A 114,181-nucleotide genomic window follows, 5' to 3' on the forward strand; every position below is an offset into this window, starting at 1 on the left:
CGAGGAAGAAGCCAAGCGTAAGGCCGAGGAAGAAGCCAAGCGTAAGGCCGAGGAAGAAGCCAAGCGTAAGGCCGAGGCAGCCGCTCAGAGCAGCCTCGATCGCGCCATCGCTGGTGAGGCCGAGGCGGCAGCCAACGCCGAGCAAGCCCAGCAAGCGGCCAATGGCTTCATCAACCTTGTTCGGCAGGCTGTCGAGCAGGCTTGGGTGATCCCGCCTAATGTGGGAAATAACGCCAATGCGCTGGTGGCGATTCGCCTGGGGCCTTCCGGTGAAGTCTTCTCGGCCAGTATCGCCCGCAGCAGTGGCAACAGTGCCTTCGATCGCGCGGCGATCCAGGCGGTGGAGTCCGCCGCACCATTTTCCGAGTTGCGTGAATTGCCCGCGTCGGTCCAGCGGGACTATCGTGAGTTCAACCTCAACTTCCGTCCGGGGGACATTCGCTGATGAGAGCCTTGATGACCACCTGGCTGGCGGCATTGCTGCTATTTTGCACACCGCTTGCTCAGGCCGAACTGACCATCGACATCACCCGTGGCAATGAGCAGGCCACTCCCATCGCGGTGGTACCATTCGCCGAAGGTGCCAATCTGCCCGAAGACCTGGCTCAGATCATTGCCGACGACCTGGAGCGCAGCGGCTACTTCGCTCCTCTCGAACGTGGGGCGATGTTCGAGAAGCCTTCCAGCAGCGATGAGGTGCGCTTCGGCGATTGGCAGGCCCTGGATACTCGCTACATGGTGGTGGGCCGCGTCTCTCGCGAGGGAGAGGGCGTTCGCGTGCGCTACGAGTTGATGGATGTCAGCGGGGAGTCGCGCATGCTGGGCGAGACCGTCACGGCGAGTTCCGGCCAGCTTCGCGCCGCCGCGCACCGTATCAGCGACCAGGTCTTCGAAGCGATCACCGACATTCGCGGGGCCTTTTCCACGCGTATCGCTTATGTCACCTCCGAAGGAGTCGGCGATAACATGTCGTTCAAGCTGTTCGTTGCCGATGCCGACGGTCACAACAGCCAGCAGGCGTTGAGCTCGGACGAGCCGATCATGTCGCCGTCCTGGTCACCGGATGGCAGCAAACTGGCCTATGTCTCGTTCGAGAGCGAGCGCCCAGCCATCTATGTACAGGAAGTCAGCAGCGGTCGCCGCGTGAAACTGACCTCCTTCGAGGGCCTGAACAGTGCACCGAGCTGGTCGCCGGATGGCCGCAAGCTGGCCATGGCGCTGTCCCGCGACGGCCAGCCGGAAATCTATACCATCGATATTGGCTCGCGTGACCTGCAGCGGATCACCAACAGCCCTAGCATCGAGACCGAGCCTTCCTGGTCGCCGGATGGCCGCAGCCTGATCTATACCTCGGATCGTAGCGGTGGGCCGCAGATCTATCGCCAGGCGCTGGGTGGTGGTGAGCCCGAGCGCCTGACCTTTACCGGCAACTATAATGCCCGGGCGCGTTTTGCGCCGGACGGTGAGGCGATTTTCCTGATCCACAAGGGCAATAATGGCTATCAGGTCGCCCGGCAGGATCTGGACAACGGTCGACTGGTCGAGATTAGCGATGCCCAGCAGGCTGAATCGCCCAGTGTCGCGCCGAATGGCACCATGGTAATCTTCGCCACCCAGCAGGGAAGTCGAGGTGTGCTGGGGGCAGTATCCGCGGATGGACGCGCTTCATTCCGGTTGCCCGCAGCTCAGGGTGACGTACGCGAACCGGCGTGGTCACCGTTTCTGAACTGATCGATCTCAGTAGCGCAAGGAGTCCTACAATGCAACTCAAGCCCTATGCCCGGTCCTTGGCCGTCGCCTTCTCCCTGGCCTTCGTCGCCGGTTGCTCCAGCACCGGTGGCACCCAGGATGGTTCCATGTCTGGAAGTGGTACGGCCAGCGGTTCAGGAGCGGGTGCCAGTGGTACCGGAACTGGCCAGGTCAGTGGTAGTGGCCTGGGCGATGGTTCCGGCCAGATGGCCGATTCCCGCATTCCCGAGGTGCGTACCATCTATTTCGCCTTCGATAGCGACGCCATCCGTCCCGAGTTCCAGTCAGTGCTGAATGCGCACGCCCGTTTCCTGCGCAACAACCCCAACGCCAACGTGGTCCTGCAGGGGCATACCGACGAGCGCGGCACTCGTGAGTACAACCTCGCCCTCGGCGAGCGTCGTGCCGGTGCCGTCGAGGACTTCTTGAGCGTAGAAGGGGTTTCTCCGTCGCAGGTGGAAGTCGTGAGCTACGGTGAAGAACGTCCCGCTGCCCGTGGCAGTAACGAGGAAGCCTACGCCCAGAACCGTCGGGTCGTCTTCGCCTACTGAGCCGATTCTGAAAAAATGCGGTGAGAAGCGCGCAAGCGCTTCCCCGTGTGGGCGCCGGCGCGGCGCCCACATCCGCGACGAGGGAATACGCGATGAGACAGAGTCTCAAACGACTGTGCGCGCTGGGCGTCCTCGGATTACCGCTGGCCGTGACATTACCAGCCGTGGCTCAGCAACCGGTGGTCAGGGATCTATCCGCCGGCGACAGTAACAATACTTTCTACGACCAGACCGCCACGCGCGAGGAGGCGGGCGGCAGCCTGGTGCTCTTCAATCGCGTGCAGCGCAATCAGGAAGAGTTGCGTCGACTGCGCGGCCAGGTCGAGGAGCTGCGTTATCAGTTGGAGCAACTGCGCGAGCAGACACGCCAACAATACATGGATGTCGAGGATCGTCTGGCGGCGACCGGGGGAGGTCCTTCGGCCCCGGCAAGCCAAGCATCGTCGCCCAGTGCATCGGACGAGACGGAGTTGGCAACGCCCGACACCTCATCCTCGTCGGACCAGGCTGCCTCGGGCAGTGACAACGCGGGTCGCGAGGCGTACCAGGCGGCCTTCGCCAAGGTGCAGGAGCGGGATTTCGATGCTGCCAAGCAGGCCTTCCAGTCCTTCATCGACGAGTACCCGCAGAGCGGGCTGACCGCCAATGCCTATTACTGGCTTGGTGAACTGCACTCCGCAGAGTCCGAGCTGGATGCGGCGGCGGACGCTTTCGGCCGGGTCATCGAGTCCTATCCCGACAGCAACAAGGTACCGGACGCTCTCTACAAGCTGGGGCTGCTCAAGGCGCGCCAGGGAGATACCGAGGCCAGCCGCGAGCTGCTCGATCGGGTGCAGAATGATTATCCCGACAGCAGTGCTGCCAGCCTTGCCGAGGATTTCCTGAGGCAATCGGGCAACTGACCCGCGCGAGGTGAGCCATGATGCCCTGCAAGATCGATTATGAACCCGCTGATGACCTGCTCGCCGATCGTGTCATCCTCGTGACCGGCGCCGGTGATGGCATCGGTCGAGCCGCCGCCCTGAGCTATGCTCGCCATGGTGCCACCGTGATTCTGCTCGGGCGAACCATCGCCAAGCTGGAGAAGGTCTACGACGAGATCGAGTCGGCGGGCTGTCCTCAACCGGCGATCTTCCCGCTTAACGTCGAAGGAGCGACGCTCAAGGACTTCCACGAGATGGCCGAAACGCTCGATGGGGAGTTCGGCCGCCTGGACGGCATCCTGCACAACGCCGGCTTGTTGGGGCGCATCACACCCTTCGAACAGTACGATCCCGCCTTGTGGGAGCAGGTCATGCAGGTCAATGTCAATGGGCCGCTATGGATGACCCAGGCGTTGCTGCCGCTGTTGCGTGCTTCGCGGGATGCCTCGGTGATATTCACTTCATCGAGCGTGGGACGAAAGGGGCGCGCCTATTGGGGAGCCTATTCGGTGTCGAAGTTTGCCACCGAGGGGTTCGTGGAGGTGCTGGCCGAGGAGGTCGAGCACCTTGGCAGCCTGCGCATCAATAGCCTCAACCCGGGTGCGACCCGCACCGCCATGCGCAAGTCTGCCTATCCAGGTGAAGATCCCATGACCCTGCGAGCCCCGGAGGACATCATGCCCACCTATCTGTGGCTGATGGGGCCGGACAGCCAGGGCCACAACGGCGAGAAGTTCGACGCCCAGCCGCCCCGCAACTGAGCGACGTTGGAGCAAGGCAAGGCTCGCTACCGGCATGCATGGTCGGTGAGCAGGGCCTTTGCCAACTCCTCGGCGGTATCGACGCACAGATCCGCCGACCAGCCGCGATGGTCGTTTTCCACTTCCATGTAACCGTATCCCACCGCCACGGCGGTCATGCCGGCGGCGTGAGCGGCTTCGATGTCGCGTCGATGGTCGCCGACATACCAGCAACGCTCGGGCACAACGCCGAGGCGGCGCGCCGCTTCAAGCAAGGGGGCCGGATCCGGCTTCTTGACCGGCAGATCGTCGGCACACAACAGCACATCGGGATGCAGGCCGAGTTCAGCCTCCACGAGCTCAGCCACTAGAGGGACCGCGTAGGCCCGAGGCTTGTTGGTGACGATGCCCCAAGGGCGTCCCGCCTCCACCCAGGTTTTGAGCAGTCGATCCAGCGGCGGAAAAACGACGCTGTCGATGGCCACCGCTTCGCCATAGCGGGCCAGCAGAAAATCCCTGGCCGTCCCGTGGTCGGGGTGGTCCTTGTCAAGCCCGAGCGCCAAGGTTACCAGGGCACTGCCGCCATTGGACACCTGGGTGCGGATTGTCGGATAGGGTAGGGCCGGCATTCCGTGATGTGCGCGCAGGGCATTGGTGGCACGTGCCAGGTCCGGCGCGGTATCCACCAGGGTGCCATCCAGGTCGAAGAGCAGCGCTTCGGGCTGTGGCAGGGCAGAAGTCAAAGCGCCTCCCGCCGGCAATGCATGAGGTAGTTGACCGAAACATCATTGGCCGACAAGCGGTAGCGGCGCGTCAGCGGCTGATAGGTGAGTCCACTCTGCTCACAGACCTCGAGCCCAGCATCCCGCGCCCAGGCGGCGAGTTCCGAAGGACGGATGAACCGGGCGTAATCGTGGGTCCCTCGAGGAAGCATGCGCAGCAGGTACTCGGCGCCGATGACCGCCAGCGCATAGGCCTTGGGGTGACGGTTGAGGGTCGAGAAGAAGATCTGTCCGCCGGGCTTGGCCAACCGGGCGCAAGCCCGCACGACGGATGCTGGGTCAGGGACATGCTCGAGCATTTCCAGGCAGGCGACGACATCGAATTCCCCTGGATGTTGTTCGGCCATGTCCTCGACGCTGATGCACCGATAGTCGACGTCGGCCCCTGATTGCTCGGCGTGCTGCCTGGCCACGGCGAGCGGAGCCTCGCCAAGATCGATGCCGGTGACAATACCGCCCCGGTGCGCCATGGCCTCGGCCAGAATGCCACCGCCGCAGCCCACATCGATTACCCGCCGCTCGGCCAGTCCCGCGCGGGCATCGATGAAATCGAGTCGCAGTGGGTTGATGTCATGTAGTGGCTTGAACTCGCCGGTGGGGTCCCACCAGCGGTCGGCCAGGGCTTCGAACTTGGCGATCTCCGCCGCGTCGACGTTGCCCATGTGGGACTGGCTTGCCGTCATTGTCCTCTCCATTGGATTTGGCTGGCTCGCCGCGGTGGCGAACCTGGGCTCATTCGGTATCATGGAGCATGATACCCGTTCCGGGGAGCGCATTCCCATGCCGCTTCTCGATTTCATTCGCCCGTGACATGACAAGGACCGATTCATGATCCGCAAGGCTGTTCTACCCGTTGCCGGTTTTGGCACCCGTTGCCTGCCCGCCTCCAAGGCGATTCCCAAGGAAATGATCACCATCGTCGATCGTCCAGTGATCCAGTACGTGGTCCAGGAAGCGGTGGACGCGGGTATTCGCGACATTGTGCTGGTTACCCACGGCAGCAAGAGTGCCATCGAGAACCACTTCGACAAGCACTTCGAGCTCGAGGCCAGCCTCGAGGCCAAGGGCAAGTGGGAACTGCTGGAAGAATTGCGCGCCATCGTGCCTTCCTACGTCAACATCATCAGCGTACGCCAGCCCGAACCGCTTGGGCTCGGCCATGCGGTGCTCTGTGCCCGTCCGGTGATCGGCGATGATGAGCCCTTTGCCGTGTTGCTGCCGGATGTCCTGGTCGACGACAGCGATCTGAGCGGTGGCAACGATCTGGCCGGCATGGTGGCATCCTTCGAACACAGCGATCGCAGTCAGCTGATGGTCGAGGAAGTGCCCCGCGACATGGTGCACAAGTATGGCATCGTGGCACCCGAGGGTGAGGCGCCGGTGGCCGGAGAGGCCTGCCCGTTGGCGGGTGTTGTCGAAAAGCCGGCAAAGGAAGACGCTCCTTCCAACCTGGCCGTGATCGGTCGCTATATCCTGCCGGGACGGATCTTTCCCCTGCTGGCCGAGACGCCCCCCGGCGCTGGTGACGAGATCCAGCTCACCGATGCCATCGAGACGCTGCGCCGCGAGGAGGGCGTGGATGCCTGGCGGATGCGCGGGCGTACCTATGACTGCGGCCACCAGCTCGGCTATCTGGAGGCCATCCTGGCCTACGGGCGTCGTCATCCCAGCTACGGTGAAGGCTTCCGTGACCTGCTCACTCGTTACACTGGCGAGGAGTAAAGGATGCGCGTCGTCGTCATCGGCAGTGAGCTGGCCGCCGCCACGGCGGCGGCGGCTCTTTCCTGGGTGGGGCATGATGTGGTGTGGCGCCCTCACACTTCCTCGGATTGGAATGCGCTCGCGGCCAGTGCCTGGCTGAACAGCGAGCCCGAACTACGATCCAGTCTCGAGGAAGGGCGCCAACACGGCAAGCTCGATATTCTACAACCCGAGGAGGCGATTCCGAACGCGGAGCCATATGAAGTACTGTGGCTGGCTCTCTCCCCGGAGCAGCGCGATGATGGCGGTGACCTGGTCGCCGCCATCACACCCTGCCTGTCGGAATCGGCGGTCCTTATCAACAATTCCACCTTTCCGGTGGGCGAAACCGAAGCGCTGGAAGCTCGGCTCGGCGATGCACGTCGGACTGCCGTGGCCTTGGCCGATCTGCTCGAGGAGGGCCGTGCCTGGGAAACCTTCACGCGACCCTCGCGTTGGTTATTGGGCTGCGATGACGATCGCGCCGAACATCAGGTACGCGAGCTGCTGCGTGCGTTCAACCGCCGACGCGACGTCTTCCAGCGCATGCCCAGGCGGGCCGCCGAGCTGAGCAAGCTGGCCATCAACGGCATGCTCGCCACGCGCATCAGCTACATGAACGAGATCGCCGGCCTGGCCGACAGCCTGGGCGTCGATGTCGAGTATGTACGGCAGGGAATGGGGGCCGATACGCGCATCGGCTACGAATATCTCTATCCGGGCTGCGGTTTCGGTGGTCCCAGCTTTTCCCGCGGCCTGATGCGGCTTGCCGATGTGCAGTCGGCTAGCGGCCGCCACTCGCTATTGCTGGATCAAGTGCTCGATATCAACGAGCACAAGAAGGAGACGCTGTTCCGCAAGCTGTGGGCTCACTACCACGGATGCCTGGAAGGCAAGACAGTGGCCATCTGGGGCGCGGCCTTCAAGCCGGGTACGGCGCGTATCGACCACGCGCCGGTATTGACGCTGTTGCGTGCGCTTTGGGCGCAGGGCGTGCATGTTCGCCTTCACGATCCGGCGGCCATCGCGGCGCTGCGTGACAAGGTCGGCGAACATCCGCTGTTGAGCTGCTTCGATGGAGATCCCCGTGAAGCTACCGAAGGGGCCGATGCCTTGATGCTGGTCACTGAATGGAAGGCGTACTGGAATCCGGACTGGCAGCACCTGGCCTCCCAGCTTGCCGGGCGTCTGTTGCTGGATGGCCGCAATATCTACGATCCCCGCTATGTGGCCTCCATGGGGCTGCATTATCGGGGAATCGGAAGAAGCGCCGATCCATGAGTCAGCTCGATTTGCTCACGACGTAAATCGAGGCCAACTTTTTAGATGAAGGCGCCAAAACAAAACGGCCCCGCCATAAGGCGGGGCCGTTGTCGTTCGCGAGGCCGCGTTGGATCAGGCGAAGTTCTGGGCCACGAACTCCCAGTTCAAAACCTTCCAGATGTTTTCCAGGTACTTGCGCCGCGCGTTCCGGTAGTCGATGTAGTAGGCATGTTCCCAGACATCGACGCTCAGCAGAGGCGTGCGGCCGTGGGCGATGGGGCAGTCGGCATCGTCGCTGTTGATGATCTCCACTCCGCCGTCATCGGTCTTGACCAGCCAGGTCCAGCCGGAGCCGAAATTGCTCATGGCCTTGTCATTGAACGCTTCCTTGAAGTTCTCGAAGGAACCGTATCGAGCCTCGATGGCCTCGGCCAGCACACCACTGGGTTTGCCTTTCCCCTTCGGAGACAGGCAGTGCCAGTAGAAGCTATGGTTCCAGGCTTGGGCCGCCTGATTGAACAAGGGGCCGGAAGACGACGTGATGATCTCTTCCAGTGACTTTTCGGCGTCCGCCGTGCCCTCGATCAGTTGGTTGAGTCGGGTAATGTAGGCCTGGTGATGCTTGCCGTAGTGATACTCGAGAGTTTCGGCGGAAATATACGGTTCCAGGGCGTTCTTCTCGTAAGGCAGTGCAGGCAATTCGAAGGCCATTGTCGGATATTTCCTCGTCGTAACGGTGATCGGGATAAGGCGTCGGGAAGGGAGGCGGAGCTCCGGGGCAGATGTTATATCGGTGCTCGTTGATATTTCACCGTTCGCTCCACCGACAAAAAACTTTACACTATTCAGCGTGCTGTGCCTGTCCACTTGGCAGCATCATATCACCCGCTCCCGGGTGGCCCAATTCCGGTGACGGGTTGCGCAGGCCTTGAGCAAACTCCGGCACAGCCGCACTCATCCGTCTCACCGCCCAAGGAGATCGTCATGGCAGAGCGCCCGGAAGATAGCCGGTTCCACCGACCGATCGTTCCGGACCCGGATGCCAGTCTGGCCGGCCATCGTGCGCCTTCTTATCGTAGGGTTCGCCTATGGCCACTGTGGTGCCTGATCCTGTTGTTGGTGTTGATGCTGGCCGGCCTGGCCGGCGCTGGCTGGCTGTTTCATCAGGATATACAGCAGAGGCTGACCCGCCTTGGAGGCGAGTTGTCCAATGTGCATGCGCGCTTCGATGCCGAGGAAGGGCGTGGCGAGGCGTTGGCCTCGCTCGAGGAACGCCTGGAGGCGCTAGAGACGCACCAGGAAACGGTCGACACCCGCATCGAGGAACGGCTGACACGCTGGGAGGATGAGGTGCTGTCCTCCATCGAGGGTCGTCAGGAAGAACTCTCCGGGCGCGTGTCGAGCCTGTCGGAAGAGGCCGAAGTGCGCGACGAGACCCTGTCAGCAGTGCGTAACTCGCTTGATGCCCTGGAGCGTGCCGGCGAAGAGGGGCGTGGCGCACTGCAGGAGCGTCTCTCCACGCTGGAAGACGCTCTCGAAGCCAACGAGTCGCGCCTCGCCGATCAGGCTCAGCGTGCCGATGAACGCTTTTCGAGCCTGGGTGCCGATCTGCAGGAATTGGATGAACGGCTGTCGGGCCTGGAAGGCGACATTGAAGCCTTCTCCGGTTCGCGAGAAGATGCGCGTAGCCAGGTGGCGACGCTGTCGTCACGCTTGGAGGAAGTACAGATGGAGCTGCGTGATCTGCGTCAGACACAACTGGCGTTGAGTGCTCAGCTGGAAGCCCTGCGGTAGTCATGAGATGTCAGGAAGACTTCGCTATTATGGATAATCGCGTGTTCATACGCCTCGGGGCCGGAGCCCTGTGCCTTGGCGTGGCGGCGCCGGCCCTGGCGCTGGATGCCTCGATCGAGGGCGTCGAGGACAAATTGGCCGACAACATCGAGATATATCTCGATGGCCTGGACGAATCCCAGTACCAGGCCGAACGGCTCGAGGCCGAGGTCCGTCGCCTCGTCTCCGAGGCGTTGCGCCCCTTTGGCTACTACGAGCCCAGCCTGACCGTGCGTTTCGACGATCCCGAATCGCCTACCCGGGTCGATCTGGACATCGACAAGGGCGAGCCGGTGCGCATCGAGCAACTGAATTTCGCGGTGGAAGGGGCGGCTGCCGAGGATTCCCCCTTCGCCAAGGCCATCGAGGCCTATCCGCAGAAGAAAGGGGACGTACTGCAGCACGCGCCCTACGATGCCCTACGCAGCGAACTCTCGGGGCTGGCATTGCAACGTGGCTATTTCGATTGGCGTTTCACCCAACGGCGCCTGGAAGTGCGGCCCTGGGATCATAGTGCCCGTTTGTCGCTAGGGCTGGATAGCGGGCAGCGCTACCATTTCGGCAAGGTCTATTTCCGCGGCCAGCATATCGAACCCGAGCGGCTGCAGAACCTGGTGCCCTTCGAAGAGGGAGCTCCTTATCTCGCCGGCCAGGTAGCGCGTCTCAACCAGAACCTTGGTCAGACCGAGTGGTTCGGCTCGGTCAGCGTGCGACCGCGACTCGACCAGGGGCCACAGGCTCTGGCTCTCCCCCCCCAGGAAGCTGGCTGGTGGCACTCGCTGGACGTCGCGGATATTCCTCCGGCACCACCTGCTCCGCCACGCATCAGCTCGCAGGCCCTGGGCGCCGCTGCCGAGCTTCAAGCACCCGAGACGCCCCAGGTGCCCATCGATGTACTGGTCACACCGGCCGATCGTCACCAGTTCGAAACCGGCATCGGCTATGCCACCGATGTCGGCCCCCGGGCCCGACTCACCTGGAATCAGCCCTGGATCAACCGTTACGGCCACAGCTGGAACCACGACCTTTATGTCTCTGGCCCCGAACAGAAGTTCAGTGGCACCTATACCATGCCGCTCGAGGATCCGCTGCGGGACAGCTACGAACTGCAGTACGGGATTCGCAACAAGGACAGCGAGGATACCGAGTCCCTGGAAGCCAGCGTCGAGTTCGGGCGCCGCTGGAAGTTCGACAACGGCTGGGAACAGTACCTCTATGTACGCAGTACCTATGAAGACTTCACCCAGGCAGGAGAGTCCAACCAGGTACTGCTGCTGTATCCCGGTGTGCGCTGGTCACGGACTCGGACACGCAACCCGACCTTCCCGACCTGGGGGGATCGTCAGCAGCTCACCGTCCAGTATTCCAACGAGGCCTGGGGGTCGGACGCCGAGTTCTTGAGAATCAACGGCGATACCCAGTGGATTCGCATGCTCGGTGACGACAATCGCTTCGTCGGCCGTCTCGGGGTCGGCAGCGTGAGTACCGATGACTTCAGTAATGTACCGCCTTCGCTGCGTTTCTTCGTCGGTGGCGACAACAGCGTGCGTGGCTATTCCTACGAAAGCCTGTCCCCGGAAGACGACGAGGGGCGCCTGATCGGTGGCAAGCAGCGTTTTGTGGCCAGCGTCGAAGCGCAGCGCCGCATCGCTGACAAATGGTGGCTGGCCTCCTTCGTGGATACCGGCGATGCCTTCACCGACTGGTGGCCAGAGCAGCTCAAGACCGGGGCCGGACTGGGGGTTCGATGGATCTCGCCGGTGGGGCCGATTCGCTTCGATGTTGCCCATCCCTTCGATGACGATGATGCCTATCGCATCCACTTTTCCATCGGACCAGAATTCTGAGAGGCCCTCACGTGAGAGTACGTCGTCTGACCTGGGCTCTGGCCCGTCTAGTGATCCTGATACCGCTCTGGCTCATCGGCTTGCTGTCGCTGTTGCTCGGTCTGGCCCTTTCTCCCTGGGGCACAGGCCTGTTGCTCGATCAGGGCCAGCGCATGGGCTTCTACGAATTTTCCCGTGCCGAAGGGGCCCCGCTGGATACTTTCATTCTTGAGGACCTGAGTCTCGATGCCGGTTCGGCCAGCGTGGCGATACGACGGCTGGAACTGGCCTGGGCCGATGATTGCCTGCTCGATGGCCGCCTGTGCCTGGATCGTTTCGTTATCGAGGGGGCCCGAGTGCGCCTCGCCTCGAGCGAAGAATCGTCCCCGGCTGAGGACGAAGCGAGCGAGGGCGGTGGTCTGCCCGATCCGATCGAATTGCCGTTCCCCATCGAGCTGCGTGAGCTGGCCCTGAATGATGTAGAGGTGCGCCTGGCCGACGGCACCCAGTTGCGCTGGGATGAGTTCGAGACTGGCGCGACGGCCGAGTCCGACACCCTGCGGTTGCTGCCGACCCGGCTGGAAGGCGCGCGCCTGACCCTGCCGCTTTCGGCGGGGAATCAGTTGGCATTGAGCGAAAGCGAGCATGACGGGCCAATCCTCACAGCGGCGGCCATCGATGCCTCGATTTCCACCCATTCACCGTTGCCTGCCAGTGCCGCCCCTGAGGCCGCCGGCATGGCCAGCCAGTCGCTGGACGAGAAACCGCGCATCGAGCTGCCGGAAATCCATCTGCCACTGGCCGTCGAGGTGCCGGAACTGACAATCGCGGATGCCGCGGTGGAGGGCGCCTTTGCCTATCAACTCGAAGAACTGGCGCTGAGCGTCATGGCACGCGACCAGGAGATCGTCATTTCCCCGCTGTCGGTGGCCAGCCCGGAGGCCGATGCCAGCCTCAAGGCCCGGATGACCTTGAGTGGCAACTATCCCCTTGAAGCGCAGTTGAATGCCGATCTCTACCTCCCCGAGCGCATGCCGGCCCTGGAAGGCGAACGCATCGAGCTCGGCTTGAGTGGCGATCTTGCCGATCTGCAGGTGGACCTGGCCACCACGGGGCCAGTCGAGACGCGTCTCTCCGCCAGGCTCGATGCCCTGGCGCCGACATTGCCCTTTACCGCCAGCTTCCAGAGCCCCGCCTTGCAATGGCCGCTGCCCGGCGCCGAGAACGCCCCCGGCAAAGCTGCCACGGCAGACGATGCCCAGGATGCCGAAGAGGGCGATGGCGAACCGCCAGCTCCCTGGCGCGCCGAGAATCTGTCGCTCAAGGCCGAGGGTAAACTGACCGACTACCGCGTCCAGCTCTCCCTGGCCGCCGAGGGGCCGCAGCTACCGCTCACCCAGCTCGATCTCAGCGGGCGCGGGGACCTGGCCCATTTCATCTGGGAACCCCTGGCGCTCGAGATGGGCGAGGCCAACGTGACCACCCAGGGACGTGTCGACTGGGCCGACGGCCTGGCCGTCGCGGCCAGCCTGGCCCTGCAAAACGTGAACCCCGAGCCCTTCGTCGAGGGGCTAGCGGGCCAGCTCGACGGTGATGCCGAACTTTCCTTCACCCAGGATGCCGATGGCTGGCGGGTCGAGGTACCGTCGCTGAGCGTGGATGGCACTCTGGCCGATTATCCGTTGAAGCTCGACGCGCAACTGGCCGGCGACAGCCGCATGAACTGGGACATCCAGACCCTCGAATTCCGCCAGGGCGACAACCAGCTCAGCGCCAGCGGTCAGGTGGCACCCGAACGACTCGATGTGAACGCCGACCTGGACATGCCGGCGTTGAAGAGCCTGTATCCGGCACTCGCCGGGGCGCTCTCGGGGAGCATCGATGCCTCGGGTAGCCTCGAGGCACCGCAACTGGACCTGGATCTGAACGGCAACGGTCTCGTTTTCGCCGAGAATCGGGTGGGCTCCCTGAACCTGACGGGCGAAGTCGCCGGACTCGAGGATCCAAGTCTCGACCTGGCGCTGAATGCCAAGGGCGTCGAGGCGGGTGGCCAAGCCTTCGACAACATCGACCTGAACCTCGATGGACACCTTTCGGAGCACCGCTTGACGCTGGATGTCGCCGGGCCAGCGGATGGCTTGCTGTCGTCGTTGAATCTGGCCCTGGACGGCGCCATGGATCGCGACCGTCAACACTACAGCGGCCGCCTGACGCCGCTCGAGGCCGAAACCGAATACGGTAGCCTGGCCCTCGACGACGCCCTAGTCTTCGATGCCGATCTCGCCTCGAGCGCGGTGGACGTGCAGCCATTCTGCCTGCGTCGCGCCGAGGGAGGCGGCCTGTGTCTCGAAGAGTCACTGTCGGCATCGCCTGACGCCGGTCGAGCCGTACTGGCCATCCGCGAACTGCCCATGGACCTGATCAACGACGCCATGCCGCCTGGTTGGCGCGTTGACGGCAGCACCGAAGGCGGCCTGGTCGCTCAGTGGTCGCGCGGCGGCGCGGCCTGGCAGGCCGAGGCGGAACTCGACAGCGAAGTCGAGGTTGCCGGGCAGGACGCCTACGGCAATCCCTGGACGGTTCCCGGCACGGGCCTCAATCTCGACCTGCAGGCCAATCAGGCGCGTGCCGATGTCAATCTGGCGCTGACCCTGGGCGACAGCGGAGCGGTGCGTCTGGACCTGGGGGTCGACGACCCCATGGGCGTCGGCCGTCTCGACGGCAACCTCACTGTCGATGACCTGCGCCTGAATCCCTATCGTCCCTTGGTGACAGACGTGAAGACGCTGGAAGGCAGCTTCGGGGGCAATGTCGAGATCACCGGCAACCGCGAACAGCCACGCCTTGATGGGAGTCTCGAGCTGGCCGGCCTGCAGGCCGCGGGGCTGGGCTTACCGCTGACGGTGGAGGACGGACGCCTGACGGTGAATCTGCAAGGCGACAGGGCCGATATCGACGGTTTCCTGGCGAGCGAACGAGGGCGGCTGCAGATCGATGGCGATGCCAGCTGGCCCTCCGCGGATGCCTGGCAGGCCGCTCTCGACCTGCAGGGCCAGGACGAGCCGCTACAGGCGTCACTGCCGGGCTTCGGGCGCCTGCGTCTGGCGCCGGACCTGAGCATCCAGGCCACCCCCGATCGTCTGCGCGTGCGTGGCGAGGTTCGCATCCCCTGGGCGCGGCTGGAAGTCGGCCAGGTACCGGCGTCCGCGCAATCGGTGAGCCCGGACGAGGTGATCGTCACCCGTGAGGAGGTCGAGGCTCGGGAAGCCGCCGAGGCTGCGGGCGAGTCCACCGCCGAAGCCATGGCCGAGGCCGGCATGGCCATGGATGTGCGCGTCACCCTGGCACTCGGCCCCGACATGCGGCTTTCGGCCTACGGCCTCGAGACGGGGCTGGCCGGTAACCTGGAAGTCCGCCAGGCAGGAGGCCCCGTGCAGATCTTCGGCGACGTCAACCTCGAGGATGGGCGCTTCCGCGCCTTCGCCCAGGACCTGGTCATCCGTGAAGGGATTCTCTATTTCAGCGGCCCGCCCGGCGAGCCCCTGCTGGACTTCGAGGCCATCCGCAACCCCGACAGCACCGAAGACGATGTCATCGCCGGCATCCAGGTCTCCGGACCGGCCTCGAGCCCGAGTCTGAAGATCTTCTCCGAGCCGGCCATGGACGAATCCCGCGCACTGTCCTACGTATTGCGCGGTCGTGCACCTGATGCCAGTGGCGGTGCCGATGGCGCCCTGACGTCGGCGCTGATCGGCCTGAGCCTAGGGCAGGCCGGCGGTGCCGTGGGAGCGCTGGGGGAAGCCTTCGGCATCCAGGACCTGCGGCTGGATTCTGCCGGCAGTGGCGATGACAGCCAGGTCGTGGTGACCGGTGACCTGACGGACCGCTTGAGTGTCGGATATGGTGTCGGGGTCTTCTCTCCCATCGCCGAGCTGACTCTGCGCTACAAGCTGTGGCGCAATCTCTACCTGGAAGCCGTCTCCGGCGCTTCCCAGGCTGTGGACTTGATCTATACCTTCAGCCTGCCGGGTGATCCACCGACACTCGAGTGAATGCCAGCAACAAACGAGGAATGCGATATGAGCGCACAATCCGCAGACGCACCGGTGGGGCGCGACAGCCCGATGGAGATTACCGCCGTGCATGTGGTCAACGGGCGACGCATGACGCCGCCCTGGCCCGAGGGTATGCAGGAGATCGTGCTGGGACTAGGCTGTTTCTGGGGGGCCGAGCGCCTGTTCTGGCAATTGCCCGGCGTGCATGTCACCGCCGTGGGCTACGCCGGCGGTGTCACGCCCAACCCGACCTATAAGGAAACCTGTAGCGGTCGCACCGGCCATGCCGAGGTGGTTCGAGTCGTCTTCGATCCCGCCGAGATCGAGCTCGACACCCTGTTGCGTCATTTCTGGGAAGCCCACGACCCCACTCAGGGAAATCGTCAGGGCAATGACATCGGGCCCCAGTATCGCTCGATCATCCTGAGCGTCGACGATGAGCAGCGTGCGACGGCCGAGCGCAGTCGCGACGCCTATGGCAAGGCCCTGGAGGCGCAGGGCAGAGGGCCGGTCACCACCGAGATCGCACCGCTCGAGACGTTCTACTACGCCGAGGAATATCACCAGCAGTATCTCGACAAGAATCCCGGCGGTTACTGCGGCCTCAAGGGCACCGGCGTTAGCTGTCCGATCGGCTGATGGCGGGCGTCGATGCCCGGGTACTCCAGGCATCGAGTTGTCGACCGACCCGCCGGGCGAGCCAGCTGGCGGGCCGGCCATTCTGCCACTCGACATAACCGACATGACCACCGTGGCGCGCGGTCTCCAGGCGGATGCCGGGACCGAGCGTCAGGCCGTTATACAGCCCCTGTGGCATGAAGGGATCATCGTCGGCATGCAGGATCAGCGTCGGCAGGGCGATGGTCTCCAGCAACGGGCCGGCGGCGGCGCGATGATAGTAGTCGGCCGCATCCTTGAAGCCGTGCAGCGGAGCGGTGATCGCATCGTCGTAGGCACGCAGTGTGGTAAACCGCGCCAGCTCATCACGGCTCAGCGTCAATGGTAGTTCCTGGCGCGCCAGGCGGGGTGCCACCTTGGCCTTGAGGGCTCCGAGCAAGTGTCGTTGATAGACCCTCGCCACGCCGCGTTGCAGGGTATCGGCACAGGCTGCCAGATCCACCGGGGGCGCCACGGCGATGGCACCGGTCAGGCCCAGCGCATTGTCGGTATCCTCGGCGACCAGCTTGAGCAGCATGTTGGCCCCCAGTGAAACGCCCAGGGCGACCCGCGGTGCCGCCGGGTATCGTTGGGCCAGGCTCTCCAGGCACCAGCGGGCATCCGCGGTATCGCCGCTATGATAAGCGCGAGGCAGGCGGTTGAGGCGAGTGCCGCAACCGCGAAAGTGCATCAGTACCGCCCGCCATCCCCGACGCTCGGCGGCATCCAACAGATGACGCGCATAGGGCGAATCCACGGATCCTTCCAGACCGTGGAACAGCACCAGCAAGGGTGTCTCATCGGCAAGGGCCGGGGCATCGACCCAGGCCAGCTCGACGAAATCACCATCGGGCAGCTCGAGTTGCTCCTCGATGAGTCGCGATGCCGGTTGGGGCAGGGCGCGTGGCAGCAGGGTCTGCAGGTGGCGATTGGCGAGCCAGGGTGGCGGTTTGAAGTCGGCGAGGTGGCGTCCGGTGATCATGCTTTGTCTTCCGGCGCGCTGGAATCCTCGCCCAGTGCCTGCCAGAGCACGTCCACGGCCTGATGTTCGACATGACGATGGCGGAACAGGCGAATCTCCAGCGGCACTTCCCAGCGCTCACTGCCCGCGGGCACCAGTTGCCCGGCGGCCAGGGCCGTTGCCACGCTGCGCTGCGGTAGCCATCCGAGTCCATAGCCAAGGCCCACCAGTTCACGGATGTTGCCGCTCTGGATGCTCTCGTTGAGCACGCTGAACGTCGGCGCATCGGGCAAGGCTTCGAGGTGGTGGCGAATGACCGTGTCGATCAAGCCCCGGGGATGATAGGCGATCAGGGGCAACGAACGGCGACCGGTACTTTCCAGATCGAAACGGGGCCGGCCATCGGCTTCCGGCAGCGAGACGGGAATAAGGCGTTCCTGGCCGAGCCGACGATACTCGAAGGCCTCGGCTTCGACTTCCAGGGGACAGTCATTGACCGGCCAGTAGCACAGCACCAGATCGCACTCGTCACGCCCCAGTGCCTGGAAATAGTCGTTCACCAGCCAGGCGGTGGCCCGAAGGTAAGGCTTTACCGGTGGCGGTGTCGACCAGCCGGCGAGCCATTCCGGCAGGAAGTTGGCCAGCAGACTCTGGGGAGCAGCCAGCCGCATCTTGCCGGCCTGGCTTTCGGCGAGGTGCCCCAGGCGTTGCCGGGTGTTGGCCACGCGTTGCGTCACATCCTGGCACAGCGTCAGAAACTCTTCGCCTTCGGGCGTCAATGACAGTGGTAGTGTCTGCCGGTTGACCAGGGTCGCCCCCATCTCCTCCTCGAGAAGTTTGATACGCCGCGAAAAGGTCGGCTGGGTGACATTCTGCTCGTCGGCCGCCCGAGAGAAGTGTCGGGTACGCGCCAGGGCGATGAAATCTTCCAACCAGCGTATTTCCATATCAGTCCTCAAGCCGTCGACCGGTCGGCGGGGTTGCCAGCGACCGGTCACGGCGTTAGACGTTTCAAATGCGTCTCGTAAAGTCGGGAGCGCCCGGATCATCGGGCCCTCGCCGGGATTCGAACGCTTGTATTATGCCAGAAACGCCAAGGACATCAGATACGCCCCTCTTCCACGGCATGACAGGCCACCTGGCCGCCATCGTCGGTGGCGATCAGGGCGGGCACTTCCTCGCGACAGCGGGTGTCGGCGTGGGGACAGCGGCCATGGAAGACACATCCCGAGGGCAGATGGACCGGCGTCGGCACTTCGCCTTTTAGACGAATGTGCTGCGGACGATCGTCTTCGAGTCGCGGAATGGCTGACATCAGGGCCTGGGTGTAGGGATGGCGAGGACGGGCGAAGAGCGTGGCCGTGGGCGCCACTTCACAGACCCGGCCGAGATACATCACTGCCACGCGGGTGCCGAAGTGCTCGACCACGGCGAGATCGTGGGTGATGAACAGGTAGGTGAGATTGTGGCGCTGCTGGGCCTCCATCAGCAGGTTGAGTACCTGAGCCTGAATGGACACGTCCAGCGCCGAGATCGGCTCGTCGGCGACGATGAACTCGGGGTCGACCGCCAGGGCACGGGCAATGGCGATTCGCTGGCGTTGGCCACCCGAGAATTCGTGGCCGTAACGCGGGCCCCAATCCGGATCGATGCCGACCGACAGCATGACCTCGTTGACCTTGTCCTTGATCCGCTGGGCCGTCCAGTCGGGATGATGCAGCCGGATCGGCTCTTCCAGGGTCTGCTGAATCGTCATGCGTGGATTCAGCGACGCATACGGATTCTGGAAGATCATCTGCATGCGTCGGCGATAGGGCAATAGCTGCTTGGTGGAGAGATCGTCGATACGCTGGCCAGCATAGTGGACCTCGCCGGCAGACGGCGTGATCAGGCCCATCACGGTGCGCGCCACGGTGGATTTGCCGCAGCCCGACTCGCCGACCACGCACAGCGCCTCGCCGCGCTGGATTTCCAGATCGACGCCATTGATGGCGTGCACATGCTCCTGATGACGAACCAGCTTGCCGCCCTTGAATTGGAGTTGTTCGAGAAAGTCGCCGGAGAGCGAGAAGCGCTTTTCCAGGCCGCGTAGCGCCAGCAGGGGCTGCGTCGCTTCCGAAACGGGGGATGTGGCGGTCGAATTCATCAGTCTTGCTCCTCGGCCGGAATGCGTTCGCTTTCAATCATTTCGGCGACCATGTGACAGGCAGCCTGGCAATTGCCGGATGTCACGAACTCGGGTACCTGGTCATGGCAGGCCTGGCGACGACTGCCATCGGCGCGCTCGACGAAGCTACAGCGCGGATGGAAGGCGCAGCCGCTCGGCAGGTTGGATAGCGATGGCATGCTGCCGGGGATCTGATTGAGCCGCGAACCGGGCGTGGCCATCTGCGGCAGGGCATTGATCAGGCCCTGGGTGTAGGGATGCTGCGGATCATTGATGATCTCGCGGGTCGGCCCCTGTTCAATGACGCGGCCGGCGTACATGACCAGCATGCGCTGGGTGACCTGACTGACCACGCCGAGATCGTGAGTGATCAGAATCAGGCCGACGTTGTGCTTCTCGCAAAGCTCGAGCAGCAGCGCCATGATTTCGGCCTGGATCGTTACATCCAATGCCGTGGTGGGTTCGTCGGCGATGATGATGTCGGGGTCGAGCAGCAGGGCAATGGCGATGATCACCCGCTGTCGCATGCCGCCCGAGAGCTCGTGGGGGTACTGATCGAGCCTGGCCTCGGGCGAGGGAATCTGGACCTGCTGCAGCTTGTTCAGCGAGATGCCGCGCGCTTCCCGCGTGCTGATCCGGCGGTGGGCCTTGAGGCATTCGACCATCTGCTCGCCAATGGTCAGCACCGGATTGAGCGTCATCATCGGATCCTGGAAGATCATCGACATGCGATGACCGCGCACCTTGCGCAACGCCCGGTCGCTCAGCGTCGTGAGCTCCTGGCCGTCGAAACGGATACTGCCGCCGGCGATGTAGCCTGGCTTGGCGATCAGGTTGAGCAGACTGAAGGCGGCCACCGACTTGCCGGCGCCGGATTCGCCCACGATCCCCAGGCGCTCGCCGCGGTCCAGGCTGAAGCAGACGTCGCGCAGTGCCCTGACATCGCCGCCACGCAACGCGAAGCGCACGTCGAGGTGATTAACGTCGAGTAGAGACATGAGATTCAGCCCTTGTAGAGTCGCGGGTTCAGCACATCGCGCAGCCAATCGCCGAGCAGGTTGATCACCAGCACCAGCACCACCAGCACCAGACCGGGGATCAAGGTGATCCACCAGGAGCCGGACTGCAGATAATCGAAGCCGGATTTGATCAGCGAACCCAGCGACGGCTGGGTCTCGGGCATACCGAGGCCGAGGAAGGACAGTGCCGCCTCCGAGATGATGGCATTGGCCACCTGTACGGTGGAGATGACGAAGATCGGCGACAGGGTATTGGGCAGAATATGCCGGAACATGATCCGCCGGCTCGGAAGGCCCATCACCCGCGCGGCATCGACGTATTCCTTGCCTTTCTCGGCGAGCACCGAGGCACGCACGGTTCGCGCATACTGCGGCCATTCGGCCAGGCCGATGATCAGCACCAGCAGCGGCACCGCATAGTCGCTGAAGGTGCCACCACCGAAGATCGCCTTGAACAGCGCGCCGACCACGATGGCCACCATCAGGGTCGAGAAGGAGAGCTGGATATCGGCCAGACGCATCAGGAAGGCATCGACGCGTCCACCCAGGTAACCGGCCAGCAGGCCGAAACAGATTCCGAGTGTCGCCTGCAGAGCCACGGCGCCAAAGCCGATGATCAGCGAGACGCGCGCGCCGTAGAGAATCGTCGACAGCAGATCGCGCCCCTGGGCGTCGGTTCCCATCAGGTAGGTTGGGTCGCTGCCGTCCACCCAGAAGGGCGGCAGCTCGGAAGCCAGGATGTCGATCTGCGCCAGATCGTAGGGGTTCATCGGTGCCAGCCAGGGAGCCAGGACGGCGGCGGCAACCAGCAGGATGAATACCAGCAGGCTGAGCTGGGCGATCAGGTCACGTTTGAAACTGTAGAGCAGGAAGGAATCGCGAAAGCGCTCCCACCGGCTCGCGGGTCGAGTCGTCAGCGTAGTCATGCGGGTTTTCCTGTCAGCTTGACGGTGGGATTGATCAGGCCATAGATCAGATCGACCAGGGTGTTGGTGATCACGAAGATCAGCCCCACGATCATCAGGTAGGTGACGATCAGAGGGATGTCGGAGCGCTCGATGGCATCGAGGAACATCAGTCCCATGCCAGGCCACTGGAACACCGTCTCGGTGAGGATGGTGTAGGCCACCAGGGTACCGATCTGCACGCCGCCCACGGTGATCACCGGCAGCATGGTGTTCTTGAGCGCATGCAGGAAATAGATGCGACGCGGCGAGATGCCCTTGGCGCGGGCGAACTTCACGTAGTCGGACTGCAGTACTTCGAGCATTTCGGCGCGGATCAGGCGGATGAACAGCGGCAGCATGATCGAGGCCAGCGAAATGGCTGGCAGCACCAGATAGGTCAACCCCTCGAGCGAGGCGAAGTTGGTTTCCCAGGTGCCGAAGACGTGCACCGGATCGCCGCGTCCATAGGCGGGCATGCCGCCCTCGGTACTGATCAGGTCGTTGAGCCAGGCGCCCCAGCCGGTATCCGCCGGAAAGGGCGACCAACTGACGCCAATGGCGAATATCTGGATCAGTACGATGGCGGTGAGAAACACCGGAATCGAGATGCCGACGATCGAGACGCCCATGAAGAAGCGCGACAGCCAGGCGCGTGGTTTGATGGCGCTATAGACGCCGATGGGCACCGACAACGCGATGATCAGGAAGGTCGTTGCGGCGACCAGCTCCAGGGTGGCCGGCAAGTGGCGCAGCACGACGTCAGTGGTCGGCTGGTTGAAGACGTAGGAATAGCCGAAGTCGAAATGCGCGGCATTGACGGCGAAGCGCAGGTACTGCACCAGGAAGGGATCGTTGAGGCCGAGCTCCTCGCGCAGGGCCTCACGCTCGCTCTCTGGCACAGACTGACCGACCATCTGCTGGATGGGGTCGCCCAGATTGTCTTGTATGGCGAAGGCGATCACACTGATGACGAACATCACCAGCAGCGCATGAAAGAGGCGCTTGATCAGAAAAGCGATCATGAGTGGCGTTCCATTTTCGAAGGGGGCTCGTTATTGACAGGGCCCGGTTCAGTCGGGAGCCGAGCACACCGAGACGCGCCCCTTGGCGGGGGCGTCTCGGCATTGGAGTGTCGAGCTGCCGGCCCTGGCTCAGTGCTGCCCAGGTGCCGGTTGGAAGGTGGTTAGTCTTCTTCCTCGACGACGAGATCCCCGAGGTAGGGGAAGTTCATCACGTTGACGATCGGCTCGAGGTCGACGTTGGTATCAGCGGCCCAGGCCAGATCCTGCCAGTGCAGCATGATGACAGCGGCATCGTCATAGACGATTTTTTCGGCCTGCTGGAGCATTTCGGCCCGCTTCTGCTTATCGAGTTCGACGTTGGCATCGGCCACTAGCTTGTCGAGTTCGGGGTTGCAGTAGTTGCTAGCGTTGTACTGGCCGGCACCGGTCTCGGGATCTGGACAGGCCGTCATGTACTCGAAGAAGTTGGCCGAGTCTTCAGTGTCGGCATGCCAACCGAGCATCATCATGTCGGCAGCGCGGTCATCGAGCTCGCCCCAGTACTGGGCCTTGGGTAGGGTCTTGAGATCCACCGTGACGTTGATGCGCGCCAGCATGGCAGCGATTGCCTGGGCGATCTTGGCATCGTTCACGTAGCGGTTGTTGGGCGCCATCATGGTGATCTCGAAGCCATCCTCATAGCCGGCCTCGGCCATCAGTTGCTTGGCCTTTTCCAGGTCGTAGCGAGGCTTCAGTTCAGGATTGTGTCCTGCATAGCCCTCTGGGGAGAATTGGGCCGCCGGGGTGGCGAAGCCCTTCATCAAGCGGTCGGCGATGCCTTCCTGGTTGATGGCATAGGCGAAGGCCTGGCGAACCCGCTTGTCCTTGAAGGGCTCGACACGGTCCTGATTCATGTAAAAGTAGATGATCCGTGTGCCGGTCATGGTGACCAGCTTGGCGTTGTCGTCCTCACGGACGCGTTCCAGGTCGTTGGGCGGCACCGGCGCGATGAAGTCGACATCGCCGGAGAGCAGGGCGGCCACGCGGGTGGCGTTCTCGCTGATCGGCGTCAGCTCGATCTTGTCGACATTGCCCGGGGACTGCTCGTCCCAGTACTCGTCGTTGCGCTCGAAGACGACGCGCACGCCTTGCTGCCTGTCGGTGACCTCATAAGGGCCGGTACCGGACAAGTGGCTAGAGGCATAGGTACTGCCTTGCTTGCTGATCGTCCCCTTGTCCTTGCCACTCTCATCTTCTCCAGAATAGAACTGGCTATCCATCGGGAAGATGTAGGTCGCCAGGTTGAGCAGCAGAGGGTAGGGCTTCTTGGTCTTGATCTCGACGGTATGCTCGTCGACCGCCGAGGCGCTCTCAATGGGTTCGAAGATAGCCTTGAAATCGGGGCTGCGCTTGAGACGCTCGATGGTCCAGACCACGTCCTTGGCGGTGAAGGTATTGCCGCTGTGGAATTCGACGTCTTCGCGCAGGTTCATGCGCAGGGTGGTGTCGTCGACCCGCTCCCAGCCGGTCGCCAGGCGCGGCTCGATCTCGAGATCCTTGTTCCAGCGCACCAGCGGGTCGAAGGTCATGTGCGACAGTTGCAGGATGCCGCCGGAGAGTTGCTGATGGATGTCGAGCGACACCGGGTCGGCGTCGTAGGCCATGCGCAGAGTGGTTTCGGCCTGGGCGGCCGGGGCGAGGGCAGCGGAGGTCATGGCGGCGCCGATGACGCTAGCCAGCAGAGTCTTCTTGATTGTCATGTGTCGTTCCATGCCGGATGGATTGTTATCGGTATCACGGCCGACGGTCGTGATGACCATTATGCTCCATTCACCAACATAGAGAGCTTTGAGGGAAGCGCACAATCGAAATTGTGACACGCCCCATGCGCCCGGCGAATAACGATGCCGGGCGCGAGGAGGGCGCTCAGTCTTCGCTGGCGGGCGTGACGCGATCGATGCGATACAGCTGAGCGACCTGGTCGAGGCCGTGGACACTGCATTCCAGGTCGGTGACGCGCCCATCGCTCAGGCCATAGACCCAGCCATGGACGGAGAGCTCCTGGCCACGTTGCCAGGCACGTTGAATGATCTTGGTACGGCACAGGTTCTTGACCTGGGCCTCGACATTGAGCTCGCACATGCGATCGACCTGCTCGTCCTGCGACAGTGAGGACAGCGAGGCACGATGCTGGCTGTAGAGGTCGCGTACCGAATGCAGCCAGTAATCGACGATGCCGCATTCGCCGCCGGTGACCGCGGCACGAATGCCGCCGCAACCATAGTGGCCGACGATCATGATGTGCTTGACCTTGAGCACATCCACGGCGAACTGCACCACCGAAAGGGCGTTCATGTCGTTGTGGTGCAGCAGGTTGGCGACGTTGCGGTGAACGAACACTTCCCCGGGCGGCAGGTCGATGATCTGATTGGCCGGCACGCGGCTGTCGGAACAGCCGATCCACAGGTATTCCGGGGTCTGCTGCCGTGCCAGGCGAGCGAAGAAGTCGGGATCGTCGCGACACATCTGCTCTGCCCAGGCGCGGTTGTTCTCCAGCAGGGTATCGATGTCATTGCTCATGGTCGGGCTCCGGCAAGGATGGGACGAAAGACGAAGGAGCCTTCTTTTACCGTCAGCGGGGATGCGGGTCAACCGCTCTCCCGGGGCGCCACCTTGGCTGGTATGATCGCGCCATTGCCCACAGGGCCTGGATGATGGGGCCCGACCGTTTACAGGAGAATCGCGTGTCAGATTTCGACTATGACCTGTTCGTCATCGGGGCAGGGTCCGGCGGTGTGCGTGCCGCCCGTACCGCCGCCGCCACAGGAGCCCGGGTCGCCGTGGCCGAGGACCGTTACCTCGGGGGCACCTGCGTCAATGTTGGCTGCGTGCCCAAGAAGCTGTATTCCTATGCGGCTCATTTCCATGAAGCCTTCGAGGACTCCGGCGGCTTCGGCTGGCAATTGGCCGAGGAGCCGTCATTCGACTGGGCGACCCTGCGCGACAACAAGATCGGCGAGATCAAGCGTCTCAATGGCATTTATGGCCGGCTGTTGGACAATGCCGACGTACGCCTGATCAATGGTCGCGCCAGCGTGGTCGACGCGCATCACGTCGAGGTCGGTGGCGAGACGCTCAGCGCCGAGAAGATCCTGGTGGCCGTGGGCGGCTGGCCCTGGGTGCCGGATTTCCCGGGCAACGAGCTGACCCTGAACTCCAATCAGATCTTCGACCTCGATGACTTCCCGCAGCGCTTCCTGGTGCTCGGCGGCGGCTACATCGCCGTGGAGTTCGCCAGCATCTTCAATGGCTTGGGCAGCGAATCCCATCTCGTCTATCGCGGCGAGCTATTCCTGCGCGGGTTCGACAACGAGGTACGCGAATTCACCCGCGACGAGATGGCCAAGAAGGGCGTCAACCTGCACTTCAACACCAACATCGAAACCATCGAGAAGGTGGAGACCGGGCTCAAGGTCACGCTCACCGACGGCCGCACGCTGGAGGTAGACGCGGTGCTCGCCGCCACCGGACGTCGGCCGCATCTGGCTGGGCTCGGCCTCGACCGGCTCGACGTTGCCACCAACGACGATGGCTCCCTCAAGGTCAACGAGCGTTTCGAGACCTCGGTGCCCTCGATCCTCGCACTCGGTGATGTCACCGGTGGCCCCGAGCTGACGCCGGTGGCGCTGGAAGAGGCCATGAAGCTGGTCGAGCACCACTTTGGCGACACCACCCCCGAGCCGCTGGATTATGAACGTGTGGCGACTGCCGTGTTTTGCCATCCGAACATCGGCACCGTCGGCCTCTCGGAAGAGGCGGCCCGTGAGCGTTTCGAGGCGATCCGCGTCTACAGTGCCGACTTCCGTCCCATGAAGCACACGCTCTCCGGCAGCAGCGAGCGCAGCCTGATGAAGCTGATCGTCGACGATGCCAGCGACGTGGTGGTCGGCGCCCACATGGTGGGCGAGGAGGCTGGCGAGATCATCCAGGGTATCGCCATCGCCGTGCGAGCCGGGCTGACCAAGGCACAGTTCGACCAGACGGTGGGCATTCATCCCACCGGCGCCGAAGAATTCGTGACCATGCGTACTCCGACACGCCGCTGACAGCCTTCAGGCAAGCTTGTCACAGTGATGTCATTCGGACGGGCCACCCTCAGGGGTGGCCCGTTGCGTTATACGTATGGCCAGGACGAATGTGGGCTAAACTGGGTTGTACGAAAGAGTTGTACGAAAGTCCTGCATTCGATGCTTTTCCGTACAAGACCTGCCAGAGGACATCCGGCAGTACGGTCGCTGGTGGTCGATGTCGAAAGGGAGGAGAGAGCCGCCACATACGCGGCCTGTGGAGTAGGTCATAATTTTCTATTATGGAACTCAGCGAGCAAGATAACCTGATTTTTGAAATGACCATAAGCGGCTGTTATGATGCCGATCAAATTCGCTACAGCGAACTACGACAATGAACGCAACTACAGAGCCCTTTACGCCCTCCGCCGACCTGGCCAAGCCCAGCGTGGCCGATGCCGTGGTCGGCCATGAGGCCTCGCCGCTCTTCATCCGCAAGCCAAGCCCCGATGACGGCTGGGGCATCTACGAGCTGGTCAAGTCCTGTCCCCCTCTCGACGTCAATTCCGCCTACGCCTACCTATTGCTGGCTACCCAGTTCCGCGACAGCTGCGCCGTGGCAACCAATGAAGAGGGCGAGATCGTCGGCTTCGTCTCCGGTTACGTGAAAAGCAATGCGCCCGATACCTACTTTCTCTGGCAAGTTGCCGTAGGCGAGAAGGCGCGTGGCACCGGCTTGGCCCGTCGCCTGGTGGAAGCCGTGATGACACGCCCGGAAATGGCCGAGGTACACCATCTCGAAACCACGATCACGCCCGACAACCAAGCGTCCTGGGGCTTGTTCCGCCGTCTCGCCGATCGCTGGCAGGCGCCGTTGAACAGCCGCGAATACTTCTCCACCGATCAACTCGGCGGTGAGCATGACCCGGAAAACCTCGTTCGCATCGGCCCGTTCCAGACCGACCAGATCTGAGCCGGGACGCCGCCTTGCCGGCCCGGTACGGGCCGGCGACCTGTCTTCTCGCTTTATCACTTTCATCCCACAGGAGGTCGCAATGCAGACCCAGATTCTCGAACGCATGGAATCCAACGTTCGGACCTACTCCCGCTCTTTTCCGGTGGTGTTCACCAAGGCGCGCAATGCCCGCCTGACCGACGAGGAAGGGCGCGAGTACATCGACTTCCTGGCCGGCGCCGGCACCCTGAACTACGGCCACAACAATCCGCACCTCAAGCAGGTGCTGCTCGATTACCTCGACAGCGACGGCATCGTCCACGGCCTGGATTTCTGGACTGCGGCCAAGCGCGACTATCTGGAAACCCTGGAAGAGGTGATCCTCAAGCCGCGCGGTCTCGACTACAAGGTGCATCTGCCTGGACCGACAGGCACCAACGCCGTCGAAGCGGCCATTCGTCTGGCCCGGGTCGCCAAGGGGCGCCACAATATCGTCTCCTTCACCAATGGCTTCCATGGCGTCACCATGGGCGCGCTGGCGACCACAGGTAACCGCAAGTTCCGCGAGGCCACTGGTGGCGTACCGACCCAGGCAGCTTCCTTCATGCCGTTCGACGGCTACCTCGGCAGCAGCACCGACACCCTCGACTATTTCGAGAAACTGCTCAGCGACAAGTCCGGCGGCCTGGACGTGCCCGCGGCGGTGATCGTCGAGACGGTGCAGGGCGAGGGCGGCATTAACGTCGCCGGCCTGGAGTGGCTCAAGCGTCTCGAAGGTATCTGCCGCGCCAATGACATCCTGCTGATCATCGACGACATTCAGGCAGGCTGCGGCCGGACCGGCAAGTTCTTCAGCTTCGAACATGCTGGCATCACGCCGGATATCGTGACCAACTCCAAGTCGCTGTCCGGTTATGGTCTGCCGTTCGCCCACGTGCTTATGCGTCCCGAACTCGACAAGTGGAAGCCGGGCCAGTACAACGGTACCTTCCGCGGCTTCAACCTGGCCTTTGCTACCGCCGCCGCTGCCATGCGCAAGTACTGGAGCGACGACACCTTCGAGCGCGACGTGCAGCGCAAGGCACGCATCGTCGAGGAACGCTTCGGCAAGATCGCCGCCTGGCTGAGCGAAAACGGCATCGAAGCCTCCGAGCGCGGCCGCGGCCTGATGCGGGGCATCGACGTGGGTTCCGGTGATATCGCCGACAAGATCACCCATCAAGCCTTCGAGAACGGGCTGATCATCGAAACCAGCGGCCAGGACGGTGAGGTGGTCAAGTGCCTGTGCCCGCTGACCATTCCTGATGAAGACCTGGTCGAGGGACTCGATATTCTCGAAGCCAGCACCAAGCAGGCCTTCGGCTGATCGCCTGAGGTGCGCCATCGGGCCTGTCCATGGCATCCTGTATCGGTCGGCCGCGCGCGGCCGACCAGTCATTGATTCACCGGAGAATCGACATGATCGTTCGCAATCTCGAAGAAGCGCGCCAGACCGACCGTCTGGTCACCGCCGAAAACGGCAACTGGGACAGCACTCGCCTGTCGCTGGCCGAGGATGGCGGCAACTGCTCCTTCCACATCACCCGCATCTTCGAGGGTACCGAGACCCACATCCACTACAAGCATCACTTCGAGGCCGTGTATTGCATCGAAGGCGAGGGCGAAGTGGAAACCCTGGCCGATGGCAAGATCTGGCCCATCAAACCGGGTGACATCTACATCCTCGACCAGCACGACGAGCACCTGCTGCGCGCCAGCAAGACCATGCACCTGGCCTGCGTGTTCACGCCGGGCCTGACTGGCAACGAAGTGCACCGCGAAGACGGTTCCTACGCACCTGCCGACGACCAGAAGCCGCTGTAACCCGACATGCTGTAACCCGACACAGTATTCTGCCGTCTCGCACGAGGAGCCCCCGGTCACCGATCGGGGGCTCTTTCGTTGGTCGTTCCGGCGTGGATTGCCAGTGGCTGGACGCCCCGGACGTTTCATGCCTACTATTGCATCATGATTGATTCATCGTCCAGAAGCTTCCAGCCCATCGAGGAAGTCGAGCTCGAGGAAGCTGAGGAGGAAGCTGAGAAAGGGGCATTGCCCAACGACCTGGTCAGCGAGTTGCTGCTCGGCATGCGCCTGAGCGGTATCCAGTATCGCCGCATACAGGCGGCTCCTCCCTTCGGCATCGGGGGCTTTGGTGCCAGCCCGGGGTGGGCCCACTTCCACTTCATCGCGCGAGGGCCAGTGTATCTGCGCAGCCCCGGTGGGGCCGTGCATCGGCTCGAGGTCGGTGACGCAGTGCTTCTGCCGCGCGGCGGCCCACACGAGCTGCTGTCGTCGCCGGAGCAATCCGCCAGCCGCGATATCGCCAGCTTCGTGGCCGCACCGCTCTGCAAGGCCGTCAGCGCGGTGCGCAACGGTTCTCCCGAAGTCTGTCAGGAGAGTGGGGCCGTCATCTTCAGCGGCTGCATGGAGTTCGATCTCGGTGGCATGCATCCGCTCGTCGGCCTGATGCCCGAAGTGATGCGTGTCGATACGCTCCAGGATCGCCACCCGGAGATACTGCCGATCCTCCAGGCGATGGAACGCGAAGCGCAAGCTGAACGGGCAGGCTTCGCCAGCATTCTGTCGCGACTCGCCGATGTCGTTTCCGCCTGCATCGTGCGTGGCTGGGTCGAGTGCGGCTGTGGCGACGCTTCCGGCTGGGTCGAGGCCTTGCGTGACCCACGCCTGGGGCGTGTCATTGCCGCTATGCATCGGGAGCCCGGCCGTCATTGGACGGTCGCCGAACTGGCGAAGCAGATGGGCAGCTCGCGCTCGGTCTTCGCTGAGCGCTTCCTGACAGTCACCGGTCTAACGCCGCATCGTTACATGACCGAGTTGCGCATGCGGCTGGCTACCCAGTGGATCGGACGAGACAGGCAGCCCATCGATGCTGTCGCCCAACGCCTCGGTTATGGTTCCCAGGCCGCCTTCAGCCGTGCCTACAAGCGTATAACGGGCCGCTCCCCTGGAGCGGTGCGTGCCGAAGGGCACCATCGCGAAGGGCCTCGGGCATGACTGCACGACAGTGCCTTACCCTGAGCCTCGCGGATGCCCGGCGCCTGTTGGCAGGCCATCATGGCCGGCCGGGCTCGCTGACGAGCGTGATTCAGCGCCTCGGCACCATCCAATTCGATCCACTCGCGCCGCTCGGCACCAATCCCGACCTGGTCCTGCAAGCGCGGGTGCCGGGTTATCGGCAGGGCGGCTGGCAGGATGCGGCCTATCGGCAGCGGCTGCTGGTCGATGGCTGGGACAAGCAGGCCAGCCTGATTCTGCCCGAGCACTGGTGGGCTCAAGCTCCTTTTCATCACTGGTTCGCCCGGCGTTGGCAACAGCGGGGCGTGGACATCGATTCGCCGGAAGCCCGGGACCTTCTCGATCAGGTAGGCCAGCGGGGACCCTCGACCAGTCTCGAACTGGGTGACCAGCGATCCGATCCGGCCTTGCGTGGCAGCTGGTATGGCCCCAAGCGTTCACGCCATCTGCTCAAGGCGTTGTGGGATTCCGGACGCTTGATGACGCATCATCGCGTCAACGGCCGCCATGCCTATGATCTGCCTGAACGCGTCTTGCCGAACGGCGCTTGCATGCCCCATACCAACGAAGATGATGCGCTGGAGCACTTGGTCGTGCGTCGCGTCCAGGCCGCTGGGCTATTACGGCCAACCGCCGATGCTGCCGTCTGGCTGCTGCCTTGCCAACGTGCCAAGCGCGATCGTATCGCGTCGCGAGCTATCGATCGGGGAAAACTGGTCGAGCTCGACGTGGAAGGCGAGCGCTATTGGGCCACTCCCGAGGCCATTTCGCTCCTGGATGACATCCCGTCATCACCCGGCGGCGAATCGGAATGCTGCATGCGCTTTCTCGCGCCTCTCGATCCATTGATGTGGGACCGACGAGGGATCTCCCGCGTGTTCGGTTTCGACTATGTGTGGGAGGTCTACAAGCCTCGCGAGCAGCGCCGCTGGGGCTATTATGTACTGCCGATCCTGTGGGGCGATCGCTTCATCGCGCGTTTCGACGCTCAATGCCGGGAAGGCATCCTGACCATTCACGCCTGGCACTGGGAGCCCGGCATCGTGCCATCCCGGCTTCCCGAAGGCGCCTCCGAGGCGCTACAGCGGGCCGCCGGCGATTTTCTCGATTACCTGGGAGCCAAGCGCGTCGTGCTGCCCAGGGGCCTGGGCCGTGAGGCTCGATATGCATGGCAAAGGGCGGCCAAATGACATATCGTCCCTTATACTTTCGTAGGCAAACGGATAGGACACACGACCATGAAACGGACCTTTCGCCTCGTCATCCCCGCAATGATGCTCGCCATGCCGATCGCCTTCAGCCAGCTGGCTCTTGCCACCGAGACAATGGACCCGCTTTGTCAGTCCAAGGTCGAAAACATCCAGAAGCAGCTTGGTATCGCCAAGGAGCACGGCAATGAGCATCGCGTACGCGGCTTGGAAAAATCTCTGGAAGGCGTGCGGCGCCATTGCAGCAACGAGCGGGTCATAGAAGACGCCGAAGAAGAAGTCAGCGAGAGCATGGAAGAGGTCCGGGAGCGCCAAGCTGAATTGGCCGAAGCGCAACGTGAAGGCGACACGGACGATATACGCAAGCGCAGCGAAAAGCTCGAAGAAGCCGTCATGGAGCTCGAAGAACACCAGGATGAACTGGAAGCGCTCCAGAACCAGCAATAGACAGCGCCCGGGAAGGATAGGTGGCCATGACGACGGGATTTTCCGCGTATATGGCCACTTGGCACATAGTGATGCTTATCTCTTATTTAACATAATATACATTCTGCGAACTAAGGCTGGAGCTGGGTTTGAAGCGGACTTCACGCCGGCCATCCAGATTAACGATCAAAAATTCGATACATCCTGGTATATACCGTCCGGAAATGGCGCTCTATCCTCCCGAGCCAACGACGTCATTTCTCAAGGACACAGGAGCTATCGATGAACGACATTTCGCCACGAGCTGCGCCGGCATGGAGCGCGGTCTTCTCGATGACGCTGGGTGTTTTCGGATTGGTCACGGCAGAGTTTCTGCCGGTGAGTCTGTTGACCCCCATGGCATCGGATCTCGGTATCAGCGAAGGCATGGCTGGCCAAACGGTAACGGCAACGGCCGTGATCGCTCTGGTGACCAGCCTACTGATCACGGCGGCGACCCGGAGGATCGACCGCCGGCATGTTCTGCTGGGATTCTCGACGTTGCTGATCGTCTCGAATCTCCTGGTGGCACTGGCGCCGAACATGCCGCTGCTGTTGCTCGGTCGCGTTCTGCTGGGCATCGCCCTGGGCGGTTTCTGGACCATGTCGGCGGCCACGGTGATGCGGCTGGTGCCCGAGGAAAGCGTGCCACGCGCGCTCTCGATGATTTTCAGCGGTGTGTCGGTGGCCACCATCGGCGCTGCACCCATGGGCAGTTTCTTCGGCGATATCATCGGCTGGCGGAATGTCTTCCTGATTGCCGCATTGTTTGGCGTGTTGGCCTTGCTGGTGCAATTCGCCACCTTGCCAGGCATGGCCCCGAACGCCCAGACACGCCTGAAAACCCTGGTCGAGGTGCTGCGGCGCCCGATGGTTGGGCTTGGCATTCTGGCCGCCGCCATGATCTTCGCGGGCCATTTCGCCTTCTTCACCTATATCCGCCCCTTCCTCGAAACCGTCACCCGCGTCGACGTGAACGGTCTATCCAGCATCCTGCTTGGATTTGGCCTGGCCAACTTCCTGGGAACTTTCCTGGGAGGCTTCATGCTTGAACGCAACATGCGTTTCACGCAGATCGTCATGCCGGCGACGATGGGAATCCTTGGCCTGGGACTGTCGGGCGTCGGCGGCATTCCCATGGTCGATGCACTGATGGTGGCGCTCTGGGGCATGGCATTCGGTACCGTTCCTGTCGCCTGGTCCACCTGGCTGACCCGCACGGTGCCCGATGAAGCCGAAAGCGCAGGTGGCCTGCTGGTGGCGGCGATTCAGTTCGCGATCGCCAGTGGCGCGGCCATCGGCGGCCTGGTCTTCGATACCAGCGGTGCCATCGGTGTCTTTGCGGTGAGTGGCGTCGTGCTGCTGATGGCGGCACTGCTCATCCTGTTCGGTGTCAGAACCCAGGCTGCCATTCCGACCTGATCGACACCATCAATGCATACTTGGGGCGCCATCATGGCGCCCTTCTTTTGCTCGTCATCAAGTCCTTCCCGTTCATATTTTCTGCTTGTCCAGCCTCTCGGCATGCGTTGTCCTACGGATCGTGCTCGGTTGACAGGCCCCTCTATCATGCTGGTTCGGGCCATCATCGTGGACAGCAGGAAGCCGGCTCCTTATCATCTCTGCAGCTCTTTTACTCGTTCACGTCAGTGCAAAAGGACACCCTCAATATGCCGAATCGCCCAATGTTGGTGCTATCGCTCTTCGGGTCAATGGCATTGCTCGGGGGCTGCGCCCACCTGTCTCCACAGGAGGAAACGCCGCCGCCAGTGACGGCAGCACAGTTCGAGGCCGGCATCCAGGGGCTGGAAAGCAGCCTTGCTGCTCGTTGCGAGAATCAGTCGCACCTGCTGTCGTTGCAGCGGATGGAACAGCGGACGCTGACGGCTGACGTGCGCGAGGTGGGCAGCTTGTTACGAGGCCTGCGCGGCGATATTGCCGCTCTTGATGACAACAATGACGAGCAGACCACCAAGGTCGTCACCGAGTGCCGGGCGGCCGATGACAGGCTGGCCAACAAGGAGCTCCTGGGTCGTAGCGAATGGATCGGCCTGCCGAACGTCGGTACCTATTTGCAGGCACGCGTGGATTCCGGAGCGGATACCTCGTCGCTCAGCGCCAGGGAGATCACCAGTTTCGAGCGGGATGGCGAAGATTGGGTACGCTTCAAGCTCGGCCTCGATGACGATGACAGTGTCGTCGATACGGTGCGCGGCAGCTGGGTCGAGGCACCGGTGGAACGCCGTGTCCGAGTCACACAGGCAACCGGAGAGGAATCCCGCCCAGTCATCGAATTGCTGATGACCCTGGGGCCGATCCGCGAAACAGTGGAATTCACGCTGACGGATCGCGCTCATCTCGATTACCCAGTTCTGCTCGGGCGGCATTTCCTGATGGATATCGCCATCATTGATGTCGCCGAGGACTTCCTCCATGAGCGTCCCAAGTTTCCCGATACGTCTGAACAGACGGACGCCGCCGAGCCGGCAGAAGACGAAGCACCCTGAGACCTGATATACGGATGTATTTCACCCTGATTTACCAAGGAAGTTGAGATGTCCCGACTGCCCTTCTATCTGATCGTTGCCTTGTTGCTGGTTGCCGGCATCGGTTTGAGCATTCATCGCCATGTCCAGTTCGAGGTTCCCTGGACGCCGGGCGAGCAACGACAGGTCTGGGAAATCGAGGCGCAGGTCAACTTTGTCGCCGAGGGTGGCCCCGCCAAGGTGGAAATGGCACTGCCCTCCACCCAGGAAGGCTTCCGGGTGCTGACCGAGCACACGGCTTCCCCCGGCTATGGTCTCTCGTTTCTCGAGGAGAACGGCAGCCGCCGCGCCCTCTGGACGGTCCGCGAGGCCTCCGGCAATCAGCAGCTCTATTACAGTAGCCGTATCCAGGTTGCTCCCCAGGCCCGCGCATCCGAGACTCCTCCTCCTTCGCTCGAACCCGATGTCGTCTGGGAGCGTCCTTACGATACGGCAGCCTCCCAGGTCATCGACCGCGCCTGGTCGCGCAGTGCTGATCCTTTTACCTTCACCCGCGAACTGGTCCGCGAGTTCAGCGAAGAGCGCCAGGGGGAAAACGCGCGCTTGCTGCTGACACAATTCGATCGTGTGCCACTGCTGGTCCGTCTGCTTAACCAGGCCGGTGTCCCGGCACGCGAGGTCAGTGGCCTGATGCTGGAGGATGGGCGACGCCGACAGAGCCTGACGCCCTGGATCCAGGTCTACGACGAAGATGAGCAGTCGCTCTTCAACCCGGCTACCGGCGAGCAGGGACACCCCGACAATCTCCTGTTGTGGGAGAACGCCGGCAAGTCGGTGCTTGAGGTTCAGGGCGGCACTGACTCTCAGGTCTATTTTTCCATGCTGTCGCGCAATCAGCCTGCCGGGGCCGCCGTGCGCAGCCGCATGGCCGAGGCTTCCGACACCATCCTCAACTTCTCGATCCACAGCCTGCCCCTCGAGGAGCAGGCGCTGTTCCAGACGATTCTGTTGATTCCCATCGGGGCGCTGGTCGTGGTCCTGTTACGTGTGCTGGTTGGCATCAAGACCTCGGGGACCTTCATGCCGGTGCTGATCGCCCTCGCCTTCATCCAGACCACTCTGGCCACCGGCCTGATCGGCTTCCTGCTGGTGGTGGCCGTGGGCCTGGTCATCCGTAACTATCTGTCCTATCTCAACCTGTTATTGGTGGCGAGGGTCACGGCGGTCATCATTACGGTGATCGCCATCATCTCGCTGTTCTCGGTGCTGTCCTACCGCATCGGGCTCAATGCCGGCCTGACCATCACCTTCTTCCCGATGATCATCCTCTCCTGGACCATCGAACGCATGTCGATCCTCTGGGAAGAGGAAGGCCCCAAGGAAGTCCTGATCCAGGGTGGCGGTAGCCTGTTGACCGCAGTACTGGCCTATCTGGCCATGAACAATCCCTGGATTCGCCACATCACCTTCAATTTCCTCGGCGTGCAGTTGATCCTGATGGCGCTGATTCTGATGCTTGGCAACTACACCGGTTACCGCCTGCTGGAACTGCGTCGCTTCAAGCCGGTCACGGAGGACTGAGCCGATGTGGACAACCCCCAGCAAGCTGCACGCCAAGGGCATCATTGGCATGAATCGGCGCAACATCCGCTATATCGGCCGCTACAACGACCGGCGGCTCTATCCGCTGGTCGATGACAAGCTGCAGACGAAACTGCTCGCTCAGCGCTACGACATTACCACGCCGGCGCTGATCGGCACGGTGTCGACCCAATTCGGCATCAAGCGCATGCGCGATATGCTCGATGGCCACACCGGGTTCGTCATCAAACCGGCCAAGGGCAGTGGCGGCAAGGGCATCCTGGTCGTCGAGCACATCGAGGGCCAGCATTACATCAAGCCCAGCGGAGCCCGCCTGACACTCAAGGATGTGGAGCGCCATGTGTCCAACATTCTCTCGGGGCTTTATTCGCTGGGTGGGTCACCGGACGTGGCGCTCATCGAGGGACTGATCAATTTCGACGAGACCTTCAACGAGTACACTTACGAAGGCGTGCCGGATATTCGCGTCATCGTATTCAAGGGCTACCCGGTCATGGCCATGATGCGACTTTCCACTGCCGACTCGGATGGCAAGGCCAACCTGCATCAGGGGGCGGTGGGCGTCGGCATCGACATAGCTTCCGGCCAGGCGATACGCGGCGTGCAATTCGACCGTTCACGTCACGACCACCCCGATACCGGGCACGAGCTGGCCAGCCTGCGAATTGCCAACTGGGGCACTTTGCTGAAGCTGGCGGCGAGCTGCTACGAAATGACCTCGCTGGGCTATCTCGGCACCGATATGGTGCTGGATCGCGATCATGGCCCCATGTTGCTGGAACTCAACGCGCGCCCTGGCCTGGCCATCCAGATGGCCAACGGCGAGGGCCTGCGTAATCGCCTGGATCTCATCGAGCAGCAGCCCGATGGGCTCGATGTCGAACAGCGGGTGGAATTTGCACAGCATCACTTCGCACGACGCAGCGAGCTGGATGCCAGTCGAGCGGCATCGACACAAATGGAATCGGCATGACACTGCTGCGTGCGATACCTGGCGATGGCGGTGTGCGGCGCGTAGAATGGGCCATCCACCCCGAAACCGCATGGCCAGCATGACCGATTCCCGCGCCTTGATGGACCAGGCAGAGCGACAGTGTCGTCGCCGTGGCGTCCGTTTCACGCCCATTCGCCAGCGAGTGCTGCAGATAATCGCCGACACGCGCGGCGGGCTGAAGGCCTATGACCTGCTCGACCGCCTCGCCACCGAGCATGCCTCTGCCCGTCCGCCCACGGTATATCGCGCTCTGGAATTCCTCATCGATCAAGGCCTGGTGCATCGCATCGAGTCGCTCAACGCCTATGTGGCCTGCCCGTGCCCCGAGCATGCCCACGGCTTTCAGCTTCTGATCTGTCGAGACTGCGGCCGTGTCGAGGAGCTTCACCTCGACGATATCAACGAGCAGTTGGGCCAACGCGCCCATGAGCTGGGCTTCACGGTGCAGCGTCAGACCATCGAGCTTCTCGGCCGTTGTGATGACTGCCATGCGGCCCCCCAGACCTGCTGAACCAAGCCGGAGCAGCCTCCATGTCAGATGTCTTGAAAGCGCTGGAAGGCGCCGCCCCCGATACTCGTCGCCCGCTCGGCGAAATCCTCGATGCTGTTCGTTTCAACGAGGCCGGCCTGATACCTGCCATCGCCCAGCAGCATGACTCCGGCGAGGTATTGATGATGGCCTGGATGAACCGGGAAACGCTGATGGAAACCCTGCGGACGGGGCGTGTTTGCTACTGGTCGCGCTCGCGTGGCAAGCCCTGGCGCAAGGGAGAGTCCTCCGGGCAACAGCAGCACCTGCGAGCGGCGAGCCTCGATTGCGACGGCGATACCTTGCTGCTGCAAGTCGACCAGACCGGACCGGCCTGCCACACCGGGCGTCGTAGCTGCTTCTACGTGACGCTCGATGCAGATGAGGCTCGTGTCACCAGCGAGCCGATGATCGACCCTCAAACCCTTTATGGCGACAAGACGCCCCACTGACGCCATGCACGTCCTCATTCGCGGCCTGCGCGCCGGGCTTGCCTTCATCATGATCGGCCTGGTGCGCCTCTACCAATGGCTGATCAGCCCCCTGCTCGGCCCACGCTGTCGTTACTGGCCAAGCTGCTCCCATTACACTATCGAAGCCCTGCGTGTACACGGCCCACTGCGCGGCGGCTGGATGGCGATGCGGCGCATCCTGCGCTGCCACCCGGGTGCTGCGGGGGGCATTGACCCCGTACCCGGCGGCCCCAGCGAACGGTTATGCCAGGAAGACCCCGAACTGGATGACGATTTCCGCTGCCGATAGCGAAAGCCCCTACTGCCACCGGTTCCATCCTGCTCTGGAGCCGCCAAGACGATTGCCCCGTCGAAAAAACGATTATGGCAGGATGGCAGACCAGGTCACGCGGCCTCTTGCTCGGCGACGCGGTAGATACGTTCGAGCATGGCGTTCAGGCCGTTGCTGCGGGTTGGTGATAGGTGCTTGTCGAGGCCGAGGTCCTTGAGAAAGTGCGGGCTGGTCGCCCGGATGTCCGCCGGATGACGGTCATTGTAGATGCGCATCAATACCGCGATCAGCCCCGAGACAATGGCGGCATCTGATACGGCATCGAAATGCAGCGCCTCGCCGTCGCGACGATGGTGCATCCAGACATTGGACTGGCAGCCCTGGATCTTGAGCTCCTCGACTTTCCACTCCTCGGGGAAGGACGGCAACTGCTTACCCATGTCGATGATGTACTGGTAGCGGTCCATCCAGTTGTCGAACATCTCGAACTCTTCGAGCAGTTCCTGCTGGGCCTGTTCGGCGGTGATCTCTGTGCTCATGAGGGCTCCTGATAGCTTCTGAACGTATTATACCGGTTGCTCCCCCGCTCCGTCCGCCCCCTCTTCATCTCGAGGCGCCAGGCCATGCCGCGCCTGCTGTCGATGCCATTCTTCGGCCTCGGCATGCAAGTAGCGGGCCGTGGTATCGAGCCGGGAGTGACGCGCCGTCTCGGCGAGATAGCGCAGCTCGATACCGGCCTGGGCCTGATGCGTCAGTGCCGTATGGCGTAGCCAGTGCGGCGTGGCGCGTCGCAACTGCGCCACCTCGCGTTCTGCTTCGCTGCCGAGTTGCTGTTCCAGTGCGATGGCCGCCTGCTCGAAGGTGGCCCGAATCAAGCGGTACAGGTGGTTGTCGCCCACACTGCGCCGTCCATCGAGCCCCCGCAGCAATGGCGTCGACTCGTCGGGTGATGGCTCCGGCGGGAGTCCCAGGGTGGCGCGCCAATCGGCTAGCAATCGCATCATGTCCGGCGGCACGGGGATGCGCGCGATCTTGGCGCCCTTCCCCGTCACTCGCCACCACCAGCGGCCCTCGCGTCGTTCGAAGTCGTCCATCCGAGCGGCGGTCATCTCACCGATTCGTGGTGCCAATAGATAGGCGAAGCCAAAGACCAGCCGCCGACGCGCCCAGATGAAATGCGCACGCTCGGAAGCCTGCTCCGTCAGCGGCCGGTTCAGCCATTGCCAGAGCCAGTCCCACAGCGGTCGCTCCAGATAGCGCTCGATCGCGGCTTGCCGATTGTCCAGCCGTCGCCGCTTGTCACGCATCAGGCGAAACGGATTGTGGTCGAGCCATCCCGCCTCGACCAGCCAGGCACAGAGCCCTTGCAGAATAACCAGGCTCTGGCGTCGGCTCGACGGTGACAAGGGGCCGCGAAACGGCCGCCAGCGCAGGTCCTGGCGCGGCCGGGTCGGCCCGATCCAGCGTTCTCTCGGCGCTGGATCACCGAGAAAGGCCTCGAAGGCGTCGAGATGATCGCGCCGTAATTCGATCAGCGACATGCCCCGCTCGTCCAGCCACAGCAACAAGCGCTCGGCCTCGCGCCGATAGGCTCTCCGGGTATTCGGGCTGGCGCGATACTCCTCCAGCCAGAGCGCTACCGCCTGGACATCGCTGGTGGCCGCGATACGCCCTACCCCGCTTGTCAGGCCGCCGCCCAGGGGCGTGACGCTTGATTCGTAAAGTCCCGTCCCGATCTCCGGGGCCACGGGATAAGCCGCTTGCGGCGATTCTCCTTCCATCAGGACGGGCTCCTGCGCACCATTCGACTGCTTGCTCTGCCTGACTCCAGTGTCGCGCTGTAAGCACTAATAATCAAGATAAGGCGCGTAATCTTGATTATATGGCGGATACAATAAATAAAATTACATTATCCATAATACGTAATAAGCTTTATCTTCGCTCCGGAAGGCGCTATCCTGCGCTCATTGATCGGGCGGCCTGCCGCACCGATAACCCTGTGACGAGGAGAACCCCATGGCACGCACCGGTGTGCGATACGAGGATGTACAGCGCGCCATCGACTCCCTGATGGCCAAGGGCGAAGCCCCCAGCGTGCACAAGATTCGCGAGACGCTCGGCACGGGCAGCTTCACTACCATCAGCGAGCACCTGCGCGAATGGCGCCGCCTGCGCGAGGAGAATCGTGACGTGCCGCCACCCCAGGGCATGCCCGCCGAGCTGCAGGAGCTGGCCGAGACGCTCTGGACCCAAGCCCAGGAAGCGGCCAATCAGGCACTGGCGCACTATCGCCAGGAAGCCGATTCACGCGTTGATGATGCCCGCCAGCAGGCCGCCGAGGCTGAACGTCGCGCCGAGGATGCCGAACAGCGTGAAACCGCCCTGTCGGCACACCTGACCCAGATCGATCAGCGCCTCGAGCAGCGCACCTCGGAACTGGCTCAGTTGCGCACAGAGCACGAGGCGCTTCAGGAACGGGAGGCCCGGTCGAGGGATCGTCTCGATGAGCTGGTGCGGCGCCTGGAAGCAGCCGAAGAGCAAGCGAAACACCGCGAACAGGCTCATCGACAGGCATTGGAGGAACAGGCCGAGGCGCACCGTGAGCGCCTGGCGCAGGAGGAAGAGCGCAATGAAACCGCCGAGGCGCGCCTGATGGGGCTGCTCGATCAGGAACGCCAGGAACGCCAGGCGGCCGAAAAGGCCCATGCCGGCCGGGAACAGCGCCTGACGCGCCGACTGGAAACCCTCCAGGAACAGCAAAGCGCCCTGCAGACAGATCTCGCTGCTGCCCGCCAGGCACAGCACGACGCCGAACAGGCCCGGGGCAATGCCGAGCAACGCGAGGCCGCCTTGCGCGACCAGCACGAACAGCTCAATGCGCGTTTCGAGCAGCAGGAACAGCGTATAGCGGAACAGACGGAACAATGGCGCGAACGTGAGCGCCACTTCGAGCAGCGGCTATGGGCCTCGCTCGACGCCATGCGCGAAGAATGGCGAAGTGAAAGGACCGCCGCGCCCGGGGACGAAAACGACACCCCAGACGCAACGAACCCCGCTTGAGCGGGGTTCGAGGAAAAGAAGAGCCCCGGATAGCACCAGGGCATGGGGTGCGCCGTGTTACACAGACTTAAAGGTACACAGACTTAAAGGAGCGCTGAGATATCGAGCGCAGCAATAAATCAGTGTCTCCTTAGCGATAATAGGCATTGGTGGTGTCGGTATGGTCGGTGACGTCGCGGATACCGGAGAGCTCCGGAATGCGCTCCATCAGCGTCCGCTCGACCCCTTCCTTGAGCGTCAGGTCGACGGCGGCGCAGCCCTGGCAGCCGCCACCGAAGGCCAGCACGGCGATCTGCTCCTCGGTCAACTGCACCAGCTTGATCTCGCCGCCGTGGGCGGCCAACCCGGGGTTGATCTCGCTGTAGAGCACGTAGTTCACGCGGTCCTCGAGGGGGCTGTCCGCGTTGACCTTGGGCATCTTGGCGTTGGGTGCCTTGATGGTGAGCTGTCCGCCCATGCGATCGGCATTGAAGTCGACCACGGCTTCCTCGAGGAAGGGCACGCTGTTCTTGTCCAGGTAGACGGCGATCTTCTCGAGCTCGATTCGCTCGTCGCTGGGCTCCTCCTCGCCGGGCCGACAATAGGCCAGGCAGGTCTCGGCGTAGGGGGTCCCCGGCTGTGTAATGAAGATACGTACGGCGATCCCCTCGACGTTCTGCTTGGCCAGCAGTTCGGCGAGGTAGTCCTGGGCACTATCGGTGATCTGGATGCTGTCGCTCATGATGCTCTCACTGGTCTGGCCCGACCGGGGATGAGGATAACGGACGTGGCCGGGAATAATCGGTGTTTTCCCTAATGGTAAGCGAGCGATGGCGTCGAGACAATCCCGAGTGATTTGCTGGGTCTTTGATGCCCTGCCGCCGGGTCGCACCATTTGCTACCATAGGGCACCTATCCGGCATGCCACGCCGAACAAGATAAACACGCCTACGCATGCTGCGTGGTGCTCGAACGCTTGTCCCACTTCTACGCTGGAGATCACTCCGACCCATGGCCGACGTCCCCGTATCCTCGTTTGCGACTCTTACTGACAGCCTCGCCGGACGCATCCTGATGCTGGATGGCGGCATGGGCACCATGCTGCAGAATGCCGGCCTCTCTGAAGAGGACTTCCGGGGCGATCGGTTCGCGGATTGGCCGACGGACCTCAAGGGCAACAACGATCTGCTGGCGCTGACCTGCCCCGACCTGGTAACGCGCATTCATCGTGACTATCTCGAGGCCGGCGCGGACATCGTCGAGACCAACACCTTCAACAGCACTCGGCTGTCCCAGGCCGACTATGGCATGGAAGACCTGGTACCGGAGCTGAACCGCGAATCCGCGCGGCTGGCCCGTGCCATCTGCGATGCCGTGGCCCAGGAAACCGGCGTACCGCGCTACGTGGCGGGCGTGCTCGGGCCGACCTCGCGCACGGCCTCGCTGTCTCCGGACGTCAATGACCCCGCGATGCGCAACGTCACCTTCGACGAATTGCGCGACAACTATCGCGAGGCCGCCGAAGCGCTCATCGAGGGTGGCAGCGACCTGATCCTGATCGAGACGATCTTCGACACCCTCAACGCCAAGGCAGCCATCTACGCCCTCGAGGAATTGTTCGAGGCGCGTGGCGAGCGCCTGCCGGTGATGATCTCCGGGACCATCACCGATGCCTCCGGGCGAACCCTGTCGGGCCAGACCACCGAGGCCTTCTGGAACTCGGTGCGCCATGCCCGGCCGCTGTCGGTGGGCCTCAACTGCGCCCTGGGGGCCGAGGAACTGCGCCCCTACGTCGAGGAGCTCGCCAAAAAGGCCGATACCTTCGTCTCCGCCCACCCCAACGCCGGGCTGCCCAACGAATTCGGCGAGTACGACCAGACGCCCGAGGAAATGGCGGCCATCGTCGCCGAGTTCGCCGCAAGCGGGCTGGTCAACATCATCGGTGGCTGTTGCGGCTCGACACCCGAGCACATCGCCGCCATCCATCGGGCGATCCGCGATACGGCACCACGCCGGATCCCCGAACGTGCCCTGGCCTGCCGGCTTTCCGGTCTCGAGCCGTTCAACATCGAGCACGACTCGCTGTTCGTCAACGTCGGCGAACGCACCAACGTCACCGGCTCGGCACGCTTCAAGCGCCTGATCAAGGAAGAGGACTACACCACTGCCTTGGAGGTAGCCCTGGAGCAGGTCGAGAACGGCGCCCAGGTCATCGACATCAACATGGACGAGGGCATGCTGGAGTCCCAGGATGCCATGGTACGTTTTCTCAACCTGATCGCCGGCGAGCCCGACATCGCCCGGGTGCCGATCATGGTCGACTCCTCCAAGTGGGAGATCATCGAGGCCGGCCTGAAATGCATCCAGGGCAAGGCGGTGGTCAATTCCATCTCGTTGAAGGAAGGCGAGGATGCCTTCCGCGAGCAGGCGACCAAGTGCCGCCGCTACGGTGCCGCGATCGTGGTCATGGCCTTCGACGAGCAGGGTCAGGCCGACACCTTCGCCCGCAAGGCCGAGATCAGCCAGCGAGCCTACCGTCTGTTGGTCGACGAGATCGACTTCCCGGCCGAAGACATCATCTTCGACCCGAACATCTTTGCCATTGCCACCGGCATCGAGGAGCACAACAACTACGCCGTGGATTTTATCGAGGCGACTCGCTGGATTCGCGAGCACCTGCCCCACGCCATGGTGTCTGGCGGCGTGTCCAATGTCTCTTTCTCATTCCGCGGCAACAACGCGGTGCGCGAGGCGATCCACTCGGTGTTTCTCTACCATGCCATCCGCGCCGGCATGACCATGGGGATCGTCAACGCCGGTCAGTTGGCGGTCTATGACGACCTGCCCGACGAGTTGCGCGAAGGCGTCGAGGATGTGGTGCTCAATCGACGCGATGATGCCACCGAGCGACTACTCGACCTCGCCGACAAGTACAAGGACGACGGTAGCGGCGCCTCCCGCAAGGAAGACCTGGAATGGCGCGGCTGGGAGGTCGAAAAGCGTATCGAGCACGCCCTGGTCAAGGGCATCACGGCCTACATCGAGGAAGACACCGAGCTGGCCCGGCAGCGTGCCACGCGCCCCATCGAGGTTATCGAAGGCCCCTTGATGGACGGCATGAACGTGGTCGGCGACCTGTTCGGCGACGGCAAGATGTTCCTGCCCCAGGTGGTCAAGTCGGCCCGCGTGATGAAACAAGCCGTGGCCTACCTGATCCCCTATATCGAGGCCGAGAAAGGCGAAGAAACCCAGGCCAAGGGCAAGATCGTCATGGCCACGGTCAAGGGGGACGTCCACGACATCGGCAAGAATATCGTCGGCGTGGTTCTGCAGTGCAACAACTACGAGGTCATCGATCTCGGCGTGATGGTGCCGGCGGAGAAGATCCTGCAGACCGCCCGCGAGGAGAACGCCGATATCATCGGTCTTTCCGGCCTGATCACGCCCTCGCTGGACGAGATGGTCCACGTCGCCAAGGAGATGCAGCGCCAGAACTTCGATATTCCGCTGCTGATCGGCGGGGCCACCACCTCCAAGGCACATACCGCGGTCAAGATCGAGCCCGGCTACGAGCACCCGGTGATCTATGTCACCGATGCTTCCCGCGCCGTGGGCGTGGCCGGCAAGCTGCTCTCGCCCGGGCTCAAGGAGGGCTATGTCACCGAGATCCGCGAGGAATACGAGAAGGTTCGCGAGCGTAACGCCAAGCGTCGCCCCAAGGCCGCCGAGATCAGCTATGCCGAGGCCTGCCGGCACAAGCCGGCCATCGACTGGCAGGATTACACGCCGCCACGTCCGGCGCTGGCCGGCCTTGAGGTCTTCGAAAACCATGATCTGGCCCCCCTGGTCGAGCGCATCGACTGGACACCCTTCTTCATGAGCTGGCAACTGGCCGGCAAATACCCGCGCATCCTCGACGACGAGAAAGTCGGCGAAGCCGCGCGCAATCTCTTCGACGACGCCCAGGCCATGCTCAAGCGGTTGATCGACGAGCGCCTGGTCGAAGCCCGAGGCGTGATCGGCATGTGGCCGGCCAACACCGTCGACGACGACATCATCGAGGTCTATGCCGACGAGGCGCGCAGCGAGGTGATCGAACGGCTGCATCATATTCGCCAGCAGACCACCAAGAATCGCGAAGGCGTGTGCTATAGCCTGGCCGATTTCGTAGCACCCAAGGACAGCGGCAAGCCTGACTGGATCGGCGGTTTCGCGGTGACCACCGGACATGGCGTCGAAGAACTGACAGAGCGCTACAAGGCCGCCGGCGACGACTACAACGCCATCATGGTCCAGGCCCTCACCGACCGCCTCGCCGAAGCCTTCGCCGAGTACATGCATGAGCGCGTGCGCAAGCAGTACTGGGGCTACGCGCCCGACGAGACGCTGGACAACGAGGCGCTGATCGCCGAGAAGTATCGCGGCATCCGCCCGGCCCCCGGCTATCCAGCCTGCCCCGATCACACCGAGAAGGCTACGCTGTTCCGTCTGCTCGAGGCCGAGACGCATAGCGGCCTCTCGCTGACCGAGAGCTTCGCCATGTGGCCGGCGGCAGCAGTGGCCGGCTGGTACTTCGCGCATCCGCAGTCGAAATATTTCTCCACCGGAAAGATCACCCGCGACCAGGTCGAGACGCTGGCCGAGCGCAAGGGTATGTCGCTGGCCGAGCTGGAACGCTGGCTCATGCCGGTGCTGTCCTACGATAGCTGACATGTCGGAGCGTACCAGCCGACACGCATGCTCCGGTGCCGAGATCGCCGCGCCGCTGCCCAGCGGCGGTGACAGGCGGCGCGTCATCCTGCGTCTCGCCCTGCCGATCATCGGCGGTATGCTCAGCCAGAGCCTGCTGAACTTGATCGATGCCGCAATGGTCGGCGCCCTGGGCGAGATCCCGCTGGCCGGTGTCGGCATCGGTGGCTATGCGATCTTTCTGATCACCGCCGTGGTGTTCGGGCTTTCCTCCGGGGTGCAGGCGCAAACCGCCCGGCGGCACGGCGAGCAGGCATGGGGCCAGCGAGCCCAGGCCCTGAATGCGGGGCTCGTCATCGCCCTGGTGGTTGCCATTCCCCTGACCCTGCTTTGCCTGTGGCAGGCACCACGGCTGATGTCCTGGATCAACCAGGACCCGGCGGTGAATGTAGAAGCCGTGGCCTACTTCCGCTGGCGCGTGGTGTCGCTGGTTCCCGTGGCCATGATCTTCTGCTTTCGCGGTTACTGGAACGGCATCCAGCGCACTGGGCTCTACCTGCGCATCATGCTGGCCATGCACCTGGTCAACGGCCTGGCCAGCGTCGGGCTGATCTTCGGTCTCGCGGGGCTACCCGCCATGGGGGCCGCCGGCGCCGGCGCGGGGACCACGCTCTCACTTTACGTGGGGCTGGCAATCTGGTCCTTCTATAGCCTGCGACACGCCATGGCCAGCGGCTTTCTCGCTGCCCGTCCTCACCTCGAGACCCTGCTGACCACCCTGCGACTGGCCATTCCCCATTCCTTCCAGCAGATCTGGTTCGCCGCCGGCTACGCGATGCTGTTCTGGATCCTCGGCCATATCGATACCGCCAGCGTGGCGGTGGGTCACGTGCTGGTGAACCTCTCGCTGCTGCTGATACTGCCCGGCGTCGGGCTGGGCATGGCGGCGATGAGTCTGGTGGGACAGTCCCTGGGCCGCCAGGATCGGCGCGATGCCCATCGTTGGGGATGGGACGTAGTGCGCGTGGCCTTGCCATGCCTGCTGCTTCTGGCGCTGCCCTTGTTGGCCTTTCCCGAGGCGGTTCTGAGCCTGTTCCTGCACGATGCCGAACTCATCGCCCTGGGACGGCTTCCCCTGCAACTCACGGCACTGATGATCGTGATGGATGCCGCGGCTCTGGTATTTGCCCAGGCCCTGCTCGGCGCTGGTGCCAACCGCACCGTGATGACCACCACTCTGACCCTGCAATGGCTAATCTTCCTGCCGCTTGCCTGGTGGGTCGGCGTGCACCTGGCATTCGGCCTGGTCGGCATCTGGTGGGTACAACTCGGCTATCGCTGTCTGAATTCCGCCTGGTTCGCTGTTATCTGGCAACGTGGCCGCTGGGCAGCACTCAGCGTATAAGGAAACGGAGACAGCCGCCTTGCAAGACAGGGATACTACCGCTCATTCCATTTCGAATATAAACTATGCACATTTATTCTTTTCTCGTATAAAGATCACCCGGTAAGCTATTCGCAACCGTGCCACTTCCCTATTGCAGGAAGGCGTTGAATGTATCGCTACGACAACCATGACCAAACCCTGGTAGACGAGCGCGTCGCCCAGTTTCGCGACCAGATGCGCCGTTACCTGGAGGGCAAGATCAGTGATGAGGAGTTTCTGCCACTGCGCGTGCAGAACGGCCTCTATATCCAGCGCTACGCTCCCATGCTGCGTATCGCCATCCCTTACGGCATGCTGGCTTCCTATCAGCTGCGCAAGCTCGGCGAGATCGCCGCGCGTTACGACCGTGGCTACGGTCACTTCACTACGCGCACCAATCTGCAGCTGAACTGGCCGAAGCTCGAGGACGTGCCGGACATCCTGGCCGATCTGGCCAGCGTGCAGATGCACGCCATCCAGACCAGCGGCAACGATATCCGCAACACCACCACCGACCAGTTCTCCGGCATCGCCGCCGACGAAGACGTCGACCCGCGCCCCTGGTGCGAACTGGTCCGTCAGTGGTCGACCTTCCACCCGGAATTCGCCTATCTGCCGCGCAAGTTCAAGATCGCCGTGACCGGCGCGGAAGAAGACCGCGCGGCCATCCAGGTCCACGACGTGGGCCTGCGCCTGTGGCGCGACGAGGACGGCGAAGTGCGCGTCAAGGTACTCGCCGGTGGCGGCCTGGGACGCACGCCGATGATCGGCGGCGTTGTGTGCGAGGACCTGCCCTGGCGCCACCTGCTCACCTATCTGGAAGCCCTGGTGCGGGTGTACAACCAGTTCGGTCGTCGCGACAACAAGTTCAAGGCGCGCATCAAGATCCTGGTCAAGGCGCTTGGCATCGACGAATTCCGGCGTCGCGTCGAGGAAGAATGGGCCCATCTCAAGGATGGCCCCCAGACCCTCACCGAGGACGCGGTATCCGCCGTGGCCGAGCACTTCGTCGACCCGCCCCGTCGTGAGGTCGCCGAGGACGCTATCGAGGCCTACGAACGTCTGCGCGGGGAAAACCGTGCCTTCGCACGCTTCGTGACCAACAACGTCACCGACCACAAGGTCGCCGGCTACAAGGCCGTGACCCTGTCGCTCAAGCGTCACGACCACTCGCCCGGCGACGTGACCTCCGAGGACATGGCCGCGGTGGCGGACCTGGCCGATGAATTCGGCTACGGCGAACTGCGCGTCACCCACGAGCAGAACCTGGTGCTGACCGATGTGCCGGTGGATCGCATGGAAGAACTCTGGCAGCGCCTCGATGCACTCGGCATGGCCAATCCGACCGTGGGCACCCTGGCCGATCTGATCTGCTGCCCCGGCGGCGATTATTGCTCGCTGGCCAACGCCAAGTCGATTCCGGTCGCCCAGGCCATCCAGGAGCGCTTCGAAAATCTGGATTTCCTCTACGACCTGGGCCCGCTGGAGCTCAACATCTCCGGCTGCATGAATGCCTGCGGCCATCACCACGTGGGCCATATCGGCATTCTCGGCGTCGACAAGAAGGGCGAGGAGTACTACCAGATCTCGCTCGGCGGCAGCCAGGGCAACGAGTCTTCGCTGGGCAAGATCCTCGGCCCCTCCTTTTACCGCGAAGATGTGACGGACGTGATCGACAAGCTGTTGAAGGTTTACATCGGGCAGCGCAATCCCGACGAGACCTTCCTCGACACCTATCGTCGCATCGGCCTGAAACCCTTCAAGGAGCAAGTCTATGCCTGAACAGCAGCGTACCCTGATTGCCGATCGCCGTGTCCAGGATGATGACTGGGTGTTCCTTGAGGAAGGCGCGGAACGCCCCGCCGGTGCGCGCGCCATCGTCGCCCTGGCGGAGTGGCTGGATGCCCCGAGCACAGACGCCGCCCCGCTGCTGGCCAGCGATACTGAACTCACGCCCGAGCTCGCCGGGCAACTGCTCGAGGCTCCGCTGATCGCCATCGACTTTCCCAAGTTCACCGACGGCCGCGGCTACAGCATCGCGCGTCTGCTGCGCGAGCGTTACGGCTACACCGGGCAGATTCGCGCCGTGGGTGACGTGCTGATCGATCAGTTGTTCTACATGTCGCGGTGCGGCTTCAACGCCTTCCTGCTGCGCGAAGACCAGATCGTCGAGGACGCCTTGAACGCGCTGGATACCTTCAGTCTGAGCTATCAGCCCGGCACCGATACCGCCGAGCCGCTGTTCCGGCGCCGGATGCGTGAGGCGCAGCGCGAACAAGCCGTCGCCTGACAGCGTCGCGTGCAACGGCCATCAAACTAGCGGCAATGCCCAAAGAAGCCGGCCACGGTGGCCGGCTTTCTCACGTTTAGCGTCTCTCAAACCCACGGCGCTTGCCCGTCGTGTCGAATGGGAAGCCCATGTTATCGTCGCCCTCGTACGCTAGGCCGCTGGTGCCGACAAGATGAGACTTTCACGCTACGAGACCGATCATGATAACCCCTCGCCGCTTGGGCCTTTTGAGCGTATGTTGCGCCCCTTTCGTCATTGCCGGCTGGTTCTGGCTGACCTGGCTCAGCCCCTGGACCTATGAACGCCCCGATTCGCTCCCGGAGGTGGCCAGCGGCGAACACCATCTCTTCGTTTACGGCACCCTGCGTTACGCCCCGATTCGCTGGCTCGTCTATGGTCGAACCGGTAACCCGCAATCGGTCGAACTGCACGGTTACCAACGCCAGGGTCTCGACCTCGCGCCGTCCGCAGGAGACAGCGTCGAAGGGCTCATGCTGACGGTCAACGGCGAGGAACTGGAACACCTCGACCGCTACGAACGTCTGGGGATTCGCTACCTTCGTCAGGAAGTCACGCTCTCCAATGGGCAAGAAGCTTGGGTGTATCGACGGATGGAATCTTCGCGGTGAGATTTGTTTTACAGCATATAAGATAACGGTATAAATCGAAATTATTTTCCCAGGGAAGTCCTGAGTACACCACTCTCATATAGACGATATGGCTTCGGCATGAGACGACCCTGACAGGAGGACGTCATGGATTCTGAACTGACACTACTGGAAATGTTCACCCGCCTGACGGCGGCCTCAGGACTGGCGCTGGTGCTCGGCATCGAACGTGAATTCCGTGGCAAGCCCGCCGGACTGCGATCTCACATGCTGGTCGCGTTGGGAGCGGCCGCCTTTCTACTGGTCGGCCTGGAAATTCTCTTTTCCACCACTGGCAACGACCCGACAGCGCGCATCGATCCGACCCGAATCGTCGAGGGCGTCATCGGCGGCATCGGCTTTCTGGGCGCCGGCAGCATCATCCGCAGCGGCACCACCGTACAGGGCATCACCACGGGTGCTTCGATCTGGCTGGCCGGCGCCATCGGTATCTGCGCCGGCGTCGGCGATCTTGCGTTGGCGACCATGGTCACGCTGCTGGCATTGATCATCATGACGGTGCTCGGCGCCATTGAGCGTGCCCTGCCCTGGCATAAGCGCGAGGAATGAGCCGAGTGAACAGCGGTGTTGTGGGGCTGAGTGGCGACGGCCTACAATGGCTCCGCGCCATTCGACCGACCATAAGGCCCCGCCATGCTGACCTTGCTGCACAATCCACGCTGCTCGAAATCCCGTCAGGCCCTGGCACTGCTTGAGGAACGCGGTGTCGACGTTCAGGTACGCCGCTACCTGGACGATCCGCTCGACGAAAAGGAACTGCGCTCCTTGATGTCACGACTGGATGCCGATGGCACCGCGCTGGTGCGCACCAATGAAGCGGAATGGAAGGCGCTGAATGCCAGCGTCGACGATCCCGACCAAGTCGTGCAGGCCATTGTCGCCTATCCGAAGATTCTGCAGCGCCCGATCGCCGACGACGGTCAGCGCGCTGTAATCGGACGCCCCCCGGAAGACGTTCTCGGTCTGCTCGGCTGACCCGTTCCCCCTTCTTTTCGACTCAGGAAGCCGCATGTCCTCCCAGCCTTATATCCTGATTCTCTACTATTCGCGCCAGGGCGCGACCCGGGCCATGGCCGAACGCCTGGCCGCCGGCGTCGAGTCGATGCGCGGCATCGAGGCCCGCCTGCGTACCGTCCCCCCCGTTTCACCGACTTGCGAAGCGGTGGACCCGGAGATCCCCGCCGAAGGAGCGATCTACGCCGATCTCGATGACTTGCGCCATTGCGCCGGCCTGGCTCTCGGCAGCCCGACTCGCTTCGGCAACATGGCCGCACCCTTGAAATATTTCATCGACACCACCAGCGAACTCTGGCTGGGAGGCGCCCTGGTCGATCGCCCGGCCACGGCCTTCACCTCCACTTCCAGCCTGCATGGCGGCCAGGAAACGACGCTGATTTCCATGCTGCTGCCCCTGCTGCACCACGGCATGGTCTATGCGGGATTGCCCTACAGCGAGGTGGAATTGATGGAGACCCAAGCCGGCGGGACGCCCTACGGCAGCAGTCATTTGGCCGGCAAGCGCAGCGATCGCCCACTGGACGATCACGAGCGTCGCCTGGCCTTCGCCCAGGGCAAGCGCCTGGCAAGGCTGGCATTGGCACTGGAGCGCTGCGGGGAGGACACATGAAGCGCTGGCTGGAAAATCTCGAGGCACGCGAGGGATTGAGCGTTCTGGTGACCCGCTGCCGGCGCCTGGTCATCGGCAGCTATGCGATACTGATCCTGATGATGGTCTACCGTGGCGTGGCAGTGGAAAGCGATGCCAGCCGCATCGGCCCCATGGTGGCCTTCGTGCTGCCACTGGTGCTTTTTCTGCCCTCCATCCTGGCCAGGCGCGCGCGCGGGCATGCGTGGCTCGCCTTCGTCAGCCTGCTCTACTTCGCCCAGGGCGCCATGGTCGCAGGCCTGCCCGGACAGTTCGCACGAGGTAGCCTGGAAGCGCTGGTCTCGCTGGCCCTGTTCGTCGGGTGTACGGGATACGCCCGCTTTCGCAGCCGCCAGGTCAAGGCCGAGGCATGATCCGACCCGTACCGACCGATGACACTGCTCCAATCATGCCTTGAGCTTGGTACGCCAAGCGGCGACCATGACGGAATATTCTAGGAGAACGCCATGACACGAGATATTGCCGATATACGGCGCGACTATGAAGGCGGTCGGCTCGAAGAAGACCAGGTACCCGACCAGCCCTTGTCCCTGTTTGATGAGTGGCTGGCCCTGGCCCTGGAGTCCGAGGGGGACGACGGCAATGTCATGACCCTGGCCACTGCCGACAGCCAGGGCATGCCCCATGCTCGCGTGGTGTTGCTCAAGGATTTCAGCGAACAGGGGCTGGTCTTCTATACCAATTACCAGAGCCACAAGGGCAGCGAACTGGCCAATGTGCCACATGCCGCCCTGGTCTTCTGGTGGCCGTCCCTGGGCCGGCAGGTGCGCGTCGAGGGCCCTGTGGAACAAGTCAGCGATGCGGAATCCGACGCCTACTTCGCCAGCCGCCCCCGGGCCAGCCAGCTGGGCGCCTGGGTCGCCACCCAGAGCGTGGTGATTCCGGGCCGTAACTGGCTCGAGGAACGCGAACAGCGCTTCCAGCGAGCCTATGAAGGCCAGGAGATCGAGCGGCCCGGCCATTGGGGCGGCTATCGTGTGGTACCGGAAATGATCGAGTTCTGGCAAGGACAGCCGAGCCGCCTGCACGACCGTATTCGCTACGAGCGACGCGCCAGCACCTGGAGCCATTTCCGGCTGGCTCCCTGACAGCGGAGGCGCCGGTCAATCCGGCAGCGCCGTCTCGAGACGATGGCGCTGCCATTCGCTCTGCGGTTCGTTGAGGCGCAGCACGGCATCCACGACCTGTTCTTCCATGTTGTAGCGTTGACGAAAGCCGAGCTGCTTCATCAGTGCACGCATCGGATGGTTATCGGCCATGATCTGGCCGACCATCTCCAGGGTGCCAACCCCCTTGCTGTAGCGGATCATCCTTTCCATCAGCAGCTTGCCGATGCCCAGCCCCTGCAGGTCGTCGCGGATGATGATCGAGAATTCGGTGCGAATATTGTCCGGATCGTTCCAGACCCGCACCACGCCCAGCATCTCCTTGGTCCCATCGTCGAGCAGGTGCTCAGCGATGAACGCCATCTGGCGGTCATAGTTGATATGCGAGAGCATCGACAGGTCTCGCTGTGACAAGTCCGCCTTGTGGTGGAAATAGCGGAACCGGATGCTCTGCTCGGAAAGCTGGGTGTGAAAGCGCGTGATCAGCGGCGCGTCCTCGGCACGAATCGGTCGCACCTCGACGTCCCAGCCATTGCCGAGCGTCACCCATTCGCGCAGTTCCTCGGGATAGGGCATGATCGCAAAGCGTGCCGGCTCGCCGAGATCCATGGCGAAATCCACGGCCACCAGGCCATCACGATTGAGCAGCACCGGGTTGAGTTCGAGCCCATTAAGCGCCGGCAGATCGCTGGCCATCTGCGAGAGCTTGACCAGCAGCTCGCAGATGCGCTCGATGTCCCGTTCGGGATCGCTCGAATGCTCGCGAATCAAGCGCGCCGCATGGGTTCGTCCGACCACATCCGCCGCCAGGGACATGTTCAATGGCGGCAAGGCCACTTGCCGATCGGCCAGGATATTGACCTTGTAGCCACCGATACCGAACACGATCAGCGGCCCGAACACCGGGTCCCGGGTGATACCCGCGCACAGCTGCATGGAATGCTTGCCGCGCTGCATCGCCTGGAGGCAATACTCGCGAATGACGAGATCGGGAAACTTCTCGCGCACCTTGTCACCCAGCCGGATCACCCCTTCGGCCACCTGTTCGGGTGTGGCCAGATCCTGCAACAGCCCTGCCGAAAGCTTGTGCGGATGGCGTCGATACCGAAAGGGACGACAATTGCCATCGTGCACCACCTTGAGCGCCATGGGCCCGTCGAAGCCTTGCGCGGCCTCGTCGGCCTGTTCGGGCGACTGCAGATAACGACTCGGGGCGGGAGGAATGCCGTAGGTCTCGAGTACCCGCGACACCTCGGAGTGGTCGAGACTCTGACGCCCCTCGGCCCGGGCGCTGTCGATCAGTTCGCGGCAATGGGCACGGATCGCCGGCGTGGTATCGAAAGGCAAGCTCGGCGGCGTTTCCTGGAGCAGCAACTGCACTCGCTGGTAATCGACCATGTGCATGAAGGCCTTGATAGCCTTCTCCGGCGAGATGTAGGTGGGAATTCCCGCCTGATTGCACTCATGCCGGGCCGATAGAGCTTCCTCCAACCCCATCCAACTGGTCAGCAGGTTACGCTTGAACCGCTTGCGGGCCTCGATAACGGCTCGTGCCGTGTCTAGCGACGGTGCCAGTCGGGTCGGCGCATGCACCACCAGCACGGCATCGACGCCAGGGTCGGCGGCGACCAGTTCCAGGGTCTCGACGAAATCCTCTGGCGTGGCAAGCCCCCCGAGATCCACCGGATTCTCGCCTGGCTTGCTGCGGTCCCGGTGTTCCTGCCGAAGCCTGCGCTGCGTTGCCTCCTCGAAGGTCGCCAGGCGACCGCCGGCACTGATCAGCTTATCGATGGCCAACATCGCCGGCCCCAGGCCATTGGCAACCACCGCCAGACGATCGCCGCGCAGCGGCTTCATGCGCGACAACGTCTCCAGGGCATCGAACAGCTCATCTGAGTCATCGACGCGCACCACCCCGGCACGCGCGAAGGCGGCATCGAAGACCTGGTCGCGGTTGGCAACGCCCGGTGTCGGCGGCAAATTCGAGATGTCCGATTCCGCGGTGCGGCCGCTCTTGATGGCCAGCACTAATCGATGACGCGAGGCATCGCGCATCGCGGTCATCAAGTGCTGGGCGTCGAGGATGCGCTCCAGGTGCAGCAGGATGGCCTGAGCCGGCGCGTACTGATTGATGTAGTCGATCAGGTCCGGCAGCATCACGTCGACGCTGTCGCCCAGCGTCAGCAGATGTGAAAAGCCGATGCCACGCCCCGCTGCCCAATCGATCATGGCATTGCCCAGCATTCCCGACTGCCCCAGGTAGGCGACGCGACCACGCTTGACCGGTTGACTGGCGTAGGAGGCGTTGAGCTTGCGACCCGGCACGATCAACCCCATGCACTCGGGACCGAGCACGCGTATGCCGGAGGCCCGCGCCGCACCCAGCATGCGCGAGCGCACCGATCCTGTCTCACCACAGGGATCATCGAGATGCGCGCCACCCGACAGCACCAGTGCCGCCCGTATCCCGAAACGTCCCAGCCGCTCGATCATGGCCGGCACCGTTTCCACCGGCGAGCAAATCACCGCCAGGTCCGGCACCTCCGGCAGGCGTGAGACACGACTCACGCAGGGTTCACCGAACACCTGCTCGTAGCCCTTGGGATTGAGCGCCCAGATCGCGCCGGAAAAGCCTCCCTCACGCAGATTGCGCAGCACCAGCCCCCCCATGGAGTGAGGTTTCTCCGACGCGCCGACCACCACAATGCTGCCCGGCTCGAAGAAGTGGGAAAGAAAGCGGGTGCTCATCGGATGCTCCATCGGCTGGATGTTACAAGGTTTTTCCCTATGTACGACTTATTGCCAGTGTCATGCAAGGACTCCCGCCCCCTATGGTAGGCGCAACTCAGCGGAGGGCACGCATGATCACGGCCTATATCACCCACCCCGACCATCCCCGACACTACATGGGGCCCGAACATCCCGAGTCGCCCCAGCGGCTGGATGCCATCCGCGCCCGCCTGCTGCGCTCGGGCATTCTCCAGCAGACCATGCAGTCCGAGGCGATCGAGGCCAGCGCGGCACAATTGCAGCGTGTCCATCCCGAGACGCACCTGCGCACTCTCGAGCGTTGCTTGCCGGAGCAAGGCATCGTACCGATCGACGGCGATACCCTGATAACCCCCGATAGCCTGCGCATCGCCAGGCTCGCCGCCGGTGCGGCGATCAAGGGCATCGATCGTGTCTATCGGCATCAGGCGGACAACGTCTTCTGCGCCATGCGCCCACCCGGCCACCATGCCGAGGCCAACGACGCCATGGGCTTTTGCCTCTACAACAATGTCGCGGTGGCCGCCGCCCATGCCCGGAGCGAATATGGCGCGCGTCGGGTGGCGATTCTCGATTTCGATGTCCACCAGTGCAACGGCACCATCGATATTTTCCAGAACGACCCGGGCGTGCTGATCTGTACCAGCTTCCAGTATCCCTTCTATCCTTGGCGCTATCTCGACTGCCGAGCTTCCAACATCGTCAATACACCACTGCCGGCCGGCACCGACGGCCCCGCCTTCCGTCGCGCCATCGAAGCAAGCTGGCTGCCCGCCCTGCACCATTTCAAGCCCGACCTGGTGCTGGTCTCGGCAGGCTTCGATGCCCACCGCGAGGATCCCCTGGCCGAACTCTGCCTGGGCGACGAAGATTTCTACTGGGTGAGCCGCCTGGCCGTGGAGATCGCCGAGCGCTATGCCCAGCGCCGACTGGTCACGGTTCTCGAGGGCGGCTACGCGGGCGACGCCCTGGGGCGCAGCACCGAGGCCTATCTCAAGGCCTTGCTCGGCCTGCCCTTCGATTGAACCACGCCGTTTCCCAGCATCGGGAAACACGACCGGCAACACCTGGCGGTACCGACATGTCGCCATCGGCCAGGTACGGGTCGCCGGGACTACCCGACGGCCCGGCTGGTTATGGTAATCTGGCGGAAACTCCGTTTCCGATAGTGAATTCCGATGACCGCCAGCAACGATCAGGACGCCGCCCTGCGCATTGCCTCCGGGCGCAAGCCATTCGTCGAGCCCTTGCGGCTCGGCGAACGGCTCAAGGAGATCCGCCTGGCCAATGAATGGACCCTGGGCGATGTCAGCGAGCGCACGGGGCTGGCACGCTCCACCCTTTCCAAGATCGAGAACGACCAGATTTCACCGACCTTCACCGCGGTGCAGAAGTTGATCAGCGGCCTGGATATCGACCTGCCGCAGCTACTCAGCCAACCGCGGACCAAGACGCGCACCATGGGCCGCCGAGACCTGACGCGCCGCGGCGAGGGTCAACAGCATCCCACCCCGACCTACGAGCATGAGCTGCTCAGTTGCGAACTGGCCCAGAAGCGCATGATCCCTTTCAAGACCATCGTGCGAGCGCGTCGCTTCGAGGAATTCAGCGAATGGGTCCGCCACGACGGCGAGGAGTTCCTGATGATCCTCGAGGGCGATATCCTGCTGTTCTCCGAGTTCTACGAGCCGCTTCAACTGGCCAAGGGCGACAGCATCTACTTCGACAGCGACATGGGTCATGCTCTGGTCTCGGTCAGCGAAGAGGACGCCGTGGTGCTGTCAGTGTGCACGCCGCGGGATGGGAATTGACGAACAGCGTACCTCCTTCGGCAAGATATCGAACCTCTACTCAATGGAGCGACACCATGCAGGACTTCGACGACGCCACCCGTACCGAACTCGAGGCCGCCGCCTTTCGCCGCTTGCTGAGCCATCTCGACGAGAACAAGGACGTTCAGAACATCGACCTGATGATCCTTGCCGACTTCTGCCGCAACTGCCTCTCCAAGTGGCTGGTGGCCGAGGCCGAAGCGCGCGGCGAATCGCTGGATTACGAAGCCGCCCGCGAGTATGTCTACGGCATGCCCTATAGCGAGTGGAAGTCACGCTATCAGGCCAAAGCCACGCCGGAACAACTGGCCGCCCTCGAGGCTCGCCAGGCCGCGAAGCGCGAACGGGGCGACGAAGAATGAACGAGGCGATGATCCCCCTGAACGTGGCGGTACTCACCGTCTCCGACACGCGCACCGAAAAGACTGACCGCAGCGGCCGGACCCTGGTGGAACGTCTCGAGGCCGCCGGCCACCGGCTGCACGAAAAGCGCATCGTCGTCGACGACGTCTACCGCATTCGCGCCCAGGTGGCAGCCTGGATCGCCGAGCCCGAGGTGCAGGTCATCCTGACCACCGGCGGTACCGGCTTCACCGGGCGCGACTCCACCCCGGAAGCCGTCGACGTGCTGCTCGACAAGCGGATCGAAGGCTTCGGCGAGCTCTTCCGCCACCTCTCCTGGCAGGAAATCGGCAGCTCCACCGTGCAGAGCCGCTGCCTCGGTGGCCTGGCCAACGCAACCGTCATCTTCTGCCTGCCCGGCTCCACCGGCGCTTGCCGCACTGCCTGGGACGGCATCCTCGCCGAACAGCTCGACAGCCGCCATCAACCCTGCAACTTCGCTAACCTGGTGATTCCGGAACGAGGCCAGCATGTCTGAAGCCGCATCCCTCCAGTCGGTGGAAGCCGGCCTAGAGGCCCTGCTCGAGGGCGTCCCGGTACTGCCGACGGAAACCCTGCCCTGCGAACGAGCGGCACGCCGCGTGCTTCCGGCCGATGTCACCGCCCGCCTCGACGTGCCGCCTTTCGACAACAGCGCCATGGACGGTTATGCCCTGCGCCATACCGATGCCGGACGCGTCCTGCCGGTTTCCCAGCGCATCACCGCCGGCGCGAGCGCCGAGCCCCTGGCACCGGGCAGTTGTGCCCGCATTTTCACCGGCGGTGCGATGCCTCGAGGCGCCGATTGTGTCGTTCGGCAGGAAAACGCCGAAGTCACCGCCGATGGCATCCGGGTGCCCGACGACATCCCCGTCCATGACAATGTGCGTCATCGCGGCAGCGACGTGCGCTCGGGCACGCCATTGCTGAGCGCCGGCATGCGCCTCGATGCCGCCGCCCTCGGCCACCTCGCCGGGCAGGGCATCACCGAGGTCGAGGTGCGCCGCCGTCCACGCGTCGCCCTGCTCTCCACCGGTGACGAGATCGTCGAACCCGGCCAACCACTGAAAGCCGGCCAGATCTACAACAGCAACCGGCCCATGCTGATCGAGTTGCTCGAGACCTTCGGGGCCGAGGTCACGCATCTGGCAACGGTGCCGGACGAGGCCGAAGGCACCCGCAAGGTACTCAGCGAAGCGGCACGGGACGCCGATGTCGTCATTACCACCGGCGGAGTCAGCGTCGGCGAGGAAGATCACGTCAAGGCGGCGCTCGAGTCGCTGGGTCGTCTCGATCTGTGGAAGCTGGCCATGCGTCCGGGCAAACCGCTCGCCCTGGGCCGCCTGCCCGACGACAATGGCGGCGAGACGCGCTTCGTCGGACTGCCGGGTAACCCGGTTTCAAGCTTCGTGGCGGCCTGGTTGTTCCTGCGCCCACTCATCGGCGCCTTGCTCGACTGCCCCGAGCTTGGGCAGTTGCCGCGGCTCACCGCCCGGGCCGACTTCACGGCACGCACGGGGCCACGCCGCCACTACATGCGCGTGACACTGGCATTTTCTGCAGAGGGGATCGTAGCCCAAGCCTTTCCCGACCAGAATTCCGGCGTGCTGTCGTCCTGTGTCGGTGCCGACGCCCTGGCGATCATCGAGCCCGACTCGAGTATCAGCGCCGGCGATTCCGTCGACTGCCTGTGGCTGCGCGGGGCTTGAAGCCTCAGGGAGATACGCCCAGTTCGGCCTCAAGATCGTCCCAGAGCGATTCGAAATCTCGAGCCAGCTGGATATAGTCGCGCTCCATCCAGGGCACCAGTCGCGCCAGTTGATTGGGGCCGTCGATGCGGCGGCCCAGGCCTGCCACCGCCCGGCAGGTGAAGGAGAAATCGGCGTATCCCCTCAGCCAATCCTGGCTTATCAAGGCCGGCATCATCGCCTCCAGACGACGCGGCGCGACACGGCCGTCCAGCACTCGATAACAACGCCCCACCAGGGCATCGCGTTCGCCGACCTCCAGGTGGCGGGCCAGGAAATGATCCCACAATAGATCGAGGGCGATGCCCGCATAACGGCGCTGCGGCGTTGGCGCCCTCGCCCGTGCATCGCGCACGATCGGATGCGCATCCACATAGGCATCCACGCGGCGGTGGTGACGGATACCACGGGCGATCTCCGGCCCCCAAGCCTCGAAATCCACGCCCTTGACGCCATCGGCAATGAGGTTGCCGTACAGGAAGTCGTCCGTCCCGCCTCTTGCCAGCCAGCCATGCGCCAGAAAATTCATGTCACAGACAATGGCTGGGTTTGGGCAACCCCGCCAGACGAGCCGCCACCTTGGCGGGACTGCCAGGGAACAGTCGCATCAGATGGATAGAGCGCCCCTTCTCCGGGCCCAGGGCACGCCCCACGGCCTTGACCAGGGGGCGCATGGCAGGCGCCATCTCATAACGCGCATAGAAGTCGCGTAGCACTTCGATCACCTCCCAGTGCGCCTCATCCAGCGTGATGCCCTCTTCATCGGCCAGCGCCCTGGCGACATCGGGGGTCCACTGTTCGATCTCGACGAGATAACCTTCGGGATCGAGGGCCACATTCGTTGTGTCGGAAACAATAAGATAACGGTATATTTCTGTGGTTGCCATCAATACCAGCTCAAGGTTCGTTCAGCCTGCTCGGTCAAGGTCACGAAGCCGTCGACATCCACCACCTTCACCCGCTCATCGTGGCGCCCCATGAGACCACGGGCCTCGAGATCGTCGCGCAGGGCGTAGAGTCGCCCCTCGATATCCGCGAATCCATCGACCTGGGACGGCAGTGCGCCCTGCACGCCGTCTTCGATGAGCAGCAACCGATCTTCGGCCGTCATGGCCGAGAGCGCCTGTTCGACCGCTCGCCCGGCATCCGGCGCTCGGTTCACGATATGCAGTTTCATAGATTCCTCGTCGACGAGACCCGGGACACTAGAATGTCAGTACCAGGGCATTGCGATCCACCAGTTCCGCGATGGCCGCAGCATCCAGGCAACGCGTCTCCAGCAGCAGATCCTGCTGTTCGAGGCCATAACGTTCCATGGCCCGCCCTTCAACATACAGCGCCTCGATATCGTACATCTCGAGCATCTCGAGCGTCGGCCCCGTGCCCTTCTGGCCCAGTGCTCCCGGTCCCTGTCCCTCCAGCAAGGCCAGGACACCCTCGCCCATGAACAGCAGCGCCACCTCTCGGCCGAAAGCGGCGCCCACCAGGGCGGCATCGAGACCTTCCCGCAGCCAGCTCGTACCATGAGGGCCATGGCGAAGGATCACCAGCAGATCGCCATCGGGCGTTTGCTCATCACGCATCATCATTCCTCTGGACGGTGCTCCTAGGATGCAAAGGTCACCAGACGGTCACAGTTCAGCCCCAAATCGACGAGTTGGCCGAGCCCAGTCAATTCGAAGGGAGCTTCCACACTGTATCCCGATTTGCCATGCCGGCTCGCTTCCCGCTCATCCATCAGCCCACGTCGCAATGCCGCCGCAATACAGACCTGCAGGGCAACGCCGTGTTCGGCGTTCAAGGTTATCCAACCATCCACCAGATGGGGTTCGTCCTGAGGGGGAGCGGCAAGCCTGGCAGCGTTGTAGACGCCGTCATGGTAGAAGAAAACAGTTTCCAACTGATGCCCCCGCGCCAGCACCGCACGGGCGAAACGCAGTGCCGAATGGCTGGCCTGATCGCTGTAGGGAGCGCCCATCAACAGGATCGCATAGCGCATGATACATCTCTCTGAACGCGCTGGCCCCGCCGTAGCGGGGCCAGCATGGCAGTGGACGTCCGAGTCGGATCAGTCCTGACTCATGATACCTAGGATGGAGAGCAGGCTGACGAACAGGTTGTAGATGGAAACATACAGGGTAATGGTGGCGAGAATGTAGTTGGTCTCGCCGGCGCGATGCACGATCTCGCTGGTTTGATAGAGAATCGCCGCGGCGGAGAAGAGCACGAAGCCGGCGGAAACCATCAGCGAGAGGCCGGGAATCTGCAGGAAGATGCTGGCCAGCATGGCAAGCACCAGCACGATGGCCCCGGCCAGCAGGAAGTTGCTCAGGAAACTGAAGTCCTTGCGGGTCACCAGTGCCACGGCTGAGAGGCCGAGGAAGGTAAGGCCGGTCATGCCCAGCGCGGTCATGATCAACTGAGCCCCATTGGGCAGGGTCAGGTAGGCGCTGAGGAGCGGCCCGAGGGTAAAGCCCATGAAGCCGGTGAAGGCAAAGGTCGCGAGCAGGCCGAAGGCAGAGTTCGCGGTCTTGTGGACCAGGAACATCAACCCATAGGCACCAATGAAGAACACCAGAATGTTCATCTGCTGGACGCCCATCGCCACAGCAGCGCCAGCCGTCACGGCCGAGAACAGCAGCGTCATCGCCAACAGTCCATAGGTGTTGCGTAGCGTCTTGTTGGCACTGACGCTTCGTGACTGCTGGTGTGTCACGTGAGTGTCTTGGTAAGCCATTGATCCAGAGCTCCCTGTTTATAATGATCCAGGCAATCGACACAGAATGCCCCGTGAAGGTTCCCGACGCAAGCGCCCATCGAGCAGCTCCGCCGCTCCCCTCCAGGAGCGGCGCCTCGTCGTCCTGATAGACAATACAAGAGACGCTTCCTTGCAGTATACGGCACACGCGCTCATTGCATAGGTAACATCTTGATCGGCCAGGGCTCTTGACTCATCGAAAAATCTTGGTAGGATACACCGCCGTGAGCCGGAGGGATGGCAGAGCGGTTGAATGCACCGGTCTTGAAAACCGGCGAAGGCGCGAGTCTTCCCAGGGTTCGAATCCCTGTCCCTCCGCCACCTTCTTCAAGGGAATCAGCTACTTAGCTGGTTCCCTTTTTCATTTCAGCGCTCTCCAGAACCCCGCTTTCTATTCTTCAGAACCCCGCTTTCTATAACGTCTATAACAGACCCCGCCAACTGGCCACTTGCAGGGGCCGGGCTACCATAGCTATCTTCAGACCGCCCGGCCTGGTGAACCACTCACCGGGAATTGACCCCCTATGAGTCCTACCAGGCCGGACCCACGAATACACATATCCAGAACAACTCGGTGTTCAGAATTCCGCCCTGGCTGAATACGCCAAATAGGGAGAAACGAGTCGCCATGGAGGTGACGGCCCTTTGGATCAGAAGGAAATAACCTCGCCGTCAGCGGGGATCACGACATGATCCTCGATGCCCTCTTCCTGCACATAGTCGGCCAGTTCGTTACGGCTTAGCGTCATGTGATTCACGGCATCCATATGCACCGTGATGATGGTGGCATCTGGGGCCGCCTGGTGGGTACGCAACGTACCTTCCTTACCCATGATGATGGGGTCATCTTCGAAGCCGGTTACCTCGGCAGCGCCGGTATTCAACACGATCACCTCGGGGTTGTAACGCTCCAGTGCCCGCTCGACCTCGTCACGCCAGACCGTATCGCCAACTACGTAGGTGGTCTTCTGTCCCGGCGCCTCGAAGACCACCCCCATGACATCACCGAGCGCCTGGGCCAGTTCGGGGATAGCATAGTGGGCATCGGAGCCGTGCTGACCGCCCGTCTTGTGGAGCTGTACCCCGCCGAACTCGGCATCACCGTCAAGGATGCGCACATTACTAAAGCCCTGGGAGCGAATCAGCTCGGCATCGGCGACATTCTGGGCAAACAAGGGGATGTCCTTCGGCAGCAGCTCCTGAGCGGCAGCGTCCCAGTGGTCGAGATGGGTGTGGGTGACAATCACGGCATCCGCATCATCAATCACCTCCTCTGCTGGCATTGGCAGTTCAACCAGAGGGTTGCGCAACTCGCTGCGGTAGGTGTCCTCGAAACCTGGATAAGCACCCTGCTCGGCCAACATTGGGTCGATCAGGAAGGTGGTATCCCCATAGGAGATCTTCACCGTGGCATTGCGGATCTGCTGTAGCTGCTGCGCTGTTTCCTGAGAGGTCGAGTCCGCGGATGCACTGCCAGCGATGAGAGCCGTGCTCAGGGCCAGGGAACAGGTGAAGGTTTTGTTCAGCATATGGATGCTCCTTTATTACCTTGCTGGGATGATGGCAAGCAGTCTAGAGGGAGCCGGCAGAGTAAAAAATTGGCCTGAATGACAATATTCGAAAACTTCGGGCCACGATGCCATAATCAAGATGAACGCATCCTAGGAGTCGCGCCTTGTCCCCGCCCAGTGTCGGATTGATCCTTCATCCGGGCATCAGCCCCTTTCATTTCTCGGTGCCCTATACGGTATTCGGTATAGCCTTGTCCGATCGCCCTCTCTTCGATCTATCCATCGTGGCACCAGGAGGAAAGCCACTGGAAACCGAGCGGGCGATGACGGTACGACCCGATGGCGGCCTGGAGTTACTGGATAGAGTGGATATCGCGGTGGTGCCTGGCTGGCATGACCTGAATGAAGCGCCGCCGCCAGCGTTGGCCGAGGCACTCATCCATTGTCATGAACGGGGCGCCCATGTGGTGGGACTCTGTTACGGTACCTATGCCCTGGCTTACGCCGGACTGCTGGACGGCAGACGGGCGTCGACCCACTGGTTGGCCGAGCAGGACTTCAGCGACCGCTTCCCCAGCGTCAAGTTGGACACCAATGCGCTCTACGTGGAGGAGGATCGTCTGGTGACATCGGCCGGTACCGCCGCTGGCCTGGATTGCTGCTTATTTCTGGTGCGCGAATATCACGGCGCACAGGTTGCCAACAAGGTAGCCCGTGTCATGGTGGTCCCACCGCATCGTGAGGGGGGACAGGCACAGTTCATTGAGCAGCCGGTTGCCACCTCCACCCAGAACGCTCAGATCAACCGTCTGCTCGACTACCTACGCGAACACCTGGCGGAATCGCACACCATTGACGAACTCGCTGCCCGTACCGCCATGAGCCGACGAACCTTCACACGCCATTTCCACAAGGCCACCGGCATGACGGTGGTGGAGTGGCTAGTGAGCGAGCGGTTACGGCGTGGACGCGAGCTATTGGAAACCACGTCTTTGTCGGTAGAAGCGATTGCGGAAAACATTGGTTTCCACACGGCGACATCGTTTCGGCAACATTTCAGGCAACGCCATCAGGTCAGCCCCCGCGACTGGCGCAAGACCTTCGGCGAGACCACCTGATTATTTCGAGCCTAAAGAAGCTGAAGACGTTCCCCTCCTGCTATGCCCTGAATCGCCCCGGCTTTCTCGGAGCCTCGTTGGTTTGAGACAAGCCGCCTTCTTGGCCTAACCCTGTGGCTCATAATACAGCGCTTCTCGCTTGGCCGGTGGTATGTCGCCGAACAGCAAGCCCCCAACACCGGCACGCCGCCTCGAGTATGAGGCGGCGTTTCACTGGCCGCCGGATAATCATGATGCAGCGACAGACACATGTACCGGCATCAACGGATTACCTCCAATCGCCGCTTTTAGCGACTCACCGCTCATGAGCGGCCTTGCTTGCTGCCTCCCTTCAAGGACGCCGGCGCAGCCGGATATGCGATAGCCTGGTCGCGGCCTTGCGCAGGACGTTCCATACTCCGCGAAACAGCTTGGCAAACAGCGCGGCGCGTGACTGAGCGTTGCGTTGTTCGATCGCCCGCATCCTTGGATCCGGATTATGAAATGCCATAAGCGATCCCCCTTCTCGTCCACGCAGACTACCATTCTCAGTCGTACACATGCGTTAGTGAAGTGCTATATCTCGATACCACCAGTGACCAGCCCGTACACGCCGCCAATGGCCAACAGTGCAACCACAACGAAGACAATCAGTTCATGGGGTTTGAAGACGCGTAGCTCCCGCTCCTTTCTTGCCCATAGCACCGATCTGGATTAAATGGACGCACCAGTGTGGTTCAAGAATTGTCTCCAATCAGATAGCACCTCTAAAAAATAGTGAGTGAATTTCAAGAATAGCGAGTGGATTTATCGTGAAACTGAAGATAAACCTGTGCTCATGATAACTATGATCACAGTTACCACCTTTTCACCACCCCCCTGTCCCGCAACATGACACCCCATCGTGAACCGGCAAGGAGCACGCAGCATGATCGAATGGGTCAGTCAACACAGCAGTTTCCTGCAAGTTGTCACGAGTGTCGCGACGCTGTTGGTCTGGATTTTCTATGCGCAGATGCTGATGGCGGGATACATACGACAACGCCGGCCCAAGGTGGTCATCAACCAGGTCATGGGGCTATCGATGAAGGGGCGCTGCCTGATCAGCAACATGAGCGCCGAGCACATCCATATCGAGTCGGCCCATGCCCGCTTGCATAGCCACGAGGGAGTCAGGTGCTGCACGGTGTCGGAAATGGAGCGAGAGGAAGACGAAACAACGCCCGCATCGTTACAGGGCGGCACCCTGCAAGGTCCGTTGTCATCGGGAGGCTATATCGATGCCGGCGAGATCCAGCACCTGGTGAACCGCGCGCGTCAGGCCCCCATCGAGGACAGCTCGACACTGTGCCGAGACGGGGATGCTCCTGACGTACTCGAGCTTCTGGTCCTGTATATCTACAGCTCGGCACCCGGCATCATGGGCGCCAGCCGCCAGTTCGTGTTCGATGACGACGGCCAGGCGACACCAGCCCATCTGGAGACACGGCAGCATCGCAACTGGCTTGATCGCAGGAGAATGTCGACACTCTATCGTGCTTATCTGGACCGCTAATACCGATACGACGCCATCATGGCCCTATCACTGCATTTGTGCTGCAAGGTTCTGGCATAATAATGGTGGTATCAGGCGACAACCCCTGATACCGGGCCATATTCACGCACTTACACAGTTTCATTACCGAGGGATAGAAATGGACATCATCCGCATCATTCTCGCCATCATCCTGCCGCCAGTGGGCGTCTTTCTTCAGGTCGGCTTTGGCCTACACTTCTGGGTGAACATCCTGTTGACGATTCTCGGCTATATCCCGGGTATCGTGCATGCGATCTGGATCATCGCCAGGCGCTAAAAATTGCGCGGCCCCTTTTCTCGGGGCCGCAGCTACTTCATCAATGAGACTCTTCCGGCGAACTCTCGCGCTTAGGTTGCCGACGCAGGTTTTTGGTCCAGCGTTGTTTAGCATACTTACGTAGATTAGCCACATTATCGGTTTCATCGACGATGTCCTGGCCAAGAATCGTCTCGATGACATCTTCCAGGGTAATCAGTCCCAACCATGTGCCCAGGTCATCATAGACGACACAGAGGTGCTGCTTGTCGGCCACCATCATCGTGAACACCCTCTCGACACTCTCCTCGGCAGATACCGATTTGGCCGGGTGCATCAGCGACTTCAGGGTAGTCTCGGCGTCGGCATGATAAGTATCCGCCTTATGCACATAGCCCATGGCCTGCTCACCACCATCCATGACGGGGAAGCGCGTAAAGGCAGCGTCACCCAGGGCCTCGTTGAACTCGGCCACGGTCATCTGCGGCTTGACGGCCATGCAGACAGTACGCGGCGTCATCACACTCCGCACATCGATCTCATGGAGATTGAGAATATTGGTAATTACCCGGGCCTCATCGGCGTCCAGCGCCTCCTCCTCGAGTCCAATCTGCGCCAACGCCTTGATTTCACCACGCATATCGGTGTCATCGACGTCCCGGGAGATGCGACGGGTAATGCGCTCGGAGAGCCAGACGAAGGGCTTGAGCAACCAGACCATCCCCTCCAGCATTGGTGCGGTGAACCCCGTCAGCGGACGCCAGTAGGTAGCCCCTATGGTCTTCGGGATGATCTCGGACAGCACAAGAATGAGCAGCGTCATCACCGCCGAAGCCACTCCCAGCCAAGCCTCGCCGAACACCACCGTGACCTGGGCTCCCACCCCAGTGGCACCAACGGTATGCGCCACGGTATTGAGCGTCAGAATCGCCGATAACGGCTGATCGATGTTCTGTTTCAAGCGTGATAGCCGGCGATGCAGCGCTGGGCGAGAGTCCCGTAGCTGCGCTACATAGCTCGGTGTCATGGATAAAAGCGCTGCCTCGAGCAGCGAGCAGAGAAAGGAAACGCCAACGGCAGCAAGGGCAAAGAGAATCAGCAGTATCATGTGGCCTCGAAAGGAATCCAGCGGAATGCCACCAGACGGTGGCAATCAATCATCTCCCATCCCTTATCACCACACAATAGACCGGGCGCCCTGGAAATGTGACATTCGTTGACGCAGACAAGCCATCCCGACATGGACAGTGCCACGCCGGTCGGCCAGACTAATCTGGCCAATCCCTTATATGGCAAGCCTACGTCAACAGATCAGGAGGATCGTATGGGCATCATTTCTTGGATTATCTTTGGCCTCATCGCCGGTATCGCAGCCAAGTTTCTTATGCCTGGCAAGGATGGCGGGGGCATCATCATGACCTGCATTCTGGGCATCGTCGGCGCCGTGGTGGGTGGTTGGATCAGCACCCTGCTGGGCATGGGCCAGGTGAGCGGTTTCAATATCGGCAGCTTCGTGATTGCCATCATCGGCGCACTGGTGGTGCTCTTTATCTACAACAAGGTCGTCAAATAAGACCAGCCGAGGCCGGTCAATGCCGGCCTCTTCTTTTTCTTTCAGTAGCGTTTTTCAGTAGAGCCTCAGCCCCACCTGGGTCACCCGGTTTCCCTCCATTTCACTTACGACCCAGTGAATACCGTGCCAGTCGACATCGTCGCCCACCACCGGATGCCCCCCCACGCGCAGCGAGACGAACTCGGCCAGCGTCATGTCCTGCTCTCCAGGGCTCAGCGTCAAGCCGTAGGCGTCGGCGATATCACCCATGCGTACCTCGCCGGAGAAGGTAAAGGTGCCGAAGAAGGCCTTCTCGCGTCGGAGCCTGGCATCGCCATTGAACAGCTTGTTGAGCGCCGGCAAGTCATCGGTACGCCCGATCACACAGAGTACGTCGCCCCGACACAAGCGGGTAGATCCCTTGGGGTGCAGCATCACGCTGTCGCGGAACAGCGAGGCGATCAAGGCACCGGAAGGAAAGCGCAGCAGCCGAATCGGTACATCCTCGAGATCGCTGTTCTCCACCTCATAGACGAACATCTCGAAGTCGTTTTCGGCCTGGATGCCCAGAGGTCCACGCCGATTGGGTGTCACCATGGGCGGCAACAACACTCGCATCCGCCGTGCCATCCACGGCAGGGTTCCCCCCTGGATGAGCAGTGACAACAGCACGACCGCGAAAGCGACATTGAAATACAAGGACGCATTCTCGACGCCACCGATCACCGGAAAAATCGCCAGCACGATCGGTACCGCCCCACGCAGCCCCACCCAGGCAATGAAGGCAATTTCTCGCCAACGGAAACGAAAGAACGGCGTGATGGCCAACAGCACGGCCAGCGGCCGCGCCACGAAGATCAGCGCCAAGGCCACCAGGGTAGCGGGCAAGGCATATTCGAGCATCTCGCTGGGTGTTACCAACAGGCCCAACACCAGGAACAAGCCGATCTGGCTCAACCAGGCCAGTCCATCGTGCACCGGCAAGATGAAATTGAGGTGGCGCCCCGGCCGGTTGCCGATCATCAGGCCGGTGAGATAGATCGCCAGGAAACCGCTCCCGCCCAGGGCACTGGTGACACCGAAGGCACAGAAGCCAAGCGCCAGGGCCAACAGCGAATAGAGACCGGGTTCCAGATCCAGCCAGCTCAACAGACGTCCAGCGACCCAACCGGCCCCGATGCCGATGACGATGCCCAGGCCGAACTGCTGAACGAAGAACAGCCCGGTCTCCCAGACGCCTCCGATATCGCCGGTCAATGTTTCCACCAGCATCAAGGTCAGGAAGATGGCCATCGGATCGTTGGTGCCCGACTCGATTTCCAGCGTCGCGCCAACCCGCTCATTGAGGTTGATGCCGCGCCCGCCCAGCATCGAGAACACCGCCGCGGCATCGGTTGAACCGACGATGGCGCCGACCAACAGCCCCTGCATCGGCGTCAGGCCGAAGACCAGCATGGCGATGCCCCCCACCAGGCCGCTGGTCAGCAAGACCCCCAGGGTTGCCAGGCTCAAGGCCGGCTTGAAACCGACCCGGAATGTCTTCAGTCGAGTGCGAAGGCCGCCGTCCAGCAGGATCATCGCCAAGGCAAGGTGGCCGATCACAAAGGCCAGTCCATAGTCATCGAACTGGATCCCCATTACACCTTCTTCGCCAGCCAACATGCCAAGGCCGAGAAAGATCAGCAGCAATGGCACCCCCACCAATGTCGATAGTCGGCTGGCGAGAATACTCAAGGCGATGAGAAAACCGCTGAGTAGAAAAAGGGTATTGATCGAATCCATGCGCCTTACCCTAGAAAAAGAAAATTGATTATCTCATGACCATTAGCATGTCGCGATGCCGACCCAACCGATGCTGGCCAGGCACCGACCGGCGCCGATAGACTAGCGTCGATCGCTCGCACCGGGGAACTGAGCACGCAGTGCTGCCATTCCCCGGCCGCCTTGTCGAGCTACCGATCAGCGCGACAAGGCCGAGCCGGATATCATCGCTGGAGTCACTGCCATGTCGTCACTTCGCCGGTCGCTACTGGCGCTAGGTTCTCTGCTGCTTGTCGGCTGCCTGCTCGTCCCTCCGCTGGCCATGGGGATGGAGGAAAGCGATGTTACCAAGCCGCGTTATCCACCGTTGAACACTGAGGTCATGGTACCTGAGGTCATGGTACCCGATATCACGCCAGCGGCGTCGATCGACCCGCTGGCGCGCTACCGCGGCCTGCCCAGTGGTCCTGCGGTGGATACGCCGTCACGCCCCATCGCGCCCGCCATTGCCATGGGGCCGGCGGAGCCCATCGCACCGCCGCCGGTCGATCAGCTGGAGGTCTCGCTGGACTGGTACCCCAGTCCACAGCACGCGGCGCTTTACGTGGCCAAGGCCCTCGACATGTTCAAACATCGCAGGCTCGACATTCGCCTCTCGACCCCCGCCGATCCCGAAGTGCCGACCAAGCTGCTGGCCGACTCTCGGGTCGACCTGGCCCTGACCCGCCAACCCCTGCTCCATCTGCAAGTCGATCGTGGGATACCGCTGGTGCGAGTCGCCACGCTGGTGGGAGTCCCGCTGACCGCTCTGGTCGTGAGGCGCGATACCGGCATCGAGTCACCCGCGCAACTGGAGGGGGCCCGCATCGGCCACGCCGACCAGGACGCAGAACAGATCCTGCTGCCCGCCATGCTCGCCGATCACGACGTTTCCATGGACAGTCTCGACACCCCGAACGTTCACTACCGGATGGAACAAGCCATGCACGAGGGACGCGTGGACGCCATCATTGGCGGCATGCGCCACCTGCTGCCCCGCGCCCTGGCCAACGATGGCCTGGCCACACGCAGCTTCGCGGTGGAGGATTACGGCATGCCGCGGCACGACGGTCTGATCCTGGTGGCCAACCGCAACGAGCTGAAACGGCAGCGCTCAGCCATTCAGCGCTTCGTATCGGCGCTCGAGGAAGCCACGGCCTGGATTCTCGAGCATCCCGACGAAAGCTGGCGGCTGCTCGCCGCTACCGAACCGACTCTGGATACTCCCGTCAACCGCGACGCCTGGCCGGAAATACGGGCTCGCCTGACCCAGACCCCTAGCGCCTTGAGCCATGGGCGCTATCAGAATGTCGAGCACTTCCTCTTCGAGGCCGGCCTGGTGGAAAACCGCCATCCTGTCTCACGGCTCGCCGTGGACATCAACACGCCTTGAGTCACTTCACCCCATCAAGGAAGTGATTGACCGCCGCCTGGAATGCCTCGGGTTGCTCGGCATGCAACCAATGTCCGGCCTCCAGGGTCACCAGCTCGGCATCAGGCAGGACACGACGTAGCCCGGGCAGCATCTCGTCGGTGACATACCGGGAACGCGAGCCACGCACCACCAGTGTCGGCCCCTCGAAGGCGCCCTCGCCAGCCGGCTCGGCCATGATGGCGTCATAATCGTCCTCGATCTGGTCGAGACCGATCCGCAACCGAAGCCCGCCCTGCTCGGCACGCTCCAGATTGGTGGCCAGAAACAGCCGGGTGGAGCGTTCATCGACATGCTCGGCGAGCAAGGCATCGGCCTCGCCACGGGTCGTCGGCGCCCCGCTCTCGAGATGTCGCAGCCCGGCGAAGATAGTGTCGTGATCATGGCCATAGGCCTGTGGCGCGATATCGGCAACGATCAGAGAAGCCACGCGCGACGGCGCGAGTCGTGCCACGCTGATCACTACCTTGCCGCCCATCGAATGGCCCAGCAGATGGGCCTTTTCCACATCGAGCCGGTCCAGCAGTGCCATCAGATCCTGGGCCATCGCCTCGTAACCCATGCCCTCGACATGGGGAGAGCGACCATGATTGCGCAGATCGACGGCAATCACTCGCCGAGATTCACGCCACTTCTTGATATGCGAACGCCAATTGTCGGCACTGCCCAGCAGGCCATGGACCACCACCAGCGGCACCCCCTCGCCACCGGTATCGATATGGTTGAGCGCGACGGGCATCGTGGTCTCTCCTTGTGCGGTCGAAAGCGAAAAAGGGGCGAATTCAAGAACGGGCGCGGGCCTGCTCGGGCGTCAGATCCTCACCACCAGTCATGGCCACCAGGCGACGCGTCAACCAGCCGAGCAGCACACCGTACAGCGGCAGGAAGAGCGCCAGGCTGATGCCAAGTTTAATGGCATAATCCACCCAGGCGATCTCGGGCCAGTTGGCCGCCATGAACGGATCCGGGCTGCGATGGAAGGCAATCGAGAAGAACGCGAAGGTATCCGCCAGGTTGCCGAACAACGTGGACATCGCCGGTGCCACCCACCAAGTGCTCAAGCGGCGCAGACGGTCGAATACCGTGACATCCAGCAACTGCCCGACGACATAGGCCATGAAGCTGGCAAGCGCAATGCGCGCCACGAACAGATCCCAATGCGCCAGTGCCTCGAAGCCGGCGAAACCGCCGCGGGGAAACACCACCGATATCCCATAGGACACCAGCAGGGCCGGAAACATCACCCGAAAGATGATGGCACGGGCCGGCTCCTTGCCGAACAGGCGCACCGTCAGGTCAGTGGCAAGGAAGATGAAGGGAAAGCTGAAGGCGCCCCAGGTGGTATGCAGGCCGAACAGGCTGAACGGCAACTGGACGAGATAGTTACTGGCCGCAATGACCAGAATATGGAAGACGACCAGCAGAGCCAGGCAACGACGGGTCTGGGCGGCGGATAAGACGAACATCAAGGCAGCCTTTTTGGCGGGAGGGGTGAGGGAACCCTCATGGTGATGGGTAAGCCGAGAGCGACGGCGTGAACGCGCGCATTATACGCACCCACCGGCAGCCAGCCAAATGCCCAGAAGCCTGCCATGCCCGGGTTACTCCATGCGGGCCCGTGCCGAGTCGCCAACATCGTGTTGTCGCATCGCATCCAGCACCGAATCGAGGCCCGCCGGATCGTCGATAGTCGAGGGCACCCCGTAGGCCTGGCCATCAGCGATGTTGCGCAACAGCTTGCGCAGGATCTTGCCGGATCGCGTCTTCGGTAGCCGGTCGACCACCAGCACCTGCCGAAAACAGGCAACCGGTCCGATCCACTCGCGCACCCGCTCGATCAGCTCGGCCTCGAGCGACGTCTCATCCGCGGTAACCCCATCCTTGAGAATGACCAGCCCTACCGGCACCTGCCCCTTGAGCGCGTCCTGAATGCCGATGACCGCACATTCGGCCACGGCGGAGTGCCCACCGACCACCTCTTCCATCTCGCCCGTGGACAGACGGTGTCCCGCCACATTGATCACATCATCGGTCCGGCCCATGATGAACACATAGCCGTCTTCATCGACATAGCCCCCGTCGCCAGTCAGATAGTAACCCGGAAAAGCCGCCATGTAGGCCGAGCGGAAGCGCCCGGCATCCCGCCAGATACCGCTCAGGCAGCCAGGCGGCATGGGCTCCTTGATCACCACGGCCCCCTGCTCCTGCGCCATGGTGCGGCGTCCTTCGTGGTCCAGTACCTGAACATCAAAGCCCGGCACGGGCACCGTCGCCGATCCCGCCTTGACCGGCATCGGCTCCAGCCCCAGGAGGTTCGCGGCCACGGGCCAACCCGTCTCGGTCTGCCACCAGTGATCGATCACCGGCACATCGAGCCTTTCCTGGAGCCAATAGAAGGTCGGTGGATCCAGACGCTCCCCGGCCAGGAACAGCGACTCGAGACACGACAGGTCATGGTGGGCAAGCCACTTGCCCTCCGGGTCCTCCTTCTTGATGGCCCGAAAGGCGGTCGGCGCGGTGAAGAAACTCTTTACCCGATATTCGGCGATCAACCGCCAGAAGGCGCCCGCATCCGGTGTTCGCACCGGCTTGCCCTCGTACACCACCGTAGTACAGCCACGCAGCAAGGGCGCATAGACAATATAGGAGTGACCGACCACCCAGCCGACATCCGAGGCCGAGAAGAACACCTCGCCCGGCGCCATGTTGTAGACCCGCTCCATCGAATAGTGCAGCGCCACGCCGTATCCCCCGGTATCGCGGACAACGCCCTTGGGCCTGCCGGTGGTTCCCGAGGTATACAGGATATAAAGCGGATCAGTCGCCTTGACCGGCACGCATGCCGCCGGCTCGGCTACCGCCTCGAGCATTTCCCAGTCGTGGTCTCCGTCACCAAGCTCGGCGACATGCAACTCACGCTGCAGCAACACGCAAGCGGTCGGCTTGTGCGCGCTACGCGCCAGCGCCTCATCGACGATAGGCTTGTAGGGCACGACTCGATCAACCTCGATCCCACAGGACGCCGTCACGACGACCTGCGGTTCGGCATCCTCGATGCGGACCGCCAGCTCATGGGGAGCGAACCCGCCGAACACCACCGAATGCACGGCGCCAAGGCGAGCGCAGGCCAGCATGGCGACCAGCGCCTCGGGCACCATCGGCATGTAGATCACCACCCGATCCCCATATTCCACGCCCTGCCCGCGCAGCGCGCCGGCGAAACGCGCCACCCGGTCCTGCAACTGGCGATAGGTCAAGGTCCGCTTGTGGCCGGTAACCGGCGAATCCCAATAGATTGCCGCCTGCTCTCCCCGCCCCTGCTCGACATGATGGTCAAGCGCGGCATGGCACAGGTTGAGTTCACCATCCTCATACCAGCGGGCATGTCCCTGATCGTCATATCGCAGGATGGCCTGAGGCGGCGAGAACCAGGGCAAGCGAGCAGCCTGCTCGGCCCAGAAGGCTTCAGGATCATCAATGGAGCGGCGAAACTCGTCTTGATAACGCTGCATGCGGCACCACCTCTCGTTTCGTTCGCGCGTTCGCGGCTATCGTTGTTCATAGTTCGTTATGTCACCGATTGTTGACACCCTAGAACAACATTGCCCCGAAAGTCCTCAGACCATCGGCTAGGATTCGACAAAAGAACGAAACTTTCCGACAGGATTGTCGACAAAAAACACAGGGGGACAGCATCCAGCCGCCGAGCCAGACATTAAGTCAGCGTTGAATCGCGGGCGCTCAAGTTGGTGGGCTATAGTGAAGAGAAACTAGTTGAGAAATGCCTGAATCAGAAAACCGAGATAACAATGGCATCCGGTGGAGGGTTGCCTGACGACCCATGAAGACCCGGTGACCGGCGAGGGAGACTGCGGCATTGGGCTCGCTAGCTCGAGAGGACACATCATGACCAACGCTCAGCGCCAGGCGAAGCGCCTGCTGGATGGAGGCGATGCGGTAGTCGACCAGGCAAGCGCACTACTCAAGGCGATGGCCAACGACAACCGCCTGCGAATCCTCTGCCTGCTGGTCGGCGCGGAACTGTCCGTGACCGAGCTCAACCAGCGACTCGCCCTCAGTCAGTCTGCTCTTTCGCAACATCTCGCGATACTTCGCCGGGAGGAACTGGTCGCCACCCGACGCGCCTCCCAGACGATCTATTATTCGCTGCATGGAGAGCGTGCCAGCACCATTATCGAAGCGCTCGGCAAACTGGACGTATAACGCACGAACTCCCTCAGCGTTTCTGCCAGAGGCTGGCATCGAGCGCTTCCACGCCGCGCTCGACACTGCGCTCGATGCCATGCGAGACCGACAGACCAAGACGCTCGGCAAGCCCGCGCCGCGCCTGGATACTCAGGGCGATGACCCTGGCATCATTCATGCGCTCGGCGAGGTAGGCCTCGCTGGTTCCGATTTCATCGATCAGCCCTCGGGGCAACGCCTCGGTACCATGCCAGGCCTCGCCGGTGGCCACCGCCTCGATATCCAGCTCCGGCCGACGCTCGGCAACATAACGCTTGAACAGTTCATGCACCGTATCCAGCTCGGCCAGGAATTTCTTCCGGCCTTCCTCGGTATTTTCGCCAAATACCGTCAGGGTCCGCTTGTAGTGCCCCGCGGTGAGAACATCCACGTCGATGTCATGGCGCTTGAGCAGGCGATGGACGTTCGGCAACTGCGCGACCACCCCGATCGAGCCCAGTACGGCGAAGGGCGCGGCACGCAACCGATCGGCGCAGCACGCCATCAAGTACCCCCCGCTGGCCGCCACCTTGTCGACGCATACCGTGGTCGATAACCCCGCCTGACGCAGTCGGTCCATCTCGGCGGCGGCATGGCCATAGGCATGCACCAGCCCGCCCGGTGATTCCAGGCGTACAACCACTTCATCACCTTCGCTTGCAGCATCCAGCACGGCGGAGATTTCTTCTGCCAGCCTGCCAGTGGCACTGGCCTTGATATCACCATGAAAATCCAGGACCCAGACCGTTGGCCGAGACGCATCGCCGCCATCGCCTTTCTTGCCACGCGCCTTGTCGTCGCGGCGAAATGACTTTGCCAATCGCTTGCGTACCGTCGGCTCGCTAGCCGCCATGCGCAGACGCCGAGAACGCCGCCGGCGCCGGGCATTGAGTTCCTCCAGCTTGATCTGACTGCGATCCTCGCTGCCGCCGGAGCGGGCCCTCATCACCACCGCCAGCACCAGAGCAACGATCACGACCAGTATCAGCAACTGAGCCAGGAACATGCCGAGTTCACCCAACCATTCATTCACGATGTGACTCCTTTGTATATTTCGCCTACATGCTGACGTCAGTTGTCATAATGGCTCAAGCCGGCTTGATTAAAACAAGCGTTTTAAATACGCTGACACCACCTTCCAACACCATGACCCAAAGGGACCCCACGATGTCCACCTTCGACAAACTTCAAGCGCGTTTCGATCCCCAAGCCGCCCAGGGCATGAACGACATCTTCCAGTTTCACTTCAGCGACGCCGAGGATCACTACCTCAAGGTCCATGACGGCGAGCTCGAGATCTGTGTCGGCGAGCATGAGGACCCTTCGGTCAGCCTGAGTCTGAGCACCGAGACATTGAAAGGCGTCATGTCCGGGGAGATCAACGGCATGACCGCCTTCATGACCGGCAAGCTGAAGGCCTCCGGCAATGTCATGCTGGCCACCAAGCTGACCAGCCTGTTTCCCACCGATTGAACCCTCGCCCACCAGGGGGCGTCGGTGTCTCAATCCCGGACGCCCACCTCGGCGAGATGCGTATCGATCAGAGCGCGGGAGATGGAATACGACGGTGGCAGCTTGGGCAGTTGCCCGGGCGTGAACCAGGCGGCGTCGCTGATTTCCACGCCATCGATGCGAATCCGCCGGCTGGCCGCTTCGGCGAAATACCCCAGCATCAGTGAGTGTGGAAACGGCCAGGCCTGGCTCTGGAAATAGCGTAGCCGTCCCAGCGCCACCCCGACCTCTTCCTCGACCTCGCGACGCACCGCCTCCTCGGCGGATTCGCCGGGCTCGATGAATCCCGCCAGGGTCGAATACCGGCCGGTGGGAAAGCGCGGGCTCCGCGCCAGCAGCATCGACTCCCCGTGGGTCACCAGGGTAATAATGCACGGCGAGATGCGCGGGTAATTACGCTGACCGCACTGTGCGCACTGCATGGCGAATTCGCTGTCGAGGCGCGACGACGGCGCCCCGCAGCGGCCGCAGAACCGATGATTGCGCAACCAGGCGCCCACTTGCAGCGCCGTGGAGACCAGAGAAAACCAGTCGCCGGGCAGTCGGTCCAGCCAATCGCGGCCTTCCAACCAATCATCACCGGCATGTTGTTCCAGGGACAGGCCCACCGGCTCCCCCCTCCACCAGCAAAGCGGCTGCACATCCGGGTGCCAATGACTCGAAGGCTGCAACGGCCCGCCATCCTGGCCAGGCGCGATACGCCCCTCGGCGAGCCGGATCAGACGCCCCACCGAAGCATCATGGGGCAGCTCGCGCCTGAGCATCAGCGACTCTCTCCCGGCGCTCCGGGCCACCCTTCCAGGCCGTCCCAGCGGCACTCTCCCGAGGCCTCACGGATGCCGCCCAGCTTGTCGCGATGCGCCTGCCATTCCGCCTCGTCCGGCTGGCGTACGCACAGCTGGCCCGGCGACAGCGACAGGCGCCGAATCCTCAGGCCGCCACCGTTGTCGCTCTTCACCGCATCATCGCCGGCGGAAGCATCCAGCGACAGTGCGGTCTGCCCCCCGGTCATCGCCAGATAGACATCGGCAAGGATCTCGGCGTCTAGCAGGGCGCCGTGGAGCACGCGGTGAGCGTTCTGGATCTCGTAACGCTTGCAAAGCGCATCCAGGTTGTTGCGCTGGCCGGGGTGCTTGTCCCGGGCCAACTGGAGCGTATCCAGAATGCGGCAATGCTCGGCTACCGGGCCCAGCACCGGCTCCCCGCGCGCCTTATTGAGCCTGGCGAGTTCGTGATCGATGAAGCCCACATCGAAGGGCGCGTTGTGAATGACCAACTCGGCGCCTTTGATGAAGGCCCAGAAGGCATCGGCCACCTCGGCGAACACCGGCTCGTCGGCCACCTTCTCGTTGGTGATGCCGTGAACTCCCACGGCCTCGGCCTCGATGTCGCGCTCGGGATTGATGTACTGATGATAGGTGTTACCGGTCAATCGACGATTGACCATCTCCACCGCACCAATCTCGATCAGGCGATGGCCTTCGCGAGGATCGATGCCGGTGGTTTCGGTATCCAGGATGATCTGACGCATGTCGTGTCTCGTGCTCGCTGCTCGGCGTTGTGGAAAGGGCGCCTCAGGCGCCGGCCTGCATCTCGTCGATCGCCTCATTGGCCAGGGCATCGGCCCGTTCATTGCCGGGGTGGCCACTATGCCCCTTGACCCAATGCCACTCGATGCGGTGACGCTGTGTCTGTTCGTGCAGGTCGCGCCACAACTCGGCATTCTTGACCGGCTTGCGCGCGGCGGTCTTCCAGTCGCGCTTGATCCAGCCGTGTATCCATTCCGTGATACCCCGGCGCAGGTATTCGGAATCGGTCCATAGCGCAATCCGGCACGGTCGCTTGAGGGCTCGCAGCGCCATGATGGCAGCCATCAATTCCATGCGATTGTTGGTGGTCTTGGCTTCCGCACCCTTCAGAGCCTTTTCGTGCTCACCGCTGAGCAGCAAGGCTCCCCAGCCACCCGGTCCCGGATTGCCTCGACAGGCCCCGTCGGTATAGATCGTCACATCGTTCAATGCCACCTGGGGCGGTTCGTCATTCACCCTCTCATTCACCCTCGGTCACCTTCTTGTCCGATTGTCGCCCGATTCGCGTGGCGCCACCCAGGGCGGAGCCCGGTAGCGACGGTGCAAAGGACATCTTCCCGCGCCGCGGCTGGGCCAGTTGGGAGCGGCGCCGGGCATGGATCATGTAGCCGTCGCTCAGCGGCAGGTTATGCCGCCGCCCGACGGTCTCCAGCACGGCATTGCGCGCCAGCCCGCCGGGCAGTCGAAAGCCGCAGTAGTCTACCCGTTGCGTCTCGAAGTCGACAAACGTCAACCAGTCGCGTAAACGAGCCGGACTGCGCCAGCGGCCCTTGCCAGGAAAGTAGCGGCGCCGCTCGGGCCACAGCCGGGACCACCCCGCGATGCCGAACGGCGACCAGCCGAACAACACCAGGTGCCCCTCATCCGCCGTGACCCTCGCCGCCTCCTGCAGCACATGATGAGGGTTCGGCAACACTTCCAGCAGATGATGCACGACCACCAGGTTCAGGCAGCCATCGGGCAATGGCAGGGCATCGGGGGGACACACCAAGGTCGATGGCGACTCGACGAGCGCCTCCGTTGGCGCCCAGCGTATAGAGTGATGCACCGGACACATGTCCGTCAGCACGGGGGCAAAGCCGAGCTCCAGAGCATGAGGACCAAACCAGCGCTCGCACAATGGCCCGATGCAGGCTCGCTCGGCTCGCCAGACGGCCTGACCCGAGGCGCTGGCCCAGTAGCGGCGCCCTTCATTGGCCAATCGCGCCAGTGCCATCGCCTCCTGCTCATTTGACATGATCCGCTCTTCTCTCCACAGTTTGTACTTTTTGCGATTTGCCTCGGATCAGGCGCTCTCGACACCGTCGAGCCTGGTCAAGGCGCGAGGATAACGAGTTCATGTTGAGCGTGACACCCATTCCAGCCTTCAGCGACAACTATATCTGGCTATTGCGTCAGGATACGAGCGACAGCGTCTGCGTGGTCGACCCTGGCGATGCGGCTCCGGTAATCGAGTGGTTGGAACGCGAGGGACTCACGCTTGGCACGATCCTGATCACCCACCACCATCCCGACCATACCGGCGGACTGGCGGAGCTGATCCAGCGTTACTCTCCCCGGGTCATCGGCCCTCACAACCCGGCGATCACCGGCATCGATGAACGCGTCGGCGATGGTGACGAAATCCGGGTCATGGGACGCCTGTTCGAGGTCCTGGAACTGCCCGGCCACACCCTCGACCATATCGCCTTCTTCACCGCTGGTATACCGCCTCTGCTGTTCAGCGGGGATGTGCTGTTCAGCGCCGGCTGCGGGCGCCTGTTCGAAGGCTCGCCGGAGCAAATGCATCAGTCCCTTTCGCGCCTCGAGAGCTTGCCCGAAGAAGCCCTGGTATTCGCCGCCCATGAGTACACGCTGGCCAACCTGCGATTCGCCAAGGCCGCCGACCCGGGCAACAAGAGCGTGATCGAAGCTGAAAATGAATGCCTGCGCGCCAGAGAGCTCGAGCGTCCCACGCTGCCCAGCACTCTGGGCCGGGAGCGTCGCATCAACCCCTTCCTGCGCTGCGGCGAGGACGGAGTCCGCCAGGCCGCAGCAGCGCATGGCGACACTGATACTGAACTGGCGACCTTCACCACCTTGCGCGCCTGGAAAGATTCCTTCTGAGTACCCCTGTTGAAAAAGACCGCTGGACGACCGGCTCAACACCACGCGTGCCGAGCCCCGGCGCCCCGGAGACCCTTGCATGACCTACCACACGATGCGACGACGCCTGTTCGGATTCGCCAGTTCTCTGAGCCTGCTCGGCGCCCTGCTGACCACCGCTCCCTACAGCCTGGACAGCCAAGCCGCCACCTTGCCTGCCGAGCGCACCTCGCTCGGCGGCGCTTCGCAGAATGATGCCGCCCTGACCCGCACCCACTCGCGATCGCTGGCCACCTTCTGGGGAGCTCTCGATCTCCAGCCCAAGGATGCCTGGAAGCGCCTGCGTGCCAGCTTCGAATGGAATGACCAATGGCGTGCCGATGCCGGCCACGCCAGGGTCCAGCACTGGATCGACGAGTATCGCTCGAACCCGGGCAATATCGCCGAGATCACCGAACGTGCCCGCCCCTGGTTGACCTGGATCATCCAGCAGGTCGAAGCTCGCGGACTCCCTGGCGAGATCGCCCTGATCCCCTTTGTCGAAAGCTCCTTCGACCCCGAAGCCCGCAGTCACTTCGGTGCTGCCGGCCTGTGGCAGATCATGCCGCGCACCGCAGAGGCTCTTGGCCTCAGGCGCAGCAACGCCTGGGATGGTCGCCTCGACGTCGTGCGCTCAACAGACGCCGCCCTGGACTACATCGAGATGCAGGCCGACCAGTGGTACGAAGGGGATATCGAACTGTCCCTGGCCGCCTACAACGCTGGTGCCGGCACGGTCAACCAGGCCCTCCGCGTCGCCCAGTCACAGGGCAAGGTCGGTGAATACTGGGACCTGAACCTACCATCGGAAACCATGGACTACGTCCCCAAGTTGCTGGCTATCGCTGCGATCATCGCCGAACCCGAGAGCTATGGGGTCAAGCTTCCCGATATCGAGGGAGGACCGGCCTTCGCCCAGGTGCCGGTGAGCCGCCGGGTGACCTTGAGCGAGGCCGCGCGGCTGGCCGGCGTATCCGAACAGCGCCTGGCCGAGCTCAACCCGGGACTTCGCGCCAAAGTCGCGCATCCTGGCCAGGTCGACGATCTGCTGGTGCCGATGGGACACGCCCAGCGCCTCGTGGCCGCCCTCGGGACTTCACCAATGAACGATGCCAATGGCACCACCGACATTCATGTAGTCCAGCGCGGTGACACCTTGTCTTCCATCGCCTCCAGGCATGCTGTGGCGGCCACGGATCTCGCTCGCTGGAACGGCCTGGACCGCCCCGACGCTTTACAACCGGGGCAGCAACTGACACTTTCCGGTAGTTAACACTGAAGCGCGCCACGTCGAGCGCGCTCTTGACGCTGGGAATGGAACTTCACCGATGTTGCGATTGCTCCTGCTACTGGCGACCCTGGCCAGTTTCCCCGTGCTGGCCGCCGATCCTGGCGAAGTCCCCACTCGGCACGCGCTCGCCCTCTACGACGAGCCGGCGCTGGGTGAGGATTTCAGCCACTTTCCCCATACCGACCCGAATGCCCCTGTCGGCGGAACCCTGTCCCGCGCCGCCACCGGCAGCAACTTCGACTCGACCAACCCCTATATTATCCAGGGCACGCCGGCCGCCGGGCTCAGCAATATCTACGACACCCTGCTGGTCAGCAATCCGAACGAGCCGTTCACCATGTACGGCCTCCTGGCTTCCGGTATCCGTCTCGATCCGCAAAGGCACTGGGTGGAGTTCGACCTCAACCCCCAGGCGCGTTTCCACGACGGCACGCCAGTCACCGCCGAAGACGTCATCTTCAGCTTCGAGACACTCACCGAGCACGGCCAACCCTTCTATGGCGCCTACTACGCCGGCGTGACCGATGTCCACGCCGTAGACGAGGACACCGTGCATTTCGACCTGGCCGACAGCGAGTCCCGCGAGCTGCCGCTGATTCTCGGCCAGCTGCCGGTACTGCCCGCCCACTATTGGCAGGAGCGCGACTTCACCCAGCCCACCCAGGATGCCCTGCTCGGCTCGGGGCCTTATCGAATCGCTGAAGTCGACCCCGGCCACCGCATCGTCTATGAGCGAGTCGACGACTACTGGGGCCAGGACCTCCCCGTCAATCGCGGCCGCCACAATATCGGTCGGCTCGTCTTCGACTATTACCGCGACGCTTCCGTGGCCATGGAAGCCTTCAAGGCCGGCAACCTCGACCTGCGAATCGGCTCCTCGGCCCGCAACTGGGCGACCGGCTATGACTTCCCCGCCGTCGATGCCGGCTTCATCAAGCGCCTGGAAATCCCCGACGGCCAGCCCGCAGGCATGCAGGCCTACGTCATCAACCTCCGGCGAGACAAGTTCCAGGACGTGCGCCTTCGCGAGGCCCTGAACCTCGCCTTCGACTTCGACTGGCTCAACAAGAACCTCTTCTATGGCGCCTATCAGCGCACTCACAGTTACTTCGCCAACTCCGAAATGGCCGCAGAGGGGCTGCCCAGTGACGCGGAGCTGGCACTGCTCGAGCCCCATCGCGATGCCCTGCCCGAGCGCGTCTTCGATTCGCCCCTGCCCATCGGCATGCCCGAAGCGCCTCGTGCCCGCCTTCAGCGCGCCCATGAGCTGCTGACCGAGGCCGGCTACACCTATCGAGACGGCCAGTTGATCACGCCGAACGGCGAGCCCCTGCGACTCGAGGTACTTCTGCACGACACTCGCTTCGAGCGCATCGTGCAACCCTTGCTGCGCAACCTGAAACGGCTGGGTATCCAAGGCAAGATCCGCGTCGTCGATGTCAGCCAGTACCTCAACCGCCGAGGCAACTTCGACTTCGACATCATCGTCGGCAGCTTTCCGCAATCGGCGAACCCCGGCAACGAACAACGCGACTTCTGGGGCAGCAAGTACGCCAACGCCCCGCAGAGCCGTAACCTCATCGGACTCGAGAGCCCGGTCGTCGACGACCTGGTGGAACGGCTGATCGCCGCCGATACGCGTGCCGAGCTCGATACCGCCGCCCGGGCACTGGATCGCGTCCTTCGCTGGGGCTTCTACGTGATTCCCCAGTGGCACCTGCCGGCGACTCGAGTGGCGTTCTGGGACAAGCTCGGCTGGAAGGAACCCTTCCCGGAGTACGGCCTGGACCTGGATGCCTGGTGGATCGACCCGCAGCGTGCCGGCGAAGTCGAAGCCCGTCAGAACGGCGGTTAGACTGTCAGCCAGATTCGTCCATCACGCCCTTGAGGAGCCGCCGTGGCCGCCTATACCCTGCGCCGCCTGTTGCTGATGATTCCCACACTGCTGGGGATCCTGCTGCTCAACTTCATCATCGTCCAGGCCGCCCCGGGCGGTCCCATCGATCAGATGCTGGCGCGCTTCGAGGGGCTGTCCTCGCAATCCAGTACCCGCCTCGAAGGCGATGGCGGCGAAATCGCCTCGGGCGATGACTCCCGCGGCAGTCGCGGCATACCGCCGCAATTCATCGAACGCCTGGAGACCCAATTCGGTTTCGACAAGCCGGCACCGGAGCGCTTTCTCGACATGCTCGTCGACTACGCCACCTTCGACCTCGGCGAGAGCTTCTTCCGCGGCAAGGCCGTCACGACCCTGATCCTCGAACGCCTGCCAGTCTCGATCTCGCTGGGTCTGTGGACCACGCTGCTGGTCTATCTGATCTCGATACCGCTGGGCATTCGCAAGGCCCTGGTGCATGGCTCGCGCTTCGATATCTGGACCTCGGGACTGGTCATCGTCGGCTACGCCATTCCCGGCTTCCTGTTCGCCATTCTGCTGATCGTGCTGTTCGCCGGCGGCAGCTACTGGGATGTCTTCCCGCTACGCGGCCTGACCTCGCCGGATTTCCCCGAACTCTCGACCTGGGGCAAGGTGAAGGACTATTTCTGGCATATCAGCCTACCGGTCGCCGCCTCGGCCATCGGCAGCTTCGCCACCCTGACCATGCTGACCAAGAACAGCTTTCTCGACGAGATCCACAAGCAATACGTGCTCACCGCCCGCGCCAAGGGCGCCAGTGACCGCCGTGTGCTCTATGGCCATGTCTTCCGCAATGCCATGCTGATCATCATCGCCGGCCTGCCTTCGGCATTGATTGGCATCTTCTTCACCGGCGCGTTGCTGATCGAGGTCATCTTCTCCCTGAACGGCCTGGGCCTGCTCGGCTTCGAAGCCGTCATGCAGCGCGACTATCCGGTGATCTTCGGCACGCTCTATCTCTACACCCTGATCGGTTTGATCCTGAAACTGATATCGGATCTGACCTATGTCTGGGTCGATCCCCGCATCGATTTCGAGACCCGGGAGTCCTGATCATGACACATGCCGCCAAGTCTCGCTTGTCTCCCATCACTCGCCGCCGGCTCGAGGTCTTTCGGCAGAATCGCCGTGCCAGGTTCTCGCTCTGGCTATTCCTGGCGCTGTTTGTGATCAGCCTCGGCGCCGAGCTGGCGGCCAACGACAAGCCCCTGCTGATGCAGTATCAAGGCGACTGGTATGTGCCGGTGCTGATCGATTACCCCGATACCGAATTCGGCGGTTTCCTGCCCACGCCGGCGGACTATCGCGATCCCTTCACCCGGGACGCCATCGAGGCCGACGGCTGGATGCTCTGGGCGCCGATTCCCTATGCCTACGACACCCTGGACATGACGCTGCGTCACCCCGCGCCGTCGCCACCGGACGGCGAGCACTGGCTGGGCACCGACGATCAGGGCCGAGACGTCCTGGCGCGGGTGATCTACGGTTTCCGCCTGTCGGTGATCTTCGCGCTAGTGCTCACCGCCGGCTCCATGGCGCTCGGTGTGCTGATCGGCGGCGTTCAGGGGTATTTCGGTGGCAAGATCGACCTGGTCGGACAACGCCTGACCGAGATATGGTCAGGCCTGCCGGTGCTGTTTTTGTTGATCATCCTGGCCAGCATGGTCGAGCCCAACTTGTGGTGGCTGCTCGGCATCATGCTGCTGTTCTCCTGGCTGGGGTTGGTCGACGTGGTGCGCGCCGAGTTCCTGCGCGCTCGCAATCTCGAGTATGTGCGCGCCGCCCGCGCCATGGGACTGCCCTCACGGCTGATCATGTGGCGCCATGTACTACCCAATGCCATGGTCGCCACCCTGACCTTCATTCCCTTCCTGTTCACCGGCGGAATCACCACCCTGACCGCTCTGGATTTCCTCGGCTTCGGCCTGCCGCCGGGCTCGCCTTCACTGGGTGAACTCGTCGCCCAGGGCAAGAACAATCTCCAGGCCCCCTGGCTCGGTATCACGGCCTTCATGACCCTGTCGATCATGCTCTCGCTGCTGGTGTTCATCGGCGAGGGGCTACGGGACGCCTTCGACCCGCGCCACATCCAGCATGCCGCCACCGGCACCGCCCCGAGGATTCCGCACCATGCCTGATGATCAGCCCCTGCTCCAACTCGACGCGCTGACCATCGCCTTCGATGGCACGCCGGTGGTCGATGCGCTGTCCCTGGAGGTGCACCGCGGCGAGACACTCGCTCTGGTCGGCGAATCCGGCTCGGGGAAGTCCGTCTCGGCACTCGGCACGCTGGGACTGCTGCCCGCCAATGCCTCGCTCACCGGCGGACGCCGGCTCGACGGACTCGATCTGTCTGGCCTGTCACAGCGTGACTGGCGCCGAATACGCGGCGGTCAAGTCGGTTTCATCTTCCAGGAACCCATGACCTCGCTCAATCCGCTGCATAACGTCGGAAAGCAGCTCGGTGAAGTGCTGCGCCTGCATCAGGGGCTCACCGGACAAGCCGCCAGACGACGCAGCCATGAACTGCTGGAACGCGTGCGCCTGCCGCGCGCCACGGAACTGCTTGACGCCTGGCCCCACCAACTTTCCGGAGGCCAGCGCCAGCGAGTAATGATCGCCATGGCCATTGCCAACAACCCTCGACTGCTGGTCGCCGACGAGCCCACCACGGCGCTGGATGTCACGGTACAGCGCGAGATTCTCGCCCTGCTAGCCGAACTGCGCGATGAGCGGGAGATGGGCATGCTGTTCATCACCCATGACCTCAACCTGGTTCGCCACCATGCCGATCGCGTGTGCGTCATGCACCAGGGACGCGTCCAGGAAACCGGCACGGTCAGCGACGTCTTCAACGCACCCCAAAGCCCCTACACACGTACATTGCTGGACGCCGAACCGAGCGGCCGCCCCGCGCCTGTCACCACCCGGCCAGCCCTGATCGAGGCGCACGGGATCGGGGTCAGCTTCCAGCGCCCCAAGCGCCTTTTCCAACGCCGTCCCCCCGCCTTCGAGGCGGTCAAGCCGCTGGACCTGCATGTGGCGCCCGGCGAGACCCTCGGCATCGTCGGTGAATCGGGGTCCGGCAAGAGCACGCTCGCCCAGGCATTGCTGCGCCTGGTGCCGAGTCGTGGCAGCCTCGAGTTTGACGGCACTCGGCTGGACCAACTGCATGGCGGCGCCCTGCGACGCCAGCGGCGACGCTTCCAGGTCGTCTTCCAGGATCCTTTCGGCTCGCTCTCGCCACGCATGCCAGTGTCGGACATCATCAGCGAAGGCCTACGCTTCCACTATCCCGAACTCGGGGCCGACGAGGTGGAGAGGCGCATCAACGACACTCTCAAGGAAGTCGGCCTGCCCGAAGGCTGCGCCTCCCGCTACCCGCACGAGTTTTCCGGCGGCCAGCGCCAGCGTATCGCTGTCGCACGCGCCATCATCATGGCGCCCGAACTGGTCGTACTGGACGAACCGACCTCGGCGCTGGACCGCAGCGTCCAGGCGCAGCTCGTCAACCTGCTACGCGAACTGCAACGCCGGCGTGGCATCAGCTACTTGTTCATCAGCCACGACCTGGCGGTCGTCCGCGCCATGGCGCATCGAATCCTGGTACTCAAGGATGGTGAAGTGGTGGAAAGTGGCGACTGTCTCGATGTGCTGGAACGGCCGACCAGCGCCTATACCAAGGCCTTGGTCGAGGCCGCGGGCCTGCGGGAACGCTCCTAATACCAGAAGGCCAGCGACAACGACCCAAAACTATCGGACTCGGGCTGGGCGTGAAATTCCTTGGTCCGCCAGGCATGGGTGACGGAAAGCTGCCAGCGATCCCAGTTGAAGGCCACGCCGACCAGGGCATCGCCGACCCACTCCTCGCGATCGACGGAATGACTGTCCTCGAAGGTATTGCCATCCAGCAGCAGGTTGTGAGCCATGTAGCGCCCCTCCAGGGCCGCAAAGGCATACCAGCCGAAGCCTTGGTCGGGGAGAAAGAATGACCGCCCTCCCTGGGCCGGCGCGATCGATGGAATACCGAAGCTGCGACTCAGGTTCTCGCCAATGCGCACCCCGCCGCCGGTCGCGCCATAGGTATAGAGATTTCCCAAAGCGAATCCCAGACTCGGTCCATACTCCACTTCCAGGCCGTTCAACGCGCTACGAGCGATCCATGACGTCTTGTAGGACATGTTGACGACCGGCTCATTGTGCAACTGATACTGCCAGCCTTCGGGTTTTTCGGAGTCGAGCACATGGTGCAACTCGCGCTGGATGGTCTCGCCACCGGCGGCCGGACCGACGATTCCCGCATCGAAGTTCAGGCTACGCAGTCGCCGCCAGTCATCATGGGACTCACTGTCGAAGAGCGACACACCTGCCGTGAATAGTCCCGCATAGGGCCGGTCCGATACATCCAGGGACTTCTCACCGATATCGATAGGCGTATAAAGCTGATGCGAGAGTCGGTAGGCGCCACCGTCAAGACTGTTCCTGGACCACCCAGGCAAACGATCGGCCAGATCGTTCAGCCAATGTTCCGGTGATGTCTGGAACGCCCAGGTGGCCTCCAGTCCATTGGTGTAATGCCCATCCGAGCCACCGGAGTAGATATCGTTCTCGCTCTTGAGTGTGAAGAGCCCATCGGCGTTGGCAGGGCCTCCCGCCACCAGAAGCAGGATCGGAAGCCAGGCAAATGCGCCAGGGCGAGCGGAAACAGGAAGAAATGACATGCATGAACTCCGGCCGGATATATACATACATCAGCGAATGTAATAAATTAGAATGCTAACAAATCCTGCCACCAAGTTCCATATCTTCAATCTGCAAGATAACGGTATAAACATTACTGGCTCTTGAATCGTGAAACGTTAAATCGGCGATGCCTGGCCGCATATATGGGCTGGCCTATACTGGCTCGTAGGGAACCAAGGGCCGAAGAGCGCCATATGCGCCGATTCATCTTGTTGTCATGGCAAGGCATGCTACTACTGATCCTGCTCGGCCCTATCGCCGCTCCGGCTCAAGTATCGACGATCTCGCTGACGGACGGCTGGGAATACCTCTGGGGGGACTCTCCTATCGCCGACGATGGCACGCTGGTCTGGGCCAGCGGCGAGCCTGCCGATGCCAACTGGCGATCCATCGACTTCCCTTCCAATCCCCCCGATCGCAACGGACGCCACCATGCCTGGTTCCGCACCACCCTGCCGATGGATGGAGAGTGGCGGGACCCCGTGCTCTATATCTACAGTGTCGACCTGATCGTCGAGGCCTATCTGGAAGGACAGCGAATCTATCGCTACGGCAATTTCAATGCCCGTGGCGAAGGACATTTCGCCGGCTGGCCATGGCACATGATCGAACTGCCCCAGGATTTCGCCGGTAAGCGCCTCTACTTCCGCATTTATTCGAATTACACCGATATCGGCCTGTGGGGTGAAGTAAAACTCATGGAGCACGCCGAATTGCTCGGTTACCTGTTTCGATATTCGGCCGTCGACCTGATCATCAGCATTGTCTGCCTGTTGCTTGCCTTTCTGGCCGCTGTCCTTGCGCTGATCCAGTCCGGTACGCGCTATAACTTTCCCCCTATCGCCCTGTTCTCGTTCGCCTCGGGCCTCATGATCCTGGCCGACACCCAGGTCAGCCAATTGCTGCTCAATATCCCCCTGCTATGGGACTATCTTGCCGCCGGCGGTTACTACACGCTGCCGATCGCCATCGGCCTATTACTGGAACACTGGTACACCGACACCCGCATGCGGCTGATTCGTCGCATCTGGCAGGCCCACCTCCTCTATCTGATCGCGGCGCTCAGCGTGGCACTGGCGGGGTGGGTCAACCTCTCCACCACTTTTCCAGTCTTCGACCTTCTGCTTGTCACAAGCCTCTGCCTGCTGATGGCCGTCATCGCCCCACGCTTACCACGACTCAATGGAGAGCAGCAAGCCATCCTGGGCAGCTTTGCGCTTTTCGACCTGCTCCTGCTCGCCGACATGGCCGTCGCTCATGGCCTGCTGCCCTGGACGCGTGTACCGGTCAGTAGTGGCGCCCTGATCTTCGCCCTTGCCCTCGTGGCGATCTCGCTACGCGAGTACAGCCGCACCCACAAGGAGCTCAAACGCCTCAACCTGCGCCTGGAACAGGAAGTCGCCCAGCGCACCGGCGAACTGCAGACCCTGGTGAAACGGCTCGAAAACTTCTCCTACACCGACCCGCTCACCGGACTGCACAATCGTCGCTATTTCAACGAGTTACTGGAGCAGTCCGCCGCTCAGGCTCGCCGACAGGGGTATTCATTGACCCTGGTGATGATCGACATTGATCACTTCAAGCGGATCAACGACCGTTACGGCCACGAAGCTGGCGACAGTGTCCTGGCAACCATCGCCCAGCGTCTGACCCAGTACTTTCGGGAAGCCGATGTGATCTGCCGGCTGGGCGGTGAAGAGTTTGCCGTACTGATGCATGGCACCGAAGCCTATGATGTCAAGGCACGCACCGAGGCCCTGCTCGAGACACTGGCCTGCACTATCCAGCATCACCAGGAGATGCCGCTGGGCCCCGTTACCATATCCTGCGGCATCGCGTCCTATCCCTTGCATGCGACCGACCCTCTGGCGTTGGTAGGGCTCGCCGACAAGGCGCTCTATACCGCCAAGCATGCAGGTCGGGCACGGACCCACGTCTATGCCTGATGTCAGTTACCCTCAGAACAACGCGACTTCCTCGGGGGTCAGCTCACGCCACTCCCCTGGCTCCAGGGTATCGTCGAGCACCAGGGCGCCCACCGACTCTCGATGCAGCGTCTCGACATGGTTGCCGATGGCGGCAAACATCCGCCGTACTTGGTGGTAGCGTCCCTCATCGATGACCAACCTGACATGATGATCGTCCAGGCATGTCAGCTCGGCCGGGCGGGTCGGCTCGTCCTCGCCCTCGAGCTCGATTCCTTCGGCAAAGGCTTGCGTCGCGCGCAGTGCCGCATCGCCTTCCAGGGGGCGAGCCAGGTGGGCCAGATAGGCTTTCGAGCAACGCCGCCGCGGTGAGGTGATACGGTGCGACCACTGACCGTCATCGGTGATCAGCAGAAGTCCCGTGGTCTCGACATCGAGACGCCCGACCGGCTGCAAGCGTTCGAGCTTGGGGACATCAAGCAGGTCCACCACGCGAGGATAGAGCCCTCGCCGCGCCGTGCATTCCACGCCCTCGGGCTTGTTAAGCATGATATAGCGCGTCCCCACCAGGGACAGGCGCTCGCCCAGCCAGGTGATTCGGTCGGTCTCTTGCACATGGCGGGCCGCCTTCTTTTCCAGCTCGCCATTGACGCTGACCTCACCGCGGATCAAGGCCCGCTTGGCCAGCCCGCGCGTCAGCTCGGTACTCTCCGCCAGAAAACGATCCAATCGCATCAGTCACCGACTCCGTCCGAAAGGGTAAAATGGTCGGCATCACGCCAGGCGGGAAACTTCTCGCGAAATGCCTGCAGGTCTGTCAGCGATAGTGTGCCGGTCTTCACGAAAGGCAGATCCCTGGGCTCGTCGATCAGCGCCTCGCCCTTGGCGTCGACCAGCATGGAGTCGCCGGCATAGCCGAGCCCCTTGGCATCCTCGCCGACGCGATTGACACCGATCACCGGGCACAGGTTCTCTACCGCGCGAGCCTGCAGCAGCACGCGCCACGGATGACGACGCGGCGCCGGCCAGTTGGCGATGCACAGCAGGGCATCATACTCGAAGTGTTCGCCCGGGGCAGGCTGCTGACGCAGCCATACCGGGAAGCGCAGGTCGTAACAGACACTGAGCAGGATCCGGAATCCCTTGAGCTCGACGATCACTCGCTCGTGGCCCATGGCATAACGTTCGTGCTCGCCGGCCATGCGAAACAGGTGGCGCTTGTCGTAGGTGACCAGGCTCCCGTCCGGTCGCGCCCAAATCAGACGATTGAAATAATCGTCGCCCTCGACCACCGCCACACTACCGGTGACCACGCACCCACGTTGCACAGCCTGTTCGCGCAGCCAGGCGACGGTCGCGCTCTGGTCCATGGGTTCGGCCATTTCCCGCGAATTCATGGTGAACCCCGTGGCGAACATCTCCGGCAACACGATCAAGTCGGTCTGGTCGCCGTCGAGCTCGCCCAGCGTCTCCTCGAGCATCCGGCAGTTGGCATCGGGATCTTCCCAGCGCAGATCGCACTGCACCAGGGTCGTTCGCAGCTCGCTCATACAGGGACTCCATCATCTCGGAACGGGGTTGTCTTCAGCCTAACCGAGACACCGGCATCGCGCAGCCATGGCATCGAAGCGATACCGGTCCTATGATAGGTCGGACATTTTTAGGAAGCTTAACATGCCAAGGACTCAAACCGTTTCTCCCGACGCCACCAAGGGAGTCGGCTTCGGCCTCGCCGCTTACCTGATGTGGGGATGCTTCCCGCTGTTCTTCGCTTTGTTCGAGGGCATCCCCGCCTATGAGGTGCTCATCCATCGAGTCCTATGGTCCTGCGTGTTCCTGGTGGGGCTGATCACCATCCTGCGTCGCTGGCCACCGGTGGCCGAGGCCCTGCGCCGTCCGCGCCGGCTGGGACGGGTACTGGCCTGCGCGGTGTTGATCGGGCTCAACTGGGGGCTCTACATCTATGCCGTGGAAAGTCGCCAGGTGCTCCAGGCAAGCCTCGGCTATTTCCTGACGCCACTGATCAACGTCACGCTCGGCCTGCTGGTACTGCGCGAGCGCATGCTCCGCCTTCAGGGCGTCGCCGTGGCACTGGCCGGCATCGCCATCGTCATCCAATTGGTGATGCTTGGTGAGATCCCATGGATCAGCCTGGCCCTGGCACTGTCCTTCGGCACCTATGGCCTGCTGCGTAAGCAGGTACCACTGGATGGCCTCTCCGGCCTGTTCGTCGAAACCCTGCTGCTGATGCCGCTCGGCCTGCTGGCACTCGCCTGGCTCAGCGAAGCAGGGCTGTCCCACTTCCTGGCCGACCAGCGCAGTACCCTGCTGCTGATTGCCAGCGGCGTGATTACCGCATTGCCCCTGCTGGCCTTCGCCGGCGCGGCACGGCGTCTACGCCTGGCGACCCTGGGCTTTCTGATGTATCTCAACCCGACCATCCAGTTCATGATAGCTTTGCTGGTCTTCAACGAACCCCTGACACCGACACAATTGGCGACCTTCATACTGATCTGGTTCAGCCTGGCCCTTTACTCCTGGACCGCCTGGCAAGGCCGCCCGCAAGAGACAAAAGAAGCCTGATACGGCTCACCGCCACAGGCATGTCGAATACACTCAGCAAGCCCATGGCATGCCATCGCTGACCGTCAGCCACGGATCGTTTAGTCTATTAGACGCCCTGGTTCCCGATTCCCCACCTGCGACTGGTCCGGATGCTCAAGAAATACCTCCCGATACTTACCTGGCTCCCCCACTACACCCGTCGCCTGTTCGGCGCCGACTTACTGGCGGGTGTGATCGTCACCGTCATGGTGATTCCCCAGTCGCTGGCCTATGCCATTCTCGCCGGCCTCCCGGCGGTCGTCGGCCTCTACGCCAGCATCCTGCCGCTGCTGGCCTATACCCTGCTCGGCACCAGCCGCACCCTGGCCGTCGGGCCGGTGGCGATCATTGGCCTGATGACCGGCGCGGCGCTCTCCAGCGTGGCACCACTGGGGTCACCGGCCTATCTCGAGGCGGCCCTCACCCTGTCGCTGCTATCCGGGGCGATGCTGATAGTAATGGGCATACTGCGCCTGGGCTTTTTCGCCAACTTTCTCAGCCACCCAGTGATTGGCGGTTTCCTTTCCGCTTCAGGGCTGCTGATCGCCATCAGCCAGCTCACCCACCTGTTCGGAGTTGATGTCACCGGCTATACAGCCCTTTCGCTGCTGACAGGGTTGGCCACACACCTGGGTGCATTGCATTGGCCAACGCTTGCCCTGGGCACCGGCAGCCTGGCGTTTCTCATCCTCATGCGACGTTACGGCAAGACGCTCCTGACAGCGATCGGCATGTCCAAGGGGCTGGCCGCACTCTGCGCGAGGGCCGGCCCGGTGTTCGCCGTCATCATCACCACCCTGCTCAGCTGGTGGCTCGACCTGGGGAGCCACGGCGTCGATGTAGTCGGTGATATACCGGGAGGACTGCCCCCCCTGACTTTTCCGACTGTCGACCTGCCACTCTGGCGGGAGCTGCTGGTACCGGCCTTGCTGATCAGCGTGGTCGGTTTCGTCGAATCGATCTCCATGGCGCAAATGCTGGCTGCCAAGCGCCGCGAGCGTATCTCGCCCAACCAGGAACTGCTCGGCCTGGGCGGTGCCAACATCGCCGCCGCCCTCTCCGCCGGCATGCCGGTCACCGGCGGCCTGTCGCGCACCGTGATCAACTTCGAGTCCGGTGCCCGAACCCCCATGGCTGGAGCCTTCGCCGCACTCGGCATCGGTCTGGTCACTCTGGCCTTGACGCCACTGCTTCAACACCTGCCTATCGCCACCCTCGCCGCCACCATCATCGTGGCCGTGCTGACCCTGGTCGACATTCCCTTGATCCGGCAGACCTGGCACTATTCGCGCAGCGACTTCTCGGCCATGGCCCTGACCATACTGTTGACGCTGACCGAGGGCGTCGAGGCCGGCATCATCAGCGGTGTCGCGCTCTCCATCGGGCTCTTCCTGTACCGTACGAGCCGCCCGCACAGCGCCCTGGTGGGCCGCATTCCAGGTACTGAACACTTCCGCAGCGTCACGCGGCACAGCGCCGAAACTCTGAGCCACCTGGCGCTACTGCGGGTCGATGAAAGCCTCTACTTCGCCAATGCGCGCTACCTGGAGGACACCGTCTATACCTTGGTGGCCAGCCGCCCGGAACTGGAACACGTGGTACTGATCTGTTCGGCGGTGAACCTGATCGACGCCTCGGCGCTGGAAAGCCTCGATGCCATCAACGCACGCCTCAAGGACTCACGTGTCACCCTGCACCTGGCCGAGGTCAAGGGGCCAGTGATGGATCGCCTCAAGAAGAGCCACTTCCTCGACGACCTGTCCGGTCGTGTCTTCCTGAGTACCTATGCGGCCTGGAGTGAATTGAAGCGGCGGGAAGAGTAACGCCGACGCGATGATCGTCACGCACTGGCCTGGAGCGACATAGGGTCGCGCCTTCGAGCGAGGCGAAGACAAGGCGTCATCGGTTATCATCTTCAGTTGTCTTGATCGCGGAGCCACCATGCACGCCCCCCTGCCACTGCCGCTTTCCACTCCGAACCGCAACCTGGTCCGCCTGACCATCGTCCGGGGCATCACCTGGACCGGTTTTCTGATCGGTGTCGTCATCGGCATCGCCGGACTCGGTTTTGCACTGGACATCCCGGCCGTGATCGCCGTGATGGCGGTGATGAGCCTGATCAACATCGGCACCTGGTGGCGTCTCGGCCGCCCCTGGGCAGTGACACACGGCGAGTACCTGGCTCACCTGCTCGCCGACATGCTCGGCCTGACACTGCTGTTCTATCTGATCGGTGGCTCCACCAACCCCTTCATCGGCTACTACCTGGTGCCGGTGACCATCGCCGCTGCGACCTTGCCCTGGCGCCATGCCTGGGCGGTCGCCGCCGCCGGCATGGCCGGCTACAGCTTCCTGATGTTCTTCTACCATCCCGTGCCGCAACTCGGCATGCCTCACGCCGAAAGCTGGATCAACTTGCATACCCTGGGCATGTGGCTCAACTTTGCGCTTTCGGCTGGGCTCGTGACCTTCTTCATCTACAAGATGGCGCGCGCACTGCGCAATCGTGAACAGTCGCTGTCACGCACTCGCGAGTCGGCGCTGCGCAACGAGCAGGTTCTCGCTGTAGCGACCCAGGCCGCCGGCACCGCCCACGAGCTGGGCACACCGTTATCCACCATGGCGGTACTACTGAGCGAAATGCGCGAGGATGCCGCCGACAATGTGCAATTGAAAAAGGACATTGACCTGCTCCGCGAACAGGTCGACACCTGCAAGGCGCGCCTTCGCCACCTGGTCGACAATGCCGACCGTCGCCGCATGGCCAACGCCGAGGTGCGCGATGCCAAGGAATGGCTGAACAGCGTGGTACAGCGTTGGCTGGTACTGCGCCCCGATGTCGACCATCGCCTCGAGATCCCCGAACGGCGCGGTCAACCCAAGCTCGCGGTGGATACCACCCTCGATCAGGCGCTGACCAACCTGCTCAACAACGCCGCCGACGCCAATCCCAACGATATCGCCATCCACATGGACTGGAGTACCGAAGAAGTGGTCATCGACATTCGCGATCATGGCCCCGGGGTTGCTCTGTCGATCGCCGATCAGCTCGGCGAGACCTTCGTCTCCACCAAGAGCAAAGGCCTCGGTATCGGCCTGTTTTTGACTCACGCCACCATCAATCGCTTTGGCGGCGGCGTGAGCCTGTACAATCATCCACAAGGCGGCACCCTGACCGAGGTCAGCCTGCCTCGTAGCGACACCTCGGCCTGACCGACGCCCGAACGAGGATCGACCATGCAAGAGACACCCCAACGCCTGCTGATCGTCGACGACGACGAGATGTTCCGCCATGTGCTGCATCGTGCCATGACACGGCGCGACTTCGAGGTCCTCGTGGCTCACGACGGCACCGAGGCCCTGGATCTGGCACGCCGTTACCAGCCCGAGTTCGCGACCCTGGACCTCAAACTGGAACACGAGTCGGGACTCAAGCTGTTGCCGGAGTTGCTGGAGCTGGTGCCGGATTGCCGGGTGGTGGTATTGACGGGCTATTCGAGCATCACCACCGCCGTCGAAGCCATCAAGCTCGGTGCCGTCAACTACCTGTGCAAGCCGGTCGACGCCGATGAAGTGCTGGCCGCCCTGTCCCGGGAAGACGGCAATCCGGAAGCCGAAGTGGCGGACACGCCGCCCTCGATCAATCGCCTGACCTGGGAGCACATCCAGAAGGTGCTGCAGGAGCACGACGGCAATATCTCGGCCACCGCCCGGGCGCTCGGCATGCACCGCCGAACCTTGCAGCGTAAGCTGCAGAAGCGCCCCGTCAGGCATTAAATGTCCGAAACGTATCTGCTCGTCGACTTTTCAGACACTCGCCAGGGGTTGCTCGAGCGATGCCAAGCGGGGAGCATGGCATCGCCTCTTCTTACATGCCCTTCGGCGCAAAGATGCCCGGTGCGTTACGCCAGTATCCCTTGTAGTCCATGCCATAGCCGAACACATAGCGGTCAGCGACCTCGAGGCCGCAATAGTCGGCCTTGAGCCCGGGCACCGCCTTGCGATCGTGACGCTTGTCCACGAGCACTGCCGTGGTGACACTCGCCGCACCGGCCTCGCCGCAGTAATCGAGAATGGCGGCCAGGGTCGCGCCTTCATCGAGAATATCGTCGACGATCACCACGTGCCGTCCGGCCATGGGAATCTCCGGCGACACGCGCCAGAACAGCTCGCCGCCGCGCGTCCCACCACGATAGCGGGTGGCATGCAGATAATCGACTTCGAGGGGAAAGCCCAGGCGGGTCAGCAGGTGTCCGGTGGTAATCAAGCCACCGTTCATCACGCAATAGAAGACCGGCAGGCTGTCACCAAGATCACGGGCCAGTTCTTCGGCCATGCGGTCCAGGGCAACCTCGACCTCCTGCTGGGAAATCAGACAATCGGCGCTGTCCATGACCGCGCGCATGTCGGCCAGGGACGGGAGGGCATCGGCATCGAGTTTAGGCATCGAAGGCTCGTTGTTGCAGTATCGAAAAGGAATGTCAGTCGGCGGCCATGGCTTCGAGACGCGCATGTACGCGACGCCAGCGAGCCAGTGCGCCTATGGCGTCGAGATCGGGGCGGGAACGGGCGTAACGCAACTTGGCGGATCGTTTGGAGACCTGCCCCTGGCAGGCGTCCAGCACGTCGAGAGCGGCTTGACGATCATTGCATACCAGAAGGGTGTCGCATCCCGCTTCCAGGGCCAAGCGGGCTCGCTCTGCCGGTGTCCCGGCGGTGCTGGCCCCAGCCATGCTCAGATCGTCCGAGAAGATGGTGCCCTTGAATCCCAGACTTTCACGCAGCATACCCAACCAGACCGGCGAGAACCCTGCCGGTCGGTGGTCGAAATCGGGGTAAACCACATGCGCCGGCATCATGCCATCCAGTTGCGATGCCAGGGCGTTGAACGGCACCAGGTCACGGGCACGCAGCAACGCCAGGGAACGCTCGTCCACGGGCAATTCATGGTGAGAATCGGCAGCAACACCGCCATGGCCGGGGAAATGCTTGCCCACCGCGGCCATCCCGGCTTCGTGAAGCCCTGTGACGAAGGCTCCGGCCAGCTCGCTCACTACTTCCGGCGAACCACTGAAACTTCGGTCGCCGATGACCGATGAGACACCACTGTCGACATCGAGTACCGGCGCGAAGCTCAAGTCCAGGCCACAACTCGCCATTTCCATGCCGAGCAGCCAACCGGCATCCTGACACAAGCGCCGGGCAACCTCCGGGGCGGCCTCGTATTCGGCCCCCAGGCGAGCCATCGACGGCAGGCGCGTCACGCCCTGGCGCAGGCGCTGCACCCGGCCGCCTTCCTGATCGATGGTCACCAACAGCTCGGGGCGCACCCGCCGAATCGACTGACACAATTCGCGTACCTGAACGGCATCCTCGACATTGCGGCCGAACAGGATGATGCCTCCCACCGAGGGATGTCGGAGAAGCTCCTGTTCCTCGCGGTGTAGCCGTGGGCCTTCCAGGTCCAGCATCACCGGTCCAAGCGTCTGGGTCATGGTCGCGTTCCTGACGTTGAAGAGGGCCAGATTCTAGACCATCCCGCCTCGACGCGACAGTCCGGGCCCGTCCGGCTTCAGCAAGGCGGACAACACCTCAACATGGCCCGTACAATAGCGGGGACATCACGGAAGGAGATACCATGCCCGGCAACATTCCCACGTTTCTGCTCTGGCTGCTCGTCGCCCTGCTTGGCCTGAGCCTTGGCAGCTTCCTGAACGTGGTCATCACCCGCCTGCCGGTGATGCTGATGCGTGGTTGGCGTGCCGAGGCCCGGGCCGCCTTGTCGCTCGACCCTGAATCATCGCCACGCTTTGACCTGTTAGGCCCGCCATCGATGTGCCCACGCTGCGAGGCACCCATCGCCTGGCGACACAACCTGCCGCTACTCGGCTGGATCGGGCTGCGTGGCCGCTGTGCCCATTGCCAGAAGCCGATCAGCATCCAATACCCGTTGGTGGAACTCGCCGGTGGCCTCTTCGCTCTGGCGGTCCTGGCGCTTCAAGGACCAACGCTGGAAGCCGTCTTTATCTTCGCAGCCTGCCTGACCCTGCTCGCGCTGGCGGTCATCGACCTGCGACTACAACTCCTCCCGGACATCCTGACCCTGCCACTGCTCTGGGCTGGCCTGCTCTATCACCTGCTCTTCCAGCCCCTGGGCTTGCCGAATGCCGTGCTCGGCGCCATGCTCGGCTATCTGTCGCTATGGGCCTTCCACGGCCTGTTCCAGCGCGTGACCGGCAAACGTGGCATGGGCCACGGCGACTTCAAGCTGCTGGCGGCACTCGGCGCCTGGGTCGGCTGGCCCTATCTGCCCTTGCTGCTGGTGCTGTCCGCCGCAGGCGGCGCCCTGTTCGGCCTGGCCTCCCAGGCTCTCGACCCCAGCCGACGCGGCCAGCCCATGCCATTCGGTCCCTGGCTCGCGGTGGCTGGCTGGATGATGCTGCTGGCTGGAGAGCCACTGATGGCCTTGTATCTCCAACGGATCGCATGACATGACCACAAGAAGACCTCTGATCATCGGCGTCACCGGCGGCATTGCCTCGGGCAAGTCCACGGTGGCGCGCGCCTTCGCACAACATGGTATTCCCTGGGTGGATGCCGACGACGTCGCCCGGGAAGTGGTCGCACCGGGCGAGCCGGCGCTGGCCGAGATCCGCCGGCGCCACGGCCCCCGAGTGCTGCTCGAGGATGGCCACCTCGATCGCCGGGCTTTGCGTGACATTGTCTTCGCCGACGAGGCCGAACGCCACTGGCTGGAATCCGTCACCCACCCCCGCATCCGGCAAAGACTCGGCGAATGCCTGGAGGACTTTCGTCAGCGCGACGTTCCCTACGCATTGCTGATTTCCCCGCTACTGTTCGAATCCGGTCAGCACGAGCTGGTCGAGCGCTGCCTGGTCATCGATGTCCCCGAATCGCTGCAGATCGAACGCACTGCGCGACGTGATGGAGTCGACGAGGCCCAGGCACGCGCCATCGTCGCGGCACAGATGCCCCGCGACGAACGCCTGTCCCGGGCCGATGACATTCTGACCAACGAGGGTAACGAGCAGCAGTTGGCCGACCGGGTTGCCGAACTCGATCAGCAATATCGAACCCTCAGTGGATTGCCCCCGGCACGCTGATTCGTCATCCTTGTCATTGATCCGTCACTGCCACCCGCGACGAGACCCCTTATGTCCGAGCCCCATACCGATCGTCCCCTGGAAATCGCCTGCCCCCAATGTCGCAAGAAAGTCCTCTGGACGGAGAGCAATCCCTACCGCCCTTTCTGCAGCAAGCGCTGCCGACTGCTGGACTTGGGTGCCTGGGCCGATGAGTCCCATCGTATCGCCGGTGAATCTTCCATGGATGAAGCCGATATCGATGCCATGCTGGCCCGCGCCGACCGTGATGACTCGATGACGTGACGCTGATGACACAAGCTCAGGAATACCGGCTGCTGGCAAGACTGGAGGCCGTGTTCGACTGCCTGGTCGAGCAGGCCGAAGCCCTGGTCGATGCCTGGCGACTCTCCAACGCCGAAGGCTGGGCCCTCGATTCTCCCCAGGTGGACGCAGCCTGGTTGTACCGCGCATTGCTCGACTTCTGGTATCAGGATGGGCAGGACGGGCGCAGCACACGCAGCTACATCGGCGTGCTCGCCGCCAATGAGGCGGTCATGGAGAAACTCGAGCGGGTCAACAGCACCAAGCGAGCCTTCGCCGAGCTGCTCGCCGAGATACGTCGAGAAGTGCCGAGCCTGATTCCCGAGATCAAGGCAGTGCTACCCTTTCGCCACCCCGCCCTGCACGATCACCTACGGGGTGTCGGCCTGGCACGACTCCACCTCAAGCAATGCTGGCGGGCCATCCCGGCGGCAGCGGCGGAAGTTGCTCGCATCCGGCTGACCTGGTACGCCAGCGGGCGCTCCATCAAGCGTCTCAGCGTCCAGGACGCCGAGCGCATGTTATTGGCGCTGGATAGCGAGGCGGATCATATCCGCATCCAGTTGCGCACCCTGGCCGGGCTACCCGATTACGAACCCTTGGCCCAGGTTCAAGCCCAGGCTCCCCTGATGCGGGCCAACCTGTTCTTTCGGGAACCACTCGATGACGGCCACTCACGGCAGGTGAAGAATATCGCCTTGCCCCTGTTCGTCCCGACGACCAATGGCCGACTTCCGAACATCAATCAGCCCCCTCTCCATCCCCCCGAGCGTCGTACCAGAGCGAAACGCAGCGACGCCCGTATCGAGGAGACTCCGTTACTACCCAGTCTGCGGGTGTATCGGTATCGAGACGGGTAGGATCAGGCGATCCTGCCCAAGGACTTCAAGGTTTCCAGAAGGTGGCTGACGCTTTCCGCGGGCTGTGCATAGTCCTGCATCAACGACTGGAGCCGACGCTCGAACGCGGCTTCACGTTCACGCAGGCGCTCTTCTTCATCCAGTGCCTCAAGAGAGCGCACCGGGGGGCCGGTGGGGATGTCCAGAGCATTGTCAGGCTGTTCGAGCTCACGCAACGCCTGTGAGAAAGCATCGTCAAGCTCACGGAACTTGCGCAACTTTTCACGCTCATCCATGGGTTTTCGTGAATTCTGATATTTCATTCGCTACCGATCGATTTCTGGCAACACAGCGAAAGGAAAATGGCACGGGACACTGCCCGGCCGAATAAGGCATGAACCGGCAGTATACCCGCTCGGACAACAACTATCATCTATAGTTGCCTGACCACCGGCAGGCGTAAATGCCAGGACACTATCGACAACGACGCCGGCTCGAGCCCTGCCATCCTGCAACCAGGTCAACCGCCCTGCCGCACATGACCGTCACTCTGTGCCGGTACGCTCGGCACTATGTCGCCAGGCCCGGAAGACTCTGATCACTATATTTCATGTTCACACCGACAGTGATCAACATGACACATCTGATGACCACCACCGCCTTGCTTCGTCGAAGGCTTGAAAACTTAAAAAGCTCAAGCTTTAAACTTATAACAAAAACAGCACTGTCACACATTGGCGACAGTGCTGCGGGGAAACCCACCTACTCACCCACGATATATTCACAGGCAGCAGACGAGTATGATCACTCTTCTACACGAACCAACCAGGATTCGACGGTGTCTGCGCCAAACTCATCTTTCCAGCTCTTGAGCGTCTTCTGGTTGCCACCGCGCGTCTCGACGACTTCACCGGTATTTGGGTTCTTGTAGATCTTCAGCTTGCGCTTGCGTCGACCGCCACCGGCAGCCGCAGTGCTCTTGGCAGCCGCGTTGCTGCCTGACTTGGGACTGAGCAGTTCAATCACATCAGCCGCACTCTTGCCGAACTCATCCATCAGCTCTTGCAGCTTGTTCTTGAACTCGATCTCCGCCTTGAGACGCTCGTCGTTCTCGAGCTTTTCCAGCTCGGCTTGCAGCTGCTTGAGCTGCTCTTCCTTCTGCATGTAATTGCTGAGCAGTGAGGACATCTAGATATTTCCTTGATTTTTTACGGGATGGAACACTTCGGGACGGCTGTTATTATCGCGTTTAATAACTCGATAATCAACGCCTTCTTTCGTGCTTCCACTCAACACTATATAGGCTTTTCACCAATCCATCATGTCCCGTTCGTAAATATAAGTAACGATTAAAGTGAAAGAGAGATGCTTAACCCCATAAACACGCCAAGATTCATTGCCAATAACTATCGAGCCCAGCATGCCTGGATACTTGTGAAGCACAAAAAAACACCGCCCAAAAGGGCGGTGTTTTCGAGATGGGACTCCTCGACGCTAGCGTCGCAGGATCAGTCCTGGCCCATCTGCTGCTTGATCAGATCACCGATAGTGGTCGGGCTATCACCACTTTCGGCATCCTGCTCACGCAGCTTGCTCATGTTGCGACGCGTATCATCCTGATCCTTGGCCTTGACGGACAAGCTGATCTGACGGTTCTTGCGGTCCACACCGACGATGCGCGCCTCAACGCTGTCACCCTCGTTGAGCACGTTACGAGCATCCTCGACGCGATCGGCGCTGATCTCGGAAGCTTTCAGCACGGCGACAACATCGGTAGCGAGCTCGACATGCGCTTCCTTGGCATCAACTTCGACCACACGGCCGGTGACGATGGAGCCCTTGTCATTGACGGCCAGGAATTCGGCAACCGGATCGGTATCGAGCTGCTTGATACCCAGCGAGATGCGCTCGCGCTCGGGATCGATCGACAGGATGACGGCTTCGGCCTCGTCGCCCTTCTTGAACTGACGAACAGCTTCTTCGCCGCCTTCGGTCCAGGAAATGTCGGACAAGTGCACCAGACCGTCGATACCGCCTTCCAGGCCGATGAAGATACCGAAATCGGTGATCGACTTGATGGTACCGGAGACACGGTCACCCTTGTTGTACTGACCGTTGAAGGTCTCCCAAGGATTCGCGGTGCACTGTTTGATGCCCAGCGAGATACGACGACGCTCCTCGTCGATATCCAGCACCATGACGTCCACGTCGTCGCCAACCTGGACGACCTTGGACGGATGGATGTTCTTGTTGGTCCAGTCCATTTCGGAGACGTGGACCAGGCCCTCGACACCCTCTTCCAACTCGGCGAAGCAGCCGTAGTCGGTGAGGTTGGTGACGGTGGCGTGCACCTTGGTGCCTTCCGGGTAACGATCCTTGATGTTGACCCACGGATCTTCGCCCAGCTGCTTCAGGCCCAGAGACACGCGGTTACGCTCGCGGTCGAACTTGAGGACCTTGACGTTGACTTCGTCGCCGACGGCCACGATCTCGCTGGGATGCTTGATGCGCTTCCAGGCCATGTCGGTGATGTGCAGCAGGCCATCGACACCGCCCAGATCAACGAAGGCACCGTAGTCGGTAAGGTTCTTGACGATACCGATGATCTGCTGGCCTTCCTGCAGCGTGGCAAGCAGAGCTTCGCGCTCGGCGCTGTTCTCGGCCTCGAGCACGGCGCGGCGGGAAACCACCACGTTGTTGCGCTTCGGATCGAGCTTGATGACCTTGAAGTCGAGCTCCTTGTTCTCGAGGTGCGTGGTGTCGCGCACCGGACGCACATCGACCAGGGAGCCCGGCAGGAAGGCGCGGATGGAATCCACATCGACGGTGAAACCACCCTTGACCTTGCCGTTGATCACGCCCTTGACGATCTCTTCCTTCTCGAAGGCAGCTTCCAGAACCTTCCACGCCTCGGCGCGCTTGGCCTTCTCGCGAGACAGACGCGTCTCGCCGAAGCCATCTTCAACGGCTTCCAGAGCGACGTGGACTTCGTCGCCGACGGCGATGGTCAGTTCGCCGTTGTCGTCGCGGAACTGCGCCGCGGGGATCTGACCTTCAGACTTCAGGCCGGCATTGACGGTGACCCAGTCACCTTCGATGTCGACAACAGCAGCCGCGACGATAGCGCCCGGCTCCATGTTGATGTCTTGGAGAGACTGTTCAAACAGTTCAGCAAAGCTTTCGCTCATGATGTTCCTACGTGATCAACGTTGAGTGCGACCGAAGCCGCTTTCCTCCGCACCACCAGCGAGTGCGGGCCATTTCAGACTACCTTCGGGGATGTTGGCGCTGGTTCGACCTGGACGGGCTCACGGAAAACAAATGCCCTTCCACGTCATCACATCTTGCCGAAGGCGCCGCAAGGGAGCTCAGGCATCCGGTATCAGGCCCTCTCGGGCCAGCAATGCCGTCAGCCGATCCACCACTTCCGGTATCGTCAGGCTCGTGGTATCCAACGTGACGGCATCATCTGCCGGCACGAGTGGCGCCACGCTGCGCTGCATATCCCGTGCATCGCGTGCCTGAATCTCCTTTAGAAGACTCGATAGACTAGCATCCACCCCGGCCTCTCGCAACTGCAAGTGGCGTCGTCTGGCGCGCTCCTCCGCCGAGGCGGTAAGAAATATCTTGAGCGGAGCCTCCTGGAAGACCACCGTTCCCATGTCACGCCCATCGGCCACCAGACCGGGGGCCTGGCGAAAATCCCGCTGGCGTTGCAGCAAGGCGGTACGCACCTTGGGCAACGAGGCTACCCGTGAAGCGGCATCACCGACATCCTCGGTGCGGATATCACCGGTCACTTCCTGCCCCTCGAGCACCACCCGGCCTTCACCATCCTCGGCCAAGAAGACCACATCCAGCTCGGCGGCGAGCCGCGCCAGGGTCAACTCATCATCCAGCGCGACACCATGACGGATGGCGGCCAGCGCGGTGAGCCGATAGAGCGCACCGCTATCCAGCAGATGCCATCCCAAGCGCTCGGCGACAAGCCGGCTGATCGTGCCCTTGCCGGCACCACCCGGGCCATCGATAGTCAGCACCGCAGCCTGTTCCGTCATGCGTCCTCCTGTTGCGCCTCGATGGTCAGCCCAACGCGCCTCGCCAGCTCGATGAACCCCGGAAATGACGTCGCCACATTGGCACAATCATCAATGGCGACCGCGTCACTGGCCCGCAATGCCGCCACGGCGAAGGCCATGGCAATACGATGATCGCCCAGGCTGTCGACCCGGCCACCTCCGTAACTCGGCCCTTCGTCATCCTGGCCTTCGCGACGGCCGACGATATCGATGCCATCGTCATACAGTCGGTGCTCGACTCCCAGAACCGCGAAACCATCAGCCATCGCCTGGAGCCGATCGGACTCCTTGACCCTCAACTCGGCGGCATCGCGCAGGCGGGTCACGCCTTCGGCGTTGGCCGCGGCGACGAATAGCGCCGGAAACTCATCAATGGCCAATGGCACCTGGTCGACCGGAATATCGATACCCTTGAGCGGCGCATGACGAATATGCAGATCGGCCACCGGCTCGCCGCCCACTTCGCGCTCGTTCTCAAGGCGAAGGTCGGCACCCATCAATTTCAGGATATTGATCACGCCGATGCGGGTCGGGTTGACGCCGACGTGCTCAAGCACCAGGTCGGAGCCCGGCGTGATCGCCGCCGCCACCAGGAAAAAAGTCGCCGAGGAGATATCGGACGGCACATCGATCGGCGCCGCGGAGAGCCTGCCACCGCCTTCGAGCCAGCAGGTATCGCCCTCGCGCTCCACCCGATAGCCGAAGCCGCCGAGCATACGCTCGGTGTGATCGCGCGTCGGCGCCGGCTCGCGCACCCGCGTCTCGCCCTCGGCATAAAGGCCGGCGAGCAGCAGGCAGGATTTCACCTGGGCACTGGCCATCGGCATGTCGTAGGTGATGCCCTGGAGCGCCTGCCCGCCACGCAGATTGAGCGGCGGACGTCCGCCCTCGGCGGTCTCGATCACCGCCCCCATCTCGCGCAGCGGATCGGCGACCCGCCCCATGGGCCGCTTGGTCAGGGAGACATCGCCGGTCAGTTCGGTATCGAATGCCTGGCCGGCCAGCAGGCCGGCGAAGAGCCGCATGGCGGTTCCCGCATTGCCGACGTACAGCGGCCCGGAGGGTGCCTTCAAGCCATGCAGGCCGACGCCATGGATCGTCACCCGCCCCTGGTGCGGCCCCTCGATGGCGACGCCCATCTCGCGAAACGCCTGCAGGGTGGCCAGACTGTCTTCCCCTTCGAGAAAGCCCGACACTTCGGTAACGCCTTCCGCCAGGGCACCGAGCATGATGGCGCGGTGGGAGACCGACTTGTCGCCGGGCACGCGGATGCGGCCCCGCACCTCGCCGCCGGGGCCAGCCCGGTAGCGCAACGTCGCTTGTTCTTGCATCTGGTACTCCGCCTGATAACTGCTCTGGTTCAGTAGAGAATCGAAGTAACGCCGGGCATGGCTGGCTCGATCGAAGGTCGACAGCATGGCGTCGGCATCGCCATCGGCGACGGCTTGCCGCAAGCGAGCGAGCCCCGCCTCGAAATCGTCGAGGGCAGCCAGTACCGCTTGCTGATTGGCAGCAAAGATATCGCGCCACATCACGGGATCACTGCCGGCAATACGGGTGAAGTCACGAAAACCGCCGGCGGCATAACGGAATATCTCGAGTCGATCGTCCTGGCGCGCCAGGGTATCCACCAGCGAAAAGGCCAACAGGTGCGGCAGGTGACTGGTGCGGGCCAGAACCTGGTCGTGGCGCTCCACCTCCATCTCCAGCACCTCGGCACCAGCGGCCTGCCACAGGGCTCTCACCCGGGCCACGGCGCTCGGCGCGGTGGTCGTGGCCGGCGTCAGGATCACCTTGTGTCCCACATAAAGGTGCGAGTCGGACGCTGCCACCCCGCTCTTCTCGGAGCCCGCGATGGGGTGCCCCAACACCAGGTTGACCGGCAGTCGACCGAAGGCCGCCTCGGCCGCTTCACGAATGGCGCCCTTGGTACTGCCGACATCGGTGATCACCAGCGACGGATCATCGGCCACGCCCTGCTCCGCCAGCGCCTCGAGCACCTCGCGCATGGCCAGTACCGGCACCGCCAGCACGATCATGCTGACCCCATCGAGCAACGTTGCCAGGCGCGTATCGCCTCGTTCGATCAAGCCCATCTCGACGCCCCGGGCGATTTCGTCGGCGTCCGGGTCGCAGGCGAGGATCTCCCCCTCGAAGCCAGCGTCACGCAAGGCAGCCGCCAGGGAACCACCGATCAGGCCAAGACCGACGATCAGCAACCGGGACTCGCGAACCTCATGCGCCATGCCTAGAGCACGCCTATCGGAAAGGAACCGAGCACCTTGAGCTCGGCGGCCCGCATCTGGACTTCCTCGAGTACCGCAGCGACACGCGACTCCTCGCGATGTCCCTTGAAGTCGATGAAGAAGACATAGTTCCAGACGCCACTGCGCGACGGCCGAGTCTCCAGGCGAGTCAGATCGATCTGGTGACGATGGAAGGGCTCCAGCAGGTCATGCAGCGCCCCCGGCTCGTTGCGCATGGCCACCACGATCGAGGTCTTGTCGTCGCCGGACATCGGCACGTCCTGATTGCCGATGATCAAAAAGCGCGTGGAATTGTCGGGGCGATCCTCGATCTTCTCGGCGACACGCGTCAGCCCATAGAGCTTGGCGGCCATGTCACCAGCAATGGCGGCACTGTGCCACTCGGTCTTGACCAGCCTGGCCGCTTCTGCGTTGGACGACACCGGCACTCGCTCGGCTTGCGGATAGTGAGCATCCAACCACTTGCGGCACTGCGCGAAGGATTGGGGATGCGAGTAGATCCGCGAGACCTTGTCACGCCGCGTATTGTCGGACACCAGCAGGTGATGATGAATGCGCAGCACGACTTCGCCACAGATGCGCATGCTCGAATCCATGAAAGAATCCAGGGTGTGGTTGATCACCCCTTCGGTGGAGTTCTCCACCGGCACCACGCCATAATTGACGGCACCGGCTTCCACCTCGCGGAAGACTTCGTCGATGGCCGCCATCGGCAGGCTGATCGCGCTTTCGCCGAAGTGCTTGAGCGCGGCCTGTTGCGTGAAGGTGCCTTCCGGCCCCAGATAGGCCACCTTGACCGGCTGCTCCAGCGCCAGGCAAGCCGACATGATCTCGCGGAACAGCCGCGCCATTTCCTCGCTATCCAGCGGGCCGTCGTTGAGCGCCATGATGCGGCGCAGCACCTGGGCCTCCCGCTCGGGACGATAGAACACCGCCTGGGGATCGTCCTTCGTCTTGGTCTCGGCCACGCTACGAGCACACTCGGCACGCTCGCTGATCAAGCGCATGATGTCGGAATCGAGCTGGTCGATGCGCTGACGCAGCCCTGCGAGGTCCTTGGGGGTGTCGCTCATCGGTTTCCCCTGATTATCAGATTCTTGCCTATACCGGCCGTAAGCCGTAAGCCGTAAGCCGTAAGCCGTAAGCCGTAAGCCGTAAGCCGGCCAGAAAATCCCCCCGAAACTTCCGGGAACAAGGTTTTTGTTTTTTCTTACAGCTTAAAGCTTATGACTTACAGCTCCGGGCGCAGCCCGGTTATAGCTCCGGGCGAAGCCGGGGCGGGTTTCAGCCTCGACGCTTCTCGAAGTCGCTCATGAAGTCTACCAAAGCGTCCACGGCCGCTTCCGGCACCGCATTGTAAAGACTCGCGCGCATACCACCGACGCTGCGATGCCCCTTGAGATTGAGCAGCCCCGCTTCTTCGCTCTCGGCCAGGAAGGCCTCGTCCAGGCGCGAGTCGGCCAGCACGAAGGGCACGTTCATGCGCGAACGATTTACGGGCGCGATCGGATTGGAATAGAGCTCACTGGCGTCGATGGTTGCGTAAAGCTTGGACGCCTTGCGATCGTTGCTGGCCCCCATGGCGACCAGCCCACCGATGTCATCCTTCAGCCACTCAAACACCAGCCCCGCCAGGTACCAGCTATAGGTGGCCGGCGTATTGATCATCGAGCCCGCCTCGGCGAGAGCCCGGTAACTGAACAGGCTGGGCATGTCGGCGCGCGCCCGGTCGAGCAGGTCATCGCGCACGATGGCCACCACCAGACCGGCCGGCCCAATGTTCTTCTGGGCACCGGCATAGATGACCCCGAAGCGGGACACATCCAGCGGCCCGGAGAGGATGCTGGACGACATGTCACAGGCCAGCGGCACCTCACTGCCATCGCGGCGGCGCAACCCTTCCGCGCCACCGGGGGTATAGTCGAACTCGAGCCCACCGATGGTCTCGTTGGCGGTGTAATGGAGGTAGGCGGCATCCTCGGACAACTCGATTTCCGACTGCCGGGGCACGGCCGTATGGCCATTGGCTTCGCTGGAAGCCGCTACCACCGCATCACCAAACAGGTGACGCGCCTCCTTGATGGCCTTGCTGCCCCAGATACCTGTCTGCACGAAGTTGGCCGTGCCACCGGCGCCGAGCAGGTTATAGGGCAAGGCGGCGAACTGCTGGGTCGCCCCTCCCTGGGTGAACAGCACCCGATAATTGTCGGGAATGGCCAGCAGTTCCCGCAGGTCGCGCTCAGCCCGCTCGGCGATGGCCACATAATCGCTGGAGCGATGGCTCATCTCCATGACCGAAAGACCGCGCCCCCGGTAGTCCAGCATTTCGTCGCGGGCTCGCGCCAGCACTGCCTCGGGCAACGCAGCCGGCCCGGCACAGAAATTGAAATGACGTGTCATCAGCGTTGTGTGTCCTCTCACTCGTCCGAGGGCTGGGTCGTATCGCCCTCGCCATCCTCTTCCAGCTCAGCCTCCACGACGTCCACTTCCTCCGGCTCGTCGACGCGTACCGTCTTGACCAGCGACTCGCTCTCGCCCAGGCGGATCAGCATCACACCCTGGGTGTTGCGCGATGAAATGGAGACTTCATCGACCCGAGTGCGCACCAGGGTGCCCTTATCGGTGATCAGCATCATCTCGTCGGAGGCGTAGACCTGCATGGCAGCCACCAGGGAACCGTTACGCTCGCTGGTCTGCATGGCGATCACGCCCTGGCCACCGCGACCACGCAGCGGGAATTCCTCCAGACGAGTGCGCTTGCCATAGCCATTCTCCGACGCCGTGAGGATATAGATCTGGCCGGCATCGAGCGGCTCGGCACTCTGCACTTCCGTCTCGTCCTGCTCCTCGGCGTCGATACGTTGACTCCGCGGAATGATCAGGCTGATCACTTCGGCATCATCGAGCAGGCGCATGCCACGCACACCGCGCGCGGTCCGCCCCATGGCGCGCACATTGGACTCATCGAAGCGGATGGCCTTGCCATTGGAAGAGAGCAGCATGGCGTGGTCCGAGCCACCGGTAATGGCCGCACCCACCAGGCGGTCGCCCTCTTCCAGATCGATGGCGATCAAGCCCACGCTGCGCGGACGCGAGAACTGCGCCAGGCTGGTGCGCTTGACCGTGCCCTTGGCGGTAGCGAAGAAGATGTAGCTGTCCGGATCGTAATCGCGCACCGGCAGGATGGCATTGATCGCCTCGTCCTCTTCCAGCGGCAGCAGGTTGACCAGCGGCTTGCCACGCGAGCCGCGGCTCGCCGCCGGCATCTCGTAGACCTTGAGCCAGTAGACCTTGCCGCGATTGGAGAACAGCAGCACGGTATCGTGGGTCGAGGCCACCAGCAGGTGCTCGATGACGTCTTCGTCCTTCATGGACGTGGCCGACTTGCCTCGACCGCCGCGCCGCTGGGCCTGGTAATCGGAAAGCGGCTGGGTCTTGGCGTACCCCGAGCGCGACACCGTAACCACCATATCCTCCTCGGCAATCAAGTCCTCGATGGACAGATCGAGGTGGCTGGCCTGGATCTCGGTGCGGCGCGACTCGCCAAACTGGTCGCGTATGGCCGTCAACTCCTCGCGAATCACCTCGAGCAAGCGGTCGGCGGATGCCAGGATCGCGGTGAGTTCGGCGATCTTCTCCAGGATACCCAGGTACTCGTCGAGCAGCTTCTCGGTTTCCAAGCCGGTCAGGCGATGCAGACGCAGTTCGAGAATCGCCTGGGCCTGGGCCGGCGAAAGCCGGTATTCCTTGCCCGCCGTGTCCAGGCCGAAACCTTCCTCCAGGTCTTCGGGCTTGCAGGAAGTGGCGCCGGCGCGTTCCAGCATGCCGGTCACCTGACCGGGCGCCCAGTTCCTGTCAAGCAGCTTCTCCTTGGCCTCATTGGCCGAGGGCGAAGCCTTGATCAGCTCGATCACCTCGTCGATGTTGGAGATCGCGACTGTCAGGCCTTCGAGGATATGGCCACGCTCGCGGGCCTTCTTGAGTTCGAACAGAGTCCGGCGAGTCACCACTTCGCGACGGTGGCGAATGAACGCCTCGAGCACCTCCTTGAGGTTGAGCGTGCGCGGCTCGCCGCCGTCCAGGGCCACCATGTTGATGCCAAAGACGTTCTGCAGCTGCGTCTGGGCAAACAGGTTGTTGACCACGACATCGCCGGACTCGCCGCGCTTGACCTCGATGACGACCCGCAGCCCGTCCTTGTCGGACTCGTCGCGCAGCTCGGCGATGCCCTCGATGCGCTTTTCCTTGACCAGCTCTGCGATCTTCTCGATCAGACGAGCCTTGTTCACCTGATAGGGCAGCTCGGTGACGATGATGTGGTCGCGGCCGGTCTTCACGTCATGCTCGATGGTGTGGCGGGCACGCACATAGATGCGACCACGGCCGGTACGATAAGCCTCGAGAATCCCGGCCCGGCCGTTGATGATGCCCCCGGTGGGGAAATCCGGCCCGGGGATGTATTCCATGAGGTCATCGACGGAGAGCGTGTAGTCGTCGATCAGGGCCAGGCAACCGTCGATCACCTCCACCATATTGTGGGGCGGAATATTGGTCGCCATGCCCACGGCGATGCCCGAGGAGCCATTGACCAGCAGGTTGGGCAGCTTGGTCGGCAGCACATCCGGGATGCGCTCGGTGCCGTCGTAGTTATCGACCCAGTCGACGGTATCCTTTTCCAGATCCGCCAACAGTTCGTGGGCCAGGCGCGCCATGCGCACCTCGGTATAACGCATGGCGGCCGCATTGTCGCCGTCGATGGACCCAAAGTTGCCCTGGCCATCGACCAGCACATGGCGCATCGAGAAGTCCTGCGCCATGCGCACGATGGTGTCGTAGACGGCGCTGTCGCCGTGGGGGTGATACTTACCGATCACATCGCCGACGACACGCGCCGACTTCTTGTAGGCCTTGTTCCAATCATTGCCGAGCTCGTGCATCGCGTACAGCACGCGCCGGTGCACGGGTTTCAGGCCATCACGCACGTCAGGCAGCGCACGGCCGATGATCACACTCATCGCGTAATCGAGGTACGACTGCTTCAGCTCGTCCTCGATGTTGACTGGCAGAATCTCTCTGGCGATGTCACCCATGGGTCGTCGAATCCTTTGCACTGCGACAGGTAAACGCGTCACGAGGCCGTGACACAGGGAGCGCTACCGTCGAACGACGACATGGATAAGGCTAGGCATCTCGCGGGCAAGCCCATCGAGCCATCTGCCTCACCCTTCCGTCAGGTCTTCGGCGACTCCCTGGCGCGTCATATCAGCGCCACAGCATACCATTCCGGGCGAGGCAAAGCAGCGGGCTATTGCGCGATTACCAGCGGCGCCATGAGATCGCGCAATTCACCCTCGATGGCGACGGCCTTGTTGCTCCTCACATCGAGAAGCACGAAGGTCAGGTCGGCACTGGCGACCAGCTTGTCATCGCGGTCGCGACGCACTTCCTGATGCATCCGCGCGCTGCGCGTGCCGAGTTCGGCCAGCCCCGTGACCACCTTCAGGTCATCGCCGGCCAGCGCTGCACGCCGATAGTCGATGTTCAGATTGACGGCCACGAACGCCACATCGCCGCGCTCGATGATACCGGCCAGATCGGCGCGCTCGTCGAAATAGGCCCAGCGCCCCTCCTCCAGGAACTCCAGGTAGCGGGCATTGTTGACGTGGCCATAGCCATCCAG

General features: G+C 62.6%; 108 protein-coding genes, 1 tRNA gene and 1 pseudogene (1 of these 110 cut by a window edge). 64 read left to right on the forward strand and 46 right to left on the reverse strand.

All coding sequences use genetic code 11. The features are described 5' to 3' along the window. The 5 genes from tolA to FZZ93_RS11000 form a co-directional block, all read left to right on the forward strand. The coding region (tolA, locus tag FZZ93_RS10980; protein ID WP_149322375.1) for a cell envelope integrity protein TolA at positions 1-445 on the forward strand (445 nt) is incomplete at its 5' end. Next, positions 445-1,731 (forward strand): Tol-Pal system beta propeller repeat protein TolB, encoded by a 1,287-nt coding sequence (tolB, locus tag FZZ93_RS10985; protein ID WP_149322376.1) that lies wholly within the window; start codon positions 445-447, stop codon positions 1,729-1,731. The genes tolA and tolB, both read left to right, overlap by 1 nt. A gap of 29 nt (positions 1,732-1,760) precedes the next feature. Beyond that, positions 1,761-2,300, forward strand: coding sequence for a peptidoglycan-associated lipoprotein Pal (gene pal, locus FZZ93_RS10990; RefSeq protein ID WP_149322377.1), 540 nt, complete (start codon positions 1,761-1,763; stop codon positions 2,298-2,300). A 92-nt stretch (positions 2,301-2,392) separates the two neighbouring features. Then, complete coding sequence (gene ybgF, locus FZZ93_RS10995; RefSeq protein WP_149322378.1) at positions 2,393-3,202, forward strand: tol-pal system protein YbgF; 810 nt, start codon at positions 2,393-2,395, stop codon at positions 3,200-3,202. Positions 3,203-3,222: 20 nt separating this feature from the next. After that, the gene (locus FZZ93_RS11000) at positions 3,223-3,984 is read left to right on the forward strand and encodes a YciK family oxidoreductase (protein ID WP_149322520.1); all 762 of its coding nucleotides are present in this window, start codon (positions 3,223-3,225) and stop codon (positions 3,982-3,984) included. A gap of 26 nt (positions 3,985-4,010) precedes the next feature. On the opposite strand, the gene FZZ93_RS11005 is transcribed toward FZZ93_RS11000, so the two are convergent. Both FZZ93_RS11005 and ubiG read right to left on the reverse strand, forming a co-directional pair. Continuing rightward, positions 4,011-4,706, reverse strand: a complete 696-nt coding sequence (locus tag FZZ93_RS11005; RefSeq protein WP_149322379.1) for an HAD-IA family hydrolase — start codon at positions 4,704-4,706, stop codon at positions 4,011-4,013. Then, entirely contained in the window at positions 4,703-5,428 is a 726-nt protein-coding gene (gene ubiG / locus FZZ93_RS11010; RefSeq protein WP_149322380.1) for a bifunctional 2-polyprenyl-6-hydroxyphenol methylase/3-demethylubiquinol 3-O-methyltransferase UbiG, read from the reverse strand. The genes FZZ93_RS11005 and ubiG overlap by 4 nt, the downstream gene beginning before the upstream one ends. 145 nt (positions 5,429-5,573) lie before the next feature. On the opposite strand from ubiG, the gene galU reads away from it, so the two are divergent. After that, positions 5,574-6,467: a UTP--glucose-1-phosphate uridylyltransferase GalU gene (gene galU / locus FZZ93_RS11015; protein ID WP_149322381.1), complete on the forward strand. Its 894-nt coding sequence runs from the start codon at positions 5,574-5,576 to the stop codon at positions 6,465-6,467. Positions 6,468-6,470: 3 nt separating this feature from the next. Then, complete coding sequence (locus FZZ93_RS11020) at positions 6,471-7,766, forward strand: UDP binding domain-containing protein (RefSeq protein WP_149322382.1); 1,296 nt, start codon at positions 6,471-6,473, stop codon at positions 7,764-7,766. Positions 7,767-7,880: 114 nt separating this feature from the next. On the opposite strand, the gene FZZ93_RS11025 is transcribed toward FZZ93_RS11020, so the two are convergent. Continuing rightward, complete coding sequence (locus FZZ93_RS11025; protein ID WP_149322383.1) at positions 7,881-8,459, reverse strand: superoxide dismutase; 579 nt, start codon at positions 8,457-8,459, stop codon at positions 7,881-7,883. Between the two features lie 273 nt (positions 8,460-8,732). On the opposite strand from FZZ93_RS11025, the gene FZZ93_RS11030 reads away from it, so the two are divergent. From FZZ93_RS11030 to msrA, 4 genes are read left to right on the forward strand one after another with little or no spacing between them, the layout of a single operon-like run. Further along, positions 8,733-9,542, forward strand: a complete 810-nt coding sequence (locus FZZ93_RS11030; protein ID WP_149322384.1) for a hypothetical protein — start codon at positions 8,733-8,735, stop codon at positions 9,540-9,542. A 41-nt stretch (positions 9,543-9,583) separates the two neighbouring features. Further along, positions 9,584-11,428, forward strand: coding sequence for an autotransporter assembly complex protein TamA (gene tamA / locus FZZ93_RS11035; protein ID WP_281290373.1), 1,845 nt, complete (start codon positions 9,584-9,586; stop codon positions 11,426-11,428). Positions 11,429-11,439: 11 nt separating this feature from the next. Beyond that, on the forward strand, positions 11,440-15,459 hold the full coding sequence (tamB, locus tag FZZ93_RS11040; RefSeq protein ID WP_149322386.1) for an autotransporter assembly complex protein TamB: 4,020 nt from the start codon (positions 11,440-11,442) through the stop codon (positions 15,457-15,459). A 27-nt stretch (positions 15,460-15,486) separates the two neighbouring features. Further along, positions 15,487-16,101 (forward strand): peptide-methionine (S)-S-oxide reductase MsrA, encoded by a 615-nt coding sequence (msrA, locus tag FZZ93_RS11045; RefSeq protein WP_149322387.1) that lies wholly within the window; start codon positions 15,487-15,489, stop codon positions 16,099-16,101. On the opposite strand, the gene FZZ93_RS11050 is transcribed toward msrA, so the two are convergent. The 8 genes from FZZ93_RS11050 to can all read right to left on the reverse strand — a co-directional run bounded on the left by FZZ93_RS11050 (position 16,082) and on the right by can (position 24,794). Beyond that, a complete protein-coding gene (locus FZZ93_RS11050) occupies positions 16,082-17,101 on the reverse strand; it encodes a hydrolase (protein WP_149322388.1) in 1,020 nt (339 codons plus the stop codon). The genes msrA and FZZ93_RS11050 overlap by 20 nt on opposite strands. Then, a complete protein-coding gene (locus tag FZZ93_RS11055; RefSeq protein WP_149322389.1) occupies positions 17,098-18,027 on the reverse strand; it encodes a LysR family transcriptional regulator in 930 nt (309 codons plus the stop codon). The genes FZZ93_RS11050 and FZZ93_RS11055 overlap by 4 nt, the downstream gene beginning before the upstream one ends. A gap of 155 nt (positions 18,028-18,182) precedes the next feature. Further along, a complete protein-coding gene (locus tag FZZ93_RS11060; protein WP_149322390.1) occupies positions 18,183-19,226 on the reverse strand; it encodes an ABC transporter ATP-binding protein in 1,044 nt (347 codons plus the stop codon). Next, positions 19,226-20,245, reverse strand: a complete 1,020-nt coding sequence (locus FZZ93_RS11065; RefSeq protein ID WP_149322391.1) for an ABC transporter ATP-binding protein — start codon at positions 20,243-20,245, stop codon at positions 19,226-19,228. Before FZZ93_RS11065 ends, FZZ93_RS11060 begins: the two co-directional genes overlap by 1 nt. A 5-nt stretch (positions 20,246-20,250) precedes the next feature. Then, positions 20,251-21,192 (reverse strand): ABC transporter permease, encoded by a 942-nt coding sequence (locus tag FZZ93_RS11070; protein ID WP_149322392.1) that lies wholly within the window; start codon positions 21,190-21,192, stop codon positions 20,251-20,253. Then, entirely contained in the window at positions 21,189-22,235 is a 1,047-nt protein-coding gene (locus tag FZZ93_RS11075; RefSeq protein WP_149322393.1) for an ABC transporter permease, read from the reverse strand. The genes FZZ93_RS11070 and FZZ93_RS11075 overlap by 4 nt, the downstream gene beginning before the upstream one ends. Positions 22,236-22,396: 161 nt before the next feature. Beyond that, positions 22,397-23,974, reverse strand: a complete 1,578-nt coding sequence (locus FZZ93_RS11080) for an ABC transporter substrate-binding protein (RefSeq protein WP_187774515.1) — start codon at positions 23,972-23,974, stop codon at positions 22,397-22,399. 166 nt (positions 23,975-24,140) lie between these two features. After that, positions 24,141-24,794, reverse strand: coding sequence for a carbonate dehydratase (gene can, locus FZZ93_RS11085; protein WP_064698455.1), 654 nt, complete (start codon positions 24,792-24,794; stop codon positions 24,141-24,143). 164 nt (positions 24,795-24,958) lie between these two features. Between can and gorA the strand changes: the two genes are divergently transcribed. The 14 genes from gorA (at position 24,959) to yidD (ending at position 38,360) form a co-directional block, all read left to right on the forward strand. Further along, a complete protein-coding gene (gene gorA / locus FZZ93_RS11090; protein WP_246146189.1) occupies positions 24,959-26,320 on the forward strand; it encodes a glutathione-disulfide reductase in 1,362 nt (453 codons plus the stop codon). A 355-nt stretch (positions 26,321-26,675) separates the two neighbouring features. Next, complete coding sequence (ectA, locus tag FZZ93_RS11095) at positions 26,676-27,254, forward strand: diaminobutyrate acetyltransferase (protein WP_013332344.1); 579 nt, start codon at positions 26,676-26,678, stop codon at positions 27,252-27,254. Between the two features lie 82 nt (positions 27,255-27,336). Then, positions 27,337-28,602 carry a diaminobutyrate--2-oxoglutarate transaminase gene (gene ectB / locus FZZ93_RS11100; RefSeq protein ID WP_149322395.1) on the forward strand — a complete coding sequence of 422 codons (1,266 nt, stop codon included), beginning with the start codon at positions 27,337-27,339 and terminating at the stop codon, positions 28,600-28,602. 92 nt (positions 28,603-28,694) lie between these two features. Next, positions 28,695-29,099, forward strand: coding sequence for an ectoine synthase (locus tag FZZ93_RS11105; protein WP_149322396.1), 405 nt, complete (start codon positions 28,695-28,697; stop codon positions 29,097-29,099). 144 nt (positions 29,100-29,243) lie between these two features. Then, positions 29,244-30,293 (forward strand): AraC family transcriptional regulator, encoded by a 1,050-nt coding sequence (locus FZZ93_RS11110; RefSeq protein ID WP_149322397.1) that lies wholly within the window; start codon positions 29,244-29,246, stop codon positions 30,291-30,293. Then, positions 30,290-31,504 (forward strand): DNA glycosylase AlkZ-like family protein, encoded by a 1,215-nt coding sequence (locus FZZ93_RS11115; protein ID WP_149322398.1) that lies wholly within the window; start codon positions 30,290-30,292, stop codon positions 31,502-31,504. Before FZZ93_RS11110 ends, FZZ93_RS11115 begins: the two co-directional genes overlap by 4 nt. Positions 31,505-31,552: 48 nt before the next feature. Beyond that, on the forward strand, positions 31,553-31,969 hold the full coding sequence (locus FZZ93_RS11120) for a DUF1090 domain-containing protein (protein WP_149322399.1): 417 nt from the start codon (positions 31,553-31,555) through the stop codon (positions 31,967-31,969). 261 nt (positions 31,970-32,230) lie between these two features. Beyond that, complete coding sequence (locus FZZ93_RS11125; protein ID WP_149322400.1) at positions 32,231-33,409, forward strand: MFS transporter; 1,179 nt, start codon at positions 32,231-32,233, stop codon at positions 33,407-33,409. A 248-nt stretch (positions 33,410-33,657) separates the two neighbouring features. Further along, positions 33,658-34,494, forward strand: coding sequence for an ATP-dependent zinc protease family protein (locus FZZ93_RS11130; RefSeq protein WP_149322401.1), 837 nt, complete (start codon positions 33,658-33,660; stop codon positions 34,492-34,494). A gap of 48 nt (positions 34,495-34,542) precedes the next feature. After that, on the forward strand, positions 34,543-36,054 hold the full coding sequence (locus FZZ93_RS11135) for an inactive transglutaminase family protein (RefSeq protein ID WP_149322402.1): 1,512 nt from the start codon (positions 34,543-34,545) through the stop codon (positions 36,052-36,054). Between the two features lie 4 nt (positions 36,055-36,058). Next, complete coding sequence (locus tag FZZ93_RS11140; RefSeq protein ID WP_149322403.1) at positions 36,059-37,048, forward strand: alpha-L-glutamate ligase-like protein; 990 nt, start codon at positions 36,059-36,061, stop codon at positions 37,046-37,048. A 79-nt stretch (positions 37,049-37,127) separates the two neighbouring features. After that, positions 37,128-37,580 (forward strand): Fur family transcriptional regulator, encoded by a 453-nt coding sequence (locus FZZ93_RS11145; RefSeq protein ID WP_149322522.1) that lies wholly within the window; start codon positions 37,128-37,130, stop codon positions 37,578-37,580. A 20-nt stretch (positions 37,581-37,600) separates the two neighbouring features. Then, positions 37,601-38,050 (forward strand): phosphoribosyl-AMP cyclohydrolase, encoded by a 450-nt coding sequence (gene hisI / locus FZZ93_RS11150; protein WP_149322404.1) that lies wholly within the window; start codon positions 37,601-37,603, stop codon positions 38,048-38,050. Between the two features lie 4 nt (positions 38,051-38,054). Beyond that, on the forward strand, positions 38,055-38,360 hold the full coding sequence (gene yidD / locus FZZ93_RS11155) for a membrane protein insertion efficiency factor YidD (RefSeq protein WP_187774516.1): 306 nt from the start codon (positions 38,055-38,057) through the stop codon (positions 38,358-38,360). Positions 38,361-38,455: 95 nt separating this feature from the next. Here the strand turns inward: yidD and FZZ93_RS11160 are convergent, their stop codons facing one another. Both FZZ93_RS11160 and FZZ93_RS11165 read right to left on the reverse strand, forming a co-directional pair. Further along, positions 38,456-38,881, reverse strand: coding sequence for a SufE family protein (locus FZZ93_RS11160; RefSeq protein ID WP_149322406.1), 426 nt, complete (start codon positions 38,879-38,881; stop codon positions 38,456-38,458). A gap of 27 nt (positions 38,882-38,908) precedes the next feature. Continuing rightward, the gene (locus tag FZZ93_RS11165; protein WP_149322407.1) at positions 38,909-40,123 is read right to left on the reverse strand and encodes a tyrosine-type recombinase/integrase; all 1,215 of its coding nucleotides are present in this window, start codon (positions 40,121-40,123) and stop codon (positions 38,909-38,911) included. Positions 40,124-40,358: 235 nt separating this feature from the next. Here FZZ93_RS11165 and FZZ93_RS11170 point away from each other — a divergent pair, with 235 nt between their 5' ends. Further along, positions 40,359-41,402, forward strand: a complete 1,044-nt coding sequence (locus tag FZZ93_RS11170) for a DNA-binding protein (protein ID WP_149322408.1) — start codon at positions 40,359-40,361, stop codon at positions 41,400-41,402. Positions 41,403-41,532: 130 nt separating this feature from the next. On the opposite strand, the gene nfuA is transcribed toward FZZ93_RS11170, so the two are convergent. Continuing rightward, the gene (gene nfuA, locus FZZ93_RS11175) at positions 41,533-42,123 is read right to left on the reverse strand and encodes a Fe-S biogenesis protein NfuA (RefSeq protein ID WP_149322409.1); all 591 of its coding nucleotides are present in this window, start codon (positions 42,121-42,123) and stop codon (positions 41,533-41,535) included. A 269-nt stretch (positions 42,124-42,392) separates the two neighbouring features. Between nfuA and metH the strand changes: the two genes are divergently transcribed. The 10 genes from metH to pdxH all read left to right on the forward strand — a co-directional run bounded on the left by metH (position 42,393) and on the right by pdxH (position 53,208). Next, on the forward strand, positions 42,393-46,091 hold the full coding sequence (gene metH, locus FZZ93_RS11180; RefSeq protein WP_149322410.1) for a methionine synthase: 3,699 nt from the start codon (positions 42,393-42,395) through the stop codon (positions 46,089-46,091). 1 nt (position 46,092) lies between these two features. After that, a complete protein-coding gene (locus FZZ93_RS11185) occupies positions 46,093-47,475 on the forward strand; it encodes an MATE family efflux transporter (RefSeq protein WP_149322411.1) in 1,383 nt (460 codons plus the stop codon). A gap of 150 nt (positions 47,476-47,625) precedes the next feature. Further along, the gene (locus FZZ93_RS11190; protein WP_149322412.1) at positions 47,626-49,278 is read left to right on the forward strand and encodes a nitrite/sulfite reductase; all 1,653 of its coding nucleotides are present in this window, start codon (positions 47,626-47,628) and stop codon (positions 49,276-49,278) included. Further along, positions 49,271-49,786 carry a DUF934 domain-containing protein gene (locus tag FZZ93_RS11195; protein WP_149322413.1) on the forward strand — a complete coding sequence of 172 codons (516 nt, stop codon included), beginning with the start codon at positions 49,271-49,273 and terminating at the stop codon, positions 49,784-49,786. The genes FZZ93_RS11190 and FZZ93_RS11195 overlap by 8 nt, the downstream gene beginning before the upstream one ends. Before the next feature lie 200 nt (positions 49,787-49,986). After that, complete coding sequence (locus FZZ93_RS11200; protein WP_187774517.1) at positions 49,987-50,415, forward strand: gamma-glutamylcyclotransferase family protein; 429 nt, start codon at positions 49,987-49,989, stop codon at positions 50,413-50,415. Between the two features lie 126 nt (positions 50,416-50,541). Beyond that, entirely contained in the window at positions 50,542-51,003 is a 462-nt protein-coding gene (locus FZZ93_RS11205; RefSeq protein ID WP_149322415.1) for an MgtC/SapB family protein, read from the forward strand. Positions 51,004-51,087: 84 nt separating this feature from the next. After that, the gene (locus FZZ93_RS11210) at positions 51,088-51,429 is read left to right on the forward strand and encodes an arsenate reductase family protein (RefSeq protein WP_149322416.1); all 342 of its coding nucleotides are present in this window, start codon (positions 51,088-51,090) and stop codon (positions 51,427-51,429) included. Positions 51,430-51,463: 34 nt separating this feature from the next. After that, positions 51,464-52,081 (forward strand): NAD(P)H:quinone oxidoreductase, encoded by a 618-nt coding sequence (wrbA, locus tag FZZ93_RS11215; RefSeq protein ID WP_149322417.1) that lies wholly within the window; start codon positions 51,464-51,466, stop codon positions 52,079-52,081. Continuing rightward, positions 52,078-52,473, forward strand: coding sequence for a DUF2069 domain-containing protein (locus FZZ93_RS11220; RefSeq protein WP_149322418.1), 396 nt, complete (start codon positions 52,078-52,080; stop codon positions 52,471-52,473). Before wrbA ends, FZZ93_RS11220 begins: the two co-directional genes overlap by 4 nt. Positions 52,474-52,566: 93 nt before the next feature. Continuing rightward, positions 52,567-53,208, forward strand: a complete 642-nt coding sequence (gene pdxH, locus FZZ93_RS11225; protein WP_149322419.1) for a pyridoxamine 5'-phosphate oxidase — start codon at positions 52,567-52,569, stop codon at positions 53,206-53,208. Between the two features lie 15 nt (positions 53,209-53,223). Here the strand turns inward: pdxH and FZZ93_RS11230 are convergent, their stop codons facing one another. Continuing rightward, positions 53,224-55,974 carry a bifunctional acetate--CoA ligase family protein/GNAT family N-acetyltransferase gene (locus FZZ93_RS11230; protein WP_149322420.1) on the reverse strand — a complete coding sequence of 917 codons (2,751 nt, stop codon included), beginning with the start codon at positions 55,972-55,974 and terminating at the stop codon, positions 53,224-53,226. Between the two features lie 113 nt (positions 55,975-56,087). On the opposite strand from FZZ93_RS11230, the gene FZZ93_RS11235 reads away from it, so the two are divergent. The 5 genes from FZZ93_RS11235 (at position 56,088) to FZZ93_RS11255 (ending at position 59,917) form a co-directional block, all read left to right on the forward strand. Beyond that, positions 56,088-57,020, forward strand: a complete 933-nt coding sequence (locus FZZ93_RS11235) for a histone deacetylase family protein (protein ID WP_149322421.1) — start codon at positions 56,088-56,090, stop codon at positions 57,018-57,020. A gap of 153 nt (positions 57,021-57,173) precedes the next feature. After that, complete coding sequence (locus FZZ93_RS11240; protein ID WP_149322422.1) at positions 57,174-57,806, forward strand: helix-turn-helix domain-containing protein; 633 nt, start codon at positions 57,174-57,176, stop codon at positions 57,804-57,806. Between the two features lie 56 nt (positions 57,807-57,862). Continuing rightward, the gene (locus FZZ93_RS11245) at positions 57,863-58,189 is read left to right on the forward strand and encodes a DUF1244 domain-containing protein (protein WP_149322423.1); all 327 of its coding nucleotides are present in this window, start codon (positions 57,863-57,865) and stop codon (positions 58,187-58,189) included. Next, entirely contained in the window at positions 58,186-58,707 is a 522-nt protein-coding gene (gene moaB, locus FZZ93_RS11250) for a molybdenum cofactor biosynthesis protein B (protein ID WP_149322424.1), read from the forward strand. Before FZZ93_RS11245 ends, moaB begins: the two co-directional genes overlap by 4 nt. After that, positions 58,700-59,917 (forward strand): molybdopterin molybdotransferase MoeA, encoded by a 1,218-nt coding sequence (locus FZZ93_RS11255; protein WP_149322425.1) that lies wholly within the window; start codon positions 58,700-58,702, stop codon positions 59,915-59,917. The genes moaB and FZZ93_RS11255 overlap by 8 nt, the downstream gene beginning before the upstream one ends. A 4-nt stretch (positions 59,918-59,921) precedes the next feature. Here the strand turns inward: FZZ93_RS11255 and FZZ93_RS11260 are convergent, their stop codons facing one another. From FZZ93_RS11260 to FZZ93_RS11285, 6 genes are all read right to left on the reverse strand, one after another. Further along, positions 59,922-60,485 (reverse strand): acyl carrier protein phosphodiesterase, encoded by a 564-nt coding sequence (locus FZZ93_RS11260; RefSeq protein ID WP_149322426.1) that lies wholly within the window; start codon positions 60,483-60,485, stop codon positions 59,922-59,924. Between the two features lies 1 nt (position 60,486). Next, complete coding sequence (locus tag FZZ93_RS11265; protein ID WP_149322427.1) at positions 60,487-60,843, reverse strand: TusE/DsrC/DsvC family sulfur relay protein; 357 nt, start codon at positions 60,841-60,843, stop codon at positions 60,487-60,489. Next, positions 60,843-61,133 carry a sulfurtransferase complex subunit TusB gene (tusB, locus tag FZZ93_RS11270; RefSeq protein ID WP_149322428.1) on the reverse strand — a complete coding sequence of 97 codons (291 nt, stop codon included), beginning with the start codon at positions 61,131-61,133 and terminating at the stop codon, positions 60,843-60,845. Before tusB ends, FZZ93_RS11265 begins: the two co-directional genes overlap by 1 nt. Positions 61,134-61,161: 28 nt before the next feature. Then, a complete protein-coding gene (gene tusC / locus FZZ93_RS11275) occupies positions 61,162-61,539 on the reverse strand; it encodes a sulfurtransferase complex subunit TusC (RefSeq protein WP_149322429.1) in 378 nt (125 codons plus the stop codon). 23 nt (positions 61,540-61,562) lie between these two features. Beyond that, positions 61,563-61,955 (reverse strand): sulfurtransferase complex subunit TusD, encoded by a 393-nt coding sequence (gene tusD, locus FZZ93_RS11280; protein WP_149322430.1) that lies wholly within the window; start codon positions 61,953-61,955, stop codon positions 61,563-61,565. A gap of 69 nt (positions 61,956-62,024) precedes the next feature. Beyond that, positions 62,025-62,693, reverse strand: coding sequence for a Bax inhibitor-1/YccA family protein (locus tag FZZ93_RS11285; protein WP_149322431.1), 669 nt, complete (start codon positions 62,691-62,693; stop codon positions 62,025-62,027). Between the two features lie 252 nt (positions 62,694-62,945). Between FZZ93_RS11285 and FZZ93_RS11290 the strand changes: the two genes are divergently transcribed. After that, positions 62,946-63,035, forward strand: a tRNA-Ser gene (locus FZZ93_RS11290). 329 nt (positions 63,036-63,364) lie between these two features. Here FZZ93_RS11290 and FZZ93_RS11295 read toward each other — a convergent pair. Continuing rightward, positions 63,365-64,243: an MBL fold metallo-hydrolase gene (locus tag FZZ93_RS11295; RefSeq protein ID WP_149322432.1), complete on the reverse strand. Its 879-nt coding sequence runs from the start codon at positions 64,241-64,243 to the stop codon at positions 63,365-63,367. 146 nt (positions 64,244-64,389) lie between these two features. On the opposite strand from FZZ93_RS11295, the gene FZZ93_RS11300 reads away from it, so the two are divergent. The 3 genes from FZZ93_RS11300 (at position 64,390) to FZZ93_RS11310 (ending at position 67,175) form a co-directional block, all read left to right on the forward strand. Beyond that, positions 64,390-65,343 (forward strand): GlxA family transcriptional regulator, encoded by a 954-nt coding sequence (locus tag FZZ93_RS11300; protein WP_149322433.1) that lies wholly within the window; start codon positions 64,390-64,392, stop codon positions 65,341-65,343. A 907-nt stretch (positions 65,344-66,250) separates the two neighbouring features. Then, the gene (locus FZZ93_RS11305) at positions 66,251-66,877 is read left to right on the forward strand and encodes a hypothetical protein (protein ID WP_149322434.1); all 627 of its coding nucleotides are present in this window, start codon (positions 66,251-66,253) and stop codon (positions 66,875-66,877) included. Positions 66,878-67,016: 139 nt separating this feature from the next. Then, positions 67,017-67,175, forward strand: a complete 159-nt coding sequence (locus tag FZZ93_RS11310; RefSeq protein WP_149322435.1) for a YqaE/Pmp3 family membrane protein — start codon at positions 67,017-67,019, stop codon at positions 67,173-67,175. Positions 67,176-67,215: 40 nt separating this feature from the next. On the opposite strand, the gene FZZ93_RS11315 is transcribed toward FZZ93_RS11310, so the two are convergent. Further along, positions 67,216-68,262: a CNNM domain-containing protein gene (locus tag FZZ93_RS11315; RefSeq protein ID WP_149322436.1), complete on the reverse strand. Its 1,047-nt coding sequence runs from the start codon at positions 68,260-68,262 to the stop codon at positions 67,216-67,218. A 216-nt stretch (positions 68,263-68,478) separates the two neighbouring features. Between FZZ93_RS11315 and FZZ93_RS11320 the strand changes: the two genes are divergently transcribed. After that, the gene (locus tag FZZ93_RS11320) at positions 68,479-68,727 is read left to right on the forward strand and encodes a GlsB/YeaQ/YmgE family stress response membrane protein (protein WP_149322437.1); all 249 of its coding nucleotides are present in this window, start codon (positions 68,479-68,481) and stop codon (positions 68,725-68,727) included. A 54-nt stretch (positions 68,728-68,781) separates the two neighbouring features. Here FZZ93_RS11320 and FZZ93_RS11325 read toward each other — a convergent pair whose 3' ends face one another. Then, positions 68,782-70,488 carry a potassium/proton antiporter gene (locus FZZ93_RS11325; RefSeq protein WP_149322438.1) on the reverse strand — a complete coding sequence of 569 codons (1,707 nt, stop codon included), beginning with the start codon at positions 70,486-70,488 and terminating at the stop codon, positions 68,782-68,784. 223 nt (positions 70,489-70,711) lie between these two features. Here FZZ93_RS11325 and FZZ93_RS11330 point away from each other — a divergent pair, with 223 nt between their 5' ends. Continuing rightward, positions 70,712-71,899 carry an ABC transporter substrate-binding protein gene (locus tag FZZ93_RS11330; protein WP_149322439.1) on the forward strand — a complete coding sequence of 396 codons (1,188 nt, stop codon included), beginning with the start codon at positions 70,712-70,714 and terminating at the stop codon, positions 71,897-71,899. A 1-nt stretch (position 71,900) separates the two neighbouring features. On the opposite strand, the gene FZZ93_RS11335 is transcribed toward FZZ93_RS11330, so the two are convergent. The 3 genes and pseudogenes from FZZ93_RS11335 to FZZ93_RS11345 form a co-directional block, all read right to left on the reverse strand. Then, positions 71,901-72,677 (reverse strand): alpha/beta fold hydrolase, encoded by a 777-nt coding sequence (locus FZZ93_RS11335; RefSeq protein ID WP_149322440.1) that lies wholly within the window; start codon positions 72,675-72,677, stop codon positions 71,901-71,903. Positions 72,678-72,720: 43 nt separating this feature from the next. After that, entirely contained in the window at positions 72,721-73,404 is a 684-nt protein-coding gene (locus tag FZZ93_RS11340; RefSeq protein ID WP_149322441.1) for a 7-cyano-7-deazaguanine/7-aminomethyl-7-deazaguanine transporter, read from the reverse strand. 135 nt (positions 73,405-73,539) lie between these two features. Further along, positions 73,540-75,456, reverse strand: a pseudogene (locus tag FZZ93_RS11345) (propionyl-CoA synthetase); the annotation flags it as partial. 388 nt (positions 75,457-75,844) lie between these two features. Between FZZ93_RS11345 and FZZ93_RS11350 the strand changes: the two are divergent. Then, on the forward strand, positions 75,845-76,162 hold the full coding sequence (locus FZZ93_RS11350; protein ID WP_149322443.1) for an ArsR/SmtB family transcription factor: 318 nt from the start codon (positions 75,845-75,847) through the stop codon (positions 76,160-76,162). A gap of 13 nt (positions 76,163-76,175) precedes the next feature. On the opposite strand, the gene sohB is transcribed toward FZZ93_RS11350, so the two are convergent. Next, entirely contained in the window at positions 76,176-77,216 is a 1,041-nt protein-coding gene (gene sohB / locus FZZ93_RS11355) for a protease SohB (protein WP_149322444.1), read from the reverse strand. A gap of 113 nt (positions 77,217-77,329) precedes the next feature. Here sohB and FZZ93_RS11360 point away from each other — a divergent pair, with 113 nt between their 5' ends. Then, on the forward strand, positions 77,330-77,656 hold the full coding sequence (locus FZZ93_RS11360; RefSeq protein ID WP_149322445.1) for an SCP2 sterol-binding domain-containing protein: 327 nt from the start codon (positions 77,330-77,332) through the stop codon (positions 77,654-77,656). A 29-nt stretch (positions 77,657-77,685) separates the two neighbouring features. Here FZZ93_RS11360 and nudC read toward each other — a convergent pair whose 3' ends face one another. The 4 genes from nudC to FZZ93_RS11380 are packed head-to-tail and all read right to left on the reverse strand — an operon-like array spanning position 77,686 to position 80,521. Continuing rightward, positions 77,686-78,459: an NAD(+) diphosphatase gene (gene nudC, locus FZZ93_RS11365; RefSeq protein WP_149322446.1), complete on the reverse strand. Its 774-nt coding sequence runs from the start codon at positions 78,457-78,459 to the stop codon at positions 77,686-77,688. After that, on the reverse strand, positions 78,459-79,226 hold the full coding sequence (gene dnaQ, locus FZZ93_RS11370) for a DNA polymerase III subunit epsilon (protein WP_149322447.1): 768 nt from the start codon (positions 79,224-79,226) through the stop codon (positions 78,459-78,461). Before dnaQ ends, nudC begins: the two co-directional genes overlap by 1 nt. 43 nt (positions 79,227-79,269) lie before the next feature. Then, the gene (rnhA, locus tag FZZ93_RS11375) at positions 79,270-79,740 is read right to left on the reverse strand and encodes a ribonuclease HI (protein ID WP_246146192.1); all 471 of its coding nucleotides are present in this window, start codon (positions 79,738-79,740) and stop codon (positions 79,270-79,272) included. A 4-nt stretch (positions 79,741-79,744) separates the two neighbouring features. After that, positions 79,745-80,521 carry a class I SAM-dependent methyltransferase gene (locus FZZ93_RS11380; RefSeq protein ID WP_149322449.1) on the reverse strand — a complete coding sequence of 259 codons (777 nt, stop codon included), beginning with the start codon at positions 80,519-80,521 and terminating at the stop codon, positions 79,745-79,747. 101 nt (positions 80,522-80,622) lie between these two features. On the opposite strand from FZZ93_RS11380, the gene gloB reads away from it, so the two are divergent. The 6 genes from gloB (at position 80,623) to FZZ93_RS11410 (ending at position 88,340) form a co-directional block, all read left to right on the forward strand. Continuing rightward, positions 80,623-81,390: a hydroxyacylglutathione hydrolase gene (gloB, locus tag FZZ93_RS11385; protein WP_149322450.1), complete on the forward strand. Its 768-nt coding sequence runs from the start codon at positions 80,623-80,625 to the stop codon at positions 81,388-81,390. A 79-nt stretch (positions 81,391-81,469) separates the two neighbouring features. Then, the gene (locus FZZ93_RS11390; protein WP_149322451.1) at positions 81,470-82,681 is read left to right on the forward strand and encodes a transglycosylase SLT domain-containing protein; all 1,212 of its coding nucleotides are present in this window, start codon (positions 81,470-81,472) and stop codon (positions 82,679-82,681) included. Positions 82,682-82,736: 55 nt separating this feature from the next. Beyond that, positions 82,737-84,554 carry an extracellular solute-binding protein gene (locus tag FZZ93_RS11395; protein ID WP_149322452.1) on the forward strand — a complete coding sequence of 606 codons (1,818 nt, stop codon included), beginning with the start codon at positions 82,737-82,739 and terminating at the stop codon, positions 84,552-84,554. Positions 84,555-84,596: 42 nt separating this feature from the next. Beyond that, positions 84,597-85,670, forward strand: coding sequence for a microcin C ABC transporter permease YejB (locus FZZ93_RS11400; RefSeq protein WP_149322453.1), 1,074 nt, complete (start codon positions 84,597-84,599; stop codon positions 85,668-85,670). 2 nt (positions 85,671-85,672) lie between these two features. After that, entirely contained in the window at positions 85,673-86,755 is a 1,083-nt protein-coding gene (locus tag FZZ93_RS11405) for an ABC transporter permease (RefSeq protein ID WP_149322454.1), read from the forward strand. Beyond that, positions 86,748-88,340, forward strand: a complete 1,593-nt coding sequence (locus tag FZZ93_RS11410) for an ABC transporter ATP-binding protein (RefSeq protein WP_149322455.1) — start codon at positions 86,748-86,750, stop codon at positions 88,338-88,340. Before FZZ93_RS11405 ends, FZZ93_RS11410 begins: the two co-directional genes overlap by 8 nt. On the opposite strand, the gene FZZ93_RS11415 is transcribed toward FZZ93_RS11410, so the two are convergent. Next, positions 88,337-89,338, reverse strand: a complete 1,002-nt coding sequence (locus FZZ93_RS11415) for a lipid A deacylase LpxR family protein (protein ID WP_149322456.1) — start codon at positions 89,336-89,338, stop codon at positions 88,337-88,339. The genes FZZ93_RS11410 and FZZ93_RS11415 overlap by 4 nt on opposite strands. A 216-nt stretch (positions 89,339-89,554) precedes the next feature. Between FZZ93_RS11415 and FZZ93_RS11420 the strand changes: the two genes are divergently transcribed. Continuing rightward, entirely contained in the window at positions 89,555-91,306 is a 1,752-nt protein-coding gene (locus FZZ93_RS11420; protein WP_246146194.1) for a GGDEF domain-containing protein, read from the forward strand. Between the two features lie 12 nt (positions 91,307-91,318). On the opposite strand, the gene FZZ93_RS11425 is transcribed toward FZZ93_RS11420, so the two are convergent. Further along, entirely contained in the window at positions 91,319-92,020 is a 702-nt protein-coding gene (locus FZZ93_RS11425; protein ID WP_149322457.1) for a pseudouridine synthase, read from the reverse strand. Next, positions 92,020-92,835: an amidohydrolase gene (locus FZZ93_RS11430; protein WP_149322458.1), complete on the reverse strand. Its 816-nt coding sequence runs from the start codon at positions 92,833-92,835 to the stop codon at positions 92,020-92,022. The genes FZZ93_RS11425 and FZZ93_RS11430 overlap by 1 nt, the downstream gene beginning before the upstream one ends. 124 nt (positions 92,836-92,959) lie before the next feature. Here FZZ93_RS11430 and rarD point away from each other — a divergent pair, with 124 nt between their 5' ends. From rarD to FZZ93_RS11450, 4 genes are all read left to right on the forward strand, one after another. Beyond that, positions 92,960-93,868 carry an EamA family transporter RarD gene (gene rarD / locus FZZ93_RS11435; RefSeq protein WP_149322459.1) on the forward strand — a complete coding sequence of 303 codons (909 nt, stop codon included), beginning with the start codon at positions 92,960-92,962 and terminating at the stop codon, positions 93,866-93,868. 131 nt (positions 93,869-93,999) lie between these two features. Continuing rightward, positions 94,000-95,712 carry a SulP family inorganic anion transporter gene (locus tag FZZ93_RS11440; RefSeq protein WP_149322460.1) on the forward strand — a complete coding sequence of 571 codons (1,713 nt, stop codon included), beginning with the start codon at positions 94,000-94,002 and terminating at the stop codon, positions 95,710-95,712. A 118-nt stretch (positions 95,713-95,830) separates the two neighbouring features. Next, on the forward strand, positions 95,831-97,102 hold the full coding sequence (locus FZZ93_RS11445; RefSeq protein WP_149322461.1) for an ATP-binding protein: 1,272 nt from the start codon (positions 95,831-95,833) through the stop codon (positions 97,100-97,102). Between the two features lie 24 nt (positions 97,103-97,126). Continuing rightward, complete coding sequence (locus FZZ93_RS11450) at positions 97,127-97,666, forward strand: response regulator transcription factor (RefSeq protein ID WP_149322462.1); 540 nt, start codon at positions 97,127-97,129, stop codon at positions 97,664-97,666. Positions 97,667-97,757: 91 nt separating this feature from the next. Here the strand turns inward: FZZ93_RS11450 and FZZ93_RS11455 are convergent, their stop codons facing one another. Together FZZ93_RS11455 and nagZ are read right to left on the reverse strand one after the other, a co-directional pair. Next, positions 97,758-98,336 (reverse strand): hypoxanthine-guanine phosphoribosyltransferase, encoded by a 579-nt coding sequence (locus FZZ93_RS11455; protein ID WP_149322463.1) that lies wholly within the window; start codon positions 98,334-98,336, stop codon positions 97,758-97,760. A gap of 34 nt (positions 98,337-98,370) precedes the next feature. Then, a complete protein-coding gene (gene nagZ / locus FZZ93_RS11460; RefSeq protein WP_149322464.1) occupies positions 98,371-99,384 on the reverse strand; it encodes a beta-N-acetylhexosaminidase in 1,014 nt (337 codons plus the stop codon). 143 nt (positions 99,385-99,527) lie between these two features. On the opposite strand from nagZ, the gene FZZ93_RS11465 reads away from it, so the two are divergent. Genes FZZ93_RS11465 through FZZ93_RS11480 form a run of 4 tightly spaced genes read left to right on the forward strand, consistent with a single transcriptional unit; the run spans position 99,528 to position 102,176 of the window. Beyond that, the gene (locus tag FZZ93_RS11465) at positions 99,528-100,379 is read left to right on the forward strand and encodes a prepilin peptidase (RefSeq protein ID WP_149322465.1); all 852 of its coding nucleotides are present in this window, start codon (positions 99,528-99,530) and stop codon (positions 100,377-100,379) included. 1 nt (position 100,380) lies between these two features. Further along, positions 100,381-101,013 carry a dephospho-CoA kinase gene (gene coaE, locus FZZ93_RS11470; protein WP_149322466.1) on the forward strand — a complete coding sequence of 211 codons (633 nt, stop codon included), beginning with the start codon at positions 100,381-100,383 and terminating at the stop codon, positions 101,011-101,013. Positions 101,014-101,064: 51 nt separating this feature from the next. After that, complete coding sequence (gene yacG / locus FZZ93_RS11475) at positions 101,065-101,298, forward strand: DNA gyrase inhibitor YacG (protein WP_149322467.1); 234 nt, start codon at positions 101,065-101,067, stop codon at positions 101,296-101,298. Between the two features lie 5 nt (positions 101,299-101,303). Further along, positions 101,304-102,176, forward strand: coding sequence for a DNA replication terminus site-binding protein (locus FZZ93_RS11480; protein ID WP_149322468.1), 873 nt, complete (start codon positions 101,304-101,306; stop codon positions 102,174-102,176). A gap of 2 nt (positions 102,177-102,178) precedes the next feature. Here the strand turns inward: FZZ93_RS11480 and FZZ93_RS11485 are convergent, their stop codons facing one another. From FZZ93_RS11485 to FZZ93_RS11525, 9 genes are all read right to left on the reverse strand, one after another. Further along, positions 102,179-102,451, reverse strand: a complete 273-nt coding sequence (locus tag FZZ93_RS11485; protein WP_246146196.1) for a hypothetical protein — start codon at positions 102,449-102,451, stop codon at positions 102,179-102,181. Between the two features lie 508 nt (positions 102,452-102,959). Then, positions 102,960-103,343, reverse strand: coding sequence for a histone-like nucleoid-structuring protein, MvaT/MvaU family (locus tag FZZ93_RS11490; protein WP_149322470.1), 384 nt, complete (start codon positions 103,341-103,343; stop codon positions 102,960-102,962). A 320-nt stretch (positions 103,344-103,663) separates the two neighbouring features. Beyond that, positions 103,664-105,343 carry a 30S ribosomal protein S1 gene (gene rpsA / locus FZZ93_RS11495; RefSeq protein WP_149322471.1) on the reverse strand — a complete coding sequence of 560 codons (1,680 nt, stop codon included), beginning with the start codon at positions 105,341-105,343 and terminating at the stop codon, positions 103,664-103,666. 180 nt (positions 105,344-105,523) lie between these two features. After that, the gene (cmk, locus tag FZZ93_RS11500) at positions 105,524-106,213 is read right to left on the reverse strand and encodes a (d)CMP kinase (RefSeq protein ID WP_149322472.1); all 690 of its coding nucleotides are present in this window, start codon (positions 106,211-106,213) and stop codon (positions 105,524-105,526) included. After that, positions 106,210-108,480 (reverse strand): bifunctional prephenate dehydrogenase/3-phosphoshikimate 1-carboxyvinyltransferase, encoded by a 2,271-nt coding sequence (locus FZZ93_RS11505; protein ID WP_149322473.1) that lies wholly within the window; start codon positions 108,478-108,480, stop codon positions 106,210-106,212. Before FZZ93_RS11505 ends, cmk begins: the two co-directional genes overlap by 4 nt. Before the next feature lie 2 nt (positions 108,481-108,482). Beyond that, positions 108,483-109,574, reverse strand: coding sequence for a prephenate dehydratase (gene pheA / locus FZZ93_RS11510; RefSeq protein ID WP_149322474.1), 1,092 nt, complete (start codon positions 109,572-109,574; stop codon positions 108,483-108,485). Positions 109,575-109,785: 211 nt separating this feature from the next. After that, positions 109,786-110,901, reverse strand: a complete 1,116-nt coding sequence (gene serC, locus FZZ93_RS11515) for a 3-phosphoserine/phosphohydroxythreonine transaminase (RefSeq protein WP_149322475.1) — start codon at positions 110,899-110,901, stop codon at positions 109,786-109,788. Between the two features lie 17 nt (positions 110,902-110,918). Further along, complete coding sequence (gene gyrA, locus FZZ93_RS11520; protein ID WP_149322476.1) at positions 110,919-113,591, reverse strand: DNA gyrase subunit A; 2,673 nt, start codon at positions 113,589-113,591, stop codon at positions 110,919-110,921. Positions 113,592-113,806: 215 nt separating this feature from the next. After that, positions 113,807-114,181 carry the 3' portion of an acyl-CoA thioesterase gene (locus FZZ93_RS11525; protein WP_149322477.1) on the reverse strand. Its footprint extends 48 nt past the window's final position, so 375 of the gene's 423 nt are visible here — the last part of the coding sequence; its start codon lies beyond the right edge, outside the window — the gene reads right to left on this strand; the stop codon is at positions 113,807-113,809.

Source organism: Halomonas eurihalina (assembly GCF_008274785.1).
Taxonomy (GTDB): domain Bacteria; phylum Pseudomonadota; class Gammaproteobacteria; order Pseudomonadales; family Halomonadaceae; genus Halomonas; species Halomonas eurihalina.

Bases quoted from the DNA above. Each gene is read 5' to 3' on its own strand.
- tolB (WP_149322376.1), top strand. From the start codon at position 445: ATGAGAGCCTTGATGACCACCTGGCTGGCGGCATTGCTGCTATTTTGC.
- pal (WP_149322377.1), top strand. From the start codon at position 1,761: ATGCAACTCAAGCCCTATGCCCGGTCCTTGGCCGTCGCCTTCTCCCTG.
- ybgF (WP_149322378.1), top strand. From the start codon at position 2,393: ATGAGACAGAGTCTCAAACGACTGTGCGCGCTGGGCGTCCTCGGATTA.
- FZZ93_RS11000 (WP_149322520.1), top strand. From the start codon at position 3,223: ATGCCCTGCAAGATCGATTATGAACCCGCTGATGACCTGCTCGCCGAT.
- ubiG (WP_149322380.1), bottom strand. From the start codon at position 5,428: ATGACGGCAAGCCAGTCCCACATGGGCAACGTCGACGCGGCGGAGATC.
- galU (WP_149322381.1), top strand. From the start codon at position 5,574: ATGATCCGCAAGGCTGTTCTACCCGTTGCCGGTTTTGGCACCCGTTGC.
- FZZ93_RS11020 (WP_149322382.1), top strand. From the start codon at position 6,471: ATGCGCGTCGTCGTCATCGGCAGTGAGCTGGCCGCCGCCACGGCGGCG.
- FZZ93_RS11025 (WP_149322383.1), bottom strand. From the start codon at position 8,459: ATGGCCTTCGAATTGCCTGCACTGCCTTACGAGAAGAACGCCCTGGAA.
- FZZ93_RS11030 (WP_149322384.1), top strand. From the start codon at position 8,733: ATGGCAGAGCGCCCGGAAGATAGCCGGTTCCACCGACCGATCGTTCCG.
- msrA (WP_149322387.1), top strand. From the start codon at position 15,487: ATGAGCGCACAATCCGCAGACGCACCGGTGGGGCGCGACAGCCCGATG.
- FZZ93_RS11050 (WP_149322388.1), bottom strand. From the start codon at position 17,101: ATGATCACCGGACGCCACCTCGCCGACTTCAAACCGCCACCCTGGCTC.
- FZZ93_RS11055 (WP_149322389.1), bottom strand. From the start codon at position 18,027: ATGGAAATACGCTGGTTGGAAGATTTCATCGCCCTGGCGCGTACCCGA.
- FZZ93_RS11060 (WP_149322390.1), bottom strand. From the start codon at position 19,226: ATGAATTCGACCGCCACATCCCCCGTTTCGGAAGCGACGCAGCCCCTG.
- FZZ93_RS11065 (WP_149322391.1), bottom strand. From the start codon at position 20,245: ATGTCTCTACTCGACGTTAATCACCTCGACGTGCGCTTCGCGTTGCGT.
- FZZ93_RS11070 (WP_149322392.1), bottom strand. From the start codon at position 21,192: ATGACTACGCTGACGACTCGACCCGCGAGCCGGTGGGAGCGCTTTCGC.
- FZZ93_RS11075 (WP_149322393.1), bottom strand. From the start codon at position 22,235: ATGATCGCTTTTCTGATCAAGCGCCTCTTTCATGCGCTGCTGGTGATG.
- FZZ93_RS11080 (WP_187774515.1), bottom strand. From the start codon at position 23,974: ATGACAATCAAGAAGACTCTGCTGGCTAGCGTCATCGGCGCCGCCATG.
- can (WP_064698455.1), bottom strand. From the start codon at position 24,794: ATGAGCAATGACATCGATACCCTGCTGGAGAACAACCGCGCCTGGGCA.
- ectA (WP_013332344.1), top strand. From the start codon at position 26,676: ATGAACGCAACTACAGAGCCCTTTACGCCCTCCGCCGACCTGGCCAAG.
- ectB (WP_149322395.1), top strand. From the start codon at position 27,337: ATGCAGACCCAGATTCTCGAACGCATGGAATCCAACGTTCGGACCTAC.
- FZZ93_RS11105 (WP_149322396.1), top strand. From the start codon at position 28,695: ATGATCGTTCGCAATCTCGAAGAAGCGCGCCAGACCGACCGTCTGGTC.
- FZZ93_RS11110 (WP_149322397.1), top strand. From the start codon at position 29,244: ATGATTGATTCATCGTCCAGAAGCTTCCAGCCCATCGAGGAAGTCGAG.
- FZZ93_RS11115 (WP_149322398.1), top strand. From the start codon at position 30,290: ATGACTGCACGACAGTGCCTTACCCTGAGCCTCGCGGATGCCCGGCGC.
- FZZ93_RS11120 (WP_149322399.1), top strand. From the start codon at position 31,553: ATGAAACGGACCTTTCGCCTCGTCATCCCCGCAATGATGCTCGCCATG.
- FZZ93_RS11125 (WP_149322400.1), top strand. From the start codon at position 32,231: ATGAACGACATTTCGCCACGAGCTGCGCCGGCATGGAGCGCGGTCTTC.
- FZZ93_RS11130 (WP_149322401.1), top strand. From the start codon at position 33,658: ATGCCGAATCGCCCAATGTTGGTGCTATCGCTCTTCGGGTCAATGGCA.
- FZZ93_RS11135 (WP_149322402.1), top strand. From the start codon at position 34,543: ATGTCCCGACTGCCCTTCTATCTGATCGTTGCCTTGTTGCTGGTTGCC.
- FZZ93_RS11140 (WP_149322403.1), top strand. From the start codon at position 36,059: ATGTGGACAACCCCCAGCAAGCTGCACGCCAAGGGCATCATTGGCATG.
- FZZ93_RS11145 (WP_149322522.1), top strand. From the start codon at position 37,128: ATGACCGATTCCCGCGCCTTGATGGACCAGGCAGAGCGACAGTGTCGT.
- hisI (WP_149322404.1), top strand. From the start codon at position 37,601: ATGTCAGATGTCTTGAAAGCGCTGGAAGGCGCCGCCCCCGATACTCGT.
- yidD (WP_187774516.1), top strand. From the start codon at position 38,055: ATGCACGTCCTCATTCGCGGCCTGCGCGCCGGGCTTGCCTTCATCATG.
- FZZ93_RS11160 (WP_149322406.1), bottom strand. From the start codon at position 38,881: ATGAGCACAGAGATCACCGCCGAACAGGCCCAGCAGGAACTGCTCGAA.
- FZZ93_RS11165 (WP_149322407.1), bottom strand. From the start codon at position 40,123: ATGGAAGGAGAATCGCCGCAAGCGGCTTATCCCGTGGCCCCGGAGATC.
- FZZ93_RS11170 (WP_149322408.1), top strand. From the start codon at position 40,359: ATGGCACGCACCGGTGTGCGATACGAGGATGTACAGCGCGCCATCGAC.
- nfuA (WP_149322409.1), bottom strand. From the start codon at position 42,123: ATGAGCGACAGCATCCAGATCACCGATAGTGCCCAGGACTACCTCGCC.
- metH (WP_149322410.1), top strand. From the start codon at position 42,393: ATGGCCGACGTCCCCGTATCCTCGTTTGCGACTCTTACTGACAGCCTC.
- FZZ93_RS11185 (WP_149322411.1), top strand. From the start codon at position 46,093: ATGTCGGAGCGTACCAGCCGACACGCATGCTCCGGTGCCGAGATCGCC.
- FZZ93_RS11190 (WP_149322412.1), top strand. From the start codon at position 47,626: ATGTATCGCTACGACAACCATGACCAAACCCTGGTAGACGAGCGCGTC.
- FZZ93_RS11195 (WP_149322413.1), top strand. From the start codon at position 49,271: ATGCCTGAACAGCAGCGTACCCTGATTGCCGATCGCCGTGTCCAGGAT.
- FZZ93_RS11200 (WP_187774517.1), top strand. From the start codon at position 49,987: ATGATAACCCCTCGCCGCTTGGGCCTTTTGAGCGTATGTTGCGCCCCT.
- FZZ93_RS11205 (WP_149322415.1), top strand. From the start codon at position 50,542: ATGGATTCTGAACTGACACTACTGGAAATGTTCACCCGCCTGACGGCG.
- FZZ93_RS11210 (WP_149322416.1), top strand. From the start codon at position 51,088: ATGCTGACCTTGCTGCACAATCCACGCTGCTCGAAATCCCGTCAGGCC.
- wrbA (WP_149322417.1), top strand. From the start codon at position 51,464: ATGTCCTCCCAGCCTTATATCCTGATTCTCTACTATTCGCGCCAGGGC.
- FZZ93_RS11220 (WP_149322418.1), top strand. From the start codon at position 52,078: ATGAAGCGCTGGCTGGAAAATCTCGAGGCACGCGAGGGATTGAGCGTT.
- pdxH (WP_149322419.1), top strand. From the start codon at position 52,567: ATGACACGAGATATTGCCGATATACGGCGCGACTATGAAGGCGGTCGG.
- FZZ93_RS11230 (WP_149322420.1), bottom strand. From the start codon at position 55,974: ATGAGCACCCGCTTTCTTTCCCACTTCTTCGAGCCGGGCAGCATTGTG.
- FZZ93_RS11235 (WP_149322421.1), top strand. From the start codon at position 56,088: ATGATCACGGCCTATATCACCCACCCCGACCATCCCCGACACTACATG.
- FZZ93_RS11240 (WP_149322422.1), top strand. From the start codon at position 57,174: ATGACCGCCAGCAACGATCAGGACGCCGCCCTGCGCATTGCCTCCGGG.
- FZZ93_RS11245 (WP_149322423.1), top strand. From the start codon at position 57,863: ATGCAGGACTTCGACGACGCCACCCGTACCGAACTCGAGGCCGCCGCC.
- moaB (WP_149322424.1), top strand. From the start codon at position 58,186: ATGAACGAGGCGATGATCCCCCTGAACGTGGCGGTACTCACCGTCTCC.
- FZZ93_RS11255 (WP_149322425.1), top strand. From the start codon at position 58,700: ATGTCTGAAGCCGCATCCCTCCAGTCGGTGGAAGCCGGCCTAGAGGCC.
- FZZ93_RS11260 (WP_149322426.1), bottom strand. From the start codon at position 60,485: ATGAATTTTCTGGCGCATGGCTGGCTGGCAAGAGGCGGGACGGACGAC.
- FZZ93_RS11265 (WP_149322427.1), bottom strand. From the start codon at position 60,843: ATGGCAACCACAGAAATATACCGTTATCTTATTGTTTCCGACACAACG.
- tusB (WP_149322428.1), bottom strand. From the start codon at position 61,133: ATGAAACTGCATATCGTGAACCGAGCGCCGGATGCCGGGCGAGCGGTC.
- tusC (WP_149322429.1), bottom strand. From the start codon at position 61,539: ATGCGTGATGAGCAAACGCCCGATGGCGATCTGCTGGTGATCCTTCGC.
- tusD (WP_149322430.1), bottom strand. From the start codon at position 61,955: ATGCGCTATGCGATCCTGTTGATGGGCGCTCCCTACAGCGATCAGGCC.
- FZZ93_RS11285 (WP_149322431.1), bottom strand. From the start codon at position 62,693: ATGGCTTACCAAGACACTCACGTGACACACCAGCAGTCACGAAGCGTC.
- FZZ93_RS11295 (WP_149322432.1), bottom strand. From the start codon at position 64,243: ATGCTGAACAAAACCTTCACCTGTTCCCTGGCCCTGAGCACGGCTCTC.
- FZZ93_RS11305 (WP_149322434.1), top strand. From the start codon at position 66,251: ATGATCGAATGGGTCAGTCAACACAGCAGTTTCCTGCAAGTTGTCACG.
- FZZ93_RS11310 (WP_149322435.1), top strand. From the start codon at position 67,017: ATGGACATCATCCGCATCATTCTCGCCATCATCCTGCCGCCAGTGGGC.
- FZZ93_RS11315 (WP_149322436.1), bottom strand. From the start codon at position 68,262: ATGATACTGCTGATTCTCTTTGCCCTTGCTGCCGTTGGCGTTTCCTTT.
- FZZ93_RS11320 (WP_149322437.1), top strand. From the start codon at position 68,479: ATGGGCATCATTTCTTGGATTATCTTTGGCCTCATCGCCGGTATCGCA.
- FZZ93_RS11325 (WP_149322438.1), bottom strand. From the start codon at position 70,488: ATGGATTCGATCAATACCCTTTTTCTACTCAGCGGTTTTCTCATCGCC.
- FZZ93_RS11330 (WP_149322439.1), top strand. From the start codon at position 70,712: ATGTCGTCACTTCGCCGGTCGCTACTGGCGCTAGGTTCTCTGCTGCTT.
- FZZ93_RS11335 (WP_149322440.1), bottom strand. From the start codon at position 72,677: ATGCCCGTCGCGCTCAACCATATCGATACCGGTGGCGAGGGGGTGCCG.
- FZZ93_RS11340 (WP_149322441.1), bottom strand. From the start codon at position 73,404: ATGTTCGTCTTATCCGCCGCCCAGACCCGTCGTTGCCTGGCTCTGCTG.
- FZZ93_RS11350 (WP_149322443.1), top strand. From the start codon at position 75,845: ATGACCAACGCTCAGCGCCAGGCGAAGCGCCTGCTGGATGGAGGCGAT.
- FZZ93_RS11360 (WP_149322445.1), top strand. From the start codon at position 77,330: ATGACCCAAAGGGACCCCACGATGTCCACCTTCGACAAACTTCAAGCG.
- nudC (WP_149322446.1), bottom strand. From the start codon at position 78,459: ATGCTCAGGCGCGAGCTGCCCCATGATGCTTCGGTGGGGCGTCTGATC.
- dnaQ (WP_149322447.1), bottom strand. From the start codon at position 79,226: ATGCGTCAGATCATCCTGGATACCGAAACCACCGGCATCGATCCTCGC.
- FZZ93_RS11380 (WP_149322449.1), bottom strand. From the start codon at position 80,521: ATGTCAAATGAGCAGGAGGCGATGGCACTGGCGCGATTGGCCAATGAA.
- gloB (WP_149322450.1), top strand. From the start codon at position 80,623: ATGTTGAGCGTGACACCCATTCCAGCCTTCAGCGACAACTATATCTGG.
- FZZ93_RS11390 (WP_149322451.1), top strand. From the start codon at position 81,470: ATGACCTACCACACGATGCGACGACGCCTGTTCGGATTCGCCAGTTCT.
- FZZ93_RS11395 (WP_149322452.1), top strand. From the start codon at position 82,737: ATGTTGCGATTGCTCCTGCTACTGGCGACCCTGGCCAGTTTCCCCGTG.
- FZZ93_RS11405 (WP_149322454.1), top strand. From the start codon at position 85,673: ATGACACATGCCGCCAAGTCTCGCTTGTCTCCCATCACTCGCCGCCGG.
- FZZ93_RS11410 (WP_149322455.1), top strand. From the start codon at position 86,748: ATGCCTGATGATCAGCCCCTGCTCCAACTCGACGCGCTGACCATCGCC.
- FZZ93_RS11415 (WP_149322456.1), bottom strand. From the start codon at position 89,338: ATGTCATTTCTTCCTGTTTCCGCTCGCCCTGGCGCATTTGCCTGGCTT.
- FZZ93_RS11420 (WP_246146194.1), top strand. From the start codon at position 89,555: ATGCGCCGATTCATCTTGTTGTCATGGCAAGGCATGCTACTACTGATC.
- FZZ93_RS11425 (WP_149322457.1), bottom strand. From the start codon at position 92,020: ATGCGATTGGATCGTTTTCTGGCGGAGAGTACCGAGCTGACGCGCGGG.
- FZZ93_RS11430 (WP_149322458.1), bottom strand. From the start codon at position 92,835: ATGAGCGAGCTGCGAACGACCCTGGTGCAGTGCGATCTGCGCTGGGAA.
- rarD (WP_149322459.1), top strand. From the start codon at position 92,960: ATGCCAAGGACTCAAACCGTTTCTCCCGACGCCACCAAGGGAGTCGGC.
- FZZ93_RS11440 (WP_149322460.1), top strand. From the start codon at position 94,000: ATGCTCAAGAAATACCTCCCGATACTTACCTGGCTCCCCCACTACACC.
- FZZ93_RS11445 (WP_149322461.1), top strand. From the start codon at position 95,831: ATGCACGCCCCCCTGCCACTGCCGCTTTCCACTCCGAACCGCAACCTG.
- FZZ93_RS11450 (WP_149322462.1), top strand. From the start codon at position 97,127: ATGCAAGAGACACCCCAACGCCTGCTGATCGTCGACGACGACGAGATG.
- FZZ93_RS11455 (WP_149322463.1), bottom strand. From the start codon at position 98,336: ATGCCTAAACTCGATGCCGATGCCCTCCCGTCCCTGGCCGACATGCGC.
- nagZ (WP_149322464.1), bottom strand. From the start codon at position 99,384: ATGACCCAGACGCTTGGACCGGTGATGCTGGACCTGGAAGGCCCACGG.
- FZZ93_RS11465 (WP_149322465.1), top strand. From the start codon at position 99,528: ATGCCCGGCAACATTCCCACGTTTCTGCTCTGGCTGCTCGTCGCCCTG.
- coaE (WP_149322466.1), top strand. From the start codon at position 100,381: ATGACCACAAGAAGACCTCTGATCATCGGCGTCACCGGCGGCATTGCC.
- yacG (WP_149322467.1), top strand. From the start codon at position 101,065: ATGTCCGAGCCCCATACCGATCGTCCCCTGGAAATCGCCTGCCCCCAA.
- FZZ93_RS11480 (WP_149322468.1), top strand. From the start codon at position 101,304: ATGACACAAGCTCAGGAATACCGGCTGCTGGCAAGACTGGAGGCCGTG.
- FZZ93_RS11485 (WP_246146196.1), bottom strand. From the start codon at position 102,451: ATGGATGAGCGTGAAAAGTTGCGCAAGTTCCGTGAGCTTGACGATGCT.
- FZZ93_RS11490 (WP_149322470.1), bottom strand. From the start codon at position 103,343: ATGTCCTCACTGCTCAGCAATTACATGCAGAAGGAAGAGCAGCTCAAG.
- rpsA (WP_149322471.1), bottom strand. From the start codon at position 105,343: ATGAGCGAAAGCTTTGCTGAACTGTTTGAACAGTCTCTCCAAGACATC.
- cmk (WP_149322472.1), bottom strand. From the start codon at position 106,213: ATGACGGAACAGGCTGCGGTGCTGACTATCGATGGCCCGGGTGGTGCC.
- FZZ93_RS11505 (WP_149322473.1), bottom strand. From the start codon at position 108,480: ATGGCGCATGAGGTTCGCGAGTCCCGGTTGCTGATCGTCGGTCTTGGC.
- pheA (WP_149322474.1), bottom strand. From the start codon at position 109,574: ATGAGCGACACCCCCAAGGACCTCGCAGGGCTGCGTCAGCGCATCGAC.
- serC (WP_149322475.1), bottom strand. From the start codon at position 110,901: ATGACACGTCATTTCAATTTCTGTGCCGGGCCGGCTGCGTTGCCCGAG.
- gyrA (WP_149322476.1), bottom strand. From the start codon at position 113,591: ATGGGTGACATCGCCAGAGAGATTCTGCCAGTCAACATCGAGGACGAG.